Origin of the sequence: Gordonia liuliyuniae (genome assembly GCF_021738805.1) — a bacterium.
Taxonomy (GTDB): domain Bacteria; phylum Actinomycetota; class Actinomycetes; order Mycobacteriales; family Mycobacteriaceae; genus Gordonia; species Gordonia liuliyuniae.
Genome location: NZ_JAKKOR010000005.1, coordinates 115343 through 230685, shown reverse-complemented (window position 1 = coordinate 230685; position 115343 = coordinate 115343). Strand labels below are relative to the sequence as shown.

The window sequence follows — 115343 nt, the reverse complement described above, 5'->3', positions numbered from 1 at the left end:
AAGTTCTCGTCGTGCAGGGTTCTCGTCGAGCGGGGTTCTAGTCGAGCAGGCTGTCCCGGAGCGACGCGATGTCGCCGTCGGTCAGTTTCAGTCCGTCGCGGATGTAGGCGTCCATCGAGCCGTACTTCTTCTCCGCCGCCCGGTACGACGCGTCCAGCCAGCCGATGGTCACACCATTGAGGACGTCGTTCGATACCGCGTGTCGGTAGTGGTTCGACGCGAGATAGTCGGCGTTGATCGTGGCACGGTCGACGCCGAGGATGGTGAGCACGATCGCCGTCGTCCAGCCGGTTCGGTCCTTGCCCGCTGAGCAGTGGTAGAGCGTCGTGCCGCCGTCGGCTGCGGTGTCTTTGATCGCGAGGATCGCTTCGCGGTACTGGGTGCGGGCGTTGGCGTCGGTGACGAACGCGCGGTACGCCTGGTCCAGGTCGACGAGGGCGACGGGAGAGACCTGCCCGAGAATGTCGGCGTCGACGGTCGTGACGCCTGCGAACTTCTTGTTCGGCTGGACGGTCTTCTCGATGCCGGTACGCAGGTCGACGACGGTCTTCAATCCGCGCTTGTCGAGTGTGGCGCGGTCGGCGGCGGTCAGTTTAGAGAGGTTGTCGCTGCGCAGGATCAGGTCGTTGACCCGCTTGCCGTCCTCGCCAACGTAGCCGGCGAGGGTACGGGTGTTCTCGGTGCCTGTCAGGCCGATTTCGCGATCCGGGGTGATGACTGTCGACGGTGTCGACGCAGTCACGCCAGGCGCCGCGTTGGCGGCGGGAGCCGCGACCGTGATGGGTGCGGCGACCAGCGCGCTCGACAAGGCGATCATCGCGACACGGCGACGGGCGAGACCGGGTCGAGCCGATTGGGGAACCGTGGGAGAGAGGCGGGAATTCATGACGACCATCATGCGCCGCGAGTGGTCGTCGCGCTCGTCGACCCCGCGGAACGGCACGGAATGCGTCGGGGGACAATTGACACCATTGGTGACGAGGGGCGACCACCCACTGCCAACCCGCCTCGTGCGCACTCACCTACTGCGAGACCAACTACTGCGAGAGGAGCGCCGGTGTCCGAACTGGTGCCGTTGAAAGTGCAACTCGTGGCGGCGACCCAGTTCACTGCCCCGGCCGACATCGACTGGAGCACGGACGCCGACGGCAGTGAAGCGCTCATCGAGTTCGCGGGACGCGCCTGCTACGAGAGCTGGGACAAGCCGAATCCGCGTACCGCGACCAACGCCGGATACCTGCGGCACGTCCTCGAAGTGGGCCACACGTCGCTGTTCGAGCACGCGACCGTCACGTTCTACATCACCGGTATCTCGCGGTCGTGCACTCACGAATTGATCCGGCATCGGCACTTCTCGTATTCGCAGCTGTCCCAACGGTTCGTGCCCGAGCACGACTCCAACGTCGTCGCGCCGCCCGCGGTCCGCGGCGACGCGCGGTTGGAGGAACTGTTCGTCAAAGCGACCGACGCGTCGCGTGAGGCGTACAGCGAACTCCTCGCGGAACTCGAGACGAAGTTCGAAGACGTGCCGAACGCGATCTTGCGCCGCAAACAGGCGAGGCAGGCCGCGCGTTCGGTGCTGCCCAACGCGACGGAGACCCGGGTCGTGGTGACCGGCAACTATCGCGCGTGGCGCCACTTCATCGGCATGCGCGCCACCGAGCACGCCGACGTCGAGATCCGGCAGCTCGCCGTCGAATGTCTGCGGCACCTCGTCGACGTCGCGCCGACCGCCTTCGGCGACTTCGAGATCGGCGAACTGGCCGATGGATCGCACGTCGCGACATCCCCGTTCGTTTTCGAGGGCTGATACCGGCCGGACGTCGTTGTACCGGTAGCCTGAGCGGCATGGATTCGGTTGACGCTGGGCGCGTGGAACACCCGTTCGGAACAGTATCGGTGGCGATGGTGACACCCTTCACTCCGGAAGGGAAGGTCGACTACGACAAGGCCGCCGAGCTCGCCGACCACCTCGTCGCCGGGGGGTGCGACGGACTCGTCGTCTCCGGAACCACAGGTGAATCGCCGACGACGACCGTCCCGGAGAAGAATGAGCTCCTGAAAGTAGTGCTCGACGCGGTCGGCGACCGCGCCCGCATCGTGCAGGGCGCAGGCAGCTACGACACCGCCGAGACCGTCCGCCGCGCCCACGACTCCGCCGACCTCGGCGCGCACGGTCTCCTGATCGTCACCCCGTACTACAGCAAGCCGCCGCAGTCGGGCGTCTACGCCCACTTCAAGGCCGTCGCCGAAGCCACCGACCTGCCCGTCATGCTCTACGACATCCCGGGGCGCTCTGTCGTTCCGATCGCAACCGACACGATTCTCCGGCTCGCCGAGTTGCCGACGATCCGCGCCGTCAAGGACGCCAAGGGCGACCTGCACGCCGCCGCGAAGATTCTGGCCGCCACCGACCTCGAATTCCTGTCCGGCGAAGACGCACTCAACCTTCCGTGGCTGTCGATTGGCGCGAGCGGGTTCGTCAGCGTCATCGGGCACCTGGTCCCGGGGCGTCTTCGCGACCTGCGTGACGCCGTCGCAGCGGGCGACCTCGCACACGCGCGCCGTCTCGCCGAATCGATGGCTCCGCTCGTCGACGCGATGGGCCGCCTCGGCGGTGTCACCATGGTGAAAGCCGGTCTTCGGATCGCGGGATTGGATGTCGGTGATCCGAGACTCCCCCAAGTGCCCGCCGACGGGCCTCAAATCGAAGCGCTCATCGCAGATCTGCGCACTGCGGAGGTGATCTCCTGATGTCCGGAGCACAACGTCGTCGTCGCGCCGGCCGCCCGGCCGGACCGCCCGTCGAGAATCAGCCCCCACGCGAGAAGCCGGTCGAGGCGCAACCGGTCGAGAAGCGGGCCGCATCCGAGAACCAGACTCAAGCTCCCCAAACTCAAGCACCCCAAACTCAAGCCGCCAAGAAGCAGGGCGCCGCCAAGAAGCAGGGCGGATCCAAGAAGAGGGCGGACAAGCCGACGAAGAAGTCCGGTAAGTCCTCGGTCTCCGAAGCCACCGGTATCGGTGTCACCGGCGACATTCTCGACCGCCTCGGTCGCCCGCCCGCGCTGGCGAAGGGCGGCCTGCGTGTCGTCGCTCTCGGCGGAATCGGCGAGATCGGTCGCAACATGACCGTCTTCGAGTACGGCGGCAAGCTGCTCATCGTCGACTGTGGTGTGTTGTTCCCGGAAGACCAGCAGCCGGGCGTCGACCTGATCCTGCCCGACTTCAGTTACATCGAGAACCGGATGGACGACGTCGAAGCCGTCGTACTCACGCACGGTCACGAAGACCACATCGGTGCGGTGCCGTTCCTGTTGAAGCTGCGCGCCGACATCCCTGTCGTCGGGTCGCGGTTCACGCTGGCGCTCGTCGCGGCGAAGTGCCGTGAACACCGACTGCGCCCGACGCTCGTCCAGGTCGTCGAGGGAGATCGCCAGAGCTACGGCGACTTCGACTGCGAGTTCTTCGCCGTCAACCACTCGATCCCGGATGCGATCGCCGTCGCGATCCGCACCGCGGCAGGCACCGTGCTCCACACCGGCGACATCAAGCTCGACCAGCTGCCGCTCGACAATCGACTGACCGACCTCGCAGGCTTCTCGCGGCTCGGCGACGAGGGCGTCGACCTGTTCCTCGTCGACTCGACCAACGCCGAAGTGCCGGGATTCGTGACGCCCGAGCGGGACATCGGCGGCGTTCTCGACACGGTCATCGGCAAAGCGCGCCAGCGCGTTATCGTCGCGTCGTTCGCGAGCCACGTGCACCGCATCCAGCAGATCGTCGACGTCGCGCACCGGCACGGGCGTCGAGTCACGTTCGTCGGCCGATCGATGGTCCGCAACATGGAGATTGCGCAGGATCTCGGCTATCTGTCGGTGCCCGAAGGCGTCGTCGTCGACATGGACACCGCGGCGACGCTGCCGGATCACCGCCTGGTGCTCATCTCGACCGGGTCGCAGGGCGAGCCGCTGTCGGCGCTGTCGCGGATGGCACGTGGCGAACACCGTCAGATCAACATCCGCGCCAACGACCTCGTGGTCCTCGCGTCGTCGTTGATCCCGGGCAACGAGAACTCGGTGTTCGCGGTCGTCAACGGGTTGTCCAAGCGTGGCGCAACCGTCGTCACCCAGGCGAGCGCGAAGGTTCACGTGTCCGGGCACGCGTCGGCGGGTGAGTTGCTGTACCTCTACAACGCGGTTCGTCCGTCCAACGCGATGCCGGTACACGGCGAGTGGCGGCACCTGCGTGCCAATGCGGCACTGGCCGAGGCGACCGGCGTCCCGTCCGACCGCATCGTGATAGCGGAGGACGGCGTGGTCGTCGACCTCGTCGACGGTCGCGCGCAGATCACCGGTCGCATTCCCGTCGGACACGTGTACGTGGACGGACTGTCGGTCGGCGACGTCGGCGAATCGACCCTGTCGGATCGTCTCGTCCTCGGCGAAGGCGGATTCATCGCGATCACGGTTGCCGTCGACACTGCCACCGGTCGCGCGCTGAGCGCGCCTGCGGTGAGCGGACGCGGATTCTCCGACGATCCGGATGCGCTTTCGGGCGCGGCGGTCATCGTCGACAATGCGCTCACTGAACTGGCGAACGAGGGTGTCACGGACACCCATCGGATTGCCCAGGGCGTCCGCCGCGCCGTCGGACGCTGGGTCGCGGGCAAGTACCGTCGCAGGCCGATGATCGTGCCGAACGTGATCGCTGTGGGCGAGGACGACTGATGTCGCAGGCGAGGGCCGAACGGGCTGCGCTCGTCGAGACCATGGGCGCGCTCGGGCCGGACGTGCCCACCATGTGCGACGGGTGGACCGCCCGCGACCTCGCCGTTCACCTGATCTTGCGGGAACGCAGGCCGGACGCGGCTCTGGGCATGTTCGTGCCCGCGCTCGCCGGCTATACGCGTTCGGTGGAACGCAGGTACGCGGGCAAGCCGTGGCCGGACCTGTTGCAGACGGTCCTCGACGGGCCACCCTGGTACTCGCCGTTCCGTCCGCTCGACTCGGTGCTCAACCTCGCCGAGATGTTCGTGCACCACGAGGACGTACTGCGCGGGGGAGCGGATCCGACTGGACCGTTCCTGCCACGCAAGTTGTCTCCTGCGCTCGAACGCGCGTTGGAGCGGCCGCTGAAACTGGTCGCTCGCGGCACGCTGCGATCCTCGCCCGCCCGTGTCACCCTCGGGTCGGTCGACGGCCGCGAACTGCTAACTGCCGGACGCGGTGAGGCCGTCACCGTCACCGGCACCACCGGCGAACTGCTCCTGTGGGCGTTCGGGCGCGCGCCCGCGGACGTGAAGATTACCGGCCCGGAGGCGGCCGTGCAGGCGCTGTCCGCCGATGACCGGTCGGTGTAGACGCGCGCAGAAGTCGCGGTGTTGACCCGTCCGGTCTGTCCTCGAACGTCACGAATTCGACACGACAGCCCTCGAACATGTGTTGCGGGTGTGACTGTTGTGATTGATGGGCACTAGGGTAGTGGCCATGGCTTCAGAAGCAACCACGCGTCGTCGTGCGGCTGCCGGTACCTCGCGAGGCGGCAGCGCCGGTACGCGCACGTCCGGAGACCGCGCGAACACGAGCCGGAAGCCCCCGACCAAGCGACAGACCGCCGGCAAGACTCAGGCAGGCAGCAAGGGGCAGAGCGCACGCAAAACGTCGTCGGGACGTGCCGCTCCGCGGACCGCGACCCGCTCGGCGGACATGCACCGGCCGTCGGCCGTCGCGACGGCGGGGCACGGCGTCGCATCCGCATGGACGATGGCGGCCCGCGGCGTCGGCAGTCTGGCCCGCATCGGAGCACATCGCGACGACACGCCGGCGCCGCGCCGCGACGGTGCGGCGTTCGCGCTCCTCCTGGTGGGCGTCGTCATCGCCGTCGGCGTCTGGTTCCACGCGCTCGGGCCCGTCGGCGCATTCATCGACACCCTGGTTCGCGCGGCGATCGGCTCCCTCGCCGTGGTCGCGCCCGTGGCCTTCGCCGCGTGGGGGATCGGCCTCATGCGCCTGGCACCGAACGTCGATCGACGCGTCCGCAACATCGGCGGCACGGTGCTGCTCGCAATCGCAGTGCTCGGCATGACGCACCTCATCCAAGGCGCCCCGGTCGACTACGACGGGCGCGCACACGCAGGCGGCTTCACCGGGTACGCCGTCGGCGGGCCGTTGACGGACGCAGTCACCGTCTGGCTGTCCGTACCGGTCTATCTGCTATGCGCGGCCTTCGGTGTGCTCGCGCTCAGCGGTCACACCCTGCGCGAAGTGATCGGCGGCGCATCGGACTACCTCGGGCTCACACGTGACTACGACTACGACGAGTACGGGGACGACTACGACGAGTACGGGGACGGGGAGTTCGACGAGGACGAGTACGAGGACAGGGATTTCGAGGACGACGGGGACGGGGAGTACGAGGAGGGGGAGTTCGACGAAGAGGAAGCGGACGGACGCCTTGAGTCCGCAGCTGACGCACCGTTCGACGCCGACAGCGATTACGGAGACCCGTACGACAACTACCCGCCCGACGAGCGGCGCCGACCCCAGCAGCGCCGACCCAAACAGGACCGATCCCACGAGGGCCGATCCCACGAGGGCCGCGCGGCACAGCGTCGTGACCGGATTGAGCGGAACGCCGCCGAGCGATCGGCGCGTTCGCGGCCGTCGGCTCACGACCGCGCCTCTCGGACGTCGCCGTCCGCGGTGCGACGCACCGCGGGCCAGGACCGTGACGCGCACATGGCCGACATGATGACCGAGCCGATCGTGCCCGACCTGGAGGTCACCGAGCCGATCGGTCTACTCGCCCCCGAGCCGGAGCCGGTGCCGCGCCGGACGCGCCGTGCTCCCGCACCGGTGGCGGAGAAGCCCGCAGCCTCTGCACCTGCGCGCGCTGCCGCACCGACGTCCGACGGCGACTACGAACTGCCGCCGACCGACCTGCTGATCGCGGGCGATCCGCCGAAGATGGGCAGCGCCGCGAATGACGACATGATCGACCGGATCCAGTCCGTCCTCGACCAGTTCAAGATCGACGCCGCCGTCACCGGGTACACCCGGGGGCCGACCGTCACCCGCTACGAAGTGGAACTAGGCCCGGCGGTCAAGGTCGAGAAGATCACCCAGCTGCAGCGCAACATCTCGTACGCCGTCGCCACCGACAACGTCCGTCTCCTCGCACCGATCCCCGGCAAGTCGGCCGTCGGCATCGAGGTGCCGAACTCCGACCGCGAGATGGTGCGTCTGGCCGACGTTCTCGAGAGCCCGAAGATCGCCCTCGACGAGCACCCGTTGATGATCGGTCTCGGCAAAGACATCGAAGGCGACTTCGTCGGTGCGAACCTCGCGAAGATGCCGCATCTGCTCGTCGCCGGTTCCACCGGATCGGGCAAGTCGAGTTTCGTCAACTCGATGCTCGTGTCGATCCTGGCGCGCGCGAAGCCCGACGACGTGCGGATGATCCTGATCGACCCGAAGATGGTGGAGCTGACGCCGTACGAGGGCGTCCCACACCTGATCACGCCGATCATCACCGAGCCCAAGAAGGCTGCGGCCGCGCTCGCGTGGCTGGTGGAGGAGATGGAGCAGCGTTACCAGGATATGAAGGCGTCCCGCGTGCGGCACATCAACGACTTCAACGCGAAGGTGCGGTCCGGGGAGATCACCACGCCGCTCGGCTCCGAACGCGTGTACAAGCCGTACCCGTACATCGTGGCGATCGTCGACGAGCTGGCCGACCTGATGATGACCGCGCCCCGCGACGTCGAGGACGCCATCGTCCGCATCACGCAGAAGGCTCGTGCCGCGGGCATCCACCTGGTGCTCGCGACGCAGCGGCCGTCGGTAGACGTCGTCACCGGCCTGATCAAGACCAACGTCCCGTCCCGCCTCGCGTTCGCGACCAGCTCCCTCACCGACTCGCGCGTCATCCTCGACCAGCCGGGCGCTGAGAAGCTCATCGGCATGGGCGACGGCCTGTTCCTGCCGATGGGTGCGAACAAGCCCATCCGCATGCAGGGCGCGTTCATCACGGACGAGGAGATCTCGGCCGTCGTCGAGTTCACCAAGGAGCAGTCCGAGCCGGAGTACACCGAGGGCGTCACCGCGGCGAAGGCGTCGGACAAGAAGAACATCGACGCCGACATCGGCAATGATCTCGACGACCTGCTGCAGGCCATCGAGCTCGTCGTCTCCAGTCAGTTCGGATCGACGTCGATGCTGCAACGCAAGCTCCGTGTCGGCTTCGCCAAGGCAGGCCGACTGATGGATCTGATGGAGACGCGCGGCGTCGTCGGACCGAGCGAAGGATCCAAGGCGCGCGAGGTCCTGGTGAAGCCCGAAGACCTCGCGGGGGTGATCGCATCGGTCACCGGTGGCGGGGACAGCGATCCGTCCGTAGACTGACGAACGATCAATGAGGGGAGTATCCCCGACTCGATGACGACCCCGTCAATACGGCCGACGCAGCGGATCCGCCGATCGGATCTGCCGCCGACATCCCGGGGCGTCGCCGCCGGTGCAGCGCACCGCGGTGGGAGAGACCTCTGGCATCGCACACGCGCTAGTGCACGCTGGAGGTAATTCTATGAACGTATCGTTGACCACCTGGCTCATCACCGGGGCGGTGATCTTGGGCCTGTTCGTCTTCGACTTCTTCGCCCACGTCAAGACGCCGCACGAGCCGACCCTCCGCGAATCCGGATTCTGGTCGACCGTCTACATCACCATCGCCGTGATCTTTGGCGGCTACATCTGGTGGCAATGGGGATCGACGTACGGTGGCGAGTACTTCGCCGGTTACGTCACCGAGAAGGCGCTCTCGGTCGACAACCTGTTCGTCTTCGTCGTCATCATGACCAAGTTCGCCGTCCCCCGGATCTACCAGCAGAAGGTGCTGCTCCTCGGCATCGTGATGGCGCTGGTGATGCGCGGCGCGTTCATCGCCGTCGGCGCCGCGGCGATCAACGCTTACAGCTGGGTCTTCTACCTGTTCGGCCTGTTCCTGCTGCTGACCGCCGTCAAACTGCTGCGGGAGAGCGACGATCCGGTCGAACACGAGAAGGAACGCGAAGGCCGGCTGGAACGCCTCGTCAAGAAGGTGTTCCGCGCGAGTGACACGTACGACGGCGACAAGCTCGTCACCCGGGTCGACGGGCGACGAATGATCACCCCGCTCCTCCTGGTGCTCGTCGTCATCGGGTTCACCGACGTCCTGTTCGCGCTCGACTCGATCCCCGCGATCTACGGGCTCACCCAGGAGCCGTACCTCGTGTTCACCGCGAACGCGTTCGCGCTGATGGGGCTGCGCCAGCTGTACTTCCTGCTCGGCGGGCTGCTCGACAAGCTCATCTACCTGTCGTACGGGCTGTCGCTGATCCTCGCCTTCATCGGCATCAAGCTCGTGCTGCACGCACTGCACGAGAACACGCTCGGCTTCATCAACGGGGGGGAGCACGTCGCCGTGCCGGAGATCTCGACCGGGCTGTCGCTCGGCGTCATCGGCGGAACCCTCCTCGTGACCACGGTCGCGAGTCTGGTGGTGTCGAAGCGTAGGGCAGGCGCGGACAGCTGATCCGCGGTCAGAACGGTCCGTAGACCTGCTTCCATTCACGGACGGTGACGGTGGCGATCGCGGCGACCGCGGCGAACGGGTCGCCCGCCAGAACGGCGCGCGCCGCGGTCTCGTCGTCGGCGACGATCATTAGCGCAGCGCCCGAACCGTCCGTGAACGGACCGACGTACAACAGGTCGCCCGCTTCGTGCAGGCGGCCGAGGAACTCTCGGTGTGCCGGGCGGTGCTCGTCGCGGACCGTAGCGGCTTCGGGTGCGTACGTGTACTCGACATGGAAGGTCGACATGGGAGATGCTCCTGGGTCTCGGAAGTCGGGGGGGTCTCGGAAGTCGGGGGCGGGTGACCCCATCGCTTGGGTCCTCGTCTACAGGTTCCTCGTCTACACGTTCGCGTCTACAGATGGGCGAGCATGCGGGTATTGCCGAGGGTGTTCGGTTTCACGAAGCTCAGATCAAGGAACTCGGCGACACCGGTGTCGTACGAGCGGGTCATTTCCTCGTACACCTCTCTGGTGACGGGTGTGCCGTCGATCTCCACGAACCCATGACGGGAGAAGAAGGCCGTCTCGAAGGTGAGGACGAAGACGCGTTCGAGTTCGAGTTCGCGCGCGACGTCCATGAGGCGGTCCACCACCCGATGGCCGATACCGCGGCCCGCGTGCACCGTGTCGACCGCCACGGTGCGCACTTCCCCGAGGTCGGCCCAGAGCACGTGCAGCGCGCCGCATCCGACGACGAGCCCGTCCTCCTCAGCGACCCAGAACTCGGGAACCGCCTCGTAGAGGGTCACCAGGTTCTTCGCGAGCAGGATCTTGCCCGCATACACGTCGATGAGTTCCTTGATGCGCGGTACGTCCGATGTCCTGGCTCGGCGCACCACGACGTCCACCGGTTCGTCGGAACGGCGGGCGGACACAGACGTGGACATAGGAGTCAACAATAGTCGCAGACAGGGGGAGTCCCCGCGCAGGTCGCGACATCGCGTGCCGATAGGCTTACCACTGTGAGTGAACCCGAACCCCGAGCAGCGGCCGCTCAGACGGCTCCGCCGGTGGTCAATCTCGCGAATGCGCTGACGCTGTTCCGCATCGTGCTGGTGCCGGTGTTCGTGGTCGTGCTGTTCGTCGACGACGGGCACTCAGCGCTGTGGCGGGTCATCGCGTTCCTCGTCTTCGCGGTCGCCGCCATCACCGACCAGATCGACGGCCGCATCGCGCGCAGTTGGAATCTCGTCACCGACTTCGGCAAGATGGCCGATCCGATCGCCGACAAGGCGCTCATCGGCGCGGCACTGCTGGGACTGTCGATCCTCAACGAGCTGCCGTGGTGGGTCACCGTCGTCATCCTCGTCCGTGAGATCGGGGTGACCCTGCTGCGGTTCTGGGTGATCCGGCACGGCGTCATCCCGGCGAGCCGAGGCGGCAAACTCAAGACCCTGCTCCAGTGCTTCGGAATAGGGCTCTTCGTTCTCCCGTTGTACGGGGCACTGCACATCGTGGGCTGGGTCTTCATCGTCGCGGCGGTCGTCGCGACGGTCGTCACTGGACTGGACTACATTTGGCAGGCGATCAGCCTGCGACGCTCCGCGCATGCAGCGGCGACCGATGCGAAATTCCGCTAGGGTCGTCGTCACAGGCTCATGAGAACTATCGGCGACCCGGATGCGGGAGGAACACACGTGACAATCTTGTTGCGCGAAGCGATCGGCGACCAGCTGCGGCGGGTCCGAACCGACCAGGGGCGGACCCTGCGCGAAGTGTCGACGGATGCGCGCGTCTCTCTTGGCTACCTGTCGGAGGTCGAGCGAGGCCAGAAAGAGGCGTCGAGCGAGTTGCTCGCGTCGATCTGCGTCGCGCTCGAGGTTGAGATCGGCGACGTGCTCCGCGACGTGGCAGGTGTCATGAGCCCAGTCGCCGACGCCGTTGTCGAAGTCATCGGATCGCAGGCCGACCGCGCGGCAGCGCTCGCCGCAGCCTGACCCCGTACGCCCGCCAGAGCATCGAATACGAGAAGTTGAGGACAACGTAATGGCGAACCCGTTTGTGAAGGCATGGCGCTACATGATGGCGCTGGGCAACGCGAAGATCGACGAGCACGCCGATCCGAAGGTGCAGATCCAGCAGGCCGTCGAAGAGTCCCAGCGTCAGCACCAGGCTCTCTCACAGCAGGCCGCCGCGGTCATCGGCAACCAGCGCCAGCTGGAGATGCGGCTCAATCGTCAGCTTGAAGAGATCGAGAAGCTTCAGGGCAACACCAGGCAGGCGTTGTCGCTCGCCGACCAGGCCTCCGCCGCGGGCGATGCGGCCAAGGCCACCGAGTACACGAACGCCGCCGAGGCGTTCGCCGCACAGCTCGTCACCGCCGAGCAGAACGTCGAAGACCTCAAGGTGCTGCACGATCAGTCGCTGACTGCGGCCGCGCAGGCGAAGCAGGCCGTCGAACGCAACGCGATGACGCTTCAACAGAAGCTCGCCGAACGCTCCAAGCTGCTCAGCCAGTTGGAGCAGGCCAAGATGCAGGAGCAGGTCAGTGCGTCGCTCAACAGCATGAGTGAGCTGTCCGCACCCGGCAACACCCCGAACCTCGATCAGGTCCGCGACAAAATCGAGCGCCGGTATGCGACCGCGCTCGGCTCGGCCGAGCTCGCGAAGGGATCGGTCAACGGTCGGATGGCCGAGGTCGAGGCCGCGGGCGTCCAGATGGCCGGGCACGCCCGCCTCGAACAGATCCGTGCCAGCATGGGCGGGTCGCTGACTGCGGGCCAGCAGCCTGCCACCGGTCAGGCCGCCACAGGTCAGACGGCCACTGGTCAGACGGCGCCGTCGATCGACACGGAGAAGCACTGACGATCGTCGCGGTCGTCGCCGGCCCCGACGCAGGCCATGCGTTCCCAGCTCTCGGGCTGGCCGCACAGTTCGCCGCCGCGGGCGACGACGCCGTCGTCTACACCGGTACTCGCTGGCTCGCCGACGGTGCGCGGTGCGGAGTCGAGGTTCGGGAGTTGCCCGGGTTGGTGGCGCTTCCGGGCGAGGACGATGAGGACGCGGGGGCGAAACTCAGCGCCCGCGCTGCACGCATGGCTCTCGCGCTCGCCCCGGAACTCGCGGAAGCGGGCGTCGACCTCGTCATCAGCGATGTGATCACCCGGGCCGGAGGGTGGGCCGCCGAACTCGTCGGGATCCCGTGGATCGAACTCTCGCCGCATCCGTTGTACGAGCAGTCGCGGGGCCTCCCGCCGATCGGCGCGGGCATGGACGTCGGAATCGGAGTCCGCGGGCGTCTCCGCGACGTCGCTCTGCGTGTGATGAGCGCGCCCTCGGCGGCGGACGGGCGACGCAGCACGGCGCTCGCTCGCCGAAGCATCGGACTGTCGGACGTTCCCGAACCCGCCGCACGGTTCGTCGCGACCCTGCCGGGTCTGGAAGTGCATCGTCCCGACTGGCCGGCCCGCACTCATGTGATCGGACCGTTGGCGTATGAGCCGACTGACGCCGTCTTCGCGACGCCGGACGGTGGCGGGCCGTTGGTGGTCGTCGCACCGTCGACCGCGAAGAGCGGTGAAGGCGACCTCGGCAAGGCCGCGCTCGACGGGCTCGCCGACCTGGCTCGACGACGGGAGATACGGGTGGTGTATTCGGCGCTGACCCCACCGCCGGATAACGCGGCGACCCCGGACGCCTTCGTCGCGGGCACCGCACGCCAGGACGAGGTCCTGTCCCGCGCGGCGGTCGCGGTCTGCGGGGCGGGCCACGGGATGCTCGCCAAAGCGCTGCTCGCGGGGGTACCGGTCGTCACCGTGCCCGGCGGCGGCGACCAGTGGGAGCTCGCGAACCGCGTACTGCGGGCGGGGTGCGGCGTCGTAGTTCGGCCAGCCGACGCCGGTGCGATCGCGTCGGCGGTGGCCCGTGTGCTCGACGATGACGCCTTCGCTGCGGCGGCCCGCGGTGTCGCGGCGACGAACCACGCGACCGTCGACCCCGTCCGCGTCGCGCACCGGACGCTCGATCGCGCATCGACCACTCGAGAGAGGCGGACTGCACGTGCGGCTGACTGAGTTCACCGAACTGACCGGCCTTGAGTTCGGGCGGCTCCGCGCGGACGCGATGCTCGTTGACCTCGTTCTCGTCGAACTCGGCGGGCGGACCGGAGCCCAGGCGATCGACGACGGCGTCGACCCCCGCGACGTGTGGCGCGCCCTGTGTAGAGAATTCGACGTGCCCCGCGAACGCTGGTGAAAGCACCAGGTCGGGAGGATCCGCCGCTCGGATCTCGGGCGTGTCACTTGCCATCGAACATCTGTTCGTTAAACTGAGGTGGAACCGAACAGCCGCCCGGTGCGTCCGACCTAATATGACGACTACAAGCAGTACGACGACCCAAAACAGCAAGGCGACCAAAAACAGCACGAGCAGCGCTGGGGAGACCAGCGCCGGGGCGGCCGATCGGAGCGGCGCGACGAAATTGTCAGAGGTCGGTTCTACGGTGATCACAGCACCGCGACAATCGGACCCGACCCCGGACGTTCCGCCCGCCGACGCTCCGAGTCCGGAGACCACGGACCCGCCCGACCAGAACGAGGAGACCACGATGGCACCCGTCACCGATCGACAGAAGGCGCTCGATCTCGCGCTCGCGCAGATCGACAAGAACTTCGGCAAGGGCTCGGTCATGCGACTGGGCGAAGACACGCGTCCTCCGATGGAGGTCATCCCGACGGGGTCCGTCGCACTCGACATCGCGCTCGGCATCGGCGGACTGCCCCGCGGCCGAGTCGTCGAGGTGTACGGCCCCGAGTCGTCGGGCAAGACGACCGTCGCGCTGCACGCTGTGGCGAACGCACAGGCACAAGGCGGCATCGCGGCGTTCATCGACGCGGAGCACGCACTCGACCCCGACTATGCGGCGAAGCTCGGCGTCGACGTCGACGCGCTCCTCGTGTCGCAGCCGGACACCGGTGAGCAGGCACTGGAGATCGCCGACATGCTGATCCGGTCGGGAGCACTGGACATCCTGGTCATCGACTCGGTCGCCGCGCTGGTGCCCAAGGCCGAGATCGAGGGCGAGATGGGCGACAGCCATGTCGGCCTGCAGGCTCGACTGATGAGCCAGGCGTTGCGCAAGATGACGTCCGGCCTCAATAACTCGAACACCACCGCGGTCTTCATCAACCAGTTGCGCGAGAAGATCGGCGTCATGTTCGGTTCGCCCGAGACCACGACCGGCGGAAAAGCGCTCAAGTTCTATGCGTCGGTCCGCCTGGACGTGCGCCGCATCGAGACCCTCAAGGACGGCACCGACGCAGTCGGTAACCGGACCCGTGTGAAGGTCGTCAAGAACAAGGTCGCTCCGCCGTTCAAACAGGCCGAGTTCGACATCCTGTACGGCCACGGCATCAGCCGCGAAGGCTCGCTGATCGATCTCGGCGTTGCCGAGGGCTTCATCCGCAAGTCTGGCTCGTGGTTCACCTACGAGGGCGATCAGCTCGGCCAGGGCAAGGAGAAGGCGCGCACCTTCCTCATCGAGAACCCCGATATCGCTGACGAGATCGAGACCAAGATCAAAGACAAGCTCGGTATCGGTCGCCGCCCGGAAGTCGACGCCGAAGCGGTCGCCCCCGAACCCGTCGACTTCTGACTCCAGTCATGGGGGATAGGGGCCCGACGGACGCCGTCACGGGGGAGAAGCACTCTCGCGAACCTCGATCCGCTGGCTCGGGCCCGTCCGCCTGGGACGCCGCACTGCGGCTCCTCGGCGCGCGGGCCCGCAGTCGTCAGGAGATGCATGACCGTCTCGTGTCCCGGGGTTTCACCGAAGACGAGGTGTCGACGACCATGTCACGACTGGACGAGTGCGATCTGCTCGACGACGCCGAGTTCGCTCACGAATGGGTGCAGTCCCGACACGCGCACTCGGCGCGCGGACGCCACGCCCTGCGTCGTGAGCTCGGTGCCAAAGGGATCGACGACGAGATCGTCGCCGACGCACTCGAGACCATCGACCCGGAGGCCGAACGCGACATCGCCTACGCGCTCGCCGAGAAGAAGCTGACGTTCGACGCCGATGACTTGGCAGACCCGAACATCCGGGCCAAGGCGTTCCGGCGACTGTCCGGAGCGCTGGGCCGTCGCGGGTACCCGCCGGACGTGATCACGTCGGTCGTGAAGGACGTGATCACCGCCCGGCGAGAATAGCCGCGGCTCTCTCAGACCGCAGTTATCTCATTCCGTGTCCATCAAGTCGACGGCTTCGGTCGCCGCAGACTTCCGTTTCCCTTCGCGAAGTCGGCGCTCAAGTCGATGCGCCAGCGAGGTGAGGGCGAAGTTGACGATGATCATGATGACTGCCGTGACCATCAGCGCGGGCAGATAGTTGCCGAAGTACGACGCCGTCTTGATACCCGATCGGACCACTTCGATGTAGCCGATCGCGTAGCCGAGCGCACTGTCCTTGAGGGCGATCACCATCTGCGAGACGAGAGCCGGAAGCATCGCGGTGACAGCCTGCGGCAACAGGATCAACCGCATCATCTGCGATTTGCGCATGCCGATCGACTTCGCGGCTTCTGACTGTCCGTTCGGCAGCGACGCGATGCCCGCGCGCAGGATCTCTGCGATCACCGAGCCGTTGTAGAACGTCAAACCGAAGACGACAGCCGCGAACGCGAGCTGTGACGACGGGACGAGCGCGTAGTCGGCGAAGAAGTAGTACGCGAAATAGATGAGGATCAGGACCGGGATGGCGCGGAAGATCTCGACCAGGGCACCGGACACGCCGCGGACCCACCGGTGGTCGGAGAGCCTGCCGACGCCGAGTATTGCGCCGAGGATCAACGCGAACACGATCGAGAGCGCTGCGGCTTTCAACGTGCCCCACAGGCCGGGCAGGATCCACGTCGTCCAGGTTCCGCTCTCGGTGACGAACGGGCTCCACTTCTCGCCGGTCAGCTGTCCGTTGTCCTTCAGGATGAGGACCACGTAGACCACGACGGCGATCAGGATCGCCAGGAAGACGACTGTCGTGATGCGGTTGCGCGCACGAGCCTTCGGGCCGGGCGCATCGTAAAGGACTGTCGATTCGTCGCTCATCGTCGAACCACCCATCGCTTGGCCGCCCAGCCGAAGATCGCGCCTTCGGCGAGCGTGATGATCATGAATCCGACGGCGATGATGGCGAAGATCGCCAAGATCTGGCTGCCGTTGCTCTCCAGTTCGGTCTTCATCAGGAGTGACGCCTCGGCGACGCCGATGATCGACGCGATCGTCGTGTTCTTGGTCAGCGCGATCAGCACCGAACCCATCGGCGCGATGACCGCGCGCATGGCCTGCGGCAGGATCACCAGGCCGAGGACCTGGGGGAACGACATGCCGATCGATCGGGCGGCCTCCGCCTGCCCGATGGGCACCGTGTTGATGCCCGAGCGCAGCGTCTCACAGACGAACGTCGCCGTGTAGAGGACGAACGCGAGGATGGCGAGCCGGAAGTTGTTGTTCTCGATGAACGACGAATCGTCGGCGGCCAACGCCAGCCCGAGGTTCTGGTACAGGCCGATCGAGCAGAACAGCACGATCAACGTGAGCGGCGTGTTGCGGACGATGTTGACGTAGACCGTCGCGAATCCTCGCATCACCGGGACCGGCGACACCTTCATCGCGGCGAGAATCGTGCCCCATACGAGTGCGCCGATGCCGGAATAGATGGTGAGTTTGATCGTCAGCCAGAATGCGGGCCACAGCTGTGGACCCATCGAGTCCCAGAGTTCACTCATTACGCGACTCCTTCACACGGTGTCGACGGTGCGGTGACGAACTCGAGATCGCCGACGTCGGGCTCCAGTTTGTACTGGGAGTCGGGTTGGTTCGCGCGGTCGACGAACGCGTCGATGTCCTTGTCGCCGAGGTTCTCGCGCAACGCGGCCTCCCACGGCGACTCGCCGCCGGCGGGGGCGACCAACATCGCCTTGATCGCCCGGTTGGCGGCTTCGACGGCCTCCGGATACTCCTTGGCCATGCCGATGCCGTACCGCTCGGTGGAGAACGGGGCGCCGGCCTTCTTGAATGCGTCCTTGACGCACGCGTCGTTGGGGTACGTCATGGCGACGAGCTTGAACTCGTCCGGGTACCAGTTGGAGTAGCCGGCGAGAATAGTCTCGTCGGTGGTGAGCGCGTCGACCTTGCCGCGGCGCAGCGCCTCGACGCAGGAGGAGTAGGTGTCGTACTCCTGGAGCTGAACGCCGGGCAGCTGGGCTTTCACATTCTGTGCGGACGTCGAACCGGTCACCGAGCAGAGTTTGCGGCCGTTGTTGAGGTCTTCCAAGGAGTTCAACGTTTCGTCGTCCTCTCGAACCAGCAGACCCTGATAGGTGACGAGGTACGGACCGGCGAAGTCGACCTTCGACGAGCGGTCCTTGTTGATCGAGTAGGTGGCGGCGATCATGTCGACCTCGCCGTTGCCGATGAGCGTCTCGCGCTGGGCGGAGGGGGTCTCGCGCCAGGTGATCGTCGGGTGGTCGACGCCCATCTCGTCGGCGATGTGGTTCACCACGTACTCCGACACGGCGGCGTCGAACCCGATGATCGACCCGTCCGGTTTCTGCAGGCCCATGCCGGGCTGGTCGTACTTGGTGCCCAGGATCACCTTGCCGTCGCGGATCGAGTCGAGCAGATTCCGTGCGTCGGAGCTGCCGCACGCGGCCAGGACGGCGGCCAGCAACGCCATCACCACGACGAGGGCCGACGTTCTTCGCATGGATGTTCGTCGCATGTCAGTGCCCCAGAATCTTCGACAGGAAGTCACGGGCACGATCGGACTCGGGTGCGGTGAAGAAGCTCTCCGGGTCGGTGTCTTCGACGATCGCGCCGTCGGCCATGAACAGGATGCGGTCGGCGGCCTTGCGTGCGAAGCCCATCTCGTGGGTGACGACGACCATCGTCATGCCCTCCTTGGCGAGCGACACCATCACGTCGAGGACCTCGGAGACCATCTCCGGGTCGAGGGCGGACGTCGGCTCATCGAACAGCAGCACTTTCGGGCCCATCGCGAGGGATCGGGCGATCGCCACGCGCTGCTGCTGGCCGCCGGACAGCTGGGCCGGATACTTGTCCTTCTGCGCTTCGACGCCCACGCGTTCGAGCAGCCCGAGTGACTGCTTCTCGGCGTCGGCCTTGCTCTGCTTGCGGACCTTGATCGGTCCGATCGTGACGTTCTGCAAGATCGTCTTGTGGGCGAACAGGTTGAACGACTGGAAGACCATGCCCACATCCGAACGCAGACGCGCGAGATCGCGTCCCTCTTCGGGAAGGAGTTGCCCTTCGATGCGGATCTCACCGCTGTCGATCGGCTCAAGTCGGTTGATGGTTCGGCAGAGCGTCGACTTCCCGGAACCCGACGGGCCCAGGACGACGACGACTTGCCCTCGGGGGATCTCGATGTCGATGTCACGGAGCACGTGGAGATCACCGAAGTGCTTCTGAACATTTCTCATCGAGATCATCGGGGTGGCGTTCGCGTCGCTCATAGCGTCTAACGGTAGTTGTGGGACCGGCCGCAACACAGCAGGACCGCCAATCCCGGTGTGTTCGCCTCGAGCGGCTTCGGCGATTCTCCTCGATCAGGCACCCCGGCGTAACCTGTCAACTGTGAGTGGTGCAGTGACGAAGTCGTATTCGGTTCGGACGTTCGGATGTCAGATGAACGTCCACGACTCCGAACGCATCTCGGGCCTTCTGGAGAGTGCAGGCTATGTGGCCGCCGACGACGGCGACGACGTGGATCTGGTGGTCTTCAACACGTGCGCGATCCGCGAGAACGCCGACAACAAGCTGTACGGCAACCTGTCGCATCTCGCGCCCGTCAAGTCGTCGCGGCCGGGGATGCAGATCGCGGTCGGCGGATGTCTGGCGCAGAAGGACAAGGACGTGGTCCTGCGTAAAGCGCCGTGGGTGGACGTCGTGTTCGGCACGCACAACATCGGGTCGTTGCCCGCGCTGCTCGATCGGGCACGCCACAATGAGGAGGCGCAGGTCGAGATCCTCGACGCGCTGGACACTTTTCCGTCGACGCTGCCCGCGCGCCGGGACTCCGCCTACGCCGGGTGGGTGTCGGTGTCGGTCGGCTGCAACAACACCTGCACGTTCTGCATCGTCCCGTCGTTGCGCGGCAAGGAAGTCGATCGTCGCCCCGGCGACGTTCTCGCCGAAGTGCAGGCGCTCGTCGATCAGGGTGTCCTCGAGGTGACACTCCTCGGCCAGAACGTGAACGCGTACGGCATGTCGTTCGCCGACCCGGACACGCCGCGCGACCGCGGAGCTTTCGCTCAACTCCTCCGGGCGTGCGGTGACATCGACGGGCTCGAACGGGTCCGCTTCACGTCGCCGCACCCCGCCGAGTTCACCGACGACGTCATCGAGGCGATGGCGCAGACTCCGAACGTCTGCCCGCAACTGCACATGCCGCTGCAGTCCGGCTCGGACCGCGTACTCAAGGCGATGCGCCGCAGTTACCGCAAGGCCAAGTTCCTCGGAATCCTCGACCGGGTCCGTGAAGCGATGCCGCACGCTGCGATCACGACCGACATCATCGTCGGCTTCCCCGGTGAGACCGAAGAGGACTTTGCTGAGACGCTCGACGTCGTCGAGAAGGCGCGCTTCTCCAGCGCGTTCACGTTCCAGTACTCGGCACGGCCGGGCACCCCGGCGGCGTCCATGGACGACCAGGTCCCGCCCGCGGTCGTGACCGAGCGCTACCAGCGCCTCATCGCCCTGCAGGAACGGATCTGCCTGGAGGAGAACACCCGTCTCGTCGGCACCGACGTCGAATTGCTCGTCGCCGCCGACGAAGGCCGAAAGAATGCGAAGACCGGTCGGATGACCGGCCGGGCACGCGACGGTCGACTCGTGCACTTCGCGGTCGGCGACCGCACGGACGTGCGTCCGGGCGACATCGTCACCAGCACCGTGACCGAGGCCGCGCCTCACCATCTGATCGCCGACGCGGGCCTCGCCTCGGTGCGACGGACCCGCGCAGGCGACGCCCACGAGGCGGGTACGACCCCGACGACCGCGCCCGTAGGCGTCGGTCTCGGTATGCCGACGATCGGGGCCGCGCCCGCTGTCGAGCCCGTCTCAGCATGTGGAACAGGAGGATGCTCATGAGCACATCGGATTCGAATCCGACCGATCGAGCGGCCGAACGCGAGGCGTTCGGCGCGTTTGAGGACGACTTGCGCAAAGCCGAACAGAAGGTGGCAGGCGAGATCGACCCGGGCGCGCGCGCGGTCGTCGTCGCCGTCTGCGTCCTGGTCGCGCTCGTGTCGGTGGTGCTCCCGCACGCGGGCGACGCGAACGGCCTCGACGTGTTGACGATGTCGTCGGACACCGGTGCCGAACAGATCGCGTTGCCGTCGAAGATCTTCGTCTACATGCTCGTGATCTTCGGCGTCGGATTCTCCATGCTGGCGTTGGTGACCCGGCGCTGGGTTCTCGCGTGGATCGCGTTGTGCGGCTGCGCCGTCACCTCCGTCGCAGGCATCTTGGCGATATGGACGCGGAACACGGTCGGCGTCGACTCGCTCGACATGACGAGGCCGTCGGGGGCAGGCATCGGGTTGATCCTCGGATGCATCACCATGATCGTGTTGACGTTCCACTGGGCCCGCGTGGTGTGGGCACGGACCAATTATCACTTGGCGCTCGAAGCCGAGCGGCGGGCGAAGGCAGCCGACCTCGACGCGCGCGGACGTTCACTGCAGACGCTCGTGGAACACCGCGACGACGCAGTGCCCCACGACGACTGACTGGAACTCTGGCGAACTGACTGGGACTCTGGCGAGCGCAGGTCAGCGATCGGTGAGCGCCGACTGAGCGGTCCCCGCCCAGTCGCGCCACTGCGCAGCCTGCTCGCGGAGCGCCGCCGCATCCTTGTCCTTGCCTGCTTCGGCGGCTTTCGCGGCCTGCACTTCGAGCTTCTCGGCTCGCTCAGCAAACTGCGCGGCGCGCGCCTGCGCCTCCGGATCGGTACGGGCCCACTCTGAGTCCTCGGCGTCGCGCACCGCCTTCTCCAGCGCGCGCACCCGGCCTTCCAGAGTGTGCATCTTCTCGCGCGGCACCTTGCCGATCTCTTCCCACTTATCGCGGAACACGCGGAACGCTCGGCGCGCTGCGTCGAGGTCGGCTACCGGATCGATGGTCTTCTCCGCCTCGGCGAGCAGAGCGGCCTTCGCGTCCGCGTTCTCGGCGAACTCGGCGTCGCGTTCGGAATTCACCGCGTTGCGCGCTTCGAAGAACACGTCCTGTGCCGCTTTGAACCGGGCCCACAACGCGTCGTCGGCGTCGCGAGGCGCACGGCCTGCGGCCTTCCACTCTTGGAGGAGATCGCGGAACTTGCCCGCGGTGGGGCCCCAGTCCGTAGACGACGACAGCGCCTCGGCCTTCTCGATCAGCTCCTCCTTGCGGGCGCGGGCGCCTGCACGTTCACGATCGAGGTCGGCGAAGTAGGCGCCGCGACGCCGGTTGAACGCGTCACGAGCCTTCGAGAATCGTTTCCACAGCGCGTCGTCGGTCTTGCGGTCGACGCCCTTGATGGTCTTCCACTCGTCGAGGATCGCGCGCAGGCGGTCGCCGCCGGCCTTCCACGAGGTTCCCTCGGCGCCGATCGCCTCGGCTTCGCTCGCCAGCTCCTCCTTGCGGGCGATCGCTGCGGCGCGCTGCTCGCTCCGTTCGGATCGGACGGCTTCGGCGACATCGTCGGCGCTGGCGATGATCTTCGTCAGTCGCGACGTGAGTTCGTCGACGTCGCCGATCACCTGCGCGGTCGGGAGGGCTTCGAGCATCTGTGCGGCCGCAGTCTGAGTCTTGCGTGGGTCGCCCGAGTGGGCCGCGAGCCGTTCCTCGAGGATCTCGACCTCGGTCGCCAGGTCGGCGAACTTGCGGGCGAAGTGCGCGAGCCCCTCCTCCGGGGGGCCTGCCTGCCACGAACCGATCTGGCGTTCGCCCGATGCCGTGATGAGCCAGACGGTGCCGTCGGCGTCGACGCGTCCGTACTCCGCCGGATCGCCCAGCGTGACATGGTGAACGGAGACTGCAGGGACCGGGCCCAGCCCGGTCGGGGACGGCCCGGCGGGCGCAGGTGCGGACGTGCCGGGACGAGGACCCGGGCGCGGTCCTGGTTTGGGTCCGGGCTTCGGGGCTGGCGTCGGGTTTGTCATCTCGGGTGTCCCTCATCTAGGTCTCTCGCCGCGCGTCACGGCCGCCGGTAACTTCCGTCTTCATTCAAGCAGGTCAGACTCCGATGTGGGGTGAGGCTTCGGCATTTGGGCAAAGCGGAGTCGGTGACGGTAGCGTCGTTGCGGTGTTGGCCGAGCTTGCGATCGTACCGAGCGCACCACTCCTGGTGCCTGAATTGTCTGGACGCGATGCGGCGGAGGTCGACGAGGTCCGGGCCGCGGTACTCGACGCAGCCCGGTCGTTGGGGGGCGCGGCGCGCACGTGGGTCGCGATCGGCGTCGACGGCCCGCCTCGCCTGTTCTCGGCGTTCGGTGTCGACGTACCGGTCGCCGCATCGCCGGGTCGAGAAACGCCGGCTCGAGAAACGCCGGACTCAGGCTCCGGCACGGATCCGATGCCCCTCGCGATGCTGATCGCGTGCTGGTGCCGGGGCCGGGCGGACGCCCCGGTCGAGCTCCGCCGCGTTCTCGTCGACCCGGACGCCACACGGGACGACGCTCGCCGGCTTGGCGTGGACCTCGCCGCGGCGATCGCGGCCGACCCGGAGCCGATCGGCGTCCTCGTCGTCGCGGACGGGGCGACAGCCCTGAGCCCGTCGGCGCCCGGGGGTGGGGACCGGGAGAGCGCGCACCGACTCCAAGACGTGATCGACGCGGCGGTGGCCGCAGGCGACGTCGACGAGCTCGCCGCCCTCGACCCGCTCGCATGCGAGCTGGACGGTGTCGTCGCACGTCCGGTGTTCGCCGCGCTCGCCGGCCTGTGCGCGGACGTCGACGTCGACGTCGACGTGCGATATGCGGGAGCGCCCTACGGTGTCGGCTACACCGTCGCCACCTGGTCTCCGACATCTCCCGTGCGAGCACGGTCGTGACCGCCCCGGTCGCCGTGATCGGCCCGACTGCGAGCGGAAAGTCAGCGCTCGCACTCGATCTGGCCGAACGCCTGTCCGGCGAGATCGTCAACGTCGACGCGATGGCCCAGTACCGCGGCATGGATATCGGGACCGCGAAACCGCCGGTGGACGCGCGGCGCGGAATCACCCACCACCTGTTCGACGTCCTCGACGTCACGGAGACGTCGACCGTCGCAGGGTACAAGCAGGCGGCGACCGCGGTGATCGACCGACTCCTGGCGGCTGGACGGACGCCGGTGATCGTCGGCGGATCGATGATGTACGTCCAGGGGCTCCTCGACGACTGGGCGTTCCCGGCCACCGACCCGCTGGTGCGGGCCCGATACGAGGAGCGGCTGGCACAGATCGGGGCACGCGCGCTGCACGCCGACCTGGCGGCGGTCGACCCCGCGGCTGCGGACACGATCGGCGACTCGGACGGCAGACGGATCGTCCGGGCTCTCGAAGTCGTGGAGATCACCGGCCAACCGTTCGCGGCGTCGGCTCCGACGATCGGTGAACCTCGCTGGGGCACTACGATTCTCGCGATCGACCGCGATCGAGCCGAACTCGACGGGAGGGTCGTCGCCCGGACCTCACAGATGTTCGCCGACGGGTTCGTCGACGAAGTCGTCGCGCTGTGCGATCAGGGGTTGCGAGAGGGGAGGACGGCGTCCCAGGCCATCGGCTACGCGCAGGTCCTCGCATACCTCGACGGCGAGTACGACATCGAGACCGCGCAGGAGCGCACCTACATCGGCACCCGGCAGTACGTGCGACGGCAACGGTCGTGGTTCCGCCGCGATCACCGCGCCGTCTGGCTCGACGCGGCGTCGCCGACGCTGCTCGACGAGGCGCTGACCGTCGTCGAACGCGTAACATCCGAGCCATGACTGCTGCGCCGACGTTCGCGTTCGTCAAAGGCCACGGAACCCAGAACGACTTCGTCGTCGTCGACGACCCCGATGTCCGGCTCGACCTCACCGAACGCCTGGTCAGCGCGCTGTGTGATCGGCAGCGCGGGATCGGGGCCGACGGTGTGCTGCGGGTGGCATCAGCGCGCGCACTGGTGGCGGCCGGCGTACTCGGGGAGTTCCCGGACGGCGTCGGGCCCGACGACTGGTTCATGGACTATCGCAACGCCGACGGGTCGATCGCGGAGATGTGCGGCAACGGCGTCCGTGTGTTCGCTCACTATCTGCGCACCACCGGGCTCGTCGACTCCGACTCCTTCACCGTCGGTTCGCGCGCGGGCGGGCGTCCGGTGGTCGTGCACTCGTGTGATCCGTCCGCCGCCGACGTCAGCGTCGCGATGGGACGTGTGCGTCTCGACGGGCGCAGCGACGTCCAGATCGCCGGCCGCACGCTCACCGGCGAACGAGTGGACGTCGGCAACCCGCATCTCGCGTGCGTCGTCGACGAGTTGAGCGTCGACGAACTCGGCGCGCTCGATCTCACAACCGGAGCGGTGGTGGACGCCGCCGCGTTCCCTCACGGTGCGAACGTCGAGATCCTCACCGCGCTGCAACGCTCAGACCACGACGTCGACTTCACCGCGCACATGCGTGTCTTCGAACGCGGAGTCGGCGAGACTCGTTCGTGCGGTACAGGTCTCGTCGCCGCAGCCAGTGCGGCGCTCCACGGGATAGGGCGCGACCACGGGGTGGTCGGCATCGCGGTCCCCGGGGGAACGGTGGTCGTCACGGTCGCCGATGGTGCCGCCGTCCTGCGCGGTCCGTCGCGTCTGGTGGCGCGCGGTGAACTCCTCCCGGAGTGGAGCGCCGGATAAACCAGGTGCGTCATCGCTGCTCGACGGGGCACAATGGTCCTTGTATGACTGACATGACACGAACTGATTCCCCGACCGCCGACTCACCCGCGCGGGTAGACCTCGCGGGGGCACCGACCACCGGTGAACTCGCCCTCGACGACCGCGCGTCGCTGCAGCGCATCGCCGGACTCTCCACCGAACTCGACGACGTCACCGAAGTCGAGTACCGGCAGCTGCGCCTGGAACGGGTGGTACTCGTCGGCGTGTGGACGTCCGGGACCGTCGCGCAGGCACGCGCCAGCATGGCCGAGCTCGCGGCGCTCGCCGAGACCGCGGGATCACAGGTCCTCGAGGCGCTTTTCCAGCGACGCTCCAAACCCGACCCGGCGACATATCTGGGCTCCGGCAAAGCACAGGAACTGCGCGAAGTGGTTCTGGCGACCGGTGCGGACACCGTCGTCTGCGACGGTGAACTGACTCCGGCCCAGCTGACGGCGTTGGAGAAGGTCGTCAAAGTCAAGGTGATCGACCGGACCGCACTGATCCTCGACATCTTCGCCCAGCACGCGACCTCCCGCGAAGGCAAGGCCCAGGTGTCGCTCGCGCAGATGGAGTACATGCTCCCGCGTCTGCGCGGCTGGGGCGAGTCGATGTCCCGACAGGCGGGCGGCCGAGCGGGCAGCAACGGCGGCGTCGGCCTGCGCGGTCCGGGCGAGACCAAGATCGAGACGGACCGGCGGCGAATCCGTGAGCGAATGGCCAAGCTCCGCAGAGAGATCCGCGGAATGAAGACCTCGCGCACCGTGAAGCGTTCGGCGCGCCGTCGCGGCGGTGTGCCCGCGCTGACTGTCGTCGGCTACACCAACGCGGGCAAGTCGAGTCTGGTGAACGCGATGACCGGATCCGGTGTGCTCGTGCAGGACGCGCTGTTCGCCACCCTCGATCCGACGACGCGACGTGCGGAGCTCACGGACGGCCACGAAGTGGTGTTCACCGACACCGTCGGATTCGTCCGACACCTGCCGACCCAACTCGTCGAGGCATTCCGGTCGACCCTGGAGGAGGCCGTCGACGCCGACCTGCTGATCCACGTGGTCGACGGCGCCGATCCGTTCCCCGACTTGCAGATCTCGACGGTCCGCCAGGTGCTGCGCGAAGTCCTCGACGAGGAGAAGCTGCCGGCCCCGCCGGAACTGCTCGTCATCAACAAGGTCGACGCCATCGACGATCTGCGGATGACGACACTGCGCTCGGAGTTCCCCGACGCGGTGTTCGTGTCGGCACGCACCGGTGAGGGACTGCCGGATCTGTTCGCCGCGGTCACCGAGTTCGTGCAGCGCGACGACGTCGAAGTGGACCTGCAAGTCCCCTTCTCACGCGGCGAGGTCATCTCGCGTCTGCACCAGCACGCGCACGTGATCACCACCGATCACAACGAGAAAGGCACCCGCCTGCATGCGCGGATGCCGTCCTCGTTGGCGGGCGAGTACGCCGACCTCATCGTCTGAGCGGGCTAGTCGGCGTCGAGATCCTTGGCGACGAGCGCGGCGATCTGATCGACGGCGGCCTGGTCGTCGCTTGCGACGGTCACGGACGCGCCCTTTTCGGCGCCGAGCGTCATGATCATCAGCGCGCTGCCCGCGTCGACGGGGTCGCCGCCGTCCACGGCCAGGGTCACCGGGGCGCCGAGACCGGTCGCGGCTTCGGCGATCAGGGTGGCGGGACGCGCGTGCAGGCCGACGGCCGAACCGACGGACACAGTGGTGCTTGGCATGGTGGTGCCTTTCTACTTCGGAGGTATCTGGTCAGGCGAGCGCGGGCTCGGGCGCCTTTTCGGGGGTCTTGGTCGTGGTCTTGATCTGCTTGGTGGCGATCACGCCGATCGCCGCGACCACCATGCCAACGACAATAGCGATCAGGAACTTCCACCAGGTGCCGTTCATGGCGAACATGACGAACACGCCGCCGTGGGGCGCCCGCAACTGCACGTCGAGCGCCATCGACAAGCCGCCGGTAACTGCGCCGCCGAGCATCATCGGCGGGATCACCCGAAGGGGATCGGCGGCGGCGAACGGGATGGCGCCTTCGGAGATGAAGGACGCGCCGAGCAGCCAGGCGGCCTTGCCGTTCTCCCGTTCGGGCTCGGTGAACAGGCCCGGTCGCAGCACGGTCGCGAGGGCGAGCGCCAGCGGTGGGACCATGCCTGCGGCCATCACCGCGGCCATGAACTCCCATTGCGCGATGCCTGCGCCCGCCGTGCCCAGTCCGGCGACGCCCACCGCGTAGGCGGCCTTGTTGACCGGACCGCCGAGGTCGAAGCACATCATCAAACCGATCACGACGCCGAGGACAATCTTGGACGTGCCCGACATGGAGTTGAGCGCATCCTCGAGTTCGGTGTTGACCCACGACAGCGGACGCGAGAGCAGCATGAACATGACTGCGCCGGTCACAGCGGTCGCGATCAACGGGATGATGACGACCGGTTGCAGACCGCGAGCCCACTGCGGAAGCGGGATCCGTGAGATCCAGAGCGCGACGACGCCCGCGATCAGACCGCCGACGATGCCGCCGATGAAACCGCCGCCGACCGTCACTGCGATGACACCCGCGGTGAAGCCCGGCGCGAGCCCCGGCCGGTCGGCGATCGCGTACGCGATGTAGCCGGCGAGGACCGCGACCATCAGACTCATCGCCGTCGAACCGACGGCGAAGCTGACGCCGCCGATGTACTGGGCGAGGCCGCCCGCGGGCAGATCCCACAGGCTGTTGTGCAGAGCGACGTACGCGCCGTCGGACATATCCGGCGACAGTGTGCTGCTGCCGATCTCGTATCCGGCGATCAGGAAGCCCAACGCCATCAACAGGCCGCCCGCGGCTACGAACGGGATCATGTAACTGACGCCGGTCAGCAACGCCTGCTTGAGGCGGCCGCCGACACCGATACCGCTGCCGTCGGTCTCGTCGACGTGATCGGTAGAGTCGCCCGCGGCGACGGTCCGCGCGTGCGGATCGGTGGATGCGGCGACAGCCTCGGCGATCATCGCGTCTGGCTCGTTGATGCCGCGTTTCACGCCGGACTCGATGAGTGGCGTGCCCGCGAAACGTTCTCGGCCCTTTACCCCGACGTCGGTCGCGAAGATGACGGCGTCCGCATCTGCGAGCTGGTGGGCCGTGAACGGTGTGGTGCCCGACGATCCCTGCGTCTCGACCGCGAAGTCGACATCGGCGCGTTCGGCGGCCAATTTCAGGGCGTCCGCCGCCATGTATGTGTGGGCGATACCGGTGGGGCAGGCCGTGACCGCCAGGATCGAGGTGCGGTGCCCCTGCTTCTCGACACTCTGCTTCTCGACACTCTGCTTCTCGACACCCGGCTTCTCGACACCCGGCTTCTCGTCGGTCGGGGCGGTCGCGGGTCCTGCCGCCGCGGGCTTCGCCCCGGGTGAGACGGCCTCGGTGACGAGCGTCACTACGTCGTCGGCTTCGCGCGCGTCCCGCAGACTCTGGACGAACTCTTTCCGCACGAGTGCGCGGGCGAGCGCGCTGAGCACCTTCATGTGCTCGCTGCCCGCGCCAGCGGGCGCCGCGATGAGGAAGACGATGTCGGCCGGTCCGTCGGTGGCGCCGAAGTCGACGGGCTTCGACAGGCGGGCCATCGCGAGAGTCGCGACTGTCACCGACTCGGCGCGGGCGTGGGGGATGGCGATGCCGCCCGGTAGTCCGGTCGGTGAGCTCGACTCGCGGGCGAGCGCGCCGTCGATCAGGTCAGTGGGATCGGACGACCGTCCGTCGTCGCCGACGAGTCCGGCGAGCCGCCGGATGACCGCGTCGGCGTCGTCGCCTGCGTCGGCGTCCAGAAGTACCAGGGACGGTGTGATGATGGGGTCGGACATGGCCTCTGCCTTTAGTGGTGGGGGTGGGATTCTCAGGAGAGTCGGGTGACGGCGACCGGTCTCGCGATGACGGTGCTTGCATCGACGAGGTCCGGTGTCGGCGGGGTGGTTCCGGGAAGTGCGGCCGCGGCCGACCCGTAGGCGACCGCCGTCTGTAGACGTGTGGGCTCGTCGTCTCCTCGCCGCTCCGAAATCAGATAGCCGGCCAGTGACGAGTCTCCCGCGCCGACGGTGCTGCGGACCCGGATCGCGGGAGCGGTCGCGAACCACACGCCGTCGCCGGTCGCGAGCAGCGCGCCCGAACCGCCGAGAGTGGTGAGCACTGCTCCGCCGGTCGTCGCCGCAAGACGCGCCGATGCGTCGGCAGCGACCGAGGGATCGCCTGCGGCCGCACGGCTCTCGAGGACGGTCGGGTCCGCGCCGGTCAATTCCGCCAACTCCTCGGCGTTGGGCTTGAGTAGGTCCGGTCGCGTCCGCGCGACCAGAGCAAGGGGTTCGCCCGATGTGTCGACGGCGACGCGTACGCGAGTGCCCGCAAGCTCGTCGACGAGGTCGGCGTACCACGACGGTGACAGTCCCGGGGGCAGCGAGCCGCACAGTGCGAGCCAGTCCGCGCCCGCCGCGAGTTCGACGACGGTGGCGGAGAGTCGGGCCGCCTCGTCGACGTTGAGCGCGGCGCCGGGGGCGTTGACCTTGGTGGTGACGCCATCGGGGTCGACGAGCGTCACGTTCACGCGGACGTCGCCCGTCACGTCGACGGCGACCCGCGAGAGCCCGACCGCGTCGAGGTGTCGAACGAACGGGTCGTCCGCACGGGCGGGCATCAGCGCCATCGCGTCCATGCCCGCCGCGGAGACCGCCCGCGCCACATTGACGCCTTTGCCCCCGGGCTGATCGCCGGAGCCTCTCGTGCGGTGCACGCCGCCCGGCCGGAGCGGACCGTCGAGTTCGACGGTCCGGTCGATGCTGGGATTGGCGGTGACAGTGAGAATCATGCGATGACCACCTCGATGTCGTGGGAGGAGAGGACCGAGGCCAGGCCGGGGTCGACTCCGTCGTCGGTGACGAGCACGTCGATGTCGGCGACCGCGCCGAACGTGACGAGTTCCTGCCGGTTGATCTTCGATGAGTCGGCGAGGACGACGACCCGGTCACAGGCGGCGATCATCGCGCGTTTGACGGCCGCCTCGTCGATGTCCGGGGTGGAGAGCCCGTCAGTGAGCGTCAGGCCGTTGGTACCGATGAAGCCGACGCTGGTGTGCAGCCCGGCGAGCAGGTCGCACGCGTCGGCTCCGACGGACGCCTGCGTCTTCGGGCGGAGTCGCCCACCGACGAAGATGACGTTCGAGCGTGGCAGAGCGGTCAACGTCGCGGCGATGGGCAGACTGTTGGTGACGAACTGGTGACGCGCGTCGGCGCCGATGGCGGTGGCCGCCGCGAACGTCGTGGTTCCGGCGTCGAACAGGACTGCGCCGCCGGCAGCGGGTAGGAACTGCTGGGCGGCGGCGCCGATCGCCGCCTTCTGCGTGCGGCGCGCAGCTTCACGTTCGGCGAGGTCCGGCTCGTCCACGACAGCGGCCACGTCGAGCCGTACGGCACCGCCGTGGACACGGATCAGTGAGCCCGCGCGCTGCAGCGCGGCCAGGTCGCGCCGCACGGTCTCACCGGTCACCGAGAACCGCTCGGACAGGTCGGCGACCGATACGCGTCCCCGCTCGCCCACCTCGACGGCGATGGCCTGCTGACGTTCCTCGGCGTACATCTCGTGCGCTCTCCTCAGTGATGACCAAAATCAGTGATGCCCAAATCAGTGACGACCAAATCAGTGACGACGAAATGTTGATTCATCTGTGAATGTTTGGACTTGATCTGTGTCTACCCGCGTTTTGCTTGCAAAGTCAAGACATTCTTGTAATCTCTCTCACATGAACGCCAGTGAGACTGCAGCGGCCGTGCCCAATCCGTTCGACGCGTCGATCGTCGTCACCGGGACCCCGGTGGTCGGAGGCCTCGCGTACGGACCCGTGATCCGAGTGGGGGACAGACCGATGTTCGACGCCCACGCGCCCGAGGTGCCCGAAGGCGAACGCGACGCGCAGAAGCGGGCGTTCGTCGACGCCGCCGAAGCAGTGGGTGCGCGATTGGCCGACCGGGCCTCGCACAGCACCGGCGTCTCCGCCGAAGTCCTCACCGCGACGGCGGGTCTCGCACGAGACCGAGGCTGGATATCGGCTGCTTCCGGACTCATCGAATCGGGCACCCCCGCGTCTGCCGCGGCGGCCGCGGCGACCGAGAAGTTCGTTGACATGTTCACCAAGCTCGGGGGTGTGATGGCTGAGCGGGTCACCGATCTTCGCGACGTGCGCGACCGGGTGGTCGCCGAACTCCTCGGGCTGCCGGAGCCGGGCATCCCGACGCCCGAGACGCCATCGATCCTGTGTGCCGACGATCTCGCTCCGGCTGACACGGCTGGCCTGAATCCGGCACTCGTCGTCGGGCTCGCGATGCGCCAGGGCGGGCCGAGTAGCCATACCGCGATCATCGCTCGCCAACTCGGGATCCCGTGTGTCGTCGCCACCGCAGATCTCGATGAGATCCCTTCGGGTGCAGCGGCGTACATCGATGGTGACGCCGGGACCGTCGGGTCCGAACCGGATGCCGCGGCAATCGCCGCAGCGGTGACGCGGGCGCGGGAGCAGGCCGCCCTCGTGGCGTCGTGGTCCGGTCCCGGGGCGACCGCGGACGGGGTGCCGATCGCGATCCTCGCGAACGTCGCCGACGGCGTATCCGCTCGGACCGCGACGCAGTCACCGGTCCAGGGCGTCGGGCTGTTTCGGACCGAGCTCGCGTTCCTGGACCGTGCGACCGAACCGACCGTCGACGAACAGGCTGCGCTGTACCGGGAGGTCATCGAGGCGTTCGATGGCCGGAAGGTCGTCATCCGGACCCTCGATGCGGGCTCGGACAAGCCGCTGAGATTCGTCGACACCGAGCTCGAGCCGAATCCGGCGATGGGTGTGCGCGGCAATCGGACGGCGCTCTCGCATCCCGAGATCCGGCGCGGACAACTCGATGCGCTCGCGGCGGCTGCTCAGGGTTCCGCAGCCGTGCCGTGGATCATGGCGCCGATGATCGCGACGGTGGACGAGGCGCGCGAATTCGCCGCGCAAGTGCGCGACCGGGGCATGATTCCGGGTGTGATGGTCGAAGTGCCGTCGGCCGCGATCATGGCCGACGCGATCCTCGCCGAGGTCGACTTCGTCTCGATCGGAACCAACGACCTCACGCAGTACACGATGGCTGCCGACCGCATGTCGCCCGAGCTGGCGTCGCTGACCGATCCGTGGCAGCCTGCGGTCCTCGCCCTGATCGGCATGGTGGGCGCCGCGGGAGAGCGGACAGGGAAGAACGTCGGCGTGTGCGGCGAAGCGGCGGCTGATCCGCTACTGGCCTGTGTCCTCGTCGGCCTCGGGGTGCGTTCGCTGTCGTCGGCGCCCGCTGCGTCGGCGGCAGTCGGCCTCAAGCTCGGCACCGTCACGATGCAACAGTGCCGCGAGGCCGCGCGTGCGGCGCTCGCGGCGACCAGTGCATCGGGTGCGCGCGACGCGGCGCGCGCTGTGACGGGCTAGAGTCTCGGCACTAGATGGTCGGGTGCACCTAGCTCCATGGTCGGGTGCGCCTAGATCCGCCGCATCACGGTGACGACTTTGCCGAGGACGGCGGCGTCGTCACCGGGGATCGGCTCGAAGTGCTCGTTGTGCGGCATGAGCCAGACGTGCCCGTCTTTGCGCTTGAACGTCTTGACGGTGGCCTCGCCGTCGATCATCGCCGCGACGATGTCGCCGTTCTCGGCGACGTTCTGCTGACGGACGACGACCCAGTCGCCGTCGCAGATCGCCGCGTCGATCATGGATTCGCCGACCACCCGGAGCATGAACAGCGAGCCGTCGCCGACGAGTTCCTTCGGCATCGGGAAGACTTCCTCGACCGCCTGCTCCGCCAGAATCGGCCCGCCCGCCGCGATGCGACCGAGCACCGGAACGAACGTCGGCGTGGGTAGCCCCTCGGACGAATCGTCTGACGGGGGCGTGCGGTTGTCGTCACGCACATTCACCGCGCGGGGCCGATGCGGGTCGCGCTTGAGCAGGCCGCGTCGTTCGAGTGTGCGCAACTGGTGCGCCACCGACGAGGTGGAGGTGAGGCCGACCGCCTCGCCGATCTCGCGGATGCTCGGTGGATAGCCGCGTTCGCGAACCGACTTCCGGATGACTTCCAGCACCTCGCGCTGGCGCTGCGTCAGCGACGCCTCCAGCGTCGACGTCGAGAGCAGCGGATCGGGGGTGTCAGCCATCGTCGGTCCTTCCTCATCGTGCGTGTCTCATCGTGCGTGATTCACGACCCCGTCGGGTGGCCCGTGTGGGGGTGAGATCTGTTCGAACATCGGTGTCCGATCTGGTGATCACGCTAGTCGAACAGATCACAGATTTCAAACAATTGTTCGACGTGTCGCTGACTTTGTCGGTGGGGTGGTGTTTACTATCGAACAAGAGTTCTTCGAACACACGATCGATGAGGAGTATCCGATGGCTCAGGTACTGATCTCGCGCCCCGATGAGCGTTCGCGGCGTGTCCCGGACAGCACGCATAGCACCGTGATGACCTGCGATTTGCCGGTTCTCGACGGGCGCCCGCGGGTGCCGCTGTGGACCGACGCGCCCGCTCGGGGGTGCCGACCGACGGGGCGTGCGCCGCGCCGGGCGGGGACCTTCGACGAGCGTAGGCGCTCGCGAATCGCGTGCGATTCTCAGCGTGCCGGACGCCTGGAGCAGCGCCCGTCAGCGGACCGTGCCGGGGCACGGCGGTCGGCCGCCGACCGTTCGAACATCGACGGTGTCATCGCTCGGCGTCGAGTCGTCGGCGCTCTGCTTCTCGGCTCCGTTCTCGCCGGCGTGGTCTGGATGCTGACGATCGTCGGGTCGGACTACCAGGACGCGGTCACTCCGAGCACCCCTGGTGTGACCCAGGTCGTCCACGTCCGCAGCGGTGAGTCGTTGTCGGACGTCGCGCGCAGAGTCGCCGCCGACCTGCCCGTGGCAGGGGTCGTGGAGCAGTTGCGCGAGCTCAACCACCTGGAGTCGTCGGGACTGCGGATCGGCCAGCCGTTGATCGCCCCGGCCTACTGATCCGTGCGATACGGGGCTGGGGAGACGTGGCCGGTGTGACGTGACCGGTGTGAAGGGGACAGTGTGAAGGGGGCGGTGTGAAGGGCAGTTGGACGGTTGCGCGTATTCTTTCAAGCATGCGCTGCCCGTTCTGCAAGAACGACGACACACGAGTGGTGGATTCCCGCGTCGCTGAAGACGGCCTGGCGATCCGCCGCCGTCGATCGTGCGCCGAGTGCGGTCGCCGATTCAGCACTGTCGAAGCCGCCGTCCTGTCCGTCGTCAAACGCAACGGCGTGTCGGAACCGTTCAGCCGCGAGAAGGTCATGCAAGGCGTGCGGCGTGCCTGCCAGGGACGTCACGTCGACGAGGACGCGTTGGCGAAGCTCGCGTCGCAAGTCGAGGACTCCGTCCGCGGCTCCGGGTCGGCCGAGATTCCCAGCAATGAAGTCGGTCTGGCGATCCTGCGCCCGCTCCGTGATCTCGACGAGGTCGCCTACCTGCGGTTCGCATCGGTATACAAGTCGTTTGAGTCCGCGGATGATTTTCAACGCGAGATCGACGAACTCCACAGCCGCGTCTGACCCCGGACGCCTCGACCCCGGACGCCTCGACGGCGATGCTTAGAAACTCTCGATCGCTTTGCGGACTCGCTTCTCCGAGACCGGTCCGGCCGTGCCGAGTTGTTGAGCGAACAAACTCACGCGAAGCTCCTCCAACTGCCACTGCACCATCTCGTTGAGGGCGTCGTGGCGGGCCTCGGGTACCTGGGCGAGACGCTGATTCCACGCCGACACGAGGCGGTCGACGACTGCCGTCCCCTCATTGTCGCGAGCCGCCGACCCGGGCAGTGCCTCCAACCGGACGCGTGCCGCAGCTAGGTATCTGGGCAGTGCGCGCAACCGCGGGCCGGACGTCAAGCCGACGAACCCGTCGAAGACGAGGTTCGCGATCTGGTCGGCGACATCGTCGGCGGCCAACGTGCCTGCCCGCTGATCGATGGCTCGTCGGACCTGCGAGTATTCGGCGAGCGCATCCACCGCGGCGTCGAAGTACTCGGGGGCCGTCTGACGGATCACCGGCGCGACGTCGGCCGACAGCGCGTCGAAGTCGGCGGCCGTCCGCACTGCTGTCACGTCCGGGTGTGCGGCCAACACGTCGATGACGGCGCGTCTGGTGCAGTCGGCGAGCAGCGCGTCGACGTCCCGGTACGGACTTTGGCTCAACGCGAGTTTGCGGGCGGGCGGCAACGACGAGGCGAGTCGACGTGAGGGCGGCGCCACGGTTCGAACGAGGAGGTCGCGGACGGCGGAGGCGATGCCCGCGTCACGCGCTGCCGGGGTGGCCACGTCGACGACTCGCACCCCGGCGCCCGGAACGACCGCCAACGTCGGATAGCGGGTGACTCGTTGACCGGCCAGAGTCTGGGTGCGTTCGTCGGCGAGAGCGCCGATGCCGTCCGCCGTCCAGTTCGTGAACGTCTCGGCGGGCTCGCCCGCGCCGGCTCGGACTGGACTCAACTGCGCGCGGAGTTCGGCCAGGCGATCCCCGCGTGCGACGACGGCGCCCTTCGCGTCCGTGATCGCGAAGTGCATGCGCAGGTGGGCGGGGAGGTTCTCGGGGCGGAAGTCGCGCGAGCCAAGCGAGGTCCGGGTGATCGACGACAGCTCGCGGGCGAGCGCCGGGATGAGCGGCTCGGAGCGCGGAGACAACTGATCGAGGGCGAGGTCGGCGTACCGCTGGGCGGGGGACATCGACTTGCGCAGTCCCTTCGGCAACGATTTGACGAGTGCTGTCGCCAGCTCCGAACGCATGCCCGGGACCAGCCAGTCGAAGCCGTCGTCGTGGACGTGGTCGAGCAGGTCGCGCGGCACGACGACCGTCACCCCGTCGTCGGGGGCGCCGGGGGAGAAGTTGTACCGCAGCTCGAGCCGCGTCTCGCCCTGCTTCCAGGCGGACGGGAACTCAGCGGCCGCGGGCGTGTCGTCGGCAGCGAACATCTCGGCGGTCAGATTGAGCAGTGTCGGATCGGCGCGTCCGGCCTTCTTCCACCATGAATCGAAGTGCCGGGCGGAGACGACGTTCGCGGGAACACGTGCGTCGTAGAAGTCGAAGAGTTCGGTGTCGCTCATTCCGACGTCGCGGCGTCGAGCACGGTGTTCGAGGTCCTCGACGTCTTTCAACAACTGTGCGTTGTGTTCGACGAACGCATGGCGACTGCGCCACCGGCCGCCGACAAGTGCCTCCATGATGAAGATCTCGCGGGACGTCTTCGGGTCGATGGGGCCGTAATGGATGCGGCGCTGTGCGACGAGCGGTACGCCGTACAGGGTGACGCGCTCGTAGGCCATCACCGCGGCTCTCCGCGTCGACCAGTGCGGCTCGCTGTAGGTGCGGCTGACGAGATCGCCGGCAGCCTGTTCGACCCACTCCGGATCGACGGCGGCGACCGTGTGCGCGAACAGCCGCGAGGTCTCCATCAGCTCGGCCGCCATTACGAACGCTGGCGGCTTCGACGCGAGGAACGAACCGGGGAAGATCGCGAACTTGGTGCCGCGGGTGCCGAGGAACTCGCGGGTGTCGCCTTGCCGGACGCCCACGTTGGTGAGCAGGCCGGTGAGGAGTGACTTGTGGACGGTCGCCGCCTCGGCCTGCGTCTCGGGCGTCTGCCATTTGAGGTCGCGGACCGTCCGCTTGAGCTGTCGATGCAGATCCCACCACTCGCGCACCCGGAGGTAGTGGATGAACTCGCGTTCGCATTGTCGGCGGAACTGGTTGCCGGACAGCTCGTCTCGTTGTTCATTGAGGTACGACCAGAGCTTGAGGTAGCCCATGAACTCCGAGCCGGGAACGGTGTGGCGACGGTGCGCCGTCTGAGCCGCCTCCCGCTTGTCCGACGGGAACTCGCGGACGTCGGGGAGCGCGAGCGCGGCGGCGATCACCAGAACGTGGTCGAGGCAGCCGTTCTCGTGACCCGCGACGAGCATCCGGCCGAGCCTCGGATCGACGGGCAGGCGGGCCAGCGTGGTGCCGACCTTGGTCAATCGGGCGACCGCCGAATCCGTGTCGGTGACGGCTCCGAGCTCGGACAGGAGTGCCATGCCGTCGCGGACCGCGCGGTGCTCGGGCGGTTGGACGAACGGGAAGTCGGTGATGTCGCCGAGCCGCAACGACAACATCGACAGGATGACCGCGGCGAGGTTGCTGCGGAGGATCTCCGGATCGGTGTACTCGGGGCGGGCGTCGAAGTCCTCTTCGGAATAGAGCCGGATGCACACGCCGGGCGCGACGCGGCCGCAGCGGCCCGCTCGCTGGCGGGCGCTGGCCTGCGAGACCTTCTCGATGGGAAGGCGGGTCACCTTGGTCCGCGTGGAGTAGCGGGAGATACGGGCGGTGCCGGTGTCGATGACGTACCGGATTCCCGGCACGGTCAGCGAGGTCTCGGCGACGTTGGTGGCCAAGACGATCCGGCGGCCGTTCGACGGGCTGAACACCCTGTGCTGCTCGGCGACCGACAGTCGGGCGTACAGCCCGAGGATCTCGACTCCGCTCGATCCGCGCTGACCGTTCCCGCGGGCCTTGCCGAGCGCTTCGGCGGTCTCACGGATATCGCGTTCGGTCGGTAGGAACACGAGGATGTCGCCTGCCCCGCCTGCCCACAGCTCTCCCACGGCCGCGTCGATGGCGGCGATCTGGTCGATGTCGGCGTGTTCGGTGTCGTCGGAGGTGAGCGGCCGGTACCGGGTCTCGACCGGATACGTTCGCCCCGACACCTCGATGATGGGGACGGAGTCGTCGGGTCCGGCGAAGTGGCGGGCGAAACGGTCGGGTTCGATCGTCGCCGACGTGATGATGACTTTCAGGTCGCGCCGCTTGGGCAGCAGCTGCTTGAGGTAGCCGAGCAGGAAGTCGATGTTGAGGCTGCGTTCGTGCGCCTCGTCGATGATGATCGTGTCGTAGCCGCGCAGCAGCGGATCGGTGGTGATCTCGCGCAGCAGGATGCCGTCGGTCATCACCTTGATCTGCGTGGTCTTAGAGCTCTTGTCGGAGAATCGGACCTGGTAGCCGACCGTCGTACCGATCTCCGTGTCCAGTTCGTCGGCGATACGCCCGGCGACCGAGGTCGCGGCGATCCGGCGCGGCTGGGTGTGGCCGATCGCCGTGCGTCCCAGTTCAAGGCAGATCTTCGGCAACTGGGTGGTCTTGCCTGATCCGGTCTCGCCCGCGATGACGACGACCTGATGGTCGGTGATCGCTTCGGCGATCTCGGCGCGGCAGGCGCTGACGGGGAGTTCCGGGGGATACGTGATGGTCAGAGGCGACGACATGATGGCGTCGATTCTACGGCCGCGGCATAATCAGGGTTCATGAGCGCTGATTCCGCGAATGACACTGCCGACCGTCCGCCGCTGGTTCTGCGCACGCGGCTCGATCCGGTCGGACCGGCGACCGCGATCGAGCTGACCGATGCACAGGTCGCCGAACTCGGTGGAGGAAAGCGAGCGGCCGTCGTCGTGACAGTCGGGGATCGCACTGCTCGGCTGCGTTTGGCGCGGATGGGCGGTGCCAATCTGATCGGGCTGTCGAAGGCTGCGCGCGCCGAGTTGAATGTTGAGATCGGCGACGACATCGAGGTGGCGATCGTTCTCGACCACGGCGAGCGGTCCGTCGATGTTCCGGAGGCACTGGTGTCCGCTCTCGAGAAGGCCGGAGCACGGGCGGGGTTCGAGGCGTGGCCATACTCCCGGCGGAAGGAGGCCGCCCGTTCGGTCACCGCAGCCAAACGTCCGGAGACGGTGGATCGCCGCATCGCCGCCGTCATCGCCGAGCTGCGCGCGTCGTGACGAGCTCACTGTCATGAGCGCGGAGCATAGGGTGGTGTCGGCGCGTCGGACCGTGCATGCGTCGCCGGCGACCGTGTTCGGACTCATCGCCGACCCGGCACGGCAACCCGCGTGGGACGGCAACGACAACCTCGCCGACTCGGCTCCCGGCCACCGTGTGCGGGCGGTCGGCGACACCTTCGACACGACGCTCACCACCGGTGCCGTCCGACGCAATCTGGTCGTCGAGTTCGCGGAGGGGCGACTCATCGCTTGGCGGCCGTCCGAGGTCGGCGGCGTGCCGCCGGGGCACCTGTGGCGATGGGAGCTCGAACCGGCCGACGACGGCGTCACGGTGACCCACACGTACGACTGGACGGATTTGCACGACGAGAAGCGCGAGGCCCGAGCCCGCGCGACGACTGCCGAGCGGCTCCTCGCGTCGATCGATCGGCTCGCGGCGCTCGCCGCCCGCCAGGACTGATCGACCAGCTCACATTTTGCCGGGACCGCCGAGCAGACACCCGCTGTGCCGTGCGATATTTGGTGCATGGGTTCTCTTTGGCACGGTTTTGCAGACATGGGTGCGGTGAGTGCGAGCGGTCCGTTCGTCATCACGCGAGGCAAAGGCACTCGAATCTTCGACGACAAGGGTGGTGAGTACATCGACGCCACCGCGGGTCTGTGGTTCACCAACATCGGTCACGGACGCACCGAGGTGGCGGAGGCGATCGCCAAGCAGGCGTCGACGATCGCGCACTATTCGAACTTCGGCGACTTCGCCTCCGACGTGACGCTCGAACTCGCCGAACGTGTCGCGCGCATGGCGCCGGTCGCCGGTTCGAAGGTGATGTTCACTCTCGGTGGCAGCGACTCGGTCGACAGCGCGTTCAAGCTCGCCCGCCGCTACTGGGTGGAGCAGGGCAAGCCCGAGAAGAAGACCGTCGTCGGCCGCACCAAGGCGTACCACGGTATGCACGCTGCCGGGACGTCGCTTGCCGGCATCCCGGCGAACGGCGAAGGCTACGGCCAGATCCTTCCTGATACCGAAACCGTCGATTGGGACGATGCGAAGAGCCTTCTCGGCCTGATCGAGCGAGTCGGCGCCGACAACATCGCGGCGTTCTTCATCGAGCCGATCATCGGCGCGGGCGGCGTCTACCTCCCGCCGGAGGGATACCTGCGTGAGGTCCGCGAGATCTGCCGCGACCACAATGTGCTGTTCGTCGCCGACGAAGTAGTCACCGGATTCGGCCGCATCGGCGCCAACGAATGGTTCGCGTCGTCACGGTTCGACCTGCAGCCGGACATGATCACCACAGCGAAGGGCCTCACCAGCGGTTACGTTCCGATGGGTGCGCTCATCGTGGCGCCTCGCGTTGCCGAGCCGTTCTTCGCGGGCGGCACCTGGTTCCGCCACGGCTACACCTACGGCGGCCACAACGTGTCGGCCGCAGCCGCTCTGGCGAACCTCGACATCATCGAGCGGGAGAACTTGCTCGACGGCGCCAACCGCCTGGAATCCGAGCTGGCGCAGGCACTCTCGCCGTTGGCCGATCTTGACGCCGTGGCCGAGGTGCGAACCGGTCTCGGTGCGGTGACCGCAGTGCAGCTCGCCGACCCGAGCAAGGCGATGGCGGCCATCGCCAAGCTTCGCGAGCACGGTGTGAGCTCGCGGGCCGCAGGCCAGGGGGCATTGCAGGTCTCGCCCGCGTTCGTCATGACGACCGACGAGGTCGGCGAGATGGCGGATCGCTTCGCCGCGGCGCTGCGTGAACTGTAGGACCGGTGAACTGTAGGACGACCGGTGAACTGTAGGACCGGCGGGCGGTAGAGATAAATTCGTTGCGGGCCGTCTCCGCTCAGGCGTAGCGTTCGATTCGTCAGAGGAAAGGAGGTGGTCCAGAAGATGATTTCTTTCAGGACTGAGGAGGTGGCCGCCGCCTGACGGCGGTCGCACACCTGAAGAAGGCAGACCCCGTGCCGCGCGACGTCCGCGCAACACGGGGTCTGTTCTCGTTACGGGACCCTTCTTCCGCCGATCTATACCAGTATTCGGCACAGATCGGCGGAACAGCCGACGACTCCGCTGGGCCACACAGCAGGTGAAAAGAACTGTGCCCCGCCGGGTTCCGGCGGGGCACAGTTCTTACTGTGTCTTCTGCGGGCTGCAGAGAGATCAGACGGGATGTGTCAGGCGAGAGCCTCGGCGGTGGTGACCGCCTGGCCGACACCGGCGACGATCGACGCGACCTTGAGGGCCTCGAAGACGGCCTCGCGGTCGAGGCCCGCCTCGCGCACCACGTTCTCGTGCGCGCCGACGCAGTGGTGGCAGCCGTTGATCGCCGAGACGGCGAGCGACCACAACTCGAAGTCGGCCTTCTCGACACCCGGGTTGCCGATGATGTTCATCCGCAGGCCGGGACGCAGGTCGTCGTACTTGCCGTCGAGGAATCCGCGACCGCGGTAGAACACGTTGTTCATTCCCATGATCGACGCGGCGCCGAGAGCGGCGTTGTACGCCTCCGCCGACAGGTTGTCGGCGGCCTCGTCGGCGATCTCCTTGAGAACCGTCGCATTGCGAGTCGCTGCGGCGGTGGCCAACAGCGATCCCCACAACTGCTGCTCGTTCAGCACCGTGGTGCGGCTGATCGAACCGAGGTTGAGCTTGAGGTCTTTGGCGTACTCGGGGAGTGCGCTCTTCAGGTTCTCGATGCTCATCAGGCGGTCATCAGCTCGGCAGCGTTGATGGTCGGATCACCCTTGCGCCAGTTGCACGCGCACAGCTCGTCCGACTGGAGGGCGTCGAGGACGCGAAGGACCTCTTCGACGTTGCGGCCGACCGAGCCTGCGGTTACCGAGACGAACTGGACTTCGTTGTTCGGGTCGACGATGAAGGTCGCACGATCCGCGACGCCGTCGGCGTTCAGAACGCCTGCGGCCTCGACGAGCTCACGCTTGAGGTCCGAGAGCATCGGGAAGGGGAGGGTCTTCAGGTCCTCGTGCTGTGCGCGCCACTGGAAGTGCACGAACTCGTTGTCGACCGATGCGCCGAGCACCTGAGCGTCGCGGTCGGCGAACTCGTCGTTCAGCTTGCCGAAGGCAGCGATCTCGGTCGGGCACACGAAGGTGAAGTCCTTCGGCCAGAAGAACACGACGCGCCACTTGCCCGCGTAGTCGTCGGAGGTGACGGTGGTGAAGTAGTCCTCGGGCTGCTGGGCATCGACCTTGGAGAGGTCGCCGCCGATGACAGCGGTCAGGTTGTAAGCGGGGAACTGGTCGCCGATGGTCAGCAATGCCATGACACGTACTCCTAAGTTCGTCGGAAGGTCTGCGAGAAACTCGTTCTCTCCGGAGTGGGCGGTGGCCTCTCTCCGTCTGTCATCCAGTCTGCCCAAAACCCCTTAAAAAGTAAACGTGATTACAGGCACTATATTGATAGGTATGAGTAATCAAAGCTATCAACCGTCGATCGGTGGGCTGAGGGCCTTCGTGGCAGTCGCGAAGAAGCTGCATTTCGGGTCGGCCGCAACAGAACTCGGCGTCAGCCAGCCGTCGCTGTCGCAGGCGCTCGCGGGCCTGGAGACGGGCCTCGGACTGCAACTCGTCGAGCGCACGACACGGCGTGTCATGTTGACTCCGGAAGGGGCCAGGCTGCTGCCTGCCGCCATCGCCGCATGCGACGCCGTCGAGGATTTCCTGCTCGACGCGGCGGGCGATCTGGACCCGCTCTCGGGACGCCTTCGGCTCGGCATCATCCCGACGATCGCGCCGTACATCCTGCCGCGCGTGCTGCGGGGGCTCGCCTTGCGTCGTCCGGAGCTGGACCTGCTGGTGATCGAGGACCAGACCGATCGCCTGATCGGCCAGCTTCGGGACGGCTCGCTCGATGCCGCCGTGCTCGCGCTGCCCGCGGGCATCCCGGGGATCGGCGAGATCACGATGTACGACGAGGACTTCGTCCTTGCGCTGCCGTCCGGACATCCGCTCGCCGGCCGCCGCCGTCTGTCGCCCGCGTTGCTGGCCGACCTGCCGTTGCTCCTGCTCGACGAGGGACACTGCATGCGCGACCAGGCCCTTGACGTGTGCCAGCGGGCGGGCGTAGATCCCGACCTGCAGCAGACGCGCGCGGCCTCGTTGACGACGGCTGTGCAATGCGTGGAGGGCGGGCTCGGCGTGACACTGATCCCGGCGACGGCGGTCGGCGTGGAGACCGCTGCCGGCTCGCTCGCGGTCGCCGAGTTCGCCAAGCCGCGCCCAGGACGGCGGATCGGCCTGGTCTATCGCGAATCGTCCGGGCGAGCCGACTCGTACCGCGCGCTGGCGGGGGACATCACCGCCGTCGTCGCGCAGAGCGGCGACGTGAGCGCTCCGATCACACCTGCGAGCCAGTGAGCTCGGCCCACTCGTCGAGCAGACTCGAGTCGACGCCGCGGATGAGATCGGCGAGTTCGTCGGTGAGGTCCTCGATCTCGTCGGTCACCGCAGTCATCGGCAGACCATTCGAGAGCGCCCGATAACAGTCGGTGAGATACCGCAGCACCACGCCCTCACTGCGGGCAAGGCCGAACTGCGAGATCAGCTCGGCGAAGGTCATTGACCGCTCGCGCATCAGGCGCAGGACCGACTTGGGTGACGGTGTGGAGCCGGCCAGCCACGGGTGGCCTCGACGATAGGTCTCGTAGGCGAAACCGATCTCCTCGGCGAGCGGCTGCGGCCACGAGATCTCTTCGAGGCGCTCCATCCGCTCCTCGTACTCGATCCCGTCGGCCTTCATCTCAGCGATCGCCTCGTCGCGTTCGGCCTTGCGCTGCGCGAACAGCACCGGTCGCGGATCCTCCAGGATCGACTCGACGATCGACACGACGTCGAGCACGTAGGTGTCCGAATCCTTGTCGAGGAGTTCGAACGCGGCGACCGCGAACGCCGACAGCGGATTGGTCAACGCGAAGTTCTCCGGCAGATCGACCGACAGTTCGACGTGCTTGCCGTCTGCGGCGGGGGAATCGAGTCTGGTGACGATCCCCGTCTCGCACAGGTCGCGGTACAACGCGATCGTGTGCTTGATATGCCGAAGCTGCCGGGAGCGCGGCTCGTGGTTCTCCTCGAGGAGATGCCGGAGTGCGGCGAAGCAGTCGCCGGGACGCTCCAACACCTCCATGAGCATCGCGGTCGTCATCGCGAAGTGCGACCGCATCTCTTCGTCTGGCGCGTCGATCAGCGTCGTGAACGTCTGCTCCCCCCAACTGACGAAACCTTCCGGGGCTTTACGCCGCACCAGCTTCTTCAGCTTCTTGGGATCGTCGCCTGCCTTCGTGAGCTGTCGGGCGTTCTCGATGTCGTGGTCGGGCGCCTGAGCGACGACGTAGCCGACGGTGTCGTACCCGGCTCGCCCGGCGCGGCCCGAGATCTGGTGGAACTCCCGGGCACGGAGCCTGCGTGTGCGCCGGCCGTCGTACTTGGTGAGACCGGCGAACAGCACAGTGCGAATCGGCACGTTGATGCCGACGCCGAGCGTGTCGGTTCCCGCGACCACCTTGAGCAGACCCGCCTGCGCGAGCCGCTCCACGAGGCGACGGTAACGGGGGAGCATCCCGGCGTGGTGCACACCGATCCCCGAGCGGAGCAGCTTGCTCAGTGTGCCGCCGAAACCGGTGCTGAACGAGAAGTCGCCGATCGCGTCGGCGATCGCCGCCTTCTCCTCCTTGGTGCAGAGTTTCGACGAGAGCAGAGCCTGGCCTCGTTCGACGGCCTGCTGCTGGGTGAAGTGCACGACGTACACGGGCGACTTGCCGCCGGAGACGAGTTCTTCGATGGTCTCGTGGATCGGCGTCATCGCGTACCGGTGTTCGAGCGGGACGGGGCGCTGCACACCGGTGATCGGGACCGTCTGCCGACCGGTCCGCTTCGTGAGGTCGTCGACGAAGAACGATGTGTCGCCGAGTGTCGCCGACATCAGCAGGAACTGGGTGCCGTCGCCGGACGCGTCGACCGACGGCAACTCGATCAACGGGACCTGCCAGGCCCAGCCACGATCGGATTCGCCGTAGTAGTGGAACTCGTCGGCGACGAGGACGCCGACGTCGTTGTCGGGTCCCTCGCGCAGTGCGATGTTCGCGACGATCTCCGCGGTCGCGCAGACGATCGGGGCGCCGGCGTTGACCGACGCGTCACCAGTCAACAGTCCGACGTTCTCCGCGCCGAACTGGTTGCAGAGGTCGAAGAACTTCTCGCTGACGAGCGCTTTGATCGGCGCGGTGTAGTACGACCGCCGACCGCGGCACCAGGCGAAGTAGATCGCTCCGGAGGCAACCAGCGACTTCCCCGACCCGGTCGGGGTGGCGAGGATGACGTTGCTGCCCGACGCGAGTTCCAGGAGCGACTCCTCCTGGTGCGGATACATGTCAATACCGCGTGCAGCCCACCAGTCAACGAATCGCTCGAACGCGAGGTCCTCGTCATCGGTGGGCGCGATGGACGCGGGCGGTGCGGCCGTGTCGCTCAGGCCTGATCACGTCCTTCATCGGTGTCGCCGAACTCGCCAGCGTGCTCGGCGAGGAACTTCTCGAACTCGGCGCCGATCTCGTCGCCGGTCGGCATCGACTCGTCGGGCGCCAGCAGGGACTTCTGCTCGTCCTTGGACCGCATATAGGCGTCGTACTGGTTCTCCAACGCAGTCACCACCGCAGCGACCTCCGCATTGGACTCGACCTCGCCGTCGATCTGCTTGCGGACCTCGGAGGCGGCATTCTCCAGCGCAGCGACGGGGAGTTCCAGACCGGTCACGGCGACGACGCCCTCGACGAGAGCCGCAGCCGCCGCCGGGTAGTTGGTCTGCGACAAGTAGTGCGGCACGTGCGCCGACAGCCCCGCGGTGCGATACCCGGCCTGGCCCAGTCGCAGTTCCAAGAGCATCGAAGCACTCGCGGGCAGCTTCAGCGCGTTGCCCCACGTGTGCATGCCGGCGATGGCGTCTTCGTCATTGCCGTGTGCGGTGACCGACGCCGGGCGCGTGTGCGGGACCGCCATCGGGATCGAATTTAGGCCGACGACCTGCGAGACGCCGAACCGTTGGGCGAGCGCGGTCATCGCGGTGACGAACTGCTCCCACCGCATATCGGGTTCGAGCCCCTCCAACAGCAGGAACGGTGCACCCGAGTTGTCGCGTACGGCGTGCATGGTCAGCTTGGGCATGTCGATGCCGTCGAACTCTGTGCCGGTGAACGACATCATCGGGCGGCGCGAGCGGTAGTCGATCAGTTCGTCAGTGTTGAACGTGGCGACCAACTCGGTGTCGAGCGCGTCGCGCAGGTGTGCGGCCGCCAGCGTGACGGCGTGCCCGGCGTCTGCATATCCTTCGAGCGCGTGGATCAACACCGGCCCATCGCCTTCGGCACCGGCCACGGCGGGCGCGGGGAACTCGAGGTCGTACAGGGAACTCGGCTCCATCGAAGACTCATCCATCGGTGGCCCCCTTCTTGTTGGTACGGCTGCCTGGTCGGCGGTATACGCGCGGTGCAGGAACTTCATTGTCCCGCACCGGTGTCACCGGCTACAACACGACACCCGCATCGGGCATTCCCGAAGGGGGGAACGGCAACGTGGCAGAGTGGACACGTGCAGCGTGGGACAGGAGTGGGTGGGAGAGGACTGGGTGGGACAGGACTGGGTGGGACAGGACTGGGTCGAACAGGACTGATCAGCGCGGCTGGAGTGCGAGCCGTGGTCGTGGTGGCGGCGATCGCTCTGTCGACGGTCGCGTGCTCGGTCGACGGCGACGCGGTCCGCGTGCCCGATTTAGCGCCCCGCACTGTCGCTTCCGATGCGTTCCCGTTCGGGCCGGCGACCACGGTGCCTGCAGCGCAGGTCCCCAATGCCGTCGCCGACATCACCTTCACGCCGTTGCGGTCGCAGAACCAGCCGGCCGACTGCACGCCGTCCCGGGTCGAGGCGCAGAGTGCGCAGGTGCGGGTGGGCCCGGCCGGTGCATCGGGCGGCACCATGACCGTGATGCTGACGCGGGCGTCGGACACATTCGACGATTACGTGACGGGGCTGCGTGAGTGCTCGGACTTCGTCCTCGGCGGCACCGTCCGCACCCGGGTGACGACGAACATCGGCTCCGTCGCCGACGACACCGTGGTGAGCGGACGCACCCTCAGCAGCAACGGTGTGCCGTACGCGCGGGTGTACGAGATGGTCGCTCAGCGCGCGGACCTACGCCTCTACGTACAGAACCGGTACGCCGGCCACGACTTCTCGGCTGCCGAACGGTCGGCGACGCGGGAACTGTTCGACTCGGCCTACGAGACGGCGTTCGCGGACTGAACAGGTGCCACCAGGTGTGAATCGCCTGGTGGATCTGTGGACAACGGTCCGCGTCGTCCACAACCGGCGGGTAGGGGTGTCGCGCTCGCGCCGCGGCGAGCACTGTCGGCCCATGAAGATCACCATCACAACCCGCCTCGAGGGATCGCGCGCCGTAGCCGACCCCGACCCGTTGATCGCCGCGGTCCCGGCGCTTCTGGGCTTCGTACCGGAACGGTCGATCGTGTTCATGTGCTTCGACGACCGCATACAGGTCACCGCGACCATGCGGCACGACCTGGAGTTCACGTCCGGCGGACGCACGCCCGCAGCGATGCGAGCGCTCTTCGCCCGACTCGGCGACCTGGCGTCCTCCTACGGTTCGTGCGGGGTGATCGCGGTGCTGGTGGACGACCGGTACGAGCCGTCCGATGAGCGCTTTCGCCGAACGGCGCGCGATGTGCGGCGCGCGTTCACTCAGGCAGGCGGGCTGACCGCGGCGTTCGCGATCGGCGAGGTGCGGGCGGGCGCGTACTGGCGGACCACCTGGCAGTCACCGCGATCAGCCGCCGTGTTCGGTCACGACTTCGCCGTCGACGGACTGCTCTCGGACCCACAGGCGTCCCCGGCCGCGCTGCACCGCGCGTTCGAGACCGGCCGACTCGTGCTGCGCTCGAGGTCGGAGATCGCGGCGATGCTGGCGCCCGTCGACCACTGCGAGAGTCAGCAATGCGCAGCGGTGACACCGCCCGCCCGGACCGGACCGATGAGCGCCGACGACGGACCGCGACTGGCGAGACTGTACGACGCGGTCGTCGAACGAGCCTGCGGCGACGCCGCGTTCACGTGCGAGCAGCTCAACGAGCTGGCGCAGGCGCTCGTCTCGGTGCACGTTCGCGACGCCGCCATCGGATTGTCGATGACCGTCCACCGGGACGCGGCAGAGGAGCTGTGGACGGACCTGACCCGGCGTCTGGCGGGGACGCCGCGGGCCGCGGCCGCGACACTTCTCGGTCATCTCCACTACATGGAGGGTTCCGGAGCGTTCGCGTCGGCGGCGTTCGACGTCGCCCACGACGCCGACCCGTCGTACGGGCTCGCGAATCTGCTCGACACCGCCCTCCGGCACGGGATGCGACCGCAAGAACTAGGCGGGATCGCCGACATGGCGTTCGATCTCGCGCGAGCGATGGGTGTCAGATTCCCGCCCGCGACGCACCGTGCCGCGGGCTGAGCCTGCGGCACATCAGGCGGGGACGACGAAGATCGCGTGCGCCATCTCCGACGACAGGGTCAGCCCCTGGTGGCCCGGTGTGCTGATGATGACCGCGCGCGGCCCGACCGTCGCAGAGATGCGCGCGTTCGGCACCACACCGGCCTCACGCAGGTCGGCGATCAACTCGGAGTCGGCCTGCGCGTGCTCGGACATGCGGCGGACGATCACGGCTGACTCGCCTTCGGGCAGGTCGACCAGGCGGACCAGAGCGGCATCGTCGTTGGACGGCGTGCTGACACCGAGTTCGGCGAGACCCGGAATCGGGTTGCCGTACGGCGACGTCGTCGGGTTATCCAGAACAGCGAGGAGACGTCGTTCGACGTTCTCGCTCATCACATGCTCCCACCGGCAGGCCTCGTCGTGGACTTCCTCCCACGGCATGCCGATCACGTCGACCAGGAGTCGCTCGGCCAGGCGGTGCTTGCGCATCACCGAGACCGCCAGAGTGCGGCCGGCCTGCGTCAGTTCGAGGTGACGGTCGCCCGCCACCCGGACGAGTCCGTCACGTTCCATGCGGGCGACTGTCTGCGAGACGGTCGGGCCGCTCTGCTCCAATCGCTCGGCGATCCGTGCGCGGAGCGGCACGATTCCCTCTTCTTCGAGATCGTAGATCGTACGGAGATACATCTCGGTGGTGTCGACCAGATCATTCACGGCAGCCATCGTCCTTTCGCTGCTTCACAGGTTACCCAAAGTCCTTGCCTAGCGCCGACTCCTGCCTCACCGCGCGTTGCGTCACCCGCCGCCGCGCGACCGACTAGCGTTGCGGGGGTGAGCGCCGCGATCATCTGGAGTGACCATTTCCTCGACTACAAGTGGGCGTACACCCATCCCATGAGTCCGATCAGGCTGGCGCTGACCATGTCGCTGTCTCGGAGTCTAGGCGTGTTGGACGAGATCGAGACCACCGAACCGCTGCCCGTCGACGACTCTGTTCTGACCTCCGTGCACACGCAGGCGTATGTCGACGCCGTGCGTGCCGTCGGCTCCGGCGCGGCCGCGTCCAACAGCACGCTGTTCCAGAAGGTGTTCGGTCTGGGCAGCGACGACAATCCGGTCTTCGCTTCGATGCACGAAGCCGGGTCGATGCTGGTCGGCGGCACCCTGGCCGCAGCGCAGGCGATCAGTTCGGGAGCGGTGCGCCGCGCCGTCAACATCGGCGGCGGCATGCATCACGCGATGGCCGGACACGCCGCCGGGTTCTGCATCTACAACGACTGCTCCATCGCCATCGAATGGCTGCTGGAGCAGGGATACGACCGGATCGCGTACGTCGACATCGACGCGCATCACGGAGACGGCGTCCAGAAGCAGTTCTACGGCGATCCGCGTGTGATGACCGTGTCGGTCCACCAGCACCCGGCGACGCTGTGGCCGGGAACCGGGTGGTCCACGGAGGTCGGCGAGTCGGGGGCCGAAGGGTCGTCGGTCAACCTCGGGCTGTTGCCGGGAATCACCGACCGGATGTGGCTGCGTGGCTTCCACGCCGTGGTGCCTGCGATGATCGCAGCGTTCAAACCGCAGATCCTCGTGACTCAGATCGGAGTCGACTCGCACGCCGCGGACCCGCTCACTGATCTCGCGTTGACGGTCGACGGCCAGGCCGCCGCCGTCCGCGTCCTGCGCGACCTCGCGGACAAGTACTGCGAGGGGCGATGGCTCGCGGTCGGCGGTGGCGGCTACGGCATCGTCAACGTCGTCCCGCGCGCGTGGACGCACCTGATCGGCGCGGCACTCGACCGCGACGTCGATCCGGCCACGACGATCAGCGAGGAATGGATCGCCGCGGCGAACGCCGCCCAAGCCGATCTGCACCCCGACTACGCCCGGCCGCCGGAGGCGACGATGGGCGACGAGGGCGACATCGACTACGTGCCGTGGGACGGCGACACGGGATCCCCTCCGCCAGAAGGCGTCAGCGAAGTCGCGCAACGTCAGACCGACAAGGCGATTCTCGCCACTCGCCGTGCCGTGTTCCCCCTGCACGGCCTCGACCCGGAGGACCCCCGTGACTGAGACCGACTACCCGCGCGACTGGGTCGCCGACGTCCTCGCCTCCGATGGCGGCGTCGTGCACCTGCGACCGATCGTGCCGGCCGACGCCGACGCTCTCGTCGCATTCCACAACGGGCTCAGCGAACGGACCCGCTACCTGCGCTACTTCGGGCCGACGCCGACGCTGCCGCCGCGCGAAGTGGTCCGGATGACGACCATCGACTACCACGACCGGGTCGCATTCCTGGCGATGCTCGGCGACGAGATCATCGCAATGGGAGTGTACGAGGGACTCGCCGCCGACGGGAAGCCCGAGTCGGCGGAGGTCGCGTTCGTCGTCGCCGACGACCATCAGGGCCGTGGACTCGGCCCGATCCTCCTCGAACATCTGGCCGGCGCCGCCGCCGAGAGCGGATTCACCCGTTTCGAAGCCGAAGTCCTCTCCGAGAACCCGAACATGGTCGCGGTGTTCCGCGACGCCGGATACCAGGTGAGCCGCGCGTTCGACGGCAGCACCGTGCACGTCGAGTTCCTCATCGACCCGAGCGAGGCGTTGACGTCGGTCCGCAACGCGCGCGAGCGCGCATCGGAGGCGCGGAGTATCGCCAACCTGCTGCGCCCGCAGTCGATCGCGGTGATCGGTGCGTCCACTGACGCGAAGAAGGTCGGCAATGTGCTCCTCGCGAACATCATCGCAGCCGGATTCACCGGACCGGTGTTCCCGGTGAACACACCGACGCCCGTCGACGAGAACGCGACGCCGCCGGTCGTGCCGCCGACGTCGTCGCACTTCGGTGCGCCGGTCCGTCGACCGGCCCGTGAACCCCGACCCGCGCCGCCGTCGGTGCGCGGCATCCGTGCCTATCCGACGGTCCGGGACATTCCCGACCCCGTCGACCTCGCGGTCGTCGCAGTCCCCGCAGCGGGTATGGACGCCGTCCTCAGCGACTGTCTCGCCAAAGGCGTACGCACCCTCGTCGTCGTGTCGTCCGGGTTCGGGGAGAGCGGCGAAGCGGGTCTGGAGAGCGAACGTCGGCTCACCGAGCGGGTGCGCGCGCACGGCATGCGCCTGGTGGGACCGAACGCTCTGGGCGTCGCGAACAACAGTGCGGACATCGCATTGAACGCGACGCTCGCGCCCCGCGTCCCGGGCGCCGGGCGAGTCGGCTTCTTCTGCCAGTCGGGCGCACTGGGCATCGCGATCCTCGACACAGCGGCGCACCGGCAGCTCGGTCTGTCGACGTTCGTGTCGGCGGGTAACCGGGCCGACGTCTCCGGAAACGACGTCCTCCAGTACTGGGACAGCGACGAGAGCACCGACGTCGTCCTGCTGTATCTGGAGAGTTTCGGCAACCCGCGCAAGTTCGGGCGCATCGCCCGCCGCGTCGCGTCGTCCAAACCGATCGTCGCCATCAAATCGGGTCGGGGCGCGATGACCCAGACCCGGGCCTCGCGAACGCGCAAGGCGGGCGGCGACGACGCGATCGCCCAGATGGTCCTCGGCCAGGCAGGCGTCATCCAGGTGGAGACGATCACCGAATTGTTCGACTGCGGAACGATTCTGGCGTATCAGCCGCTGCCAGCGGGGCCGCGAACCGCGATCATCGGGAACTCGTCGGTCATCGCCGCGCTCGCCGCCGCCACCGCACGGTCGTCGGGTCTCGATGTCGTCGCGACCGTCGACCTCGGCCCGGCGGTGTCGCGCCCGGACCTGTCGGAAGCGGTCGCCGTGGCGATGGCCGACGACGACGTCGACGCCGTCATCGTCGTCTTCGTTCCACCGGTCGCGGTCGACGCCGACGACTACGCGCACGGACTGATGGAGGCGGTCCGGCCCGCGGACGGCGGATCCGTGCCGGACAAGCCGGTCGTGACGACGTTCCTCGCCGTCGAGGGCGTACCCGAGGGGCTCTCACGGCCCGGCCCGGACCGGATGCCGGTGCGCGGCTCCATCCCCTCCTATTCGACGCCGGAACGGGCGGCGAAAGCGCTCGCCCACGCGTGGAAGTACGCGGCGTGGAAGGCCCGCCCGGCCGCCGAGATCCCGACGATCGAAGGCACCGTCGCCGAGGACGCCCGATCGTTCGTCCGCGAGGCGATGGCCGACGGCGCGCGGGATCTGACCGCGGTCGAGTCAGCGCACCTGCTGCGGCACTACGGAATCGACGTCGTCGCGTTTCGTGAGGTACGGACCATGCAGGAGGCGTCGGCCGCCGCCCGTGAACTCGGGTTCCCCGTCGCAGTGAAGGCGACGTCGGAGAGCTGGATCGGCCGATTGGATCGGGAGGGCGCGCGCTTGGACCTGCCGGATGTGACAGCGGTGCTGTCCGCGTTCACCGAATTGCAGTCGTTGACCGGCGATGACGTGCTGCACGTGCAGAAGATGGCGCCGAAGGGGCTGGGGACGTCGATCGCGGTGAGCGACAACGAGTCGTTCGGTCCGCTGCTCAGCTTCGGCCTCTCCGGGCGGTTGTTCGACGCGCTCGGCGACCGCGGCTACCGGGCGATCCCGTTGACCGAGGTCGACGCCCGCGAACTGATCGCCGAACCGCAGGCCGCAATGCTGTTGTCGGGTGGTCCGGTTGACGACCCGGTGGATACCGACCAGCTCATCGATCTGATCCTGCGGATCTCCGCGCTTGTCGACGAGGTGCCCGAGGTCCGGGAAGTCCGATGCGATCCGGTGCTCGCCTCGGCGGACGGCGTCGCACTTCTCGGCGCCCGGATACACGTGGGCCCGGTGCCCACTCTCGCGGACACCGGGCCTAGACGCTTGGGATAATAACGGGGACGCTTGGGATAACGGGGACGATTGGGCTCAGCTGGCGTAGGAGCGCAGCTTCTCTGCGCGGTCGCCCTGGCGGAGCTTGCCCATCACATCGCGCTCGATCTGGCGGACGCGTTCGCGGGAGAGTCCGAATGCGCGCCCGATCTGGTCGAGGGTTCGCGGCTGGCCGTCGTCGAGCCCGTACCGCATGGTGATGACCGCCTGCTCACGCTCGTCGAGCGTGCCGAGCACCGATCGGATGTCCGAGTGCAGGAGGTTGGCGATCACCGTGGTCTCGGCGGATGTGGCCTCGGAGTCTTCGATGAAGTCGCCGAGCGGGGCCTCTTCGTCGTTGCCGACCGGCATGTCCAGGCTCACCGGATCACGGCTGTGGTCCATCAGATCGGCGATCTTGGCTGCCGGGATACCGGATTCGGCGGCCAGTTCGTCGTCGGTCGCCTCACGGCCGAGCTGCTGGTGCAGTTCGCGGCGGATTCGGGCGAGCTTGTTGACCTGTTCGACGAGGTGGACGGGGAGTCGGATGGTGCGGCTCTGGTCGGCCATGCCGCGGCTGATCGCCTGTCGAATCCACCAGGTCGCGTAGGTCGAGAACTTGAAGCCCTTCGCGTAATCGAACTTCTCGGCGGCGCGGATCAGGCCCAGGTTGCCTTCCTGGATAAGGTCGAGCAGCGGCATGCCGCGGCCGGTGTAGCGCTTGGCCAGCGACACCACCAGACGCAGGTTCGCTTCCAGGAGGTGCGCGCGAGCCGCTTCGCCTTCGCGGGCGATGATCTTCAGATCGCGCTTCTTGGCGGCGGTGAGGCGCTTCTTGGTCGTCAGCAGATGCTTGGCGTAGAGGCCGGCTTCGATCGCCTTGGCGATCTCCACTTCCTGCTCGGCGTTCAGGAGGGCGGTACGGCCGATGCCGTTCAGGTAGACGCGGACCAGGTCGGCAGACGGTGACTGTGCGTCGAGATCCTGTTCGGTGAGGGCCGGGCGAGTGCGGGCGGCAGGTGCTTCGGACGGGCGTGCAATCGTCGTGTGAGACATACGACCTCCTGGAGTGCGCTGTTCGAGTGCGTTCACCTGGTCTAACGCCGTCAGTTCCGAAAAGGTTCCCGCGGCCCACTGAGAAGTTGCTGAGACGTGAGAACGAAGCGTCGACGCACCGCCGCCGTCAGCGCTGCCGCGCTTGGCGACGTTCCGCTGAACAGGTGGGACGCCGCGACGCCTTCGCAGAAGACGAGGAGGTCGTCCGCGTCGGACTCGGGGTCGGCGGCGTCCAACGAGGTGAACAGTGCGACCGCACCCGACCGGGAGAAGAGGCTGTCGCGCAGGGAGTCGGCGAGAGCGTGGTCGTGCACGGCGTCGGGCGCGAGCGCGAACCGCGCGCGGACGTCTCGCCGGCGCGATGTGGTCAGAGTGTGCAGATAGCGGCCGATGAGCTCTGCCGGATCCTTGTCCGCCGGGCCTGGCCCGGCCGACGCCTCGAATGACGCGCCGGACATCGCCGTGAGATGCGCCAGCGCCGCGTCCAGGAGGGCTCGGCGGGTGCGGAAGTAGTACGAGGTCGACCCCTTCGGGAGGTCGAGGAGACGGTCGACGGCGCTGTGAGTCACCGCGCGGTTGCCACCCTGCGCGGCGAGGTCGAGGGCGGCGTCGGCGATCTGGGCACGGCGATCAGACACATCCGGATATTCGGTGAGATCGGCCACGACTCCATCCAACCAGACTCTATAAACGTAGAGTTGGGTGTATGGGGTTCGCACCGGGACGAGCGTTCACGCGTCGCCGGGCCGCGCGCGTGTCCGACGGGGACATCGCCGCACTGGCTCTCGCCGACGGCATGACACTGACCCCCGAGCAGGAGAGAACAGCGTCCGTGCTCACCGGCACAGGGAAACTCTCCGGCACAGGGAAACTCTCCGGCACAGGGAAACTCTCCGGCATGGGGAAACTCTCCGGCACAGGGAAACTCTCCGGCATGGGGAAGCTGACCGGAACAGGAAATCTGTACATCGTCGGGCCGCCCGGGACTGGGAAGACCGCCGTCGTGGACTGGTGGGTGCGCGCCTGCGGGGCCGCGGGCCGCCCGCGAGTACTGCGCAGGCATCTGCACGGCTTCTTCGCCGACCTGCACCGCCAGATCGATCAGTGCGGCGGATGGGAGGCTGGTCTCGACGCCGCGACCAGTCGGTCGGGGCGGCGGTACGACGTGGTGTGCCTCGACGAGTTCACCGTGCACGACCCGGCCGACGGGGTATTCGTGGACCGGCTGCTGCGCACGCTGGCCGCGCGTGAGACCACGATCGTGGTTACCTCCAATCGGCAGCCCGGCGAACTGATGCCGAACCCGTTGTTTCACACCGGGTTCGAGCCGACGATCGAACTCATTAGTGCGATGTTCTCGGTCGTCGTGGTCGGCGGTGACGATCTCCGCCCTGCCGCTGGGCGCACGCGCGGGTTCGGCTCGGGTACATGGAATACGGGCACTTGGAGTATGGGGGTGCGCGCCGACGGTGGTCCCGCCCGCGCCGTGCGACCGGGGTCCCAGGAGTTCCTCGTGCGTGAAGGCATGGACGGCTCGGTGCGGATCGACTTCGCCGATCTGTGCGGGCGTCCGACCAACGCGGCCGACTACCTGTGGCTGGCTCGGACGTACACGGCTGTCACGGTGACCGGGATTGGCACGCAGCCGAACCTCGGCGAGGCGGCGCTGGCCCGCTGGGCGGTGCTGCTCGACGTGATGCACGACGCCGACGTCCGCGTCGACGTGTGGGCGACCTGTCGACGTTCGGAGATGGCGGCGGCACTCGTGGCGACCCTGCCCGACGCCGACCGCGCGGTGAGTCGGATGGGGGCGTGGCGGGACGTCGACCCTGCTGACGGTGATCTCCGCTGACGGGGATCTCTGCTGTGGTGGATCTCTGCTGACGGGGATCTCTACTGTGGTGGATCTCTGCTGACAGGGTTCCCGGCGGTCAGTGCTCCCGTGCGGTGAGGACGCGCGGGCCGTCGTCGGTGACCGCGACCGTGTGCTCGGAGTGAGCGGTCATCGATCCGTCCGCGGAGCGAAGCGTCCACCCGTCGGGGTCACGGGCCAGCCGCTCGGTGCCGGCCGACCACCACGGTTCCAGCGCCAACGTCATGCCGGGCCGCAACAGCGGGCCGCGGCCCGCACGGCCGAGGTTCGGCACATGCGGATCCTCGTGCATGGTCCGACCGATGCCGTGACCGCCGTACTCCGTGTTGACGCGGTAGCCGTCGGCGCGGGCGACCTCGAAGATCGCTGCCGAGACGTCGCCCAGCCGGCCGCCGGGAGTCATCGCGGCGATCGCCGCGTCGAGGGCACGTTCGGTCGAGGCGATCAGCCGGGCATCCGGATGAGTAGGGTCGTCCTCCCCGATGCGGACAGTGAGCGCGGAATCGGCGGCCCAACCGTCGATCGTCACCGCGAAATCGAGCGTCAGCACGTCTCCGTCGGCCAGAACGTGGTCGTGGGGGAGTCCGTGTAGCACCCCGTCGTTGACCGACAGGCAGATCACGTTCCTGAACGGGCCGTCGCCGAACGACGGCGCGTAGTCCCAGTAGCAGCTCACGGCGCCGCGCTCGGCGATCATCGTGCGGGCGCGCTGCTCCAGGTCGAGCAGATTGACCCCCGGGCGGGCGCGGCCCGACAGGTCGGTCAGGACGTCGGCGACGAAGCGGCCGGTGACCGCCATTGCGTCGATCTCGGCTGGCGTCTTCAACTCCATCATGAGATCTCCATTCGTGCGTTACCGGCTCGACGCGTCAGCGACAAGCCCAGGCATTTCAAGTCCGGTATTTCAATACCGGGTATTAGAATACCAGCGATCCTATAGGCTTGACACATGGTCCGTATACCGCTGAGTCCTGCGCAGATCGAAGCCGGACGTCGCCTCGGGGCGCTCGTGCGCGACGCGCGCGGCGACACCGAACTGACCGAGATCGCCGCTCGAGCGGGAATCTCGCCGGAGACGCTGCGCAAGATCGAGGCCGGTCGCATCCCCAGCCCGGGATTCGGCACCGTGGTCGGTCTGTGCGACGCACTCGGCATCTCGCTCGACGAGGCCGTCGGCGCATGGCGCGGGAGAGCGGACACGGCCCGGGCAGTCGGCTGACGGGCGGCTAGGGGCGTGTGTCGCCGGATTCCCCTGCGTCTGATTCCCCTGCGTCTGACTCCCCGGGGTCTGACTCCCCGGGGTCTGACTCCCCTGCGTCTGATTCCGTTGCGTCTGATTCCCCGTCGGGCTTGGCGTCGATCACCCGGTGGTCGTCGTCGAATCGATCGCGGGGCGCGGGCCGGTCGGACAGCTCCGGCGGTCCGATCGTGCGGTGGGGGCCGTAGTGGTAAGCGGGGACTTCGCCGCGACGACGCGGTTCCGTATCGTTGGCGCGGAGCACGGCGATCCACGGGATCGGAATCGACACGACGATGATCGCCAACGCGATCCATCCGTTCTGCGTCGTCGCGTACACGATGGATGCGATGATCAGCGCAGGTACGCGAATGCTCATCATGATCAGGTATCGGCGTTTGCGAGCGCGGAAGACTTCGTCCTGATCCTGCTCGGCGCCGGTGATCAGAAAAGCATTCGGGTCGGATTCGTCGTGCGCCATACCCACATGGTTCCACAGTGCGTCACAATGGCTTCATGGCAACGCAGACGATCGAACGCCCCGACATTGATGAGCGGACTGAGCAAGACGACGACACACCCAAGGTCTTTCACTATGTGAAGAAGGACAAGATCGCCGAGAGCGCCGTGATGGGCAGCCACGTGGTCGCTCTCTGCGGCGAAGTCTTCCCGGTCACCAAGCAGGCCAAGCCCGGCTCACCGGTGTGCGAGAAGTGCAAGAAGATCTACGAGAAGATGAAGAAGAAGTAGTCACTCGCGCGGGCTGCGCCGGGTGATGGCGCGGTTCCGCAGAGTGTCCGTCAGCTCGGTGGTCTGCGTCGTCACCCAATGGCGCATCACCGGGCTGTCCTGGCGGCTCGGCCAGAACTCCTGACACGCCGAGTTGAACTCGGCGCCCATCACAATCGCGAAGCCGAGGAAGTACGTGAACAGCAGGAACGCGATCGGTGTCGCGAGCGCGCCGTAGGTGTACCCGGTCTTGGCCAGCGTCGTCAGATACCAGCGCAAGACGTAGCTCGCCAACCAGAATCCCACGCCCGCGAGCACGGCTCCGGGGATCAGTCGCCGTCGCGGCGGGGGATAGGGGAGCGCAAAACGATACAGGGCCGACAGTGCGCCGATCAGCAGCACGCCGACGAACGGGAAGTACGCCCAGTCGATGAGGTCGTTGACCGCAGGCCCCCAGGATTGGGGCAGCACGTTCTGCAGATAGGTCGGACCGAGTGCGACCAGTGGTAGCACGAGGATCGCCATGATCAGGAAGAACAAGTAGATGATCAGGGCGAAGATCCGCTGCCACACCGGGTTTCGCACCTGGTGCTGGTCGTGCGCGTGGACGATGGACGAGACGAAGCACGACATCGCCGACGAGCCTGCCCACAAAGACAGCACGAAGCTCACCGACATCACGGTGACCCGGCCGCGACTGAGCACGTTGTCGACCGTCGGCTCGATGAGATCGGTCACCACCTGGTCGCTGAACGTCCGCTCAGCGAACGACATGATGCGCTGGGAGATGACGTCGATCGTGTCCGGGCCGAACCAGCCCGCGATGTAGCCGATACTGCCGAGGACACCGAGGATCAGCGGAGGCAGCGACAGCGCTTGCCAGAACGCGGCCTGCGCCGCCCACCCGATGATCGAGTCCTCGTAGCACTTGACCGTCGTCCGCCACGCCAGTCGCGGCAGGCTCCGGAAGATCGGCCGGCGTGGTTCGCGGTCGTCCCCGCCCACCCCCGGGATCGGCGACGTCGACGCGGCAGAGCCTTCGACGGGTGGCTCGGCGGCGTCGTCGTTGTAGGGCGTGCCGTGTGTGCTGATGAGTCAAGCATGGCCGATGACGGGTGCGTGGTCGATCACCGACCCGCCGATGGCGTGGCGAAGTCGTCGGTGCCAGGCGCTAGAATCAAAGCCGCATCCGTCCCCGACGCGAGCCGTGAAATCCGGTTGTCGGTCACGCATGCCAGGGGGAGAATTCACCAGTCGATCTGTCAGGAGCAAGGTGACCAGTACCGATGTCGACACCGACCGCCGAATCGCATCGGGGGCGCCGCTGCGCGCGTGGCAGCGGCGGGCGCTCACCAAATATCTGACGGCGAATCCGACGGACTACCTAGCCGTCGCGACGCCGGGCGCAGGCAAGACCACGTTCGGCCTCCGCGTCGCAGCCGAACTGCTCGCCGACCGCTCCATCGAACGCATCACCGTCGTCGCGCCCACCGAGCATCTCAAGCACCAGTGGGCGGCGTCCGCCGCACGCAACGGCATCGCGCTCGACCCGAACTTCTCCAACTCCACGGGGTCGACCAGTTCGGACTTCGACGGCGTCGTCCTCACCTACGCGCAGGTCGCCGCCCACCCGTTCCGGCACCGCGTCCGCACCGAGCAGTACCGGACCCTGGTGATCCTTGACGAGATCCACCACGGCGGCGACGCCAAGTCGTGGGGAGACGGCATCCGCGAGGCCTTCGGCGACGCCACCCGACGTCTCGCGCTCACCGGAACCCCCTTCCGGTCGGACGATTCGCCGATCCCGTTCGTCACCTACGAACCCGAACCGGGGGGCGGGCAGCGGTCACGTGCCGACAGCTCCTACGGCTACTCGGAGGCGCTCCGTGACGGCGTCGTTCGCCCCGTGGTGTTCCTGGCGTACTCCGGCGAGGCGAGTTGGCGTACCAGTGCGGGCGAGGAGTTCACCGCGCGCCTGGGAGAGCCGCTGTCGGCCGAGCAGACGGCACGAGCGTGGCGTACCGCACTCGACCCGCACGGTGACTGGATCTACGCGGTGTTCACCGCCGCGCACCGGCGGCTGATCCGACTTCGTGAGTCCGGTGTGCCCGACGCGGGCGGGCTCGTGATCGCGACCGATCAGCAGAATGCCCGCGACTACGCCGACCTGCTGCACTCGATCACCGGAACCAAGCCGACCGTCGTGCTGTCCGACGACCCGAAGTCGTCGGCGCGGATCGAAGAGTTCTCGAACTCCACCGACGAGTGGATGGTCGCCGTCCGCATGGTGTCCGAAGGTGTCGACGTGCCCCGGCTGTCGGTCGGCGTCTACGCGACCAACGCGTCGACGCCGCTGTACTTCGCGCAGGCGATCGGCCGCTTCGTGCGGTCGCGTCGCCCCGGCGAGACGGCGAGCGTCTTCCTGCCGTCGGTCCCGGTGCTCTTGCAGCTCGCGAGCGAACTCGAAGCGGAACGTGACCACGTGCTCGGCAAGCCGCACCGAGAGTCCGACGGACTCGACGACGCGCTGGTCACCGACGCGAACAAGCGTAAAGACGAGCCGGGCGAAGAGGAGAAGTCGTTCCAATCACTGCACGCCGACGCCGAACTCGACCAGGTTATCTACGACGGGTCGTCGTTCGGCACGACGACGCTCGTCGGTTCCGACGAGGAGTCGGACTACCTCGGTCTGCCAGGACTCCTCGACGCAGACCAGGTGCGCACGCTGCTCCAGCAGCGTCAGGCGCAGCAGGTCACCAACCGCAGTACGTCGCGGGTCCGGGAAGCCGATCAGGCCAGCGCGGCGCCGAATGCCGCCGAACGCGGCACCGGCGAGAATCTGATGGCGTTGCGTAAAGAACTCAACACGCTCGTGGCCCTGCACAATCAGCGCACCGGCAAACCTCACTCGGCAGTCCACAGCGAGTTGCGGACGCGTCTCGGCGGGCCGCCGACCGCGATGGCGACGGCCGACCAGCTCAAGGAACGGATCAGTGCCTTGCGAACCTGGAGGTAGCGGGTCCCTGGGAACAGCAGAGCACAGAAAGGGAGGCGAGCCGATGATCGGCTCGCCTCCCTTTTCTGATGTCGTCTGCGTGTGTCGTCCGCGCGGGGCGGCGTCAGTCTGAAATCGACACCACTGCGCCTAGCTCGACGAGGCGCGCCTCGTGGTCGTTGTAGTGGTGACGGCAGAAGAGGAGCTCTCCGCCCGTCGGGAGCTCGGCACGCACCTTGGCCGCGGCGCTGCAACGATCACAGCGATCGGCGGCAGTCAGACCGGTGGAGACGACAGTGTCGGGCGTTGCGATGTCAGGCATGGCTTCCTCCGTCCCTTCAGATGACAGATCCTTGTCGATCCATCATGGCTACACCTTGTCAGACGTACGGGGCAGAGCATTTGTTCCCGAGAATCCCGGGTGTGTCGTACCGCACGTCTGACTTGAGCGTCGATTGTCCAGCGTTGGGCGCGCTAGTCCAGGTAGTCGCGCAAGACTTGCGAACGGCTGGGGTGGCGCAACTTACTCATGGTCTTCGACTCGATCTGACGGATGCGTTCCCGGGTGACCCCGTACACCTGCCCGATCTCGTCGAGGGTGCGCGGCTGTCCGTCGGTGAGTCCGAATCGGAGGCGAACGACGCCCGCCTCGCGTTCGGACAACGTGTCCAGGACGTCCTGCAGCTGATCCTGCAGCAGGGTGAAGCTGACCGCGTCGACCGCGACCACGGCCTCGGAGTCCTCGATGAAGTCACCGAGCTGGCTGTCGCCCTCGTCGCCGATCGTCTGGTCGAGAGAGATCGGCTCACGCGCGTACTGCTGGATCTCCAGCACCTTCTCGGGCGTGATGTCCATCTCCTTGGCGAGCTCTTCCGGGGTGGGCTCGCGGCCCAGATCCTGAAGGAGTTCTCGCTGGATGCGGCCGAGCTTGTTGATGACCTCCACCATGTGCACCGGGATGCGGATGGTGCGAGCCTGGTCGGCCATCGCGCGGGTGATCGCCTGACGGATCCACCAGGTGGCATACGTGGAGAACTTGTAGCCCTTGGTGTAATCGAACTTCTCGACGGCGCGGATCAGTCCGAGGTTGCCCTCCTGGATGAGATCCAGGAACGCCATGCCGCGCCCGGTGTAGCGCTTGGCGAGCGAGACCACCAGGCGGAGGTTCGCTTCGAGGAGATGGTTCTTGGCGCGGTTGCCGTCACGCGCGATCCACGAGAGGTCGCGACGCTGGGCGACGGTCAGCTTCTCGCCCGACTCCATGATGCGGCGCATGCGCTCGGTGGAGAACAGACCCGCTTCGATGCGCTTGGCGAGTTCGACCTCCTCCTCGGCGTTGAGGAGGGCGACCTTGCCGATCTGCTTGAGGTAGGCGCGGACCGAGTCGGCCGACGCGGTGAGCTCGGCGTCCTTGCGGGCCTGGCGGAGAGCTTCGGACTCTTCCTCGTCCCAGACGAAGTCGCCGGACTTGGGTTCCTCGTCGGCCTTGGCTTTTCCTTTCGCCTTGGCCTTGGCCTTCACGGGCTTCGCGTCGTCGACTACCAGGTCTTCGTCGGCCAGATCGATATCGGCGTCGTCGACCTCGTCGAGACCTGCCGGATCATCGTCGACGACGACGTTGTCGTCGGCGGGCGACGTGGCCTTCTTGCCTGCGGTCTTCTTGGCTGCCGCCTTCTTCGCGGGAGCCTTCTTGGCTGCCGCCTTCTTGGCGGGAGCCTTCTTTGCCGCGGCCTTCTTGGCGGGGGCCCGCTTGGCCGGAGCCTTCTTGGCGGGGGTCTTCGTAGCTGGGGCGGACTCGCCTACGGCTTCGACGGACGCGTCGGGTGACTGTGTGGTTGCCACGTACAACCTTTCGACTGTTCTCACGGGCGGCACGGCTGTTCGCGTCCAGAAACCGGACGTGACGCCGTGGGCGAAGGGGCTAGAGGCTTCGGTGCGGGACCGATGTGTTCCATTGTAACTCTCGTCGCCGCGAAGCTCACATGCGCAGACCCTCGTCAACGGCCATCGCAGCGCCTACTATGCCCGCGGTGTTGCGCAGGTTCGCGGCCACCACCGGCGTGTCGATGGTCAACATCGGGATCCACACGTCGGCCTTTCGGCTGATTCCGCCGCCGACGATGAACAGCTTCGGCGAGAAGATCCGTTCGTAGTGCGCGAGGACCCGCGACACCTTTCCTGACCACTTGCGATATGACCACCCGTGGTCTTTGCGGACCTTCGCCGACGCCCGTGCCTCGGCGATCTTCCCGCCGACTTCGAGGTGCCCGAACTCGGTGTTCGGGACGAGTTCTCCATTGTGGAAGAGCGCGGAACCGATGCCGGTGCCGAATGTCAGAAGTATCACCGTGCCGGTGTCGAGTCCGGGCTCGTCGCCGAACCGAACTTCGGCGAGTCCTGCCGCGTCGGCGTCGTTGAGGGCTGCGACGGTACGCCCGCCGAGGTGCCTGCCGAACAGTTCGTGGACGTCCGCGCCGTCCCACGACGCGTCGATGTTGGCCGCCGATCGGACGACGCCGTCGCGCACCACGCCGGGCACGGTGAGTCCGACGGGGCCCGTCCATCCAGAGCTGTCGGTGATGTCGCGGCACGTCCGCGCTACCGCGTCCGGCGTCGCGGGCTGCGGCGTGTCCACCCGGTGTCGGTCGCCGACGAATGAGCCGGTGCGCAGATCGACGATCGCACCCTTCACTCCCGAACCGCCGATGTCGATGCCGAACCCCAGATGTGGAGCGGGCGATGGAGTGCTGTCGGCGCCGAGGTAACTTACGCGCCCGAGCGCTGCGCCTTCCGGTGCGTCGGTCATCGGTGGACTCGCTTTCGTGTGAGCGGGAGCCGGGAGCGAACCGACGCACCGGCGTGTCCCGGCGATACCTGACGGTTCGCCCAGAGCAGTTCGGCGGCAGACGGTTCGCAGAACAGTCTGTCTGATCGCCCACACTAAGGCACTGACGGCCCGCCGTAGACTCCACTGTGTGACCAGTTCCTCCGACCATGCCGCAGAACTCGCCGCCGTCGCCCGCTCCGTGGCCGAGACGGCCGCCCACCACGTCCGCACCCGACGGGCAGAGCTGTTCCCTCCCACCGGGACACGCACGGGCGAGACGGCGGTGAGCGCCAAGTCGACCCCGACCGATCCGGTGACCCTCGCGGACACCGAGACCGAGACGCTCATCCGTGAGCTCCTGCGGACCCAGCGCCCAGACGAGACGATTCTCGGGGAGGAGGAGGGCGGAAGCGTCGACGTACCGGACGGAGTCCGCTGGGTGGTCGATCCGATCGACGGCACCGTCAACTTCATGTACGGCGTGCCTGCGTACGCGGTGTCGGTCGCCGCGCAGGTCGACGGGCGCTCGGTGGCGGGCGCGGTGGTCGACGTCGCGCGGCAGGTGACGTACTGGGCATGGAGCGGTGGCGGTGCGTACGCGTGCGCAGGCACCGCGCAGGAGCCGATCGGCGAACCGGTCCGGTTGCGTGCCAACCCAATCGACGATGTCGCATTCGCTCTCGTCGCTACCGGGTTCGCCTACAACGCGGAGCGGCGAGCTCAGCAGGGTGCGCTCATGGCACAGCTGTTGCCGCGGGTGCGGGACCTTCGTCGGATCGGTGCAGGCGCCCTCGACCTCTGCATGGTGGCGTCCGGTGCGGTCGACGCCCACATCGAGCACGGGCTGAGCCCGTGGGACTGGGCGGCGGGCGGTCTGGTCGCGGCCGAGGCCGGCGCGCGCGTCGTGCTGCCGCCGGCCGACTCACGCTCGAGCGACGGGGACGCCACGATCGCGGCGGCTCCGGGGATCGCCGACGCCTTCTTCGCCGTCCTCGACGAGATCGGCGCGACAGGCCCCCTGCCCGGCGAGCAATGATGCCCGGGGACTCATGGTGTGTGGGGACTCATGGTGTCCGGGGCGGCCGGTCAGCAGGTCTGGTTGTGGACCGCGTCGAGCAGGGACGAGTCGACCGGTGACTGTTTCAGGGTGGGAGCGGCGACTCGGAGCGCCTCGATAGCAGCCTGCGCGTCCTGGGTCGGTTGCGTCGACGTGTAGTACTCGCCGAGCGCGATGTCGACGTCGGTGCCCTTACGTCCGTCGTTGACCAGCTGGGCGCACGGCGCGGCCAACCAGACCGCGGCGGCTGCGGCCTGGCCGTCCTGCCCGAAACGGATCTGTGCGACGCAGTGCAGATCGCGATTGGTGTACACGGTGTCGTCGGCGTACGGAGGATCGGCGGCGCGGTAACCCAACGACGTCAGGTCATCGCTCACCGACTGCGCCGAACCGCGGTCGGCCGCAGCGTTGAGGACCCGCACGCCGAAGGTCGACAACGGAGCGGGGCCGATGCTCAACATGTCGGAACTGCTGACCGGGGCGAGTTTCGCCGAATCGGCGATGTTGCAGTCGGTCGGGTATGACTCGTCGTCGTCATTTGAGACGACGAACACCCATCCCGCGACGGCGACGATCGCGAGGATCGTGACGACGATCAATCCGGGCCGCAAGTTGCGACGGAGAAACGGTCGCCCCTTCGCGTCGGTCGTGTAACCGGTGGCGATTCTCGAGACCACGTCGCTGAGCACCTTCTTCCGTGAGGGGCGGGTCGGCACCACTCTAATCGTGCGACACGCATGCGGTGGCGGTGGCGCGCCGGGACGCGGCTCCGGCGTGTATCTTCGAGTCGATCTGTCGGTCGTTCAGACTAATGAGGCGAGGGTGTTGACATCACATGCCGAGTCACCTAAAGTACGGGCGCCCAAGGTCATAACAAATGGGACTTGAGATGGTGTGGCGGGCCATAAGCGCGTCGCCCCAGCGAGATTGGCCTACCGGGAATAAACCAGGTCAGTTCAGCGATGAACGACCGGACACCAGCAATACGACAAAGACTCAGGCAGGCAGATAATGGCAACTGACTACGACGCGCCGCGACGGACCAACGACGACGATCTCGCCGAGGATTCGCTCGAAGAATTGAAGGCGCGCCGGAACGAGGCGCAGTCGGGCGATGTCGATGTCGACGAAGGCGACACCGCGGAGTCGTTCGAACTGCCCGGTGCGGACCTCTCGGGCGAAGAGCTCTCGGTGCGCGTCGTCCCCAAACAGGACGACGAGTTCACGTGCACGAGCTGCTTCCTCGTGTACCACCGCAACCGTCTGGCAGAACAGCACGGCAACGAATTGATCTGTGTCGACTGCGCATAAGGGTCGACTGGGCATAAGAGTCGACTGGGCATAGAAGGTCGACTGGGTTATAGAAGGTCGATTGGGCGCACCGCGATGAACGCCGTACGGGACTCAGTCCTGTGCGGCGTCCGTCATTTTCAGGGCCGCGAGGATCCGGTCGGGATGGCGTGTGGAGATGAGCCAGTACGGCGTCGGGTCGTCCGGGTCCTCAAGGACCAGCAGGACCATGGACTTGATCCAGGACCGATGCATCAAGTACGCGGCCGGGTCGAGCTGGCGGCCCATCGCCGCGCTCTTGGCGGACGGCGCGATGGCAGTGCCGCGGGCGATCACCTCGCGAGGAAGCATCGCCTTGTGCGCCTGCAGGGAACCGTCGGCGTCCACCACCACCTGGGTGCGGCCCATGGACCACAGGCCCCACCCGAACAGCACGACGAGGATCGGATACACCGCCCACGTCCATGCCTGGTAGTAGCCGGCCATCTGAACTTCGACGCCGATCACCACCGCCAGCACGGCTCCGGCGATCCACCACCACCAGGGGGTAGTGAGTCGCTCGGTGTATCTATTTCCGCGTGCGGAGCCGGTCGTGGCAGATTCGGTCACGCAGCCCAGGTTAGTCGGACGGTCGGCTAGTACTGTGCGGGGGTGACCATGCAGACCCCAGGGCAGACCCCAGGAATGAACCCGCCAGAGGCGTACCCGCCGCTGCGCATCAAACGACTCGACTCAGGTCTTCCGCTCCCGGTCCGAGCCCACGCAGACGACGCGGGCATCGACCTGTACGCGGCGACTGACCTCGAGTTGGCGCCCGGTCGACGTCAACTCGTCGGCACCGGCGTGGCGATTGCGCTGCCGGTCGGCACCGTGGGGCTGATCCACCCGCGTTCGGGCCTCGCCGCCCGCGCGGGGCTGTCGATCGTGAACACTCCTGGAACCATCGACGCGGGGTATCGCGGCGAGATCAAAGTCTGTCTGATCAATCACGACCTCGACACGCCGATCACCATCGCGCGCGGCGATCGGATTGCTCAACTGCTCGTCCAGCGTGTCGAGTTGCCTGCGGTCGTCGAAGTCGATGAACTCGATGACACCGTGCGCGGCGCAGGCGGATACGGATCCAGCGGCGGCCACGCGATCCTTTCAGACGGGAAGGCGTGAGATATGAGTGACAAGAAGCAGATCGGTGAGGCTGACGGCCCGTACGACATCGACGACCTGGCGAACGCGCCGGATGAGCTGGCGAACTCACACCTGGACCTCGGGTCGGTGCTGATGCCGGTCGTCGAAGGCGGCCAGGTGACCGTCGAGATGTCGGCCGACCACGATCCGGAGGCTGTCTACCTCGTGACGCCCGTCGGTCGGATCGGGATCCACGCGTTCGCGGCTCCGCGTAGCGGCGGCCTCTGGCGCGAAGTGGTCCGTGAACTCGCCGAATCGCTGCGGTCCGACGGCGCGACGACGTCCATCGAGGACGGCCACTGGGGCCGAGAGATCGTCGCCCGGGTGCCCGGCGGGATGCATCGGTTCATCGGCGTCGACGGCCCGCGCTGGATGGTCCGTTGCATGGCCAGCGGCCCGGAGGAGGCCGGGGAACAACTCGGTCAGTTGGCGCGCGCAGTCCTCGCCGAGACGGTCGTCCGACGAGGCGACCAGCCGTACCCGCCGCGTGAGGTGTTGCCGATCGTGCTGCCGCCGGTTCTCTCCGAGCAGGTCGCTGCCGCGCAGCGTCAACGGGCGACGGAAGAGGAGGCCGCGGCACCGACGTCCCAACTGTTGACCGACGCACCGTCGGCGTCGGCCGGGGGCTCGGGCACCGAGAGCGCCCAGGACGTGCATCCCGGTGGCGCGGTGGCACAGAGTGCGAGCGCGACGGTCTTCAGCGAAGCACCAGACGTTCTCGACGAGGCACTCGACCCGGACGCGGCAGGACCGGAGCCGATCGTCGACGAGCCGATCGTCGACGAGCCGGTCGTCGACGAGCAGGAGCCCCCGCAGGCCCCGTCGCAAGGGTCCGCGCTGTCCCGGCTGCGGCGCAGGCGCGGCCGCTGAGTGTTCCGCCGCTGAGGTGTTCCGCCGCTGAAACCAGTGGCGGACGCTCAGAGCGGGGCCGCTCTAGCGCCGTCCGGCCGAGGCGAGCGCCGCCCAGCAGGCGTCGCCGAGGAGCCGTTCGTCCGGGCCGAACTCGGTGAGCGGTGTGTCGGTGACAGCCGATCGTGGCGCCGCATCGGCCCACGAGCGGCCGACGACGGCCGGATGCAACGGATCGTCGGGGGCGACCGCTACGCCGAGTGGCACCGGAAGGCGCGCGATGTCGTCGAGTGTGGGCGCGACGTAGGTCGCGGCCGCCCGCAACTGTGTGACGAGCCCCCGCGGGTACAGGGCCCGCCACGACCGAGCGAGTTCGGTTCCAAGCCACGCCGGGCTCGACGCGGCCATCGCCGCTACTGTCGCGTCGAGCCCGTCCCGGTCGATACTGTCGGCGGTGACCTGAGCCGATTGCGCGGCCACCGATCCGTCGGGACGCCCGGTCCACGGCGGGAGGGCGGCGAGGACGCCGTCGCACCGCGCCGACCGAGCCGGATCGCACGCCCACGCCAGGGCTATCGCGGCACCGATCGATACGCCGCCGACGATCACCCGATCGCCACGGTCGGCGATGGCATCGATCCTGGTCAGGTAGCTGCCGACGAGGTTTGGTTCGGGCTCCAGGCATTCCAGCGACGCGCCTGCGTCGCGCACGGAGGACCCGAACACCCGGGCGGCGAAGTCGGCGTCTGAGCCGGTGCCCGGCATCACGATCACGGTGGTCATACGACCATGGTGCACGGAGAGTAGGGTGAGGCTCGAAAGCGAGTCACTACAGCGATGCCCGGAGGATGGGGATGGCGAACACAGGTCTGCTCAAGCGGTTGGGCAAGATGCTCACCGAGGATCTCGAGAACGTCGAGGACGAGCGAGTACAGCGTGAGTCCGAAGCGGCGAACGTCGAGCGGGCGACGGGCGCGCAACGCGCGAGCGACTGCAGCCGAGGCGACGAAGCCGTGATGATCGGCGAGCTCCGATCGGTCGAGACGTGCTCACGCAACACCCACTCGGGTGTGCGCGCCGAGTTCTTCGACGGGACCGACACGGTCCTGCTCAAGTGGATGGGTCGCAACCGAATCCCCGGTATCGAACCGGGCCGTCGTCTGACGGTGCGTGGTCGAGTCGCCCACGCCGACGGCATGAAGGTCGTCTACAACCCCGAATACGAGCTGCACGCCGTCGACGAGTGACGCCGTTGACCTGGCTGGCCCTGCAGATTGTTAACCCTGCCGACCGACACCCCGCCTGCCACCCGAGCACGCTCGGGTGGCAGGCGGTGGTGGCTGAATCAGGCGCGGGTCAGGCGAGGATGAGGCTGGTTCCCAGCGTGATCAGTGACGCGACCTTGATCAGGTCGAACGCCACGTACCAGAGATGAGCGTGGCTCCGGTGCACGGGCACATCGTCCGGAGCGGCGAGTACCGCGTCGGTGCGACGCGACAGAACCGGCCGGATTGCGACGATCTGCACCACCAGGGCGGCCGCCGCCACGCCGACCGCGACGAGCGCCGTCGTCGGCCAACAGCTGCCGACGACCAGCGCCACGACGATCGCGACGGCCCACACGGCTTCGACGGTGTTCAACGCGCGGAACACGAGCCTGCCGATGCCTAGGCCGAGCGGGATAGTGATGCCGGGGGCCTGGAACTTCAGCGGGGCCTCGATGAACGAGATCGCCGCGACCATGCCGAGCCAGATGAATGTGAGCGCGAGTGCGAGGGCGTGGCTCGCGGCCAGGCTTGCTGTCACCGGGTACCTCCGAAGGCTTCGAACTGGATGCGCTCGGCCGACAGCGACCGGTCCACCAGAGCGTCACGGACCGACGACATGAATCCGGTGGGCCCACAGACGAGCGCGGTCGAGGACGGGTCGACCGGGACGTCGGCGAGATCGATCAGGCCAATGCGCGTGGTGGGCTCGGCGCTGACGCCGTGCTCATACCACTGGTACAGGGTAGCCCCCGGCAGTTGCGCCACCAGCCTGCCGAGCTCGCCGCGGTGCGGCTGACGGGCGCGGGAACGGTCAGCGTGCATCACCTGGACCGGCCGAGTGTCTCCGGTCGCGACGAGGTGGTGGAGCAAGCCGATCATCGGGGTGCACCCGATGCCCGCGGACGCCAACAGCAGTGGGCCGCCGTCGTCGGGGAGCGTCAGATCACCGAACGGCGTGCTGACCGACAGGTCGTCTCCTTCGAACGCGTGCTCGTGCAGCCAGGTCGAGACCTCGCCGTCGAGTTTCACGCTGAAGCGCCACGTCGGGTCGCCGACACGACCGGTGAGGCTGTACTGGCGGATCTGGTTGGCGCCGTCCTCGAGTGGCACCTGCACCGAGACGTACTGGCCGGGGACGAAGTCGGGGAGCGGATCCCCGTCGACCGAGGCGAGGGTGAACGAGACGGCGTCCGGCGACACCTGGTCGCGTTCGACGATCCGCACCGTCCGCCACACCTGTCCGGCGGTGACACCCGCCTGCGCGTACAGCTCGTTCTCGCGGCCGATGAGGACATTCGCCATCTCCCAGTAGAGCTCGTCCCATGCGGCCGCGACCTCCGGCGTCACCGCATCGCCGAGCACCTCGACGATAGCCGCGAACAGATGCTTGTGGACGATCGGGTACTGGTCGGCGATGATGCCGAGAGACGCGTGCTTATGTGAGATCCGTTCGATGATCCCGCGTTGCGCCGCCGCATCGTAATCGAGCTGAAGGGTGGCGAACGCGGCGATCGACCCGGCGAGCACCGTCGACTGCGATCCGGATTTCTGGTTGGTTCGGTTGAACAGATCAGACAGCAGTTCGGGATGTTCGGCGAACATCCGCGGGTAGAAGTTCGCGGTGATCTCTTCGATGTGTGCGGCGACGACGGGCAGGGTCGCCTCGATCATGGTGCGTGCGTCGGTCGAGATCATGTCGGAGTGCTCCTCACAGGTGCTGAACGGTGTCAGGCGGCGCGCGAACGCCACCTGTCACCGATCTGACCACTCTCCGACAGCATCTACTACGCATCGTGGTAGACGTCTCGTCTCGCGGAACGAGGTCGGGACGTAGGACGGCGCAGGCAGGGACGAAAGTCCCGTGTCCCGGTGGGTCGAGCCGCCCCGGGGCGCGACCTACACGGGGACCTTCATGGCGGAGTGCAGTTCCCGCTCGGCTTCCTCCGGTGCGATGAACACGAGTTCGTCGCCGCCCTCGAGGGGATCGTCGGGTTCGGGGACGATGACGCGTTTGCCGCGGATGATCGCGACCAACGCCACATCGCGCGGCAACTGCAGTCTGCGTACGGCCTTACCCGCCAGCGGTGTGTCATCGGGGAGCGTGAGCTCGACGAGGTTCGCCTGTCCCTGACGGAACGTCATGAGGCGCACCAGATCTCCAACGGAGACGGCCTCCTCGACGAGTGAGGCGAGCATTCGGGGAGTCGAGACGGCGACGTCGACGCCCCAGTCGTCGTTGAACAGCCATTCGTTGCGTGGATCGTTCACTCGGGCGACGACACGGTTGACCGCGAACTCGGTTGTTGCGAGGAGGCTGACGACCAGATTGGCCTTGTCGTCGCCGGTGGCGGCGACCATCACGTCGAACGTCTGCAGTTCGGCGCGTTCGAGGTCGTCGAGCTCGCAGGCGTCCGCGTGCAGCCAGGTGGCCCCACTGACGGCCTCGACGTCGATGTGGGTCCGGTCCCGCTCGATCAGCGTCACATCGTGCTCGTTCTGCAACAGTTCGCGAGCGATGGCGCGTCCGACGGCTCCCGCTCCGGCGATGGCGACTTTCACGGCTGGCTCACTCCTGGAATTCGGCGGCTGCGACGGCTCGCGCGTGGTCGACGTTCGCGGACAGGGCGGCGACGTACAGTTCGTCGTCCTGCTGTATCACGGTGCGCTGCTCCGGGAGGATCGGCCTGCCGAGTCGGTGGATGAACGCGATCCGGGCGCCGGTGTGCTCCTGGAATCGCTGCGCGTCGACACCGATCCACGACTCGTGGACCTCGGTGACCGCCATCACCAGCGAGCCCGACGGATCGTGCCAGACCGGCGTGGTGAACGTCTCGCCGAGAGCGGCCACGAAACGCTCGGTGGCCCACGGCACGGTCGCGACCGTCGGGATGCCCAGACGTTCGAACACGGCCGCGCGCTTCGCGTCGTAGATTCGAGCGACGACACGTTCGACGCCGAACGTCTCGCGCGCGACGCGCGCGGAGATGATGTTCGAGTTGTCACCCGAGGAAACCGCCGCGAACGAGTCGCACGAGTCGATGCCGGCCTCAGTCAGGACGTCCTGGTCGAATCCGACGCCCGTGACGGTCCGCCCGGTGAACCGTTCACCCAGACGCCGGAAGGCATCGGGATTCCGGTCGATGACGACGACGTCGTGCCCCCGGTCGGACATGGCCAAGGCCAGGGACGATCCGACTCGGCCGCAGCCCATGATGATCACTCGCACGCTGGGAGACGATACTTCCCGGCGGGCTTAAACGCACCCTCCTCGGCGTGCGGCGCAGCCGGTTCGGCCGGTTGGGAGAAGGGCGTCCCCGATAAGTGCCACAGAAAGCGTCTGGGAAATGGCCCACCTTTCAGGAAATGACCTAGTGTTGCTCCGTGTCCACGATGACGAAGGTGTCGGTGGCAGCGAAGCGACTGCTGCTCGGCCGACCGTTCCGCAGCGATCGCCTCGGCCATACGTTGCTGCCCAAGCGGATCGCGCTGCCGGTGTTCGCGTCAGACGCGGTGTCGTCGGTCGCGTATGCGCCGCAGGAGATCTTCCTGGTGCTGTCGGTGGCCGGGATCAGCGCGTTCACGTTCGCGCCGTGGGTGGCGCTGGCGGTGGCGGTCGTCATGGTGGTGGTCGTCGCCAGCTATCGGCAGAACGTTCACGCGTATCCGTCTGGCGGTGGCGACTACGAGGTCGCGACGGTCAATCTGGGGCCTAACGCCGGGCTGACTGTCGCCGCGGCGCTGCTCGTCGACTACGTGCTCACGGTCGCGGTGTCGATCACCTCGGCGGCGGAGAACATCGGTTCGGCCCTCCCATTCGTCCACGAGCACAAGGTGTGGTTCTGTGTGGCGGCGATCGCGGTGATCGCTGCCGTCAATCTGCGTGGAGTCAAGGAGTCGGGCTCGATCCTGGCGATCCCGACCTACGGGTTCATCATCGGCGTTGCCGCCATGCTCATCTGGGGCTTCGTCCAGATCTTCGTGCTCGGCGACACGGTCGAGGCGGAGACCAGCGGCTTCGGCATCATCGCCGAGAACAACGGTCTCGTCGGATTCGCCATGGTGTTCCTGATCGCTCGCTCGTTCTCGTCCGGTTGCGCAGCGCTCACCGGCGTCGAAGCAATCAGCAACGGTGTCCCGGCGTTCCGTAAACCGAAGTCGCGCAACGCCGCGTCGACTCTCCTGATGCTCGGCGGGTTCTCGATCTTCTTGCTGCTCGGCATCGTGATGCTGGCGCAGGAGGTCGGGGCCAAGTACGTGCTCGACCCGGCGAAGGACCTGTCGGGGGTTCCGGACGGTTACCACCAGAAGTCGATCATCGCGCAGATCGCCGAAGCGGTATTCCACGGATTCCCGCCGGGCTTCTACGCGATCGCCGTCGTCACCGCGCTCATCTTGATATTGGCCGCGAACACCGCGTTCAACGGTTTCCCGGTGCTCAGTTCGGTCCTCGCGCAGGACCGCTACCTGCCGCGCCAGCTGCACACACGCGGCGACCGTCTCGCGTTCTCCAACGGCATCGTCTTCCTCGCGCTGGTCGCCGTCGGATTCGTCGTCGCGTTCGGCGCCGAAGTGACTTCGCTGATCCAGCTGTACATCGTCGGCGTGTTCGTGTCGTTCACGATCAGCCAGACAGGCATGGTGCGGCACTGGACGCGGCATCTCAAGACCGAGAGCGATCCGGACGCGCGCAGGCGGATGATCCGGGCACGGATCATCAACGCGATCGGAATGCTGATGACCGGCACCGTCCTGGTGATCGTTCTCGTCACGAAGTTCACCGCGGGAGCCTGGATGGCGGTGCTCGCGATGATGGTGCTCTTCGTGCTGATGAAGCTCATCCACCGGCACTACTCGTCCGTCGAGCGGGAGATCGAGTACGCCGACGACGGCGACGGCGACGATGCGGTCCTGCCGAGTCGAACGCATTCGATCGTCTTGGTCTCGTCGCTGCACCTGCCGACGCGTCGTGCACTGCGCTACGCCCGCGCCACCCGGCCCGACGTCTTGGAGGCCGTCACGGTCAACGTCGACGATCGCAACACACGCAAGCTCGTCGCCGAATGGGAGGCCAGCGACATCACCATGCCGTTGAAGGTGGTCGCGTCGCCGTACCGGGAGATCACCCGGCCGATCATCACGTATGTGCGCCGGTTGCGACGGGAATCGCCGCGCGACGTCGTCACCGTATTCATCCCGGAGTACGTTGTCGGTCACTGGTGGGAGCAGATCCTGCACAACCAGTCGGCGCTGCGACTCAAGACGCGGCTGCTGTTCGAACCCGGCGTCATGGTCACGTCCGTGCCGTGGCAGTTGACGTCCTCGGAGAGCCGAGGCAGGCGGATGCAAAGCCAGTACGTGGCGCCCGGCGACGTGCGACGCGGTTTCACTTCGGAGGATCAGTAGTCCTATGGCCGATCTCGATCTCGACGTCACCGGATACGCGAACGGCGGGGCTGGCGTCGCCCGGCACGACGGACGCGTCGTCTTCGTCACTGGTGCGTTGCCCGGCGAACGGGTACGCGCCCGCATCGTCGACGACAGAAAGGCGTCGTTCGCGCGGGCTGCGGTCGTCGAGGTCCTCGACGCCAGTGAGCACCGGGTGGACGAGCAGTGCCGTGCGGCCGCCGCAGGCGCTGGCTGCTGCGACCTGTCGTTCGTCGACGCCGACTACGCGCGCGAACTCGGAGCCGTCGCATTAAGCGACGTGCTGACACGCATCGGCAGATTCTCCTCGGACGGTCTGGAAGCGCCGACGGTCGCCGCGCTCGGCGATGAGGTCACCGGGTGGCGGGTGCGGACGCGCCTCGCAGTCGCGGCCGACGGGACGGTCGGCCTGCGCGGGCGCAAGTCCGCCGAACTGGTGACGGTGCCGTGCGCGGCACCCGTGGCGGGGCTGCTCGATGGCATCGCCGAGTTGGGCGGCGCGGCGGGGACCGAACTGGTGCTGGCGGTCGGCAGCGACGGTCGGCGCCACATCGCCGAACTCTCGGCGCCCACGCACGCAGGCGGTCGAGGCAAGGATCGGCGAGGACGCGCCCAGCGCGCCCGATCGGCGCGCAGCGCGCCGCGGACGGTCCGCACCGTCGAAGGCCGTCCGCACGTCGAGTACACGGTGGGGAAGCGGACCTGGTCGATTCCGGTGACCGGCTTCTGGCAGGCGCACCGCAACGCGCCCGACGTCTACTCGGCGACGGCCGTCGACTTGCTCGAGACGGTCGGCGTCACCGGCGACGTGCACCTCTGGGATCTGTACGGCGGCGCGGGCGTGTTCACCGCGGCGCTGTGCGACGCCGACGGCGGATTCACGGTGACGGGCAGCGACATCGTGGACACCGATCCGGGCGCGCTCGCGGCAGCCGACCGCGTCCTCGCCGGCGAGCCGGCCGTCACCCACCGCGGACAGGTTGCGGCGACGATCGCCGACCTCACCGACCCCGACGTCGTCGTATCCGATCCGCCGCGGTCGGGCGCCGGAGCCGACGTCGTCGACGCCATCGTCGCGGCATCGCCGTCGGCCGTGGTGCACGTCGGATGCGATGCTGCGGCGTTCGCCCGCGACCTCGGCAGATTCGCGGCGCAGGGCTATCGAGTGCGTGCGTGGCAGGGATTCGCCGCGTTCCCGATGACCCATCATGTCGAGGGCATGGCGGTGCTGACTCAGTAGTGTGGCGTCGAATCCGTAGACTGGTCCAGATCACCGTTTCTTGAGGAGGGACCGCACATGGGAGTGCTGGATCGAGTGGATTCACCGGCTGATGTGCGGGCGTGCTCGCCAGCGGAACTCGAGCAGCTGGCGTCCGAGATCCGCGGCTTCCTGATCGAGAAGGTCGCGGCGACCGGAGGTCACCTCGGACCGAACCTCGGCGTCGTCGAGTTGACGCTCGCGATCCACCGCGTGTTCGAGTCCCCGATCGACCCGATCCTGTTCGACACCGGGCACCAGTGCTATGTGCACAAGATCGTCACCGGACGCAAGGGCGGGTTCGACACGCTGCGTCAGCGTGGCGGCCTCACCGGCTACCAGGACCGCACCGAGAGTCCGCACGACTGGATCGAGTCGTCGCACGCGTCTGCGGCATTGTCGAACGCCGACGGAATGGCGAAGGCGTTCGAGCTGGCGGCGAAGACGCCAGGGCATCTGTCGGCCGTCGAACGCGAGCGGACCGTCGTCGCAGTCGTCGGCGACGGTGCGCTGACCGGCGGCATGTGTTGGGAGGCGCTCAACAATATCGCCGACGGCGACCGTCCCGTCGTGATCGTCGTCAACGACAACGGGCGGTCGTATGCGCCGACCATCGGCGGGCTCGCGAAGAACCTGTCCGCGCTCCGACTCCAACCCGGCTACGAACGGGTCCTCGCCGCGGGTCGACGCAAGCTCCGCGGGCTCCCCGTCGTCGGCGACGCCGCGTACGCCGTCCTGCACGGCATGAAGAGCGGTGTGAAGGATTTGGTGTCGCCGCAGGCGATGTTCGCCGACCTCGGACTCAAGTACGTCGGCCCCGTCGACGGGCACGATCTGGAGGCGCTGGAAGCGGCGCTGCGTCGCGCGAAGGCGTTCGGCGGCCCGGTGATCGTGCACGCGGTGACCCGCAAGGGCATGGGGTACGCGCCCGCCGAAGCCGACGAGGCCGAGCAGATGCATTCGACTAGCAAGATGGATCCGGCCACTGGCAAAGCCACGTCGGTCGCCGTGAAGGACTGGACGTCGGTGTTCTCCGACGCTCTCGTCGAGGAAGGGGAGCGACGCCCGGAAGTCGTGGCGATCACCGCCGCGATGCCCGGGCCCACCGGACTCGTTCCGTTCGGCGAACGGTTTCCGGACCGCATGTTCGACGTCGGGATCGCCGAGCAGCACGGCATGACGTCGGCGGCCGGTCTCGCGCTGGGCGGCATGCACCCGGTCCTCGCGATCTATGCGACGTTCCTCAACCGCGCGTTTGACCAGTTGCTGATGGACGTCGCGCTGTTGAAGCTGCCGGTGACCCTGGTCCTCGACCGGTCCGGCGTCACCGGCCCGGACGGTCCGAGCCACCACGGGATGTGGGATCTGTCGCTGATGTCGTTGGTGCCGGGCATGCGGGTGGCAGCCCCGCGCGACGAGATCCGCGTGCGTGAAGAGCTCGCCGAGGCCCTCGACGTCGCCGACGGCCCGACCGCGGTCCGATACTCCAAAGGCGGAGTGCCCGACGACATTCCGGCGCTACGTCGGACGTCGGACGGCGTCGACGTCCTCGCGGACGGCGGCGACAACGGGGCCGACGTCCTGATCGTCGGTGTCGGCGCGTTCGCGCAGTTGGCCCTCGATGTCGCGGAGAACCTGGCGTCGCACTCGGTGACAGCGACCGTCGTCGACCCGCGGTGGGTGCTTCCGGTGCCCGGATCGATCTCGGTCCTCGCGCGCGACCATCGACTGGTGGTGACGCTCGAGGACGGCGGCGTGCAAGGCGGTGTCGGCGGAGCCGTCGCCCGAGCGCTGGCCGACGCAGGCGTGTCGACGCCGGTCCGTCAGCGGGGCGTCCCACAGGAGTTCATCGCGCACTCGACGCGCGATCAGATCCTCAACGACGTCGGGCTGACCGCGACCGATCTCGCCGAGTCGATCGTCAAAGATCTGACGTGAGGCGCGCGGCGGGCGCATGAGGCCCGCCGGCTGTTCGCCATTGCCGCGGAGTGCAGCCGTATCGACCACGGAACCAGCGTGAGAAGTTCGACGGGCTGGAGAAGCCGAGAGTGGCCGCGATCTCTGCGAACGAGTACAGGCGACTCGCCACCAGGTGTCCCGCGAGCCCGGCACGCGTGTCGTCGACGACGGCGGTGAACGTTGTCCCTTCGGCGGCGAGCCGTCGGTGGACGGTCCGGCGGTCCACTCCCAGGCTGCGGGCGACCTGCTCGACCGAGCATCTGCCCGTCGGCAGCAGCATTTCGATCAGTTGTCGAGTCCGCACCGCGACGGCGGGCCGGGTGTCGGCGCCCTCCCCGCTGAGCATTCGCCTCGTGTAGTGGAGAAGTTGCGGATCCGACTCCCGGATCCGACGGTCGAGATCTGCCTCGTACATTGTGATCCCGTTGAACGCCCTGTCGTACCGAGCGAGGCCGCCGAACAAGCGGAGCGATGTGCCCGAGTTCACCGGTGGCGAGTGCACGAACGACACCGCGAGCGGCCGCCATGTGGGCGGGGACAACTCTCGCATGAGCGTGTACAGGACCCCGACCGCCAGATCGATGGATTGGCGGTCGGCGCCGGGCCTGCCCAGGTCGAGATCCACTCGGACCGTGGCCACCCCGTCCGCGACGCGAAGGCTGGTATGAAGCGCCTCGTTGTACATGCGCTCGTGGCGGATGAGGAGCGTCAGGGCGCTTCGGATGTCCGGCTCCTCGCGGAGTACCAGGCTGAGCGGCCCCAGATGGGAGAGTCTCCGCAGTTCGGCGAGCCGAGTACCGAGGTCGTCGCATCGTGCTTGCGCGGCGGTGCGCTCCAGAAGGTCGGCGACGGCCGATGCTGGAATCCAACGGTCCTGGAGCGCGACGCCGCCCGGATCGAGCCCAACCGACCGTAGGAGCCTTACCGGTTCTAGATCGAGCGACCTCGCCAACTCGACGAAGTTGGCCAGCGACGCGTATCGAGCGAGTGGCTTCACACCGAGTCTCCTTGAGTGGTTCACGACACTATGTGTCCCGATCAGAATAGAAACTTGTCCCGAGGAGAACAGTTTAGCGCTGGGCTCGGCCATAGTGTCGTTCGCATCACACCACGCTGACCGTAATGGCCGCACGAGAGGACGACGATCTGAATGACGCAAGCAATCCGTTTCCACGAGGTTGGAGGGCCTGACGTTCTGCGACTCGAGAATGTCGTGACGGGCGAGCCCGGCCCGGGCGAAGTCCGTGTCCGGCATTACGCCGTCGGCCTCAACTTCGCCGACATCTACTACCGGACCGGCCTCTACCCGGTGCCGCTGCCGAACGGGATGGGGGTCGAAGCCTCGGGCGTCGTCGAAGCGGTCGGCGACGATGTCGCAGACTTTTCTCCCGGTGACCGCGTCACCTATACGTACACCGGTTCTCCGCTCGGCGCATATAGCACAGACTTCGTGCTGCCTGCCCGACATCTGATCCCGCTGCCTGACGAGATCTCCTTCGAGACGGCTGCCGCATGCACCATGCGCGGACTGACTGCCGCGTACCTCATGCGTCGTATTCATCACTACCGCGACGGCGACACGATTCTGCTGCACGCTGCAGCCGGCGGAGTGGGACTGATCGTCGCACAGTGGGCCAAGCTCCTCGGTCTCACCGTCATCGGCACGGTCTCGACGGCAGAGAAGGGCGAGATCGCCCGCGCGCACGGGGTAGACCACATCGTCTACTACCGAGACGAAGACACCGCCGCGCGAGTGCGTGAGATCACCGACGGCGCAGGCGTCCAGGTCGCTCTCGACAGCATCGGCGAAGCGACCTACGAGACGTCCTTGGCCTGCCTCGCGCGGCGCGGCCTCCTCGTCTGCTTCGGCGCCTCGTCAGGTCCGATCCCAGCGATCGACCCGATGCAGTTGGCACTCAAGGGATCGCTGTTCGTCACTCGTCCCGGCCTCGCCGACTACATCGCCGATCCGGGCGAACGTGCGGAACTGGCGAGCGAGCTCTTCGATCACATCGCAGCGGGCCGCATCCACATCCGGATCAACCAGACCTATCCGCTCGCCGACGTGGCCCGAGCCCACTCCGAACTCGAGTCCGGCATGCTGACCGGCTCCTCGATTCTCACCGTTTGACCAGGCAGAAAGGACCAGGGCACATGACCCTCACACGCGCGTCCATCCCCGAGGAGCGCCATCCCTCCCAGATCCGGGCGGAACGTCTCACCGCCAACCTCGGTGCCGAGCTGTTTGACGTCGACCTGGCTGCAGTCGCGCACGACGACGTGCTGTTCGCCGAGCTCCGATCGCTGTTGACTGAGCATAAGGTCCTGTTCGCCCGGGACCAATCCATCAGTCGACGCGACCACGTCGCCCTGGCGCGCCGGTTCGGTGACCTCGAACCGCACCCGATTCTCGCATCCGATCCCGAGCACCCGGGCCTGGTGCGGATCTACAAGGATCTCGACAGCCCGCCGGAACACTATGAGAACGCATTCCATTGCGACGCGACCTGGCGGGCGTGCCCGCCGTTCGGGTCCGTGCTCCGATGTGTCGACGGTCCGTCCGTCGGCGGTGACACCATCTGGGTCGACATGGTCGCCGCCTATGCGGCGCTGCCACCAGAGGTCAAGGCCCGCATCGACGGGCTCCGCGCCCGCCATTCGATCGAGGCCAGCTTCGGTGCTGCGATGCCGGACGAACAACGTGCGGAGCTGCACAGGGCATTCCCCGACGCCGAGCATCCGGTGGTCCGCATTCACCCCGACACCGGACAGAGAATCCTGTTCGTCAACTCGTTCGCGACCCATCTGACGAACTATCACACGCCGGAGAACATTCGCTTCGGGTACGACTACGCGCCGGGTGCGGCCGAGTTGCTGCAGTACCTGATCCGGCAGGCGTCGGTCCCGGAGTTCCAGGTCCGCTGGCGGTGGACGCCGGACAGCTTCGCGATCTGGGACAACCGATGCACACAGCACTACGCCGTCCAGGACTACTGGCCAGCGGTCCGCCGAATGGAACGCGCCGGAATCGTCGGTGACCGCCCCTTCTGACCACTCCGAAACCTGCACGACCCGATATCAACCAGCCCCAGCACTGCAGCAACTGCAGCAGCTCACATATGAGGAGAACACCATGCACTTCCACGACGACGCCCTGTTCCCCGAGGTCCAGGAGAAGCAGGTCATCACCGTCGCCCCGTACGGGCCGGAATGGGAGGTCGACGATTTCGCCGAAGACCTGCCCCTGACGATGGACCAGCACGTTCAACAGGCCGTCGACTGCTACGAGGCGGGTGCGACGGTGCTGCACATTCACGTCCGTGAAGAGAACGGCAAGGGAAGCAAGCGTCTGTCGAAGTTCAACGAACTGCTGACCGGTCTGCGCGAGGCCGTGCCGGACATGATCTTGCAAGTCGGCGGGTCCATCTCGTTCGCGCCGGAAGGCGAGGGCGCCGACGCCAAATGGCTATCGGACGACACGCGGCACATGCTTGCTGAACTCGACCCGAAGCCGGACCAGGTGACCATCGCGATCAACACCAGCCAGATGAACATCATGGAGTTGATGACGGACGACGACATCGCGGGCACGTCGATGCAGCGCCCGGAGCTGTACGACACGTATCGGGAGATGACGGTGCCCGCGGGCCCGGAGTGGGTGGAGGAGCATCTGCGTCGCCTCACCGCGAACGGCATTCAGCCGCACTTCCAGCTGTCGTCGATTCCTCAGTTGGAGACTGTCGAGAGGCTCATTCGACGCGGAAAGTACATGGGCCCGCTGAACCTGACCTGGGTCGGGATCGGGGGCGGCTTCGACGGCCCGAATCCGTACAACATCGCGAACTTCATGCAACGCGTCCCGGACGGAGCCATGTTGACCTTGGAGACCCTGATGCGTTCGGTGCTTCCCGTCAGCACCTTGGCCATCGCCATGGGACTGCACACGCGCTGCGGAAACGAAGACACCATCTGGCGGCGAAAGGGCGAGAAGATCACCTCTGTCGATCAGGTCCGGCAACTCGTCCGCATCAGCGAGGAACTGGGTCGTGAGGTCGCGAACGGCAAAGAGGCGCGCGACATCTACCGCATCGGCGAGCAGTACGATTCGGTCGAGGACACTCTCGCCAAGCTCGGCTACGCGCCGAACCGCCAGCCGGGTCAGCTCGGATTCACCCAGCACGCATAGGAATCCGAGAACAATGGCCCTCATGTCTCCTCGCCCGGGTGTCGACATGTCGGACGCGGTGGAGCGGTCGGCGGGGCACCCGTCCCGCCGACGGCTCTATCCGTGGATCGTCTTCGCCTTGGCGTTCGCGCTGCTCCTGTCCGATTACATGTCGCGACAGGTGCTCTCGGCCGTCTTCGTGCCACTCGGCCAGGAGCTCGACCTCGACAAAGGACAACTGGGATCACTGATCTCGGTCGTCGCATTGATGGTCGGCCTACTCACCCTCCCCGTGTCCATCCTCGCCGACCGGTGGGGTCGTGTTCGCAGCCTGACCGTCATGGCGGTGGTGTGGTCGCTGGCGACGCTCGCATGTGCCTTCGCGCAGAGTTACGAGCAACTCCTGATCGCGCGCTTCTTCGTCGGAGCCGGGGAGGCAGCGTACGGCAGCGTCGGCATTGCCCTCGTCCTCGGACTGTTCGCGCCACGTGTCCACGCCGCACTCTCCGCGGCGTTCATGGCCGGCGGATCGTTCGGCACCATGATCGGCACCGCGATCGGCGGAGTGGTCGCCGTGCACGTCGGGTGGCGGTGGTCGATCGGTGCGATGGCGGTCCTCGGGCTCCTGCTCGTGGCAGCGTTCAAACTGATCGTCACCGAGGTCCGCGTCCGCAGAAGTCAGTACAACGGACCGGGGCGCAACAAGAACCCGCGCAACGAGAGCCCGCGCGAGGCCGATGACGTCACGTCGACCGACGTCGCGCCTGAGCCGGAGACCGGCGAGTTGCCGCCAGCGGTACGTGCCCCGTTGTCGAGCCTGTTCACCAACCCCGCGGTGATGTGTGCGTACATCGGTAGCGGCCTGCAGATGTTCATGGCGGCGGTGATGCTCACCTGGCTTCCGACGTACTTCAAAGAGTCGTACGGTATGGGCGTCGACGAAGCGGCGGGTACCGCGGCGGTGTTCGTGATGCTGGTCGGCAGCGGGATGATCGTCTGCGGCTGTGCCGCGGACAGGGTGAGTCGCACAGACACGACACGGAAGTGGACGATCGGCATCGCATTCTGTGGTGTGGCCTTCATCGCGCTGCTCACGGCGTTTCGGCTCGAGACAGGGCCCGGCCAGTTGATCCTGCTGGGGATCGGTGCGTTCTTCTGTGCCGGCTGCTCGGGAACGGCGGCCGCGACGGTTGCGTCGTTGACGCACAGGTCGGTGCAGGCGTCCGCAATGGGCACCCTGACATTGGCGAACAACCTGCTCGGACTGGCGGCGGCTCCGTTCCTGATCGGAGTCCTCGCGGACCACCTCACACTGCTGGGAGCTCTGCGAGTCGCGCCGCTGGTCTATCTTCCAGCTGTCGCCGCCATGTATATCGGCTATCGGCTGCATCCGCGCGGCGTGGCGAAGCTACGGGCGGTAACCGCGGGGGTGGCGCGATGAGCGGGCCGACCGTGGTCATCGTCCCCGGTCTGCGCGGCATCGCACCCGAGCATTGGCAGGAACGGTACGCCGCACGCGTCAGTGACGCGGTGACCGTGCCGTTCCCGGCGGTCGACGACTGGCACGACCTTGCAGCGCGGTCCGATCTGATCGACGACACGGTCAGGTCAGTCAATGGTTCCGTGATCCTCGTCGCACACAGCGCGGGCGTGCTGGCCGTGGTCCACTGGGCTCGCGGGCGCGCCGCCGGCCAGGGCCCGGACGGTCAGGATTCGGCGGGCGGGGCGGTCGCCCGGGTCGCCGGCGCACTGTTGGTGACGCCACCGGATTTCGGCGTCGACTGGCCGCAACCACATCCGCGTCCAGCTGAACTCTCGGCGCGAGGATGGGAACCGATCTCGCGGCGGCGCCTGCCGTTCCCGTCGATTCTTGCGGTGAGTCGCGATGATCCACTCGCCCGGTACCGGACGGGCGCCGGTCTCGCGGAAGTGTGGGGGAGCAGGCTCGTCGACCTCGGCGACGCCGGTCATCTCAATCCGGCGTCAGGGTACGGCGAGTGGCCGATGCTCGAACCATTGCTGACCGAATTATCATCCCGAGTCGTGGGATGACAACTAGTCGGAGGTAGTCGCCGGCCCGCTGGCAGGCGGGTCCAGCGCCTGCTCGATCGCCTCGGCGGCCAACCCCACCTGCCAGGGGCGGGCGCCGAGTTCGGTGAGTCGCGCTGCGACGTCGACGCCGTCGGTGAGCCCGAACCAGCAGAAGTCGCGGACCACCGACGGCGCGAGCAGATTCTCGGCAGGCACACCGATCGACTCGGCGAGCTCTTTGACCGCCGGGCGCACCGCGTGCGCGCGAGCCGCCGCCACGGGGTGCTTCGGTTCCCACCGATTGATCGGCGGCACACCTGTCTGCGGTGACTTCTTGGGCGGTAGTTCGGCCTCCGGCAGAGTCCGCGCGCGATCGATCGCGGCCAGCCAGGTGCTCGCCTGTCGGCGTTGGCGCGGGCCGCCGAACACCGGCAGTGCGGTGAGCTCGGCCACGCTCTTGGGGCTGGTCGTCGCCGCGTGCACAATCGCCGAGTCCGGGAGGATCCGGCCGGGGGCGATGTCGCGTCGTCGAGCGATCTCCTCGCGGGCCGACCAGAGTTCGCGGACGGTCGCCAACTGGCGGGCAGCCTTGAGTCCGTGGATACCGGATGTGCGCCGCCACCGGTCGGTCTTTGGTTCGGCAGGCGGGCGGGCGAGCACGGCGGCGAACTCTTCGAGCGCCCACTGGTCGCGGCCGGTCTCACGCAGGGACGCGCTGACCGCGTCGCGCAGTTCGACGAGGACTTCCACGTCGAGCGCCGCGTAGTTCAACCAGTCGTCGGGCAGCGGGCGCCGCGACCAGTCGGCGGCGCCGTGCCCTTTGGCGAGCCCGAGATGCAGGAACTCGGCGACCATCGCCGCCAGATTGACCTTCGGGACGTTCAGGAGACGGCCGGCCAGCTCGGTGTCGAACAGGTTCTCGCACACGAATCCGAGTTCGCGGAGACACGGCAGGTCTTGATCGGCCGCATGCAGGATCCACTGCGGCCCCGTCATCACGTCGATGATCGGTGTCAACGCTTCAGGGTGGGGGATCGGGTCGAGTAGGAAGCTGCCCGACCCGGTCCGGCGCAGTTGGACGAGGTAGGCCCGTTGGGAGTATTTGAATCCGCTCGCGCGCTCGGTGTCGACGGAGATCGGTCCGGTGCCCGCGGCCAGACGTGCGGCGACCGATGCGAACTCGTCGGGCGTCGACACGACCGAGGGGACGCCTTCGCGCGGCGCGGTCAACGGAACGACCGGCGTCTCCGGCTCCTGGTCGGTGTCGGTATCGCTCACCGAACGCCTCAGACCGCGCCGAGCGACGAGACGCCCGCGGGCGGCAACCCGGCGACCGAGGCCAGCACCTCGCAGAACGCTTCCAGGTGCACTGAGAGGTCAGCGCCGGTCGCGGTCCACGACGCACGCAACTCCAGCTGATGCGACTGCGGCGGGCCTGCGATGTCGCCGTACCGCACCGAGGTCGTCGCGGTCACGGTTCCGCCGAGTGCCCGGACCACCGGCTCGTCGCTGCCGAACGGCGGCGTCGACTCGGTTTCGTCCGCGGGGACGCCGAGGGCTTCGGCCAGCCAACTCCACGCGACCTGTGGCAGCAGCGGATCGGCGGCGAGTGCGGCCTCGACCTCGGCCTGAATGAACGCGACGAGGCGGAACGTGCCGTTCCACGCATCCTGTCCATCCGGGTCATAGAGGAGGACGAGACGACCGAAAGAGCTGCCTGCCGAATCGGTCGGCACCTGGTTGGGGTCAGTGTCGTCCGGCGGACGGACTTCGACACCGAGCGCGTAGCTGTAGGGCGCGAGACGCTGCGGGGGACGGATCGAACCGACTTCGATCTCCGACCGCACCGTCGCAGCGTGCAGCGACTGCACGGCGTCGCGGAACTCGGTCGGTTCCGTCGGGGCTCCAGAAGTGGTCACGGCCGTCAGGGTAGGCCGCGTGTCGACCCGGGTGGCGGAGGCGCGCCGGAATTATGGGGTGTGAGCGGGCGTACCGGGCATCAGATGGCACAGTGAAGACATGACTACGGTGCGTGCCCGTCGAATCTCGACCGAAATGCCGCTGATCGCCGCCGCCACAGGCAAGACCCCGGCCCGTCGACCCGTGTGGTTCATGCGGCAGGCGGGCCGTTCCCTCCCCGAATACCGGGCGATCCGCGTCGATCGCGGAATGCTCGAATCGTGCTTCGACGCCGAACTCGTCTGCGAGATCACCATGCAGCCGGTCCGCAGGCACGACACCGATGCGGCCATCTTGTTCTCCGACATCGTGGTGCCGTTGAAGGCTGCGGGCGTCGACCTGGACATCGTTCCCGGCACCGGCCCGGTCATCGCGTCGCCGATCCGCACGGCCGCTGACGTCGCAGCCCTGCCTCGACTGGAGCCGGAAGCGGTCGGGGCGGTGACCGCGGCGATCGGCCTCCTCCTGAAGGAACTGCCGCCGACGGTCTCGCTCATCGGTTTCGCGGGCGCGCCGTTCACCCTCGCGTCGTACCTCATTGAGGGCGGCCCGAGCCGCACCTACGAGAACACGAAGCGGATCATGCTCGGCGATCCCGACCTGTGGCACACGCTGATGGGTCGGCTCGCCGATCTCACGATCGCGTTCCTGCAAGCACAGATCGACGCGGGCGTCGACGCCGTCCAACTGTTCGACTCGTGGGCGGGCACCCTGTCGGAGGCCGCATACGAAGCGTTCGTGGCGCCGCACTCGTCGCGGGTGATGGCCGAGATCGAGAAGTACGGGGTGCCGCGCATCCACTTCGGCGTTGGCACCGGGGAGATCTTGAACGCGATGACACGCGTCGGCACCGACGTGATCGGCGTCGACTGGCGGACCCCGTTGGACCTCGCCGCGCAGCGTGTGGGTCGCGACGTCGCGATCCAGGGCAACCTGGACCCGACGGCGCTGCTCGCCGGGCGTGAGGTGGTCCGCGGCGAGCTGTCCCGCATCGTCGCCGAAGGCGAACGCGCGATCGCCGCGGGCACGCCGGGGCACATCGTGAACCTCGGGCACGGCGTCCTGCCGAACACCGAGGCGGACGCCGTCACGCACGCCGTCGAGCTCGTCCACTCGCTGTGACCGTGCGGGTCGCGGTCGTCGGTGCCGGTGTCTCCGGACTGACCGGCGCCTACGACCTGCGTCGCCTGCTCGGCGACGAGACCCGAATCGACGTCTTCTGCGCCGATGAGGCGCCCGGCGGCATCCTCGCGTCGGCGACGGTCGGCGGGCGGCCCCTGGACGTCGGGGCGGAAGCGTTCATCGTCCGACGTCCCGAAGCCCGTGACCTGGTGATCGAACTCGGGCTCGGCGGCGACATCGTCGCACCGGGCGCGCTACGCCCCGCTGTGTGGTCGGGTGGAGCCCTCCACCACCTTCCGTCGCCCGCGTTGATGGGGATCCCCGCGACTCCCGCCGCGCTCGGTGGTCTCGTCGACGACGCGCAGCGACGCATCGTCGAATCCGAGGAGGACCGACCGCTGGAGTGGACGCCCGGAGCGGACGTCGCGGTCGGCGATCTCGTCGCGGATCGGTTCGGCGAAGTCGTCGTGGCCCGAGCCGTCGACCCGATGCTGGGCGGCGTGTACTCGGCGCGGGCTCGTGACCTCGGCCTGCGGGAGGCGATTCCGGCGCTCGCTGCCGCCCTCGACGCGGGCGCCCCGTCGTTGACCGCTGCCGTCGGCGATGTGCTGTCCCGACCGACCGGGACCGGCCCGGTGTTCGGCGCATTGCGCGGCGGATACCGCACGCTGGTGAATGCTCTCGTCGACGCGGCCCGAGCCGACCTGCACGTCGGTGCGGTCGTGCGCGGTGTGCACCGCGTCGGTGCACGCTACGACCTGGACGTCGCAGGCCACGATGGTGCGGACGAGCTAACAGGGAGCGGTGCGACGGGATACGACGCGACGGGATATGACGCGACGGGATACGACGCGGTGCTCGTCGCGGTCCCCGTGTGGACGGCCGGATCGCTGCTCGGCTCGGCGGCTCCCGACGCGGGCGCCGCATTCTCCGGCGTCGACGCGGCGGGTTCGGCTGTCGTCGCATTCGCGGTGGACGGCGAGACCCCGCAGCATTCCGGTGTGCTCGTCGCGTCGGACGCCGCCGACCTCTCGATCAAGGCGATCACGTTCAGCAGCCGTAAATGGCCGCACCTCGCCGGTGCGGGCGGACGTTCGGTGCTCCGTGCGTCGTTCGGCCGGCTCGGCAAGCCCGTCGTCGACACCGACGACGACCTGGTGGCCGCGGCCACCGCTGACCTCCGGACCGTGTTCGGTGCGGCGGGCCTCGCTGCTCCCGACGTCGTCGAAGCCGCAGTACAACGGTGGCCGACGGGGCTGCCCCACTACGGCCCGGGACATCTGTCGGCGATGGCGGCCGGAGTGGTCTCGCTGCCTGCCGGGATCGCGGTCGCAGGCTCCGGCTACCGGGGGGTCGGGGTGCCGGCGTGTATCGGGACTGCGCGCGACGCCGCGGCGACGCTGGCCGCACACGTGAACGCCCTCACCTGACGGCGATGCGGTATCCGAGCGGTGGCACGATGGGAGTATGAGCCGCTTGGATTACGCAGAAATCAACTCCACTCTCCGCTATCTGATGTTCTCGGTGTTCACCGTGCGCGCCGGGGAACTGCCGGAGGACCGCGCCGAGGCCGTCGCCGACTTCGAGCGTTTCATCACCGAAGTCGAGGACACAGGCGTTGTCGTGCGCGGCGTCTACGATGTGGCTGGCATGCGCGGCGACGCCGACTTCATGTTCTGGTGGCACGCGGAGACCATCGAAGCCTTGCAGGCCGCCTACTCGTCGTTCCGCCGCACCACGATCCTCGGGCGGGCCAGCGACCCGTTTTGGAGCGGTGCGGCGCTGCACCGTCCCGCCGAGTTCAACAAGAGCCACATCCCGGCGTTCATGGCGGGGGAGGAAGCAGGCGCGTACGTGTGCGTCTACCCGTTCGTCAGGTCGTACGAATGGTATTTGCTGCCCGACGAGGACCGACGCAAGATGCTCGCCGACCACGGCATGGCCGCCCGCGGCTACAAGGACGTGCGCGCCAACACAGTGCCGGCGTTCGCGCTCGGCGACTACGAGTGGATCCTCGCGTTCGAGGCTGCCGAACTCGACCGCATCGTCGACCTCATGCGTGACCTGCGTGCCACCGAGGCCCGCAATCACGTCCGCGTCGAGATCCCCTTCTTCACCGGCCCTCGCGTCGAGCCCGGCAAGCTCGTCGCCGCGCTGCCCTGACGAGTGCTGCCCTGACGCCGCACTGCCCTGACGCCGCACTGCCCTGACGAGTGCTGCCCGCGTGCCGGTCAGGCTCGTGCTACTGAAGGACTCGTCGTACCGATCGGGCGGAGTCGAGGTCTCGACTCCGCCCGACCAACGAGGATCAGCTCTTCGGCGCGAGCCGCAGGCTGATCGAGTTGATGCAGTACCTCAAGTCGGTGGGCGTGTCGTACCCTTCGCCCGCGAAGACGTGACCGAGGTGGCTGTGGCAGTTGGCGCACAGCACTTCGGTTCGGCGTGCGCCGAGTGAGTCGTCGTGCCGTTCGATGACGGTGTCGCCCGCTAGCGGGGTGAAGAACGATGGCCATCCGCAGTGCGACTCGAACTTGGTCTCGCTGCGGAACAGTTCGGCGCCGCATGCGCGGCACTCGTACACGCCGACGTCCTTGGTGTCGGTGTACTCCCCGGTGAAGGGGCGTTCGGTGCCCGCCTGCCGCAATACCTGGAATTCGGCGGGCGACAGACGTTCACGCCACTCGGCGTCGGTGAGCCCGGTGAAGTCAGTCGGCCCAGCGGAGTCTCGGCTTCCGTTCGATGCGTCGTTCGTCATATGTCCCAGGGTAGACGCGTCACGCGACGGCTGTCGGCTCCCGGGAGTCGAGTTTGTCGGCGTCGGCGTCGAGCACTCCGTCGCGTCGCATGTCGAGGTATCGGAACAGCAGCGAGCAGAAGACGGCGATCATCAGCAGCGACCAGCCCCACGTGACCTTGCCGTACTCGAGGTAGCGGCCGAACGGTTCCCATTCCTTCGAGTAGAAGACGTCGAACGACAGGCACCCGTAGGCGCCGAGCCAGGCGGGCCAGTTGCGGACCGCCGATCCAGCGCGGACGACAGTCATCATCAGCGGGAACAGCATCATCGAGTAGTAGCCCTGGCCGAGGGCGCCGACGAGGAAGAACGTGCCGAGCAGCACGCCCGACGACGTCGCGAGCCACATCAACTCGTCGGTGCGCCGGTAGTAGCGGTACAGGAACCACAGGCTGAACACAGCCATCAGAGCGAACGCGATCCGCATCAGGAGCACCAGCCAGCCGTCGATGCCGAAGTAGGCTCCGTTGCCGGTGATGGAACTGTTGTAGTAGTCGCGCGACTCGAAGAGATACGGGGAGGTGCGTTTGACGAAGTCCATCGGGTCGTTCGACAACGGCCACGCGAGGACGTTGAGAACCAGCGGCACTCCGACGGCGGTGATCAGGATCTTCCACTGACGGTTCAGCAGGACGAGCAGCAGGAGCGGCGCGAGGATCGGTTTGACGGCGAATGTCAGACCGATCGCGACACCGGCCCACAGATCCTGTCTGCGCAGCATCAGCATCATGAACGCGAGCATGCCGAGGAGAACGAACGCGTTGAAGTTCGTGAAGATCAGGGTGTGCGCCACGGTCTCGGTGCTGAAGAACGCGAAGATCAGCGCGGGGAAAATCCACGAGCGGTGGTCGAAGCCGAACAGTCGGGTCAACAGGTACGCGCACACGATCAGTACGACGACGCTGATCGCGATGAACAGCCACCGCGAGTTCTGCGGGTCGATGATGGCCAGCGGCGACATCAACAGGGTTCCCGACGGCGGATACAGGTAGTGCGGGTCGACCGTCTCGTAGTTCTCGTTGTAGACCGCACGCTGGTTGAGGAACGCCAACGCCGCGTTGTAGACCGGGGTGAAGTCGTCGGTGCGGGCACCGTTCACCGCCAGGATCAGTGACCGGTGGATCACCATCATGATGCTGATGGGCCAGAGGATCAGATGTCCGATACGGGTCGGATCAACGCGCGGGCGCAGGTAACGGTCTACTACGGTCACCCGCGAACCGTACTACATGCTGCCGACGAGATCGCTCACGCCGGACACGACCGCGCGGTGGGCGCCTTCATCGGGTCGGCGCCGAGATATTCGCGGAGGACGCCTGCGGCGCAGTCGCTGTGCGCGAGCACCGAGAATCCGAGGCCGTCCCAGGTGACGGCGGTCGGCGACGCTTTCGCCGCGGACAGCGTCTGGGTGAGTTGGTCGACCACTGCGCTCCCGTTGAACGGGTCGTTCGCTCCGACGAGGACCAGCGGGTTCACCGCGAGTGATTCGGGTGCGGCAGGCGCGTCGGTGCTGCCCCACCCGTCGCAGTCGGCAAGGTCGAGAGCGGTGGTGACCGCAGTCATCGCAGCGTCGTCGGACCAGTCGTCGACGAGGCCGGGCAACTCCTGCAGACCGGGTCTGCCTCGAAGGTCGTTGCACCGTCCGACGAGCCGTCCGTCGGTGCCGCGAAGGGCTTCGGCGTCGGACACGTAGGAGCGCAGGGCTGCGGTGTCGCCGCGACCTGCGTCTGCGATCGCTGCGCCGAGCTTCTTGAGGCCGGCGGGGGACATGTCGTCCAGTGCGATCGCGGTCGTGACGGCGGCGAGTACCTGTTTGTCGGACAGTCCGTCGAGGTCGTCGGCCGCCCCTGCGGTGATGACGCGGTTCAACGTTCCGGCGGCATCGCTGCCGAGCGCGCACCCGGTGTTGGCGCAGCGCTGCGCGAAGGCGGTCAGTGACTTCTGGACGCCGCGGGCGCGCGCGGCCGCGCTCTCTCGCGCGGGGATGTTGTAGCCGACTGGGGAGTCGAGGACGAGGCGCCCCACTTGGTCGGGATGGGCTGCGGCGTACCGCAACGCGATCGACGAGCCGTCGCCGACGCCGATGAGGCCGAGCCGGTCGACACCCCAGCGGTCGCGGAGAGCCTCGAGGTCGTTGGCTGCCGCGTCGATGGAGTAGGCGAGCTGATTCGGGGAGAGCGTCTCGGTGCAGAGATCGGCCCCCGCGCGGGCTGCTGTCCCGACCTCGGTGGCGCGGGCCTTCACGTCACGTCCGCGGCCTGCGGCGTTCGATGCGATCACGGTGCGCTGCGCGGCCGTCAGGCAGTCGACGGTCGCGCCGATCCCGGTGCCGCGGAAGTCGACCGCCACGACGGGGTTGCGGTCGAGAACGGCCTTTCCGTCGCCGTCGGCCAGCGCGAGCAGGGTGCGGGAGCTCGGTAGGTCGGTTCCGCTGGTGAGGACGAGTGGAGGAGCTTGTTTCGGTGTCGAGGCGGTGCTCGCGCGCATCGCGCCGATGCGGATGGTCTCGTCGGAGTCGGAGTCCAGGGGGACGTCGTAGGTCGCGCATTGGACAGTGATCCCGTCGGGGACGCCGACGTTGTAGGCCCTCTCTGTCTTGTCACCGCAGGAACGCCAGTTGAGGTCGTGCTCGGGAACCGTCAGGTCGGGGAGTTTCGGTGCCTCGGTCGTGTCGCCGCCGGGGTTGTCGCCGCGGACGATGTCCGGTCCGGTGTCCGGCCCCACCGCGCAGCCCGCCGCGAGGACGGTGACAGTGGTCGCCGCCAGCAGAGCGGCGGACAGTCGTGCGCGGAGCGTGGACGGCATAGCCGCGAGCCTACCGACCGGATGTGGTGTCGGAGTCGGGCACGGCCTCCCACAGTTGGTACAGGAAGCCTTCGTGGTCGCCGAGGACAGTGGTGGCGCGCATCGGGTAGGGGAGGCGGAAGGGGAGGGCGAGGTCCTGGTCTCTGATCGGTGTGGCTGCGCCGTGGGCGATCCGGGGTGCGTCGCCGAGGGCCAGGGTCGGGCTGACGGTGAGGACCAGCTGGTCGAGGACTCCGGCAGCGGCGAACGCGGCGAGTAGCCGGGGGCCGCCTTCGAGGTCGATGCGCGTGAGTCCTCGGGAGGCCAGTTCGGCGACGAGGACCACCGGGTCGACATCGTCGGTGCCGCAGTCGACGATCGTCGCCCCCGCGGAGGTCAGCCGCCTCCGAGCGTCGGCGGGCGCCGCAGTGCAGGTGGCGATGAGCACGTTCGGCGCGGCGACGGTCGTGAAGTCGTCCGGCAGCGCGAGTGTGCGCGAGGTGAGCACCAGAGGTGTGGGCGGGGTGTCGCCGTCCGGCACCCCTGGGCCGTATCCCTCGTCGACCGCGGTTTGGGCGCCGACGACGATCACGTCCGCGAGACGGCGCACCGTGTGGAAGACGAGGTGGTCGCCGTCGCCGCCCAACATGCCGGATCGACGGCCGATCGTCGCCGAACCGTCGACGCTGGCGATCATCATCGCGCGGACCGTCGGGGCGGTGCGATCAGGAAACGCGAGCACATGGGGCAGGTCGTCCGCTGTGACGTCTGTCGCTTTCTGCATGAGGAACATGAAGCCATCATCCATGTGGTCGATACCCTTACCGGATGCTGGCACGATTGAGCGACCGGAACCCTGTTCTGGCTCCCGACCAACTCATCGGTGAAATGGTTCCGCCGAGGATGTTCGACGAGGTGAGCTTCGACTCGTACATCCCCGACCCGAACGAGCCGAGTCAGGCGGCGGCGGTCGCTGCCGCCCGCGATTTCGTCGCACGCGCATCCACTGTCCGGTCCGGTGCCAAGAAGAAGGGCCTGTTCCGGAAGGCGTCGACGCCGGAAGGTATCGGCCTCTACCTGGACGGCGGCTTCGGCGTCGGAAAGACCCACCTGCTGGCGTCGGTCTACCACTCGATGCCCGGCCCCAAGGCATTCGCGACGTTCGGTGAGGTGACGAACGTCGTCGGCGCCCTCGGTTATCTCGACGCGCTGGATCGTCTCGCGGACCACAGCGTGCTGTGCATCGACGAGTTCGAGCTGGACGATCCGGGCGACACGATGGTTGTCTCTCGTCTACTGACCGAACTCGTCGCGCGTGGCGTGTCGATCGTCGCGACGTCGAACACCCTGCCGGGTCAGCTCGGTGAAGGCCGATTCGCCGCGCAGGACTTTCTCCGCGAGATCCAGAAGCTGTCGGCGATCTTCGAGACGATCCGAGTGGACGGCCCTGACTACCGTCACCGTGACCTTCCGCCCGCGCCCGAGCCGTCGAGCGACACCGCGCTCGAGGAGTTGGCCGCCGCCACCGAGGGCGCCACTCTCGACCGGTACGACGATCTCGTCGCACACCTGGCCAAGCTGCATCCGTCGAAGTACAAGTCACTCGTCGACGGTGTCACCCTGGTCTGCATCGAGGATCTGCGGCCGGCAGCCGACCAGGCTGTTGCTCTGCGTCTCGTCGCGCTCGCCGACCGCCTGTACGACGCGGAGATCCCGGTCAGCGTGTCGGGTGTGAAGCTCGACGAGATCTTCCCCCCGGAGATGGTTGCGGGCGGTTACCGCAAGAAGTATCTGCGGGCCACGTCGCGTCTGCTCGCGCTGTCCCGTTTCGCGGAGGCCGACGCGTAGGGGGCTGTTCTGCTGGTTGAGCGTCCCGGTGGTTGAGTAGAGCCTCGACCTTAGAGTTGCCGCCCCATCACGTGGTCGTGTTCCACCATTCCGTTCATGTCGAACGTTTTGGTCCCGATCTGGGTAAAGCCCATCTTGCGGTAGTACTTCTGGGCGCGTTCGTTGAGCTCGTTGACGCCCAGCCAGATGTAGTCGGCTCCGTGTTCGTGGGCGGCGCTGAGGGACGCCTGCATGAGCGCGTGCGCCGGCTTGGCGTCGTTGCGTGCGGCGTGATGGTCGGGGAGCACGTACATCTTGGACACTTCGGCGACGGCGTCGGCAGCGAGTGCGGTCGCTCCGTCGTCTGCCGATTCGAGAGCGGCGAGAACCTGCGGATCGTCCGGCCGCCCGTAGACGAGCAGCGCATAGCCGATCATCGCTCCGGTGCCGTCGTGCGCGGCGAGTACCTGTTTTCCCGGATCGGCGATGTACTCGGCGAACTTGTTGGCCGACAGGTGCGCGTCGATGTGGGCCGCGATGTTCTCGGGCTTCGAGTGCGGCGGGCACGCGAGCGGGAACGTCGCCGCGGCGACGGCGGCGACGGCTTCGGCGCGGGTCGATTCGGTGACGGTGCCGACGATCAGAGACTTCACCCGGTACACGATAGCGAGATTGCGGTCGTGGCCGAGCGGGTGAGTCAGCGCTCTTCGAACTCGGCTTGATCGAACCCGAGCACGCGAGAGTTCTCGGAGACGGTGCGTCTGGTGCGGTCGCTGAATCCGCTCGGGTTCTCCGCGGTCACTTCGAGGCGGATCTCCAGGCGTCCGTCGCCTGCGAGATGGCTGAGCACTTCGGTGTACAGCTCGTTGAAGTTCTTGGCGGGGAACGTGCTGTCGAGCGCGATCGAACCGAAGAAGCGGCGTCGCGTGTCGTCGGCGCGGCGGGTGTCGTCGCCGGAGGATGCGCCGGCTCCGCCCGCCCCGCCTGCGCGGTCGCCGGTGTTCTCCTGTTCGGTATCGGACGCACTGCCGGCGTTCCCGGCCTGCCGTACCTCGTCCTCGCGCTGGCGGACGGCGATGTGCGGTTGGACGATCAGCGTCGAGTCCGAGATGTGGAGCGTGGCGTCGTCGGTCGGCAGGTGGAGGCCGACGTAACTGCTCGTCGTCTCGTCGTACTCGTCGGCGAACGCGAACCCGTACTGCTGCCAGGTGATTGGATCGTCGGCGACCGAGTAGAGACCGTTGATCAGGACTTCGCGGTTCCGGAGACGTGCGAGGTAAGGGTAGGTGGCGTAGTAGCGGAGGAGCTGGCCGACGTGGAGATGGCCGGACGTCCAGGCGGACGCGAGCTTTCCGGTCAGATCGAGCGCGATCGTCGCGGACGCTCGAGTAGAGGCGATGACGTCGCCGAGCTTCGTGCTCGTCCGCAGGTAGAGGTCGTCTGAACTGCCGGTCACGCTGCTCGTCTCGATCCGGTACGTGCTCTCTCCGTCGGCTTGTTCCGGATAGAGAGCCCACGTGTAGGTCTCGAGGAGACGCGAGTCGACGATGTCATCGCTCGCTCCGCGTCGTTCGATCGCCTGCTTGGTCTGCTGACCGCCGAGACCGAGATCGTCGGCGCTGTCGGCGACGTGTTTCCACGCGAGGTGGGTGCGGACGGCGTCATCGAGTTCGTCGACCCGCTTCTCTTCGGCGGCGAGGAAGACGATCGAGTTCTTGTACGTGCGGATCGCGTTTCCACGTTGGGCGATTAGATCGGTCGCCCACGGGACCGCGGTCAGCTGGCCGCTGCGAGCAGTATGCGTGTACTTCATCGGGACCACGACGAGTCGGGCGTCGGTCTCGTCTGGCACGTCACTGGAATCTGGGAACACGTGGATCCCGGCGAAGACTTGGTCTTTGGTGGACTTGCGTTGTGCGGTGAGGCGCCGTTCCACCTCGGCCCAGACGTCGGCGGGAGAGAGTCCGGCAGCATGGTCGCGGGCGGCGCGCGTGATGTTGGCCTGGGTGTCGTACCAGTAGCGCGACGACTCGGTGTACAGGTAGGTCGACGCCCCGGTCAGCGCGTCGAGGGCGGAATGGAAGCTGCCGGGGACGTCGCCGGGCAGCGCGGCGCCCAGGAAGATCCGTGACTTCTCAGCACCCTTGTGGGCGGTGTGCAGTCCGGGGGTGGCGGCGATGAACACCGAACGCGCCAGACGCTGCGACACTCCGCGCTTGCCGAAGTACTCGTTGTCTTTGTCAGTGCGATATGGGACCGATTCGGTTCCTGCGACGTCGGTCGTGATGATCGCTTTGAACTCATCACCTAGGTACTTGGTGATCTCGGAGACTACGTCGGCGTCGCCCAGCGGCACTGTTCCGGGCATGATGAGCGCGCTCGAGTCCTGGGTGCGCCAGAGCGTACCGACCACCTTGTTCATCAACTGCAGGACACCGCGCGTTCGTTGGAATCGGTCGAGCGTCGACCAGTCCTGGTAGAGCCGGTCGAACAGTTCGGGATGGATCGGATAGCACTGCTTGATCCGGTCGATGTACTGGGAGTCGCGGACCTCCGCCGGGAAGTCGGTGTGGTGTTTGCGATAGAAGTCGACGGTCAACTTGGCGACGTTGTTGATTGTCGCGGAGGCGTCCGCGTCGGGAGCGGAGAAGATGCGTCTGCGGACGATCTCGAAACTCTCGTGCGCATTGGCGGGCTGCCACTGGTCGGCGGTGCGGCCCACGACGTTCTTGAGTCGGTAGAGGGCTTCCCGTCCGTACTCGCCGCCGACTTCTTCGTCGTTGACGTCGTCGCCGTCGTCGGCATTGGCCGAGGCGGGGATAGAGATGACGACTTGGATGCCGGGCGTCGCACGCGCGGCTTCGGTGAGAGTCTGGGCGAATGTGAACTGTGTGTCGAAGTCGCCTGCGGGCAGCCCGGTGGCATGAACCAGTTGGCGTGCGTAGGCCACCCATTCGTCGATCAGGATGACGGCGGGGGAGTACGCCTCGAACAGTTCGCGCAGGGAGGAGCCGGGATTGGTCGACGACCGGTCCGCTGCGGAGACGATCTCGTATGCGTCCTGGCCGCCGAGCTGCCAGGCGAGTTCACCCCACATGGTGCGGATGTTCGGACGGCCAGCCTCGTCGTTCTCGCGACCCGGAACCATCTGGTTTCCGACCAGAGCGACGCGACGGACACCGTGCGGCAGCGAATCGAGCGGTTGGGCGAGCGGTGCGACGTCGTCGCCGAAGGTCGAGCTCGATTCACCGGAGGCGAGGTGCCAGAGTGCGAGCATCGAGTGTGTCTTGCCTCCGCCGAAGTTGGTCTGCAGGTTGACCACCGGAGACGCATTGGCATCGCCGGTGAGACGAGCGACGTTGCGTGTGATCAGGTCGCGCAGACCTTCGGTGAGGTAGGTGCGCCCGAAGAACTCTGCGGGATCGGTGTACTCGGACTTGTGACGACCGCTCTTGTTCGCGACCGTGTAGAGGTCTGCGGCGAATTCGGCGGCGTTGAACTGGTCGCTCTGGATGTCGGGGTGCGGGCTGATCACCTCGCGCCAGGCGGGAAGATTATCGGACCCGGCCTGCAGGCTCGGCTGCTTGCGGGCGGCGCGGTCGTCTGCCTGCCGAGCGCCGATGGCGCGCACGTCGTCGCGGAGCTTCGCTACCTCCGCGGCTTCCTTCGGCGCGCCGATTGCCAGAAGGAAGCGGTGGCAGGTGTCGAGGTCGTAGGTCGCGTCGTCGTTCGAGAACGGTTCGTGATGTGCGTAGCGGTTCCGAACGTCGAGCAGCTGCGTGGCGCGGCCGGTGTCGGCCCGTGAGAGCCGCTTGCCGATCGGGTCCCAGCCTCGCTTGAACTTGTACGGCACGCTGTCGGTGACCATGCGGAGGCTGTCGTATGGGTCGAGGGGACTGAACTTCTTGTCGGAATGTGCGTTCGGCGCCTTCACCGCGCGGAGGATCTCGATCCACCCGCCGTCGAATCCTTGCGCAGTGAGTTCTGCGCCTACGGTCTCGTCGAGGAAGGTGTTCAACGCCGGCCCGAGAAGCTCGAACGCGGTATGAATCCGATCCCGATTGCTGACAGCCACAGTTCCTCCGTTCTTGAATGCAGCATGTGTTGTGCATTCAAGAACGGAGGTTATCGGAAGACTCGGACAGTTCTGTGGGTGCGGTAGGGCTACTGGCCGGTATCGCGAGATCGGTCGCCGATTATGTGAGTGTTCCCTGGATGCCGACGGCTGTGCGTGCCTGTCGCGCGACGTCGTGCCAGGCTGCGCCGAGGCCGTTGAAGCTGTTTGCGAGAGCTGTCGACTTGCGGTCCTCCGCGAGCTTGAACAGCAGCGACGCGAGTTCGCGGCAGAGGTCCGGGTCGATCGGCTCCGGTACGCGTGCGAGCAGACTTGCCGCTGCCGGTATGCCTTCCGAGTCGAGGGCGCGGACGAGATGCATCACGACCTCCCACTCGCTGATCGACGTGTCGGTCGACGGATCGTAATCGGCGGGCAGCTCGCCTGGCCCGATCAGCGCGAACTTTCCGCCGCCCTTCGTGACGATGCCTGACCGCTCAAGTGCGTCGAGCGAGATTCCGCGGGCGTTGGCGAGCGATTCGGCGTCACCGAACCGGCCTGCGGTGAACCCGGACTGCCGGAACCACGTCAGGGCGAACCGGGTCGGCGCATCGAAGTCGTTCTCCAACTCGCCGAGTACCTCGTCGAGGATGGCGTTGATCCGTTCGAGTGCGGTGCGAACGGTCATCTTGGATCCTGAGTCTTCCAGAACCGCGCTGTACTCGGAGAAGATCGCCATGCCCGGGCCGATCGCGGCCTGCGGGAGGTCGACCGGCGCGATGGCACCTTGCTGGAGTTCGCGGAGCTTGTCTGGGAGTTCGCTGCGGAGACGTGACAGGAAACCGCGGCGGTCGATCCGAGGCGCGTCCTCTGGTCGCGGGCGGAGTGCGAGCACGATGGATGAGGCGAGAGCGTTGGTGCCGACACTCAGCATGCGTCCAGCTCGCTCGGAGCGCATCGGCCAGGTAGCGGTGATTCGCCAACCGGAACGAATCATTCCCTCCAGGAGGGTCTCCCAGCCAGTCGACGCCTGCCCCGACTTCTCGACATCCTGCTGTTTGAAGGCGTAATAGACGGTGATCGGGAAGTCGTCGTGCGCACTCTCGCGAGCTAGGCGAAAGACTTCACGAAAGCCGTCCTCGAAGAACTTGTGAGCGCCATCCTTGCCGTCGTGGCGGTATGGGTTCGCGACGAGTTCCTCTGCCTTCGGTACGAGCAGCGTAGACAGGATCGAAGGGTGGACGTCTCGCAACGAGCGCCGTAGCCAGACGTAGAAGAAGTCAGAGAGGTCGGAGTATCCGATGTTGTCGTAGTAGGGCGGGTCTGTGGACAGTAGCGCGTGCGTTCTGACCTGCGCTATGGCGTCTGACTGCGATACGTTTGCCTCGCCGCGGGCAGCCGTCGAGCGTACTGCCGTTGCAACCGCGGCTATAAGTCGGTCCACTGAACCCGACGAATCGGCGAACACGTTTCCCTCGGCGAAGTCCCAACACATCGGGATCGCCTGTCGTGCAAACAGGTTGCGCAAGATCTCCATCTGAGGGTTACTCGCCCACGTCGTCAAGGACGACTGATAGTCAGTCAGGCGGCTAACTGCCATTCCCAGGTACGTCGCGACCGCATCCCCGTATGCCTCAGCGCCGGCACCGCCGTCGTCGAGGCGACGCCCGTTGTCCATGCCGGCCGCGCGTGCATCGCGGACCACAAGCTCTCGCGCTTCGCCGACGAGGTCGCTGAACGTGGTGAGCGCGGTGAGCTGCCGCGGAGTGAAGAGGGAGGCGAACGTGGTCAATCCATACTGTGGCGGTGAAAACCACCGAGGGTTGTCTGCAATCGTCCCGTTGGGGCCATCGGTGGGATCGACGATCTCGCCGGCATCGGATTGGCTCTTGCGCGGAGCCAGGTAGATGCGACGACGAATGCCTTCGGCGACGGTGGCGATAAGTTGCGTCCCGAATTGAGTCTGCAGCCCCTCGGCGCGAATGTACTTCAGTTCCACCGCTGTGCCGCAACGTATGCAGTGGGCGCCGTTGCGTCCGACCGTTCCGTCTGTCTCCTTCGTCGGCGCGTGCGCCACGTCGTGCCCGATCTCGTACCGGACGGTCTTCCCTTCGACAACGGGTACGACGTACGCCTCCTTGCCCTTCTTCTTGCCGAGCCACCAGGAGCGTACGAGTGGCATCGCGATCTGGCACTCCGGGTTCGGGCAGGTCACCGTCCGTGCCCAGATCCATGCGATCACGGTCGCTTCGGAGCCGTCCGGCAGCGTCGCCTTTGGATAGAGGTGGCCGATTCGCTGCTCGGCTTCGTCGCGCATCCACTGGCCGTAGCGTCGAACGTCCTCGGCGAGACCTGTTGCCCGCGGCCAGTCCTGGATGGTCTCGTCTGCGGCGCCAGGAAACACGGGTCGACGACCCGCGAACTTGGGTGGGATCTCGATCAGCGCCTTGTTGATGAGCACCGCGACCGGGTTCAGATCTGAGGCGTGGGCTTCCAGTCCGAGTCGCTGTGCTTCGAGTGGGATTGTTCCGCCACCGGCGAAGGGGTCGAGAATCGGAGGCGGATTGCCGTCGGTTGATTCCAGGATCTTTTGGTGTGCTTCGGCGAGGAGCCCGGCATCGTTGGAGTTCTCCCACACGACAAGGCGTTCCATGAGCTCGAAGAGGCGCTTGCGTTCTGCTCCCTGCTCGGCCTCGGTGGGGTAGAGGTCAGGACGAGAGGCGGGGTCGTCGACCAGTTGAGCGAACAAGACTGCGCGAGCAGCGGCCAGTGGTCGGCGCGCCCACCACAGGTGCAGCGTCGACGGATGGCCGTGACGAATCGACTTCTCGCGAGCCGACTCCTCGTTGATCTTCTGTAGCGGGATGCTGACCTCAATCAGCTTGCGGCGACCAACAGGTTGTGCATAAGTGGGCACGTTTCCTCAGTTCGGGATTTGAAGATGGAGGTGAACTGTACAGAATCGCACACCGAGGTATGCGATTGCCATCGTGGGTGTGCCGGGCCAGAGATAGGGGTATTGACCAATTTGGTGTTACCAAGTAATATCGAACACAAGTTCGATCGAGGGGGAGTAATGCAAACCACGCTGAGGAGCCAAGCGGCATCGACCGTCGAGGTCGACGGGGACTCGATCGTTATCCGGATCGCTAAGCCGCAGACGGCGGACGGGGCGGATGCCGACCAAGCTGCGCTCCTGCAATTTGCTGCTCGTGCGGACTCGTTCCAGGGGTTTATTCTCTGGCAGCGGTACGCCGCTGCGTATCAGGTGTGGCAGGCGAAGGTCGACGTCGCCGACGCCGCGGGCGCCGACGGCTTCTCCCGGATCTACGACCCGTTGTGCCAGACGGCTGCGTCGTACGCAGTGTTGACGGGCTCGAAGCAGTTCACTGCCGAGCGGTTCGTCGACCGCGCCATCGCTTGCATGGAACGCGTACCGGAACTCGGCAAGCTGATGCGCGACGGCGTGCTCACTCCGCTTTGGTTCCACGCTGCACTCGCCCAAACCGAAGCCGTTCTCGACGACGATCTGCTCGCGGTGATCGATAACGAAGCCGCCGGTCGGCTCCGCGGGATGGGCGGGCTCTCCAAAGACCGTGTGGCCAAGACGGTCAACGGCATCGTCGCCGAGCACGACGCCGACGCCGCTCGCGCAGCGACCGAAGCAGCGAAGGCGCGCAAGAAGGTCATCGCCACACCGGTCGACGCCGAACTCAGCGACGTCACCATCACGGCGGCGTCCGAAGACGCCGCGCTCATCATGAAATCACTCGATGCGGTCGCCGCTGGCGTGTGCGACGACGACCCGCGCAACAAGCAGAGTCGTCGCTCCGACGCCGCCGTCGCGCGACTCACCGGCACACAGTTCGCGTGCCGATGCGGCAACGACGGCTGCCCTGCCCGCCTCTCCGAGGACGAGATCGCAGAACGCTGCGCGAAGATCGTCCTGCACGTCGTCGCCCGTCGCGACACCCTCACTGGCGACTCCGAGACTCCGGCGTTTCTCGACGGGTTCGGGCCGATCTCCGCCGAGCACGCTCGTGAAGTCTCGGGTCGCACGGACACGGTCCACCGCGAACTCGACCTCGGCGACCTGATGGACGGCACCGCGCAAGCAGGCAACGGCTACCGACCCACCGCGGCCTGCGACACCGCGGTCCGCGCACTCCACGGACAGTGCTCAATGATCGGGTGCGACGAACCCGCTTGGCAGTGCGACCTGGACCACGTCCAGGAGTACGACCATTTCGACCCGGAGGCGGGCGGCCCGACCTGTCCGTGCAACCTCAACCCCAAATGCCGGTTCCACCACGGGCTGAAGACGCACGTCCCTGGATGGGTCGACGACCAGATCGTCGACGCAAACGGGATCGTGTGGACCGAAGTCACCACACCCGAAGGAATCACCGTTCGCGCCCAAGCGCTCAACTCGTGGCTCCTGCCCGAACTCGGACTCCTACCGTGCACGCACCCGGCGCCCGTCGGGGCGGCGACAGTGCGCGACGCCGGACCCGGACCACAGCGGGAGGTCACCCGCACCCAGGCTAAGCATCGTTATCGGATGCAGATCCGGGCGGCCAACCGTCGCGCGCGAGGCGCGACCGCGGCCGCGTTCGTCTCCTGGGGCGAACCGCCGTTCTGACCCCGCTCAATGCGGCGCCGACGCCCTTCGCCACGCCTTGCGCCACTCGATCTCTACGCTGCTCACGTCGACATCGCCCAACGAGAAGTCGTGAAAATAGTTCGTCAGGTACTTGACCTCGTCGAGCTCCGGGCCTTCCGGGCTCACCGAGACCAACGCCAACCGGTGATTCTCCCCGGCGTTCCGCCCATGCATCACCTGGTTGTACGAGACCGTCACACTGTCCGCACCCGCTATACGCCCCTTCACCTCGATGAAGATCGACGGCGGCCGCGAACCGTCCGACGATCTCGCCGGGGTCGACAGCACGTCATAGCCCTTGTTGTTGTGCGGCATCTCCTCTGCTGAACGTCCCAGCCGATGCTCGGCCGCCAGCACTGCGGCAACCGCACGGGCATCGGTCACCATTGTGTCCGCCGCGTACCGGCCGACGTCACCTCCGACGAAACCCGCTGACACCACCATGAACGCGGTCTCGACCCGCGGTGGGCGCGCGGCGAGAGCCCGCTCGTCAGCCAACTCCGCCAACCGATGCGACAAGCGAGCCTCCAGATCACGGGCCTGGCGTGTCAGCCGTTCCGGACTGATCCTCCGCCGACGCCTCGACCCGTGACCCGACTCAACTTCCTCGCGGCGACGCGCGGCTTCGGCATCCAGATAGTTCACTTGATCGACGAGTCGCGTGCGCACCGCGGCCTCGACCCGATCGACTTCAGGAACGATTCGCTCGCGCACCTTCGCCAAGTGCGCTGGAGCCGCGTTGTTCGTCAGCCATCTCACCGCGTCGTCGGCGAACGACGACGAGAGCGAATCGAAAGCGGCCGCAGTGACCGACAGATCGTGCAGTGGCTCCAGGTCGAGTTGTGGCGCTGTCCCGGCATCGGTCACCGAACCGTCTGCCGCGACCGACACGAACGAGAACTGACGGCTGACCACGGTGCCGGCGCCATCGACGACCTCCGATGTCACCGCGACGATCACACGCGGCGACGTACTTGCATCAGCCGGATCGAACAGGGTCGCGCCGGCCACGAGCAGACTGCGATCGCGCTCGACGACCGAACCGAGCAGTGCGTCGAGCAGCGGATGTCCGGGCGCAAGCAAGTCGGCTCGGGTCGCCGCCGACGAGACTGCTGTCGGCTCGAACGTGACCCGCTCGTACGAACGCGTGACCGGCCGCCACGCGTGCTCGCGGCGGATCGGCCGACTCCGCAGGGGCGCAGGGACATTGGAGATCTGGAAGCGATTCTTCTCCCGTTTGATGAGGCGACCGCCGAACGTCCCGAACGCACTGATGAAAAACTGCTCGATGTAGTGCGGTTGGAGCCGACGAGCCGTGGCCTCATCCATCTGTCGCCGCAGACGATCCATTTCGACGGGGGCCAACGTCTCGCGAGCCAGTGCCCGCTCGGACACCAGTGCTTCACAGCCCGCCGCGACCTCGGCGTCGACGACGCGCTCGATCTCGTCGAGTCGCGCCGGATCGTCGCCGTAGAGCACGGCGTCCCACAGCAGGTCGCGGAGGGGTTTGCCGCCGAATGCCTCCTCGCCCAGGACGTCGAACAGCTTGCCGCCGTACGCTGCGCGTTGCTGGTCCATCTTGGCCAGGAGCCGTGTATACACCTGGCCTTCGCGAGTGTCCGACGCGACGATGTTCCACAGTCGACAGACATTTCGCTGTCCGATGCGGTGTATGCGACCGAAACGCTGTTCCAGACGATTCGGGTTCCACGGCAGGTCGTAGTTCACCATCAGGTGGGCGGCCTGTAGGTTGAGGCCTTCGCCGGCGGCGTCTGTCGCGACCAGAACCAGACGGTCCGGTTCGTTGGTGAACTGCTCGCGCGCCGCGACCCGGTCGGCTCGACGGGTTCCGCCGTGGATGGTCACGACAGCGTCGTCGGAACCCAGGACGTTGCGGATCTGCGCGACAAGGTAGTCGAGCGTGTCCTTGTGCTCAGTGAAGACGATCAGCTTTCGTGGAGCGCCGGCTGCATCGCGGAGCAGACTTCGATCGGTCAGCATGCTTCTGAGCTCTGCCCACTTGCGATCGTCCCCACGGTCTCGGACACGCGTCGCAAGGGAGACGAGATCCGAAAGGATCGCGATCTCGGTGTCGAGTTCGGCGACGGTCCGTGCCGCCGTCGCAGCGTCCACCACTTCCTCTTCGAGCTGCTCGAACTCTTCAGCACTGAACTCGTCAGGATCGTCAAACAGGTCGGGGGAGGGAAGCGAGACTCGGTCGTCGATCGGGATGCGTCCGGCGATCAGATCGGCGCGCCGCGACGCCAGGCGGTCCCTTCGTCTGATCAGGCTGCGGAGAACCGCATGTGTACTCGACGCAAGACGGCGCTGCAGCACGGTCAGCGCGAAGCCGACGGTGCGGCGTTTCGGGGAGTCCGGTGAGGCTTGCGCCCGGTTCATCTCCACTCGCACATACTGGGTGACCGCCTCGTACAGCTCACTCTCTCCGCTCGAGAGCGCATAGGGGACCGTTTCCGCGATGCGTTCGGGGAACAGCGGTCGCCCCTCGAAGGTCAGCAGTTCCTCCTTCACCATCCGACGCATCAGACCGGAGGTGTCGACGGTTCCGCTCCGGCGCCGCCGACCGGCGAAGCGGTCTTCGTCGAGCAACGAGAGGAACAGCTCGAAGTTGTCGTCGTTCCCGGCATGTGGTGTCGCGGTCATGAGGAGGAAGTTGCGGGTCACCGCCCCCAACACTCGCCCGAGTTTGAATCGCTCGGTCTCGCGAACCTCCAGATCTGAGCCCTGCCAGCTCGCCGACATGCGGTGCGCTTCGTCGACGACGACGAGATCCCATTCGCTGTTCTCGAGGTGGCCGACCAACTCGGGGTCGCGAGCCAGCTGATCCATGCGCGCGATCATCAGCGGATGCTCGGCGAACGGGTCCCCGCCTGGACTGACGTTGATCAGTTCACGGGTGAGGAGGGTGGTGACGATCCCGAACTTCGTGAGTAATTCCTCCTTCCACTGTTCGACGAGCCCGCCCGGCGCGACGATCAGCATCCGCGACATGTCGCCGCGGAGTTGAAGCTCTTTCGCATACAGCCCCGCCATGACCGTCTTTCCCGCACCAGGGTCGTCGGCGAGCAGAAAGCGCAACGGCGTCCGGGGGAGCAACTCCCCATAGACCGCTCGGATCTGATGTGGGAGCGGCGAGATGTCGCTGGTGCCGACCGCGGCCATCGGATCGTGTGCCGCGGTCTTCGAGATGCGGAGGGCTTCGGTGGCGATTCGGAATGCTGCAGGGTCGGCGTCGAACGTCCACGAGGCGACGGATGTGGTCTCGATGACGATACGAGGCAGGTCGTCGGCGAAGACGAGCTCTTCACGGACTCCGAGGCGGAGGTCTCGGACGACGAGGGTTGCCGCGTTGTCGCCGGACGCCGTCACGGCGATCAGGTCCACGGTGTCCCGCCAGCGGCCCGAGAGTCGTTGGCCGGCGTGTAGTTCGGAGAAGGACGCGATCGCCATTCTGCACACCATAGTGTGCAGCGCGGACAATCTTCTCGACTGTGCGCTATCGAGCGGTGGGCGCCTTACTTCCGGCGGAACCAGCCGCGCTTCTTGCTTTGCGGTTCGACGGCGGTCGCCGCGACCGGCTGCTCGTCGCCCGCGGCGAAGGTCAATTGAAGAACCGTCTTGTCCGGATCCAACGCGGACGGTGCGTGCAGGGCGAACAGTTCGGCGTCGTCGGTGGTGCCGAGAGAGTGTCCGTCACCGATCACCGGGCCGCTCTGCAGTTGGTAGATCGAGATGTTGGCCAGACGCGCGAATGTCTCTTCGGCGGTTTCGGGAGACTCGACGATCTCGATGTCCATCAACCTGAGCATGTCCAAGCCTCGGGTGTGTCCGGTCATCACGCCGTCGGTGCGGGGAGCGACGTTCAATGCCACCCACGCCGGGAGGATCGGGTCGGGGAGTGTCTCGATCGTGAGGTCGCGGAACAGCTCCGGGACGATCACGTGGTTCGCGCTGCCGAAGTACACGGCGACGATCGAGTCACTCACCGCGATGGCGGACGCGATCACCTTCGACAGCAATACTGCGTCCGCGATTGCATCCTGGTACGACGTCGAGGACTTTCCCGGACGGAGCACGGTGACGATCGTGTGGGCGTCGTACGACGCTGGGACGGGCGTCGACTCCGGCCACAGGCGGCTGTGCTCGGCGATTTCCTGGAGGTCGTCGCCGACGGCTGCCGGAACGCTCATCAACGCGATCATCGTGTCGCCGTACGAGAGGGTGAGCGGACGGTCCTCGTCGGCGTTCTCCGCAGCGTCCACGGTCAACGACGCGGGCTTCAAGTCGGGGAAGTCGGCGAGCATCTGCTGGCGCAGTCGGTCGCCGGCGAGTCCCGAATCGAGGTGACTCTGGAACAGCATCGCGAGGCTTGGCACGGCTACGGAATTCCTAACACTTGGGCGATAGGGGCGGCGAAGGCTCCATCGAGTCAGCGGTTGCGACGTCGGCTGACCTGCACGCGTAATTCGGTGCGGTCGATCACGTGCGACCCGCGTCCTTCGCCCCGACAGAATACGTGAGCCTCCGGAACATCCGTCCTCGGCCCGCGAGAGGCGTACAGCGGCGATGGCGACGGGCAGACATTACGACGAGCAGGGGGAGTCCGAAGCAGGGTCGCCTCACGGCAGGTACGACGCAGGCCCGTCGAGTGATCGACGGGCCTGCGGTGGTGCGCGATACAAGGATTGAACTTGTGACCTCTTCCGTGTCAGGGAAGCGCTCTCCCACTGAGCTAATCGCGCAGGTCATGTGAAATTGTAGTTCTCCAGTGGAGGTGGCGACGGGAATCGAACCCGTGTGCACGGCTTTGCAGGCCGTTGCCTCACCACTCGGCCACGCCACCGTGACGAGATTTAAGATCGAACTCGTTTCCGAGCGGATGACGGGATTCGAACCCGCGACCCTCACCTTGGCAAGGTGATGCGCTACCAGCTGCGCCACATCCGCATTGCTATCCGAACTGTTGTCGGCCAGCGAGAAGAAACTCTAGCGGGTCGTCGACGCCGATGCCAAATCGGGTGGCCGACAGTCGTCGGCGAGGAGGCCCGACCGGTAGCCCGGTGATCGATCCATCGGTGGTGGCGGTCCCGCAGACACGAAGAGACCCGCTCGAATGAGCGGGTCTCTTCGTCGGTGCGCGATACAAGGATTGAACTTGTGACCTCTTCCGTGTCAGGGAAGCGCTCTCCCACTGAGCTAATCGCGCGTGTTCAGATTGCGGTGGAGGTGGCGACGGGAATCGAACCCGTGTGCACGGCTTTGCAGGCCGTTGCCTCACCACTCGGCCACGCCACCACGAGGCGAGAAAGATCGAAACCTCGCTCCGAGCGGATGACGGGATTCGAACCCGCGACCCTCACCTTGGCAAGGTGATGCGCTACCAGCTGCGCCACATCCGCATTACTGGGGAGCATGCCTTGTGGGCTGCTGCTCGCCAGCGGAATGAACACTAGCTGTACACGCGGTGCGATGACAAATCGGCTGGTTGGCGAGTTACATCTATGTGTTTCCGCACGTGGCGCATCGTGGTGACGCCAAACGGCGACCGCTCGACCGCATCCCAAAGCTGCCGGCTCGTGCTCCGGAGGGGGATTTGCCGACCCTGTGCGACGGTGTGTAGTCTCATTCCTCGTGCGAAGCGCTGCGCTGCAGACGCTGCGCGCACAACTCAATACGGTCCCGTGGCTCAGTGGAAGAGCGTCCCGTTCACACCGGGAAGGTCGCTGGTTCGATCCCAGCCGGGACCACAATGAGGAACCCACTGTAAACAAGGGGTTCTCGCTTTTCGTGGGGACTGGAGACTCTGTGCGAGTTGACTGTCGCAGCCTTCCTTGCTGCCGACAGTTCACCGCGCGGGCGCGATGGGGGCCGCGGGGGCGCAGCTTAGCGGCTATGCGTACCCCACGATGCGTTGGCTGCGAATGGACCAGACACTGCGTTGCCCACCGGACGTGATGACGACCTGGTCCCCGTCAAGCAACTCAACGGGGCTACCGTCAAAGTTGTTGATCCAATAGTGGCTGCCGGTCACTTTGTCGCGAAAGCCCGATTGCTGATTGGCATCGCCGGTGTACTCGAAGTCTGACGCCACGTGGTCCTCCATCTCTCGGAAATGAGATCGTCACGAGCGTATAGCGGTGCATTGGTGCGGGAGACGATTTAGTCAGACCGTGGCGTGCTCATGTATCGCCAGATCGAGTGATCGAGGGCGTTGGCGCCGATGTCCAGCTGATGGGCCGCTTGGGTCACGAGTGCTTCGACGCGCTCATGTCCGGGGTCGTGCCCGATCGCCGATGCGACGAAGCGCGATACCAAAGTGTCGGCCTTCACTCCGTCCTCACCGAGGAGCATCGTGAAATAGGCCCACGTCACAGGGCCGAGGCCGCGCGTGCCGCAGTAAGCGCGACGCTGATCACCGGAGCTGCGATCGACGTCCGCAGCATGGCGAACGCCGACATCCGCCAAACGGCGGGCAGCGGTGACAATTGCCTCCGCCTTGGTGACACCGCCCGTCGTCTGCCGGTTTCCGAGGACACTCTGCAAGTGAACAGGATCGACTTCCGCGAGTGTCACGAGATCGTCCCAATTGGAACGCGAGGGCACCTCGGCACGGTAGGCGTTCACGGCCCGGCGCACGCCTGTCAGCGCAGATTTTCCATACCGTGCGCGAATCGAGAGCACTGCGTCGATCAGCGCAAGCTCGACGTTGTCCGGCCACCCGTCGGGCGCGTCACGCAGGGGCACACTCTTGGACTCGATACTCGCCACAAGGGATTCAAGCTCACCAGTCGTCGTGGCGGCGATTGTCGCATAACGGCCTCGCGTGCGCGGATCGTTCTGCGTCGCGGATTGTTCAGGGATGCTACCCCGGTATTGCGATCGTGAGATCAGCGGCGACGGTCATCGCCCCCATCAGCACCGCGGCCCCACCTGATCCACGTCAATCAGAGTCAGAGTCTACGAACACGGCGCACCCGCCGAATGCGAGCACAATGATCACCCATGCGTAGCGGACGAGGGGGCGGTGCTCGTGATTCTGCGTTGCTGAAAATCCTGGTCCGGACCTACCTTCATGAAAGGGCTCGATCGGCGTGAGGCACCGCCCGATGACCTGGACGAACATCCCAGACGGAATGGTTCGGTCACTGTTGTGTCGACGCGTGTCCGCGGCGGGTGACGGACGTACAATCCTCGGGTGGAAGACCGTTCGTCGACGAGAACGACGACTTGGACGATGATCGCCGTCGCCGCGTGCGCGGCGGTCCTGGTGATCTGCTGGCATATCTGGGCAGTTCCGTTCACGGACCCGGTGTACGGACTCTTCCACAACGGTATCGACACGCGGGTGTACCGCGGGGGAGCGATTGCCGTCTGGGAGGGGACACCCCTGTACGACCTGCCCGTCTACCGGGTGTGGCGGTTCACGTACACGCCGTTCGCGGGACTGGTGATGGTTCCGCTCGCCGGGTTCGTCCCGCACACCGCGCTCCTGCTGTGGAACATCGGCAACGTGATCAGTCTGCTGCTAGTGGTCGGCGTGTCGATGCATGCACTGCGGTTCCGGTTCGATGCTCGCCTCGTCCTGTTCACGGTGTGCGGGGCCATCGCGTCGACCGCTCTGGAGCCGGTTCACACGACTCTCTGGAACGGGCAGATCAACCTCGTCCTCGCGCTCGTGGTGATTCTCGACCTCACTGTGCGGAGCGAACGTCTGCGCGGCGTCGGGGTCGGGTTCGCCGCAGGCATCAAGCTCACCCCGCTGTTCTTCGTCGTGGACCTCCTGGTCACCAAGAGGTTCCGCGCCGCCGCGGTCGCGGCGGGCACGTTCGCGGCGACCGTCGTCGTCGGCATCCTCGTGCTCGGCGGCGAGGCGCGACGATTCTGGACCGCGGAGGTGTCCGAGACCTCGCGTATCGGTCGTCTCGATGCGCCGGCCAACCAGACGTTCCACGGCTACTTCGCGCGGCTCGCCACCTACGGAGTCGCGAACCCGCCGTCGTGGCTGTGGCTGCCCGTCGGGCTGGTCGTCGGCGTACTCGGACTGTGGGCCGCGCGCGCCGCGTACCGCGCAGGCGCGAACCTCCTGGCGATCTCGATCACGGGCATGACGTCGTGCGCCATCGGCCCGTTTTCGTGGGGGCACCACTGGGTGTGGGTGCTGCCGCTCCTACTGGTCGCGACGGTGCACGCCGCCGATCATGCGCGAGCCGCGCGGCCGGCGAGTTGGGTGTGGTGGCTGGCGCCTGCCGCGATCGTGGCGTTGACGTTCGCGTACACACAGCCGTCCATCGTGCCGATCGCCGGTTCGGCGGGCAAAGTGTTCCACGGGATGGTGTTCGGTCCGTTCCGCGGATTCGTCGGCTCGGCGACGGTGGGCTGGCATCTTCCATTGCAACTCGTCGCCAGCGGCGCATACCTGATCGTCCTGCTCGGGACCATCGCGGTCACGCTGTGGTGGGCGAAACGCGCGCAGAAGGACGGACACGTCGGACACGATGGCGCACGGGCGATCTCGTCGTCTTGACAAACGTTCAGGCCGTGCGTTTCATATCCGAGAACACTTGTTGTCAGATAATCCCGGTGAGTTGTGCCGGACGAAGGGAAACACATGGATGTGGAGTGGTCCCCGGCGGACATCGCGTTTCGCGACGAGATCCGGGCCTTTCTCGACGAGAAGCTGACGCCAGACCTGGCTCGCGCCGGTCGGCTGATGACCAGCGTCTACTCCGACCACGAGGCGTCGATGGCGTGGCAAGCCATCCTCCACGAACGCGGATGGGCTGCGCCGGCGTGGCCGGTCAAGTACGGGGGTTGCGACTGGAGTCTCACCCAGCACTACATCTTCAGCCGCGAGATGATGCTCGCCGGCGCGCCCGCGCTCTCGCCGATGGGGATCCGCATGGTCTCGCACGCGATCATGAAGTTCGGCACCGACGAACAGAAGAATCACTTTCTGCCCGGCATCCTGACCGGCGAGGTCTTCTTCTGCCAGGGCTACTCCGAACCCGAAGCGGGCTCGGATCTCGCGGCGCTCACCATGGCCGCGGCCGACGACGGCGACCACCTGGTCCTGACGGGCAGCAAGATCTGGACGACGCACGCCACGGAAGCGAACTGGATGTTCGCGCTCGTCCGCACCTCGCGGCTCGAACGCAAACAGCAGGGCATCACATTCATCCTCATCAACATGACGACGCCGGGCATCGAGATCCGCCCGCTCGTCATGACGTCCGGTGAAGAAGTGCAGAACCAAGTCTTCTTCGACCAGGTCCGCGTGCCGAAGTCGAACGTGCTCGGCCAGATCGACGACGGCTGGTCGGTCGCCAAGTACCTCCTCGAGTTCGAGCGAGGCGGCGGCGCCGCGGCACCGGCGTTGCAGGTGATGTTGGAGAACCTGACCTCCGACGCCGCCGAACAGTCCCTCCCCGGCGGCGGGCGACTCATCGACGATCCATTGTTCGCCGCGAAACTCGCTGAAGCACGGATCCGTACCGAGGTGCTGGAGATCTTCGAATACCGTGTGCTCGCGACGGTCGCGGCCGGAAAGAACCCCGGCCCGGCGTCGTCGATGGGCAAGATCCTGTCCACCGAACTCAGCCAGAGCATCACCGAACTCACCATGGAGGCCGCGGGCAGGTACGGCCGGGCCTACCAGCCGCACATCACCGCTCCGGGCGGACCGATCGCCGAGTTCACGCCACCCGCCGACGGGTACGCCGGAGGCGAGCCGTGGCAGGCCGTCGCGCCGCTGCGGTACTTCAACGACCGCGCGGGCTCGATCTATGCGGGCAGCAACGAAATCCAACGAAACATTCTCGCTAAAGCAGCTTTGGGGCTCTGACACACCATGGACTTTGAACTCTCCGCTGAGCAGCAGTTGCTGCGCGACGGGCTCGCCCAATTCCTCGCAACGCGCTACGGACTCGAATCCTCGCGCGCGGCAGTCAAGACCGGTCCCGGCTGGCAGCCGGACATCTGGAAGGCGTTCGCGCACGACCTCGGAATCCTCGGCGCCACCCTGCCCGAGTCGGCAGGCGGCATGGGCGGCGGTCCCGTCGAGACCATGGTGATCGCTGAAGCACTCGGCCATGCGCTCGTCGTCGAACCGTACGTCAACACCGTCGTCGTTGCAGGGGGACTCCTCTCGCGCATCGGCTCAGATGTCGCGAACACCGTCACCGCACAGATCGCCGAAGGCGAGGCCATCGTCGCACTCGCCGCGGCCGAGGACTCGTCCGACGATCTGACCTCGGTCTCGACCACCGCCCGCCGCGATGGTGACCAGTGGGTGCTCGACGGCTCGAAGGCGCTCGTCGTCGACGCGCCCATCGCGACCCACCTCATCGTCACCGCGCAGATCGACGGTGAACAAGCCGGGTCCGGCCAGCCCGAACTCGGTCTGTTCGTCTTCCCGTACGACGCCACCGCGGAGGGGGTCACGGCACACGCCATCCGCACCGTCGACGACCGGCAGGCCGCCGACATCGTGTTCGCCGGAGCCCGAGTGCCGGGCGACTCGCTCCTGTTGACCGGCGATGAGGCGACCGATGCGCTGTCGCGTGCCGTCGACGAAGGCTCAGCCGCGGTCTGCGCCGAGGCAGTCGGCGCGATGCGCAAAGTGCTCGACGACACTGTTGAGTACAGCAAGCAGCGGCAACAGTTCGGGGTGCCGTTGAGTACCTTCCAGGTACTCAGCCACCGCATGGTCGACATGCTCATCGAAGTGGAACAGGCCTCCGCCGCAGCGCTTCTGGCAACGATCAAGATCGACGCGGCGCCGGCGGAGAGGTCTCGCGCGGTATCGGCGGCCAAGGTCACCGTCGGGCGCGCCGCCCGTTTCGTCGGGCAGAACGCAGTACAACTCCACGGCGGCATGGGCATGACCGAAGAGTTGGCGATCGGCCACTACTTCAAACGGCTGACCGCGCTGCAGTACGAGTACGGCGCCACCGACCGTCACCTCGCCCGATACGTGGAGTTGACGGCACCGCCTCGCTGAGGTGAGCGCGCGGCGTTGATCGAGCGGAGTCGAGATCTCGACTCCGCTCGATCAATGAGTGGGGTGTGCGGCCGATCGCAAGGTCGCTCGATCGGCCTGAGACATCGGGTGCGGTACGCCGTGGTGTGGACGGGACCGATAACATCAAGCTCGACAGTTTCATGTCGTCAGCCCGAAACACAGGAGTCAGCAAGTGCTCGACAACGTCGCGTCCGCTCAACGAGTTCGCCTTCCCGAGACCGTGC

The 115343-nt window shown here is 67.0% G+C and carries 105 protein-coding genes and 7 tRNA genes (2 of these 112 running past the window's edge); 58 read left to right on the top strand and 54 right to left on the bottom strand.

Translation table 11 applies throughout. The features are described from left to right. On the top strand, position 1 holds a 1-nt sliver of the coding sequence (locus tag L5G33_RS06680) for an HAD-IIB family hydrolase (protein ID WP_236997379.1). Its footprint begins 794 nt before the window's first position; a 1-nt sliver of its 795-nt coding sequence is all that appears in the window; its start codon lies beyond the left edge, outside the window; only part of the stop codon is in view: it crosses the left edge, with 1 base visible at position 1. A gap of 36 nt (positions 2–37) precedes the next feature. On the opposite strand, the gene L5G33_RS06675 is transcribed toward L5G33_RS06680, so the two are convergent. Continuing rightward, complete coding sequence (locus L5G33_RS06675; RefSeq protein ID WP_236997378.1) at positions 38–886, bottom strand: tyrosine-protein phosphatase; 849 nt, start codon at positions 884–886, stop codon at positions 38–40. A 171-nt stretch (positions 887–1057) separates the two neighbouring features. On the opposite strand from L5G33_RS06675, the gene thyX reads away from it, so the two are divergent. The 6 genes from thyX to L5G33_RS06645 all read left to right on the top strand — a co-directional run bounded on the left by thyX (position 1058) and on the right by L5G33_RS06645 (position 9573). After that, positions 1058–1810, top strand: coding sequence for an FAD-dependent thymidylate synthase (thyX, locus tag L5G33_RS06670; protein WP_236997377.1), 753 nt, complete (start codon positions 1058–1060; stop codon positions 1808–1810). Between the two features lie 38 nt (positions 1811–1848). Next, the gene (gene dapA, locus L5G33_RS06665) at positions 1849–2754 is read left to right on the top strand and encodes a 4-hydroxy-tetrahydrodipicolinate synthase (protein ID WP_236997376.1); all 906 of its coding nucleotides are present in this window, start codon (positions 1849–1851) and stop codon (positions 2752–2754) included. Further along, on the top strand, positions 2754–4730 hold the full coding sequence (locus L5G33_RS06660; RefSeq protein WP_236997375.1) for a ribonuclease J: 1977 nt from the start codon (positions 2754–2756) through the stop codon (positions 4728–4730). Before dapA ends, L5G33_RS06660 begins: the two co-directional genes overlap by 1 nt. Further along, on the top strand, positions 4730–5362 hold the full coding sequence (locus tag L5G33_RS06655) for a TIGR03085 family metal-binding protein (RefSeq protein ID WP_236997374.1): 633 nt from the start codon (positions 4730–4732) through the stop codon (positions 5360–5362). Before L5G33_RS06660 ends, L5G33_RS06655 begins: the two co-directional genes overlap by 1 nt. Before the next feature lie 127 nt (positions 5363–5489). Next, on the top strand, positions 5490–8405 hold the full coding sequence (locus tag L5G33_RS06650; RefSeq protein ID WP_236997373.1) for a DNA translocase FtsK: 2916 nt from the start codon (positions 5490–5492) through the stop codon (positions 8403–8405). A 181-nt stretch (positions 8406–8586) separates the two neighbouring features. Continuing rightward, entirely contained in the window at positions 8587–9573 is a 987-nt protein-coding gene (locus L5G33_RS06645) for a TerC family protein (RefSeq protein ID WP_236997372.1), read from the top strand. Between the two features lie 7 nt (positions 9574–9580). Here L5G33_RS06645 and L5G33_RS06640 read toward each other — a convergent pair whose 3' ends face one another. Both L5G33_RS06640 and L5G33_RS06635 read right to left on the bottom strand, forming a co-directional pair. Continuing rightward, complete coding sequence (locus L5G33_RS06640) at positions 9581–9859, bottom strand: YciI family protein (RefSeq protein ID WP_236997371.1); 279 nt, start codon at positions 9857–9859, stop codon at positions 9581–9583. A 107-nt stretch (positions 9860–9966) separates the two neighbouring features. Then, entirely contained in the window at positions 9967–10500 is a 534-nt protein-coding gene (locus L5G33_RS06635) for an amino-acid N-acetyltransferase (RefSeq protein ID WP_236997370.1), read from the bottom strand. A 75-nt stretch (positions 10501–10575) separates the two neighbouring features. Here L5G33_RS06635 and pgsA point away from each other — a divergent pair, with 75 nt between their 5' ends. From pgsA to L5G33_RS06600, 7 genes are all read left to right on the top strand, one after another. Further along, complete coding sequence (pgsA, locus tag L5G33_RS06630) at positions 10576–11193, top strand: CDP-diacylglycerol--glycerol-3-phosphate 3-phosphatidyltransferase (protein ID WP_236997369.1); 618 nt, start codon at positions 10576–10578, stop codon at positions 11191–11193. 57 nt (positions 11194–11250) lie between these two features. After that, entirely contained in the window at positions 11251–11550 is a 300-nt protein-coding gene (locus L5G33_RS06625; RefSeq protein ID WP_236997368.1) for a helix-turn-helix domain-containing protein, read from the top strand. Between the two features lie 49 nt (positions 11551–11599). Next, on the top strand, positions 11600–12418 hold the full coding sequence (locus tag L5G33_RS06620) for a PspA/IM30 family protein (RefSeq protein ID WP_236997367.1): 819 nt from the start codon (positions 11600–11602) through the stop codon (positions 12416–12418). A gap of 2 nt (positions 12419–12420) precedes the next feature. Further along, positions 12421–13626 (top strand): glycosyltransferase, encoded by a 1206-nt coding sequence (locus L5G33_RS06615; protein ID WP_236997645.1) that lies wholly within the window; start codon positions 12421–12423, stop codon positions 13624–13626. Further along, positions 13613–13807, top strand: a complete 195-nt coding sequence (locus L5G33_RS06610) for a DUF3046 domain-containing protein (protein WP_236997366.1) — start codon at positions 13613–13615, stop codon at positions 13805–13807. The genes L5G33_RS06615 and L5G33_RS06610 overlap by 14 nt, the downstream gene beginning before the upstream one ends. Before the next feature lie 352 nt (positions 13808–14159). Continuing rightward, complete coding sequence (recA, locus tag L5G33_RS06605; protein WP_236997644.1) at positions 14160–15206, top strand: recombinase RecA; 1047 nt, start codon at positions 14160–14162, stop codon at positions 15204–15206. Positions 15207–15214: 8 nt separating this feature from the next. Continuing rightward, positions 15215–15763 (top strand): regulatory protein RecX, encoded by a 549-nt coding sequence (locus L5G33_RS06600; protein WP_236997365.1) that lies wholly within the window; start codon positions 15215–15217, stop codon positions 15761–15763. 27 nt (positions 15764–15790) lie between these two features. Here the strand turns inward: L5G33_RS06600 and L5G33_RS06595 are convergent, their stop codons facing one another. From L5G33_RS06595 to L5G33_RS06580, 4 genes are read right to left on the bottom strand one after another with little or no spacing between them, the layout of a single operon-like run. Next, positions 15791–16657 carry an amino acid ABC transporter permease gene (locus L5G33_RS06595; RefSeq protein WP_236997364.1) on the bottom strand — a complete coding sequence of 289 codons (867 nt, stop codon included), beginning with the start codon at positions 16655–16657 and terminating at the stop codon, positions 15791–15793. Then, positions 16654–17337 (bottom strand): amino acid ABC transporter permease, encoded by a 684-nt coding sequence (locus L5G33_RS06590; RefSeq protein WP_236997363.1) that lies wholly within the window; start codon positions 17335–17337, stop codon positions 16654–16656. Before L5G33_RS06590 ends, L5G33_RS06595 begins: the two co-directional genes overlap by 4 nt. Then, positions 17337–18317 carry a glutamate ABC transporter substrate-binding protein gene (locus tag L5G33_RS06585; RefSeq protein ID WP_372476868.1) on the bottom strand — a complete coding sequence of 327 codons (981 nt, stop codon included), beginning with the start codon at positions 18315–18317 and terminating at the stop codon, positions 17337–17339. The genes L5G33_RS06590 and L5G33_RS06585 overlap by 1 nt, the downstream gene beginning before the upstream one ends. A 16-nt stretch (positions 18318–18333) precedes the next feature. After that, on the bottom strand, positions 18334–19062 hold the full coding sequence (locus tag L5G33_RS06580) for an amino acid ABC transporter ATP-binding protein (protein ID WP_236997642.1): 729 nt from the start codon (positions 19060–19062) through the stop codon (positions 18334–18336). Between the two features lie 145 nt (positions 19063–19207). On the opposite strand from L5G33_RS06580, the gene miaB reads away from it, so the two are divergent. After that, positions 19208–20722 carry a tRNA (N6-isopentenyl adenosine(37)-C2)-methylthiotransferase MiaB gene (miaB, locus tag L5G33_RS06575; protein WP_308191541.1) on the top strand — a complete coding sequence of 505 codons (1515 nt, stop codon included), beginning with the start codon at positions 19208–19210 and terminating at the stop codon, positions 20720–20722. Then, positions 20719–21363, top strand: coding sequence for an Rv2732c family membrane protein (locus L5G33_RS06570; RefSeq protein WP_236997362.1), 645 nt, complete (start codon positions 20719–20721; stop codon positions 21361–21363). Before miaB ends, L5G33_RS06570 begins: the two co-directional genes overlap by 4 nt. A 42-nt stretch (positions 21364–21405) precedes the next feature. On the opposite strand, the gene L5G33_RS06565 is transcribed toward L5G33_RS06570, so the two are convergent. Continuing rightward, the gene (locus L5G33_RS06565) at positions 21406–22773 is read right to left on the bottom strand and encodes a DUF349 domain-containing protein (protein WP_236997361.1); all 1368 of its coding nucleotides are present in this window, start codon (positions 22771–22773) and stop codon (positions 21406–21408) included. Positions 22774–22916: 143 nt separating this feature from the next. On the opposite strand from L5G33_RS06565, the gene L5G33_RS06560 reads away from it, so the two are divergent. From L5G33_RS06560 to hflX, 4 genes are read left to right on the top strand one after another with little or no spacing between them, the layout of a single operon-like run. Continuing rightward, positions 22917–23663, top strand: coding sequence for a class III extradiol ring-cleavage dioxygenase family protein (locus L5G33_RS06560; RefSeq protein ID WP_236997360.1), 747 nt, complete (start codon positions 22917–22919; stop codon positions 23661–23663). After that, the gene (miaA, locus tag L5G33_RS06555) at positions 23660–24577 is read left to right on the top strand and encodes a tRNA (adenosine(37)-N6)-dimethylallyltransferase MiaA (RefSeq protein ID WP_236997359.1); all 918 of its coding nucleotides are present in this window, start codon (positions 23660–23662) and stop codon (positions 24575–24577) included. Before L5G33_RS06560 ends, miaA begins: the two co-directional genes overlap by 4 nt. Beyond that, positions 24574–25473 carry a diaminopimelate epimerase gene (gene dapF / locus L5G33_RS06550; RefSeq protein WP_236997358.1) on the top strand — a complete coding sequence of 300 codons (900 nt, stop codon included), beginning with the start codon at positions 24574–24576 and terminating at the stop codon, positions 25471–25473. Before miaA ends, dapF begins: the two co-directional genes overlap by 4 nt. A 44-nt stretch (positions 25474–25517) precedes the next feature. After that, the gene (gene hflX, locus L5G33_RS06545; RefSeq protein WP_372476867.1) at positions 25518–26963 is read left to right on the top strand and encodes a GTPase HflX; all 1446 of its coding nucleotides are present in this window, start codon (positions 25518–25520) and stop codon (positions 26961–26963) included. A gap of 5 nt (positions 26964–26968) precedes the next feature. Here the strand turns inward: hflX and L5G33_RS06540 are convergent, their stop codons facing one another. Genes L5G33_RS06540 through L5G33_RS06525 form a run of 4 tightly spaced genes read right to left on the bottom strand, consistent with a single transcriptional unit; the run spans position 26969 to position 31110 of the window. Next, positions 26969–27229: an HPr family phosphocarrier protein gene (locus L5G33_RS06540; protein ID WP_236997356.1), complete on the bottom strand. Its 261-nt coding sequence runs from the start codon at positions 27227–27229 to the stop codon at positions 26969–26971. Positions 27230–27260: 31 nt separating this feature from the next. Then, entirely contained in the window at positions 27261–29348 is a 2088-nt protein-coding gene (locus tag L5G33_RS06535; RefSeq protein ID WP_236997354.1) for a PTS fructose transporter subunit IIABC, read from the bottom strand. Positions 29349–29380: 32 nt separating this feature from the next. After that, positions 29381–30343, bottom strand: a complete 963-nt coding sequence (locus L5G33_RS06530) for a 1-phosphofructokinase family hexose kinase (RefSeq protein ID WP_236997353.1) — start codon at positions 30341–30343, stop codon at positions 29381–29383. Next, complete coding sequence (locus L5G33_RS06525) at positions 30340–31110, bottom strand: DeoR/GlpR family DNA-binding transcription regulator (protein WP_236997352.1); 771 nt, start codon at positions 31108–31110, stop codon at positions 30340–30342. The genes L5G33_RS06530 and L5G33_RS06525 overlap by 4 nt, the downstream gene beginning before the upstream one ends. A gap of 163 nt (positions 31111–31273) precedes the next feature. On the opposite strand from L5G33_RS06525, the gene L5G33_RS06520 reads away from it, so the two are divergent. Beyond that, positions 31274–32977 carry a phosphoenolpyruvate--protein phosphotransferase gene (locus tag L5G33_RS06520; protein ID WP_236997351.1) on the top strand — a complete coding sequence of 568 codons (1704 nt, stop codon included), beginning with the start codon at positions 31274–31276 and terminating at the stop codon, positions 32975–32977. 50 nt (positions 32978–33027) lie between these two features. Here L5G33_RS06520 and lexA read toward each other — a convergent pair whose 3' ends face one another. Further along, positions 33028–33699 (bottom strand): transcriptional repressor LexA, encoded by a 672-nt coding sequence (gene lexA, locus L5G33_RS06515; protein WP_236997350.1) that lies wholly within the window; start codon positions 33697–33699, stop codon positions 33028–33030. A 232-nt stretch (positions 33700–33931) separates the two neighbouring features. Here lexA and L5G33_RS06510 point away from each other — a divergent pair, with 232 nt between their 5' ends. Both L5G33_RS06510 and nrdR read left to right on the top strand, forming a co-directional pair. After that, positions 33932–34531 carry a LysM peptidoglycan-binding domain-containing protein gene (locus tag L5G33_RS06510; RefSeq protein ID WP_236997349.1) on the top strand — a complete coding sequence of 200 codons (600 nt, stop codon included), beginning with the start codon at positions 33932–33934 and terminating at the stop codon, positions 34529–34531. Between the two features lie 116 nt (positions 34532–34647). Beyond that, a complete protein-coding gene (gene nrdR, locus L5G33_RS06505; RefSeq protein WP_236997348.1) occupies positions 34648–35094 on the top strand; it encodes a transcriptional regulator NrdR in 447 nt (148 codons plus the stop codon). A gap of 39 nt (positions 35095–35133) precedes the next feature. Here nrdR and hrpA read toward each other — a convergent pair whose 3' ends face one another. Then, positions 35134–38838, bottom strand: coding sequence for an ATP-dependent RNA helicase HrpA (gene hrpA / locus L5G33_RS06500; protein ID WP_236997346.1), 3705 nt, complete (start codon positions 38836–38838; stop codon positions 35134–35136). Positions 38839–38877: 39 nt separating this feature from the next. Between hrpA and L5G33_RS06495 the strand changes: the two genes are divergently transcribed. From L5G33_RS06495 to L5G33_RS06485, 3 genes are all read left to right on the top strand, one after another. Then, positions 38878–39354, top strand: coding sequence for a YdeI/OmpD-associated family protein (locus tag L5G33_RS06495; RefSeq protein ID WP_236997345.1), 477 nt, complete (start codon positions 38878–38880; stop codon positions 39352–39354). Positions 39355–39367: 13 nt separating this feature from the next. Beyond that, positions 39368–39817 carry an SRPBCC family protein gene (locus tag L5G33_RS06490; protein WP_236997344.1) on the top strand — a complete coding sequence of 150 codons (450 nt, stop codon included), beginning with the start codon at positions 39368–39370 and terminating at the stop codon, positions 39815–39817. Between the two features lie 66 nt (positions 39818–39883). Next, the gene (locus tag L5G33_RS06485) at positions 39884–41116 is read left to right on the top strand and encodes an aminotransferase family protein (RefSeq protein ID WP_236997343.1); all 1233 of its coding nucleotides are present in this window, start codon (positions 39884–39886) and stop codon (positions 41114–41116) included. Positions 41117–41526: 410 nt separating this feature from the next. Here L5G33_RS06485 and ahpD read toward each other — a convergent pair whose 3' ends face one another. Continuing rightward, entirely contained in the window at positions 41527–42054 is a 528-nt protein-coding gene (ahpD, locus tag L5G33_RS06480; protein ID WP_236997342.1) for an alkylhydroperoxidase, AhpD family, read from the bottom strand. Next, positions 42054–42635 carry a peroxiredoxin gene (locus L5G33_RS06475; protein WP_236997341.1) on the bottom strand — a complete coding sequence of 194 codons (582 nt, stop codon included), beginning with the start codon at positions 42633–42635 and terminating at the stop codon, positions 42054–42056. The genes ahpD and L5G33_RS06475 overlap by 1 nt, the downstream gene beginning before the upstream one ends. 142 nt (positions 42636–42777) lie before the next feature. Between L5G33_RS06475 and L5G33_RS06470 the strand changes: the two genes are divergently transcribed. Continuing rightward, the gene (locus L5G33_RS06470) at positions 42778–43728 is read left to right on the top strand and encodes a hydrogen peroxide-inducible genes activator (protein ID WP_236997340.1); all 951 of its coding nucleotides are present in this window, start codon (positions 42778–42780) and stop codon (positions 43726–43728) included. Here L5G33_RS06470 and L5G33_RS06465 read toward each other — a convergent pair. Next, positions 43709–45736, bottom strand: coding sequence for a DEAD/DEAH box helicase (locus L5G33_RS06465; RefSeq protein ID WP_236997339.1), 2028 nt, complete (start codon positions 45734–45736; stop codon positions 43709–43711). The genes L5G33_RS06470 and L5G33_RS06465 overlap by 20 nt on opposite strands. 98 nt (positions 45737–45834) lie before the next feature. After that, entirely contained in the window at positions 45835–46797 is a 963-nt protein-coding gene (locus L5G33_RS06460; protein ID WP_236997338.1) for a proteasome assembly chaperone family protein, read from the bottom strand. Positions 46798–47046: 249 nt separating this feature from the next. Here L5G33_RS06460 and L5G33_RS06455 point away from each other — a divergent pair, with 249 nt between their 5' ends. Both L5G33_RS06455 and L5G33_RS06450 read left to right on the top strand, forming a co-directional pair. Beyond that, positions 47047–47661, top strand: coding sequence for a hypothetical protein (locus tag L5G33_RS06455; RefSeq protein WP_236997337.1), 615 nt, complete (start codon positions 47047–47049; stop codon positions 47659–47661). A 112-nt stretch (positions 47662–47773) separates the two neighbouring features. Next, complete coding sequence (locus L5G33_RS06450) at positions 47774–48874, top strand: DUF4192 domain-containing protein (protein ID WP_236997336.1); 1101 nt, start codon at positions 47774–47776, stop codon at positions 48872–48874. Positions 48875–48886: 12 nt separating this feature from the next. Here the strand turns inward: L5G33_RS06450 and L5G33_RS06445 are convergent, their stop codons facing one another. After that, entirely contained in the window at positions 48887–49570 is a 684-nt protein-coding gene (locus tag L5G33_RS06445; protein WP_236997640.1) for an iron-dependent transcriptional repressor DtxR, read from the bottom strand. Positions 49571–49687: 117 nt separating this feature from the next. Between L5G33_RS06445 and L5G33_RS06440 the strand changes: the two genes are divergently transcribed. Then, entirely contained in the window at positions 49688–50932 is a 1245-nt protein-coding gene (locus L5G33_RS06440) for an acetoin utilization protein AcuC (RefSeq protein ID WP_236997335.1), read from the top strand. Then, positions 50925–53693 carry a bifunctional acetate--CoA ligase family protein/GNAT family N-acetyltransferase gene (locus tag L5G33_RS06435; RefSeq protein WP_236997334.1) on the top strand — a complete coding sequence of 923 codons (2769 nt, stop codon included), beginning with the start codon at positions 50925–50927 and terminating at the stop codon, positions 53691–53693. Before L5G33_RS06440 ends, L5G33_RS06435 begins: the two co-directional genes overlap by 8 nt. 36 nt (positions 53694–53729) lie before the next feature. On the opposite strand, the gene L5G33_RS06430 is transcribed toward L5G33_RS06435, so the two are convergent. Continuing rightward, on the bottom strand, positions 53730–54728 hold the full coding sequence (locus L5G33_RS06430) for a sigma-70 family RNA polymerase sigma factor (RefSeq protein WP_236997333.1): 999 nt from the start codon (positions 54726–54728) through the stop codon (positions 53730–53732). A 50-nt stretch (positions 54729–54778) separates the two neighbouring features. Next, entirely contained in the window at positions 54779–55366 is a 588-nt protein-coding gene (locus L5G33_RS06425) for a TetR/AcrR family transcriptional regulator (RefSeq protein ID WP_236997332.1), read from the bottom strand. Positions 55367–55434: 68 nt separating this feature from the next. Between L5G33_RS06425 and zapE (L5G33_RS06420) the strand changes: the two genes are divergently transcribed. Further along, positions 55435–56580, top strand: coding sequence for an AFG1/ZapE family ATPase (gene zapE, locus L5G33_RS06420; protein WP_236997331.1), 1146 nt, complete (start codon positions 55435–55437; stop codon positions 56578–56580). A 79-nt stretch (positions 56581–56659) separates the two neighbouring features. Here the strand turns inward: zapE (L5G33_RS06420) and map are convergent, their stop codons facing one another. Continuing rightward, complete coding sequence (gene map, locus L5G33_RS06415) at positions 56660–57436, bottom strand: type I methionyl aminopeptidase (RefSeq protein ID WP_236997330.1); 777 nt, start codon at positions 57434–57436, stop codon at positions 56660–56662. A gap of 114 nt (positions 57437–57550) precedes the next feature. Between map and L5G33_RS06410 the strand changes: the two genes are divergently transcribed. Beyond that, the gene (locus tag L5G33_RS06410; RefSeq protein WP_236997329.1) at positions 57551–57820 is read left to right on the top strand and encodes a helix-turn-helix domain-containing protein; all 270 of its coding nucleotides are present in this window, start codon (positions 57551–57553) and stop codon (positions 57818–57820) included. Between the two features lie 7 nt (positions 57821–57827). Here the strand turns inward: L5G33_RS06410 and L5G33_RS06405 are convergent, their stop codons facing one another. Further along, positions 57828–58319 carry a DUF3099 domain-containing protein gene (locus L5G33_RS06405; protein WP_236997327.1) on the bottom strand — a complete coding sequence of 164 codons (492 nt, stop codon included), beginning with the start codon at positions 58317–58319 and terminating at the stop codon, positions 57828–57830. Positions 58320–58354: 35 nt separating this feature from the next. Here L5G33_RS06405 and L5G33_RS06400 point away from each other — a divergent pair, with 35 nt between their 5' ends. After that, positions 58355–58588, top strand: coding sequence for a DUF3039 domain-containing protein (locus L5G33_RS06400; RefSeq protein WP_236997326.1), 234 nt, complete (start codon positions 58355–58357; stop codon positions 58586–58588). On the opposite strand, the gene L5G33_RS06395 is transcribed toward L5G33_RS06400, so the two are convergent. After that, positions 58589–59581 (bottom strand): YihY/virulence factor BrkB family protein, encoded by a 993-nt coding sequence (locus L5G33_RS06395; protein ID WP_236997639.1) that lies wholly within the window; start codon positions 59579–59581, stop codon positions 58589–58591. A gap of 259 nt (positions 59582–59840) precedes the next feature. Here L5G33_RS06395 and L5G33_RS06390 point away from each other — a divergent pair, with 259 nt between their 5' ends. Continuing rightward, positions 59841–61583 carry a DEAD/DEAH box helicase gene (locus L5G33_RS06390; RefSeq protein ID WP_236997325.1) on the top strand — a complete coding sequence of 581 codons (1743 nt, stop codon included), beginning with the start codon at positions 59841–59843 and terminating at the stop codon, positions 61581–61583. Positions 61584–61686: 103 nt separating this feature from the next. On the opposite strand, the gene L5G33_RS06385 is transcribed toward L5G33_RS06390, so the two are convergent. From L5G33_RS06385 to ppgK, 3 genes are all read right to left on the bottom strand, one after another. Then, positions 61687–61884 (bottom strand): DUF7455 domain-containing protein, encoded by a 198-nt coding sequence (locus tag L5G33_RS06385; RefSeq protein WP_236997324.1) that lies wholly within the window; start codon positions 61882–61884, stop codon positions 61687–61689. 152 nt (positions 61885–62036) lie between these two features. Then, the gene (locus tag L5G33_RS06380; protein ID WP_236997323.1) at positions 62037–63404 is read right to left on the bottom strand and encodes an RNA polymerase sigma factor; all 1368 of its coding nucleotides are present in this window, start codon (positions 63402–63404) and stop codon (positions 62037–62039) included. A gap of 136 nt (positions 63405–63540) precedes the next feature. Continuing rightward, positions 63541–64368 carry a polyphosphate--glucose phosphotransferase gene (gene ppgK, locus L5G33_RS06375; RefSeq protein ID WP_236997322.1) on the bottom strand — a complete coding sequence of 276 codons (828 nt, stop codon included), beginning with the start codon at positions 64366–64368 and terminating at the stop codon, positions 63541–63543. 169 nt (positions 64369–64537) lie between these two features. Here ppgK and L5G33_RS06370 point away from each other — a divergent pair, with 169 nt between their 5' ends. Beyond that, complete coding sequence (locus L5G33_RS06370) at positions 64538–65425, top strand: inositol monophosphatase family protein (RefSeq protein WP_236997320.1); 888 nt, start codon at positions 64538–64540, stop codon at positions 65423–65425. Positions 65426–65475: 50 nt separating this feature from the next. Here L5G33_RS06370 and cei read toward each other — a convergent pair whose 3' ends face one another. Further along, entirely contained in the window at positions 65476–66123 is a 648-nt protein-coding gene (gene cei / locus L5G33_RS06365) for an envelope integrity protein Cei (protein WP_236997638.1), read from the bottom strand. 334 nt (positions 66124–66457) lie between these two features. On the opposite strand from cei, the gene L5G33_RS06360 reads away from it, so the two are divergent. Next, positions 66458–66757 (top strand): DUF4193 domain-containing protein, encoded by a 300-nt coding sequence (locus L5G33_RS06360; protein ID WP_236997319.1) that lies wholly within the window; start codon positions 66458–66460, stop codon positions 66755–66757. Positions 66758–66850: 93 nt separating this feature from the next. Here L5G33_RS06360 and L5G33_RS06355 read toward each other — a convergent pair whose 3' ends face one another. Beyond that, the gene (locus tag L5G33_RS06355) at positions 66851–67345 is read right to left on the bottom strand and encodes a DUF3093 domain-containing protein (protein WP_236997318.1); all 495 of its coding nucleotides are present in this window, start codon (positions 67343–67345) and stop codon (positions 66851–66853) included. Between the two features lie 48 nt (positions 67346–67393). Here L5G33_RS06355 and dut point away from each other — a divergent pair, with 48 nt between their 5' ends. Both dut and L5G33_RS06345 read left to right on the top strand, forming a co-directional pair. Beyond that, the gene (gene dut / locus L5G33_RS06350) at positions 67394–67900 is read left to right on the top strand and encodes a dUTP diphosphatase (protein WP_236997637.1); all 507 of its coding nucleotides are present in this window, start codon (positions 67394–67396) and stop codon (positions 67898–67900) included. Positions 67901–67903: 3 nt separating this feature from the next. Next, a complete protein-coding gene (locus L5G33_RS06345; RefSeq protein WP_236997317.1) occupies positions 67904–68791 on the top strand; it encodes a DUF3710 domain-containing protein in 888 nt (295 codons plus the stop codon). Positions 68792–68854: 63 nt separating this feature from the next. Here L5G33_RS06345 and L5G33_RS06340 read toward each other — a convergent pair whose 3' ends face one another. Continuing rightward, positions 68855–69553 (bottom strand): alpha/beta fold hydrolase, encoded by a 699-nt coding sequence (locus tag L5G33_RS06340; protein WP_236997316.1) that lies wholly within the window; start codon positions 69551–69553, stop codon positions 68855–68857. Between the two features lie 71 nt (positions 69554–69624). Here L5G33_RS06340 and L5G33_RS06335 point away from each other — a divergent pair, with 71 nt between their 5' ends. Further along, the gene (locus tag L5G33_RS06335; protein WP_236997315.1) at positions 69625–70017 is read left to right on the top strand and encodes an OB-fold nucleic acid binding domain-containing protein; all 393 of its coding nucleotides are present in this window, start codon (positions 69625–69627) and stop codon (positions 70015–70017) included. A 109-nt stretch (positions 70018–70126) separates the two neighbouring features. On the opposite strand, the gene L5G33_RS06330 is transcribed toward L5G33_RS06335, so the two are convergent. The 4 genes from L5G33_RS06330 to L5G33_RS06315 form a co-directional block, all read right to left on the bottom strand. After that, positions 70127–70564, bottom strand: coding sequence for a hypothetical protein (locus tag L5G33_RS06330; RefSeq protein ID WP_236997636.1), 438 nt, complete (start codon positions 70562–70564; stop codon positions 70127–70129). 8 nt (positions 70565–70572) lie between these two features. Then, on the bottom strand, positions 70573–71733 hold the full coding sequence (locus tag L5G33_RS06325) for a globin domain-containing protein (RefSeq protein ID WP_236997314.1): 1161 nt from the start codon (positions 71731–71733) through the stop codon (positions 70573–70575). A 201-nt stretch (positions 71734–71934) separates the two neighbouring features. After that, complete coding sequence (locus L5G33_RS06320; protein ID WP_236997313.1) at positions 71935–72597, bottom strand: potassium channel family protein; 663 nt, start codon at positions 72595–72597, stop codon at positions 71935–71937. A gap of 7 nt (positions 72598–72604) precedes the next feature. Continuing rightward, entirely contained in the window at positions 72605–73264 is a 660-nt protein-coding gene (locus tag L5G33_RS06315; RefSeq protein ID WP_236997312.1) for a potassium channel family protein, read from the bottom strand. Between the two features lie 155 nt (positions 73265–73419). Here L5G33_RS06315 and L5G33_RS06310 point away from each other — a divergent pair, with 155 nt between their 5' ends. From L5G33_RS06310 to dxs, 3 genes are read left to right on the top strand one after another with little or no spacing between them, the layout of a single operon-like run. Next, positions 73420–75441 (top strand): APC family permease, encoded by a 2022-nt coding sequence (locus tag L5G33_RS06310; protein WP_236997311.1) that lies wholly within the window; start codon positions 73420–73422, stop codon positions 75439–75441. Positions 75442–75445: 4 nt separating this feature from the next. Beyond that, positions 75446–76702, top strand: coding sequence for a class I SAM-dependent RNA methyltransferase (locus L5G33_RS06305; RefSeq protein ID WP_236997310.1), 1257 nt, complete (start codon positions 75446–75448; stop codon positions 76700–76702). Positions 76703–76759: 57 nt separating this feature from the next. Next, the gene (gene dxs, locus L5G33_RS06300; RefSeq protein WP_236997309.1) at positions 76760–78658 is read left to right on the top strand and encodes a 1-deoxy-D-xylulose-5-phosphate synthase; all 1899 of its coding nucleotides are present in this window, start codon (positions 76760–76762) and stop codon (positions 78656–78658) included. Here dxs and L5G33_RS06295 read toward each other — a convergent pair. After that, positions 78642–79676, bottom strand: a complete 1035-nt coding sequence (locus L5G33_RS06295; RefSeq protein WP_236997308.1) for an AraC family transcriptional regulator — start codon at positions 79674–79676, stop codon at positions 78642–78644. The two genes, dxs and L5G33_RS06295, sit on opposite strands and share 17 nt — an antisense overlap. 153 nt (positions 79677–79829) lie before the next feature. On the opposite strand from L5G33_RS06295, the gene L5G33_RS06290 reads away from it, so the two are divergent. The 5 genes from L5G33_RS06290 (at position 79830) to L5G33_RS06270 (ending at position 84896) form a co-directional block, all read left to right on the top strand. Continuing rightward, complete coding sequence (locus L5G33_RS06290; protein WP_236997307.1) at positions 79830–80810, top strand: quinone oxidoreductase family protein; 981 nt, start codon at positions 79830–79832, stop codon at positions 80808–80810. A 23-nt stretch (positions 80811–80833) separates the two neighbouring features. Next, the gene (locus L5G33_RS06285) at positions 80834–81730 is read left to right on the top strand and encodes a TauD/TfdA dioxygenase family protein (RefSeq protein WP_236997306.1); all 897 of its coding nucleotides are present in this window, start codon (positions 80834–80836) and stop codon (positions 81728–81730) included. Between the two features lie 82 nt (positions 81731–81812). Next, the gene (locus L5G33_RS06280; protein ID WP_236997305.1) at positions 81813–82865 is read left to right on the top strand and encodes a beta-keto acid cleavage family enzyme; all 1053 of its coding nucleotides are present in this window, start codon (positions 81813–81815) and stop codon (positions 82863–82865) included. 13 nt (positions 82866–82878) lie between these two features. After that, a complete protein-coding gene (locus tag L5G33_RS06275; protein ID WP_372476865.1) occupies positions 82879–84285 on the top strand; it encodes an MFS transporter in 1407 nt (468 codons plus the stop codon). Beyond that, positions 84282–84896: an RBBP9/YdeN family alpha/beta hydrolase gene (locus L5G33_RS06270; protein ID WP_236997303.1), complete on the top strand. Its 615-nt coding sequence runs from the start codon at positions 84282–84284 to the stop codon at positions 84894–84896. Before L5G33_RS06275 ends, L5G33_RS06270 begins: the two co-directional genes overlap by 4 nt. 3 nt (positions 84897–84899) lie before the next feature. Here L5G33_RS06270 and L5G33_RS06265 read toward each other — a convergent pair whose 3' ends face one another. Both L5G33_RS06265 and L5G33_RS06260 read right to left on the bottom strand, forming a co-directional pair. Then, complete coding sequence (locus tag L5G33_RS06265; RefSeq protein ID WP_372476874.1) at positions 84900–86165, bottom strand: HRDC domain-containing protein; 1266 nt, start codon at positions 86163–86165, stop codon at positions 84900–84902. Beyond that, positions 86162–86794, bottom strand: coding sequence for a DUF3000 domain-containing protein (locus L5G33_RS06260; RefSeq protein WP_236997301.1), 633 nt, complete (start codon positions 86792–86794; stop codon positions 86162–86164). The genes L5G33_RS06265 and L5G33_RS06260 overlap by 4 nt, the downstream gene beginning before the upstream one ends. 136 nt (positions 86795–86930) lie before the next feature. Here L5G33_RS06260 and hemE point away from each other — a divergent pair, with 136 nt between their 5' ends. The 3 genes from hemE to hemQ are packed head-to-tail and all read left to right on the top strand — an operon-like array spanning position 86931 to position 90119. Next, complete coding sequence (hemE, locus tag L5G33_RS06255) at positions 86931–87956, top strand: uroporphyrinogen decarboxylase (RefSeq protein ID WP_236997635.1); 1026 nt, start codon at positions 86931–86933, stop codon at positions 87954–87956. Beyond that, positions 87953–89386, top strand: coding sequence for an FAD-dependent oxidoreductase (locus L5G33_RS06250; RefSeq protein ID WP_236997300.1), 1434 nt, complete (start codon positions 87953–87955; stop codon positions 89384–89386). The genes hemE and L5G33_RS06250 overlap by 4 nt, the downstream gene beginning before the upstream one ends. A 37-nt stretch (positions 89387–89423) precedes the next feature. Next, a complete protein-coding gene (hemQ, locus tag L5G33_RS06245; RefSeq protein ID WP_236997299.1) occupies positions 89424–90119 on the top strand; it encodes a hydrogen peroxide-dependent heme synthase in 696 nt (231 codons plus the stop codon). Positions 90120–90264: 145 nt separating this feature from the next. Here the strand turns inward: hemQ and msrB are convergent, their stop codons facing one another. From msrB to L5G33_RS06225, 4 genes are read right to left on the bottom strand one after another with little or no spacing between them, the layout of a single operon-like run. Continuing rightward, entirely contained in the window at positions 90265–90711 is a 447-nt protein-coding gene (gene msrB / locus L5G33_RS06240; RefSeq protein WP_236997298.1) for a peptide-methionine (R)-S-oxide reductase MsrB, read from the bottom strand. Between the two features lie 19 nt (positions 90712–90730). Next, a complete protein-coding gene (locus L5G33_RS06235) occupies positions 90731–91963 on the bottom strand; it encodes a glycosyltransferase family 87 protein (protein ID WP_236997297.1) in 1233 nt (410 codons plus the stop codon). Positions 91964–91998: 35 nt separating this feature from the next. Further along, positions 91999–93555 (bottom strand): alpha/beta hydrolase, encoded by a 1557-nt coding sequence (locus L5G33_RS06230; RefSeq protein ID WP_236997296.1) that lies wholly within the window; start codon positions 93553–93555, stop codon positions 91999–92001. Between the two features lie 10 nt (positions 93556–93565). Then, positions 93566–94342 (bottom strand): dihydrofolate reductase family protein, encoded by a 777-nt coding sequence (locus L5G33_RS06225; RefSeq protein ID WP_236997295.1) that lies wholly within the window; start codon positions 94340–94342, stop codon positions 93566–93568. A 20-nt stretch (positions 94343–94362) separates the two neighbouring features. Here L5G33_RS06225 and zapE (L5G33_RS06220) point away from each other — a divergent pair, with 20 nt between their 5' ends. Then, on the top strand, positions 94363–95382 hold the full coding sequence (gene zapE, locus L5G33_RS06220) for a cell division protein ZapE (RefSeq protein ID WP_236997294.1): 1020 nt from the start codon (positions 94363–94365) through the stop codon (positions 95380–95382). A gap of 50 nt (positions 95383–95432) precedes the next feature. Here zapE (L5G33_RS06220) and L5G33_RS06215 read toward each other — a convergent pair whose 3' ends face one another. The 3 genes from L5G33_RS06215 to L5G33_RS06205 form a co-directional block, all read right to left on the bottom strand. Further along, positions 95433–96014 (bottom strand): GNAT family N-acetyltransferase, encoded by a 582-nt coding sequence (locus tag L5G33_RS06215; RefSeq protein WP_236997293.1) that lies wholly within the window; start codon positions 96012–96014, stop codon positions 95433–95435. Positions 96015–96058: 44 nt separating this feature from the next. Next, a complete protein-coding gene (locus tag L5G33_RS06210; protein WP_236997292.1) occupies positions 96059–99436 on the bottom strand; it encodes a DUF499 family protein in 3378 nt (1125 codons plus the stop codon). A 121-nt stretch (positions 99437–99557) separates the two neighbouring features. Next, positions 99558–102332: a DUF1156 domain-containing protein gene (locus L5G33_RS06205; protein ID WP_236997291.1), complete on the bottom strand. Its 2775-nt coding sequence runs from the start codon at positions 102330–102332 to the stop codon at positions 99558–99560. A gap of 159 nt (positions 102333–102491) precedes the next feature. Between L5G33_RS06205 and L5G33_RS06200 the strand changes: the two genes are divergently transcribed. Beyond that, entirely contained in the window at positions 102492–104057 is a 1566-nt protein-coding gene (locus L5G33_RS06200) for a DUF222 domain-containing protein (RefSeq protein WP_236997290.1), read from the top strand. Between the two features lie 6 nt (positions 104058–104063). On the opposite strand, the gene L5G33_RS06195 is transcribed toward L5G33_RS06200, so the two are convergent. From L5G33_RS06195 to L5G33_RS06160, 8 genes are all read right to left on the bottom strand, one after another. Continuing rightward, positions 104064–107549 carry a helicase-related protein gene (locus tag L5G33_RS06195; protein WP_236997289.1) on the bottom strand — a complete coding sequence of 1162 codons (3486 nt, stop codon included), beginning with the start codon at positions 107547–107549 and terminating at the stop codon, positions 104064–104066. A gap of 65 nt (positions 107550–107614) precedes the next feature. Continuing rightward, positions 107615–108475 carry a DUF4261 domain-containing protein gene (locus L5G33_RS06190; RefSeq protein WP_236997288.1) on the bottom strand — a complete coding sequence of 287 codons (861 nt, stop codon included), beginning with the start codon at positions 108473–108475 and terminating at the stop codon, positions 107615–107617. Positions 108476–108766: 291 nt separating this feature from the next. Next, positions 108767–108841: transfer RNA gene (locus L5G33_RS06185), tRNA-Val, on the bottom strand. A gap of 27 nt (positions 108842–108868) precedes the next feature. Further along, positions 108869–108942 (bottom strand) — tRNA-Cys (locus tag L5G33_RS06180). A gap of 31 nt (positions 108943–108973) precedes the next feature. Beyond that, positions 108974–109046: transfer RNA gene (locus tag L5G33_RS06175), tRNA-Gly, on the bottom strand. A gap of 187 nt (positions 109047–109233) precedes the next feature. Continuing rightward, positions 109234–109305 (bottom strand) — tRNA-Val (locus L5G33_RS06170). Positions 109306–109320: 15 nt separating this feature from the next. Continuing rightward, positions 109321–109394: transfer RNA gene (locus L5G33_RS06165), tRNA-Cys, on the bottom strand. Between the two features lie 31 nt (positions 109395–109425). Continuing rightward, a tRNA-Gly gene (locus L5G33_RS06160) sits at positions 109426–109498 on the bottom strand. A gap of 276 nt (positions 109499–109774) precedes the next feature. Between L5G33_RS06160 and L5G33_RS06155 the strand changes: the two genes are divergently transcribed. Beyond that, positions 109775–109846, top strand: a tRNA-Val gene (locus tag L5G33_RS06155). 143 nt (positions 109847–109989) lie between these two features. Here the strand turns inward: L5G33_RS06155 and L5G33_RS06150 are convergent. Beyond that, positions 109990–110190 carry a hypothetical protein gene (locus tag L5G33_RS06150; protein ID WP_236997287.1) on the bottom strand — a complete coding sequence of 67 codons (201 nt, stop codon included), beginning with the start codon at positions 110188–110190 and terminating at the stop codon, positions 109990–109992. Between the two features lie 68 nt (positions 110191–110258). Continuing rightward, the gene (locus L5G33_RS06145) at positions 110259–110867 is read right to left on the bottom strand and encodes a DUF8548 family protein (RefSeq protein ID WP_504877575.1); all 609 of its coding nucleotides are present in this window, start codon (positions 110865–110867) and stop codon (positions 110259–110261) included. Positions 110868–111294: 427 nt separating this feature from the next. On the opposite strand from L5G33_RS06145, the gene L5G33_RS06140 reads away from it, so the two are divergent. The 4 genes from L5G33_RS06140 to thrS form a co-directional block, all read left to right on the top strand. Next, entirely contained in the window at positions 111295–112623 is a 1329-nt protein-coding gene (locus L5G33_RS06140; RefSeq protein WP_236997285.1) for a glycosyltransferase 87 family protein, read from the top strand. Positions 112624–112707: 84 nt separating this feature from the next. Next, positions 112708–113940, top strand: coding sequence for an acyl-CoA dehydrogenase family protein (locus L5G33_RS06135; RefSeq protein ID WP_236997284.1), 1233 nt, complete (start codon positions 112708–112710; stop codon positions 113938–113940). Positions 113941–113946: 6 nt separating this feature from the next. After that, on the top strand, positions 113947–115098 hold the full coding sequence (locus L5G33_RS06130; RefSeq protein ID WP_236997283.1) for an acyl-CoA dehydrogenase family protein: 1152 nt from the start codon (positions 113947–113949) through the stop codon (positions 115096–115098). A 193-nt stretch (positions 115099–115291) separates the two neighbouring features. After that, on the top strand, positions 115292–115343 hold the start of the coding sequence (gene thrS / locus L5G33_RS06125) for a threonine--tRNA ligase (protein WP_236997282.1). Its footprint extends 2051 nt past the window's final position; 52 of the gene's 2103 nt are visible here — the first part of the coding sequence; the start codon lies at positions 115292–115294; the stop codon falls past the right edge of the window.

Coding starts and splice junctions, on each gene's coding strand:
- L5G33_RS06655 (WP_236997374.1), top strand. CDS start 4,730: ATGTCGCAGGCGAGGGCCGAACGGGCTGCGCTCGTCGAGACCATGGGC.
- ahpD (WP_236997342.1), bottom strand. CDS start 42,054: ATGAGCATCGAGAACCTGAAGAGCGCACTCCCCGAGTACGCCAAAGAC.
- L5G33_RS06285 (WP_236997306.1), top strand. CDS start 80,834: ATGACCCTCACACGCGCGTCCATCCCCGAGGAGCGCCATCCCTCCCAG.
- L5G33_RS06660 (WP_236997375.1), top strand. CDS start 2,754: ATGTCCGGAGCACAACGTCGTCGTCGCGCCGGCCGCCCGGCCGGACCG.
- L5G33_RS06585 (WP_372476868.1), bottom strand. CDS start 18,317: ATGCGAAGAACGTCGGCCCTCGTCGTGGTGATGGCGTTGCTGGCCGCC.
- L5G33_RS06135 (WP_236997284.1), top strand. CDS start 112,708: ATGGATGTGGAGTGGTCCCCGGCGGACATCGCGTTTCGCGACGAGATC.
- L5G33_RS06635 (WP_236997370.1), bottom strand. CDS start 10,500: ATGTCCACGTCTGTGTCCGCCCGCCGTTCCGACGAACCGGTGGACGTC.
- L5G33_RS06275 (WP_372476865.1), top strand. CDS start 82,879: ATGGCCCTCATGTCTCCTCGCCCGGGTGTCGACATGTCGGACGCGGTG.
- L5G33_RS06675 (WP_236997378.1), bottom strand. CDS start 886: ATGAATTCCCGCCTCTCTCCCACGGTTCCCCAATCGGCTCGACCCGGT.
- L5G33_RS06195 (WP_236997289.1), bottom strand. CDS start 107,549: ATGGCGATCGCGTCCTTCTCCGAACTACACGCCGGCCAACGACTCTCG.
- L5G33_RS06345 (WP_236997317.1), top strand. CDS start 67,904: ATGAGTGACAAGAAGCAGATCGGTGAGGCTGACGGCCCGTACGACATC.
- hemQ (WP_236997299.1), top strand. CDS start 89,424: ATGAGCCGCTTGGATTACGCAGAAATCAACTCCACTCTCCGCTATCTG.
- L5G33_RS06270 (WP_236997303.1), top strand. CDS start 84,282: ATGAGCGGGCCGACCGTGGTCATCGTCCCCGGTCTGCGCGGCATCGCA.
- dapA (WP_236997376.1), top strand. CDS start 1,849: ATGGATTCGGTTGACGCTGGGCGCGTGGAACACCCGTTCGGAACAGTA.
- L5G33_RS06470 (WP_236997340.1), top strand. CDS start 42,778: ATGAGTAATCAAAGCTATCAACCGTCGATCGGTGGGCTGAGGGCCTTC.
- L5G33_RS06225 (WP_236997295.1), bottom strand. CDS start 94,342: ATGGATGATGGCTTCATGTTCCTCATGCAGAAAGCGACAGACGTCACA.
- L5G33_RS06385 (WP_236997324.1), bottom strand. CDS start 61,884: ATGCCTGACATCGCAACGCCCGACACTGTCGTCTCCACCGGTCTGACT.
- lexA (WP_236997350.1), bottom strand. CDS start 33,699: ATGGCTGACACCCCCGATCCGCTGCTCTCGACGTCGACGCTGGAGGCG.
- L5G33_RS06460 (WP_236997338.1), bottom strand. CDS start 46,797: ATGGATGAGTCTTCGATGGAGCCGAGTTCCCTGTACGACCTCGAGTTC.
- L5G33_RS06430 (WP_236997333.1), bottom strand. CDS start 54,728: ATGTCTCACACGACGATTGCACGCCCGTCCGAAGCACCTGCCGCCCGC.
- zapE (WP_236997294.1), top strand. CDS start 94,363: ATGCTGGCACGATTGAGCGACCGGAACCCTGTTCTGGCTCCCGACCAA.
- zapE (WP_236997331.1), top strand. CDS start 55,435: ATGGGGTTCGCACCGGGACGAGCGTTCACGCGTCGCCGGGCCGCGCGC.
- L5G33_RS06645 (WP_236997372.1), top strand. CDS start 8,587: ATGAACGTATCGTTGACCACCTGGCTCATCACCGGGGCGGTGATCTTG.
- L5G33_RS06530 (WP_236997353.1), bottom strand. CDS start 30,343: ATGATTCTCACTGTCACCGCCAATCCCAGCATCGACCGGACCGTCGAA.
- L5G33_RS06340 (WP_236997316.1), bottom strand. CDS start 69,553: ATGACCACCGTGATCGTGATGCCGGGCACCGGCTCAGACGCCGACTTC.
- L5G33_RS06570 (WP_236997362.1), top strand. CDS start 20,719: ATGAGCACATCGGATTCGAATCCGACCGATCGAGCGGCCGAACGCGAG.
- recA (WP_236997644.1), top strand. CDS start 14,160: ATGGCACCCGTCACCGATCGACAGAAGGCGCTCGATCTCGCGCTCGCG.
- L5G33_RS06290 (WP_236997307.1), top strand. CDS start 79,830: ATGACGCAAGCAATCCGTTTCCACGAGGTTGGAGGGCCTGACGTTCTG.
- msrB (WP_236997298.1), bottom strand. CDS start 90,711: ATGACGAACGACGCATCGAACGGAAGCCGAGACTCCGCTGGGCCGACT.
- dut (WP_236997637.1), top strand. CDS start 67,394: ATGCAGACCCCAGGGCAGACCCCAGGAATGAACCCGCCAGAGGCGTAC.
- L5G33_RS06580 (WP_236997642.1), bottom strand. CDS start 19,062: ATGATCTCGATGAGAAATGTTCAGAAGCACTTCGGTGATCTCCACGTG.
- L5G33_RS06360 (WP_236997319.1), top strand. CDS start 66,458: ATGGCAACTGACTACGACGCGCCGCGACGGACCAACGACGACGATCTC.
- L5G33_RS06305 (WP_236997310.1), top strand. CDS start 75,446: ATGGCCGATCTCGATCTCGACGTCACCGGATACGCGAACGGCGGGGCT.
- L5G33_RS06230 (WP_236997296.1), bottom strand. CDS start 93,555: ATGCCGTCCACGCTCCGCGCACGACTGTCCGCCGCTCTGCTGGCGGCG.
- L5G33_RS06465 (WP_236997339.1), bottom strand. CDS start 45,736: ATGTATCCGCACCAGGAGGAGTCGCTCCTGGAACTCGCGTCGGGCAGC.
- L5G33_RS06535 (WP_236997354.1), bottom strand. CDS start 29,348: ATGTCCGACCCCATCATCACACCGTCCCTGGTACTTCTGGACGCCGAC.
- L5G33_RS06490 (WP_236997344.1), top strand. CDS start 39,368: ATGAGCGCGGAGCATAGGGTGGTGTCGGCGCGTCGGACCGTGCATGCG.
- L5G33_RS06450 (WP_236997336.1), top strand. CDS start 47,774: ATGAAGATCACCATCACAACCCGCCTCGAGGGATCGCGCGCCGTAGCC.
- dapF (WP_236997358.1), top strand. CDS start 24,574: ATGACTGCTGCGCCGACGTTCGCGTTCGTCAAAGGCCACGGAACCCAG.
- nrdR (WP_236997348.1), top strand. CDS start 34,648: ATGCGCTGCCCGTTCTGCAAGAACGACGACACACGAGTGGTGGATTCC.
- L5G33_RS06335 (WP_236997315.1), top strand. CDS start 69,625: ATGGCGAACACAGGTCTGCTCAAGCGGTTGGGCAAGATGCTCACCGAG.
- L5G33_RS06475 (WP_236997341.1), bottom strand. CDS start 42,635: ATGGCATTGCTGACCATCGGCGACCAGTTCCCCGCTTACAACCTGACC.
- L5G33_RS06540 (WP_236997356.1), bottom strand. CDS start 27,229: ATGCCAAGCACCACTGTGTCCGTCGGTTCGGCCGTCGGCCTGCACGCG.
- L5G33_RS06130 (WP_236997283.1), top strand. CDS start 113,947: ATGGACTTTGAACTCTCCGCTGAGCAGCAGTTGCTGCGCGACGGGCTC.
- L5G33_RS06640 (WP_236997371.1), bottom strand. CDS start 9,859: ATGTCGACCTTCCATGTCGAGTACACGTACGCACCCGAAGCCGCTACG.
- L5G33_RS06495 (WP_236997345.1), top strand. CDS start 38,878: ATGAGCGCTGATTCCGCGAATGACACTGCCGACCGTCCGCCGCTGGTT.
- dxs (WP_236997309.1), top strand. CDS start 76,760: ATGGGAGTGCTGGATCGAGTGGATTCACCGGCTGATGTGCGGGCGTGC.
- L5G33_RS06590 (WP_236997363.1), bottom strand. CDS start 17,337: ATGAGTGAACTCTGGGACTCGATGGGTCCACAGCTGTGGCCCGCATTC.
- L5G33_RS06405 (WP_236997327.1), bottom strand. CDS start 58,319: ATGGCGCACGACGAATCCGACCCGAATGCTTTTCTGATCACCGGCGCC.
- L5G33_RS06520 (WP_236997351.1), top strand. CDS start 31,274: ATGAACGCCAGTGAGACTGCAGCGGCCGTGCCCAATCCGTTCGACGCG.
- L5G33_RS06595 (WP_236997364.1), bottom strand. CDS start 16,657: ATGAGCGACGAATCGACAGTCCTTTACGATGCGCCCGGCCCGAAGGCT.
- hemE (WP_236997635.1), top strand. CDS start 86,931: ATGCCGCTGATCGCCGCCGCCACAGGCAAGACCCCGGCCCGTCGACCC.
- L5G33_RS06280 (WP_236997305.1), top strand. CDS start 81,813: ATGCACTTCCACGACGACGCCCTGTTCCCCGAGGTCCAGGAGAAGCAG.
- L5G33_RS06620 (WP_236997367.1), top strand. CDS start 11,600: ATGGCGAACCCGTTTGTGAAGGCATGGCGCTACATGATGGCGCTGGGC.
- L5G33_RS06525 (WP_236997352.1), bottom strand. CDS start 31,110: ATGTACGCCGAGGAACGTCAGCAGGCCATCGCCGTCGAGGTGGGCGAG.
- L5G33_RS06565 (WP_236997361.1), bottom strand. CDS start 22,773: ATGACAAACCCGACGCCAGCCCCGAAGCCCGGACCCAAACCAGGACCG.
- L5G33_RS06200 (WP_236997290.1), top strand. CDS start 102,492: ATGCAAACCACGCTGAGGAGCCAAGCGGCATCGACCGTCGAGGTCGAC.
- L5G33_RS06510 (WP_236997349.1), top strand. CDS start 33,932: ATGGCTCAGGTACTGATCTCGCGCCCCGATGAGCGTTCGCGGCGTGTC.
- map (WP_236997330.1), bottom strand. CDS start 57,436: ATGATGGAGTTGAAGACGCCAGCCGAGATCGACGCAATGGCGGTCACC.
- L5G33_RS06400 (WP_236997326.1), top strand. CDS start 58,355: ATGGCAACGCAGACGATCGAACGCCCCGACATTGATGAGCGGACTGAG.
- L5G33_RS06650 (WP_236997373.1), top strand. CDS start 5,490: ATGGCTTCAGAAGCAACCACGCGTCGTCGTGCGGCTGCCGGTACCTCG.
- ppgK (WP_236997322.1), bottom strand. CDS start 64,368: ATGACCGACGCACCGGAAGGCGCAGCGCTCGGGCGCGTAAGTTACCTC.
- L5G33_RS06325 (WP_236997314.1), bottom strand. CDS start 71,733: ATGATCTCGACCGACGCACGCACCATGATCGAGGCGACCCTGCCCGTC.
- hflX (WP_372476867.1), top strand. CDS start 25,518: ATGACTGACATGACACGAACTGATTCCCCGACCGCCGACTCACCCGCG.
- L5G33_RS06410 (WP_236997329.1), top strand. CDS start 57,551: ATGGTCCGTATACCGCTGAGTCCTGCGCAGATCGAAGCCGGACGTCGC.
- hrpA (WP_236997346.1), bottom strand. CDS start 38,838: ATGTCGTCGCCTCTGACCATCACGTATCCCCCGGAACTCCCCGTCAGC.
- L5G33_RS06600 (WP_236997365.1), top strand. CDS start 15,215: ATGGGGGATAGGGGCCCGACGGACGCCGTCACGGGGGAGAAGCACTCT.
- L5G33_RS06485 (WP_236997343.1), top strand. CDS start 39,884: ATGGGTTCTCTTTGGCACGGTTTTGCAGACATGGGTGCGGTGAGTGCG.